Raw genomic sequence first — 115,343 nt, 5'->3', positions numbered from 1 at the left:
CTCTCCTGGATGATTTTCGCAAAAGTGTTCACATCGACGGTGTCAAAGGCCCTGCTCGCAGAGCAGCCCGTCAAGGCTGCTCCTGTCAGCAAACTTACCAAAAAGTTAAAAACGCCTCTCATTTACTCCCACTCTATGGTCGAAGGCGGCTTCGAAGAGATGTCATAGCAGACTCTGTTCACCCCCTTCACCTTATTAATAATCTCATTGGAAACCTTCGCCATGAAGTCGTAAGGCAGGTGAGCCCAGTCGGCGGTCATGGCATCCTGCGAGGTAACGGCACGCAAAGCCACCGGATGCTCGTAAGTGCGCTCGTCGCCCATCACGCCAACGGAGCGAATCGTTGAGAGCAGAACCGTTCCCGCCTGCCATACATGGTCGTAAAGGGAAGTGCCGTCGGACATGACATATTGGTGCATGTGCTCGATGTAGATGTCGTCGGCCTCCTGGAGGATACGGACTTTCTCCCGGGTGACATCCCCCAGAATCCTCACAGCCAGGCCCGGTCCCGGGAACGGATGACGCTTAATGAGCCGCTCGGGCATGCCCAGTTGGTAGCCCACGCGCCGCACCTCGTCCTTGAAGAGCCACTTCAAGGGCTCGCAAAGCCGCAACTGCATTTCCTTTGGAAGCCCTCCCACATTATGGTGGCTCTTGATGGTCATGCCCGTAATGCTAAGGCTCTCTATGCGGTCTGGATAGATAGTGCCTTGGGCGAGCCACTTGGCATCCGTGATTTTCCTGGCCTCCGCATTGAAGACTTCTACGAAGTCGCGCCCTATTATCTTGCGTTTCTGTTCCGGATCGCTCACACCCTCAAGGTCTTTGAAGAACTTGTCGGACGCGTCGATACCGATTACATTCAGGCCCAGACCCGCATAGGCATCCATCACCTTGCGGAACTCGTTCTTACGAAGCATGCCGTGGTCGACGAAGATGCAGGTAAGGTTCTTGCCGATGGCCTTGTTCAACAGGGTGGCACAGACGCTGGAGTCGACGCCGCCACTCAGTCCGAGGATGACGCGATCGTTGCCTAACTGCTCCTTCAGTTCCCTGACCGTGCTCTCCACAAACGATGCGGCACTCCATTCCTGTCTCGACTTGCAGATATCGACAACGAAGTTTCTCAAGAGCGTCGTACCCTGAAGAGTGTGAAAGACTTCCGGATGGAACTGCACGGCCCAGAGAGGAGCCACCGTAGAGGCATACGCCGCATTCCTTACAGTTGCCGTAGAGGCTATCACACGACAGTCGGCAGGAATGGCCGTAATGGTGTCGCCGTGGCTCATCCACACCTGCGATCCCTTCTCGAATCCCTTGAACAAGGGGTCTTCAAAGTCTATCTTCTCCAGGTTGGCCCGTCCGTACTCACGCGTTCCGGTGGGTTCCACCTTGCCTCCATTGGCATAACTGATGAACTGGGCACCGTAGCAGATGCCCAAAACGGGCACTTTGCCGACAAACTGCGCAAGGTCTACCTTGAAGGCTTCCTTGTCGTGAACGGAATAAGGACTGCCGCTCAGGATAACGCCAATGACGGACGGGTCGTCCTTGGGAAACTTGTTATACGGCAAAATCTCGCAGAAGGTGTCAAGTTCTCTCACCCTGCGCCCGATGAGCTGGGTGGTCTGGGAACCGAAATCGAGGATAATAATCTTCTGTTGCATGGGTCTATCTATTTAATTCTTTTATAAAATGCTCTGCTTCCTGCAGGGTGTCGAGCTTGCCGACATCCAGCATTTTCATCCCGTCTGCCACATATCCTTTGATAGGAGCCGAGTCGCAGTTGGCGAGATAGAAATCCATAATCGGGAAACGGGCAGGGAGGTCGGCCATACGGGGAAACAGCGAAGGCGAAAAACAATGGATGCCCGAAAAGGCGTAGGCCTTCAGAATCATCCGGCCATAGCCCAAAAGGCGATGCCTGACCTCAATATGCTCATGATGGTCGGGCAGTATCGTGAACTCTTCCGGATGCTCCTTGGCGAATTCACGGAGCCATTTGAACGGACTCTTCACCTCGCCGGTCTCAATGTTCGTCCAGCCTACGAGCCGCATCTGCTCATCGAAAAGCAGGTAACGCCTGGTTTTTCTCCAACTTACGAGCAGCGTTGCCGAGGCGTCGAGCCAGTCTCCGGAACCATAGTTGCGCATCTTGGGAGCCTCGGTATAGAATCTCTCCAGATCCACATTGCTCAGAATATCTACATTGTGAATCAGTATCTGACTGTCGGCATCAAAGAGAGGGGCGGCCTTTTTCATGCCTCCGCCCGTGTCAAGAAGTTCCACGCTCTCGTCGCTGACTACGATTTCCAGGCCGAAATCTTCGTTGGCTTTCAGGTAATCGATGATTTGCCGGGAGAAATGATGTACATTGACAACAATACGGATGAAGCCAGCCTCCTTCAATCGAAGAATCACATGCTTGAGCAGCGGCTCTCCCCCAACCTCGACCAAGGCCTTCGGAATTCTATCGGTCAACGGCTTCAGGCGGGTTCCAAGACCTGCCGCGAATATCATGGCTTGCTTCATAGCTGCAAAGTTAATAAAATTCCGTCATTCAGCAGGCAGAATCCGTGAAATATTTTGCTCGCGGTGGATGATGCGGACTTCTATCCCGAACTTCGCGTGAAGATGCTCACCGAGATGCTGGGCGGAATAGACGCTGCGGTGCTGACCGCCCGTGCAACCGAAACAGAACATCAGATGCGTGAATCCGCGCTGCATATAGCGTGCCACATGATGGTCGGCCAACTTGTAGACCTCGTCCAGAAAGGTCAGTATCTCCCCGTCATCTTCCAGAAAACGGATAACGGGTTCGTCAAGTCCGGTAAGTTTTTTGTAAGGTTCATATCGCCCCGGGTTGTGTGTGCTGCGGCAATCGAAGACATAGCCACCACCGTTTCCCGATTCGTCCTCGGGCATTCCCTTGCGATAAGAGAAACTGTAGACCGTAACGACAAGTGGTCCCTTGCCGTCATATTTCGAGAATGTGGCCGGTCCGTCAAGCGGATTGGCTTGATAGATGTCCCTGTCCGTAACCTTGTAACCATCTTCCCGTTTCACGACGGGCGTTTCCCGATGGGCGAACTGGGGCATCTCCGTAAGTCGGCGGAGCATGTCCATCATATAAGGATATGGAAATGTGCCCTCCCCCATCTTGAGAAGTTCACGGAGATTGTCCATTGCCGGAGGAATGGAATCCAGGAAGTGTTTCTTGCGCTCGAAGTATCCACGGAAGCCGTAGGCACCCAGCACCTGAAGCATGCGGAACAGGACGAAAAGTGCCAGACGGTTGACAAAGTGCCTTTCCGCGGGTACTTCCGTATAATTTTTCAACGAATTGTAATACTCGTAGACGAGATCACGACGCAACTTATTAGGATATTTTGCCGAGGCCTGCCACAGGAAAGATGCCAAGTCATAATAATAAGGCCCTTTCCGACCACCTTGAAAGTCAATGAAATAGGGATTTCCGCCGGTATCGAGCATGATGTTGCGAGCCTGAAAGTCGCGGTAAAGGAAACTCTCGCTGGGCTCTGAGGTCAAATCCTTGGCAAACATACGGAAATTGGCCTCAAGCTTGAGCTCGTGAAAATCCAGCTCCGTTGCCTTCAGAAAGCAGTATTTGAAATAGTTCAAGTCGAAGAGCACGCTGTCTACATCAAACTCCGGCTGAGGATAACAGTTGCTGAAATCTAATCCGCGGACTCCCCGAATCTGAATATCCGGCAGCTCCCGAATAGTCTTTTTAAGAAGTTCCCTTTCCCTCTGATTGTATCTTCCACCTGCCTCACGACCGCCCTTGATGGCATCGAAAAGAGAAACCTGCCCCAAATCCGTCTGCAAATAGCATAGCTCATCTTCGCTTACGGCAAGAATTCTCGGTACGGAAAGCTGGCGGAAAGTGAAGTGCCGGGCAAGATAGATGAAGGCATGATTTTCGTCGCGACTGGTTCCCACGACACCTATCACGCTTTCTCCTTGACTATTTTGCATGCGGTAATAGACACGATTGCTCCCTGCGCCAGGCAGTTTATCTACTCGCGCAGGTTCTTCACCATTCCAATGTCTGTACAACTCAACAAGCTGTTTCATTCCTGCCTGTGTTTTTTCTCCCACTCACCAAGTGCCCAGTCTATGAGCAACAGGAGCATGAAGATGCCCAAAGACATGAAGAATGACCTCGTCAAATAGATTAGCCCGGCAGCAACGATGAAGTAGACCAACCATTTTTTCCAATTAAACTCCACTTTCATGTTACAAAGATACAAAAAAGATAGGATTAACACATAGGCAAGCCACGGTTTTTTAAACAAAGAAAACCGATTAGACTCGATTGGGGTAATCCTGGCATGAAAATCTCCATGCCTTATATGAGAAAGCAAAAGGGGACAAGCTTTTATGGCTTGTCCCCTTCCTATTGCTCAACTTAGTAATTTCCAATTACATCATGCCTGGTTGTGGAGGCATTGCCGGAGCCTGCTCCTCAGGTTTGTCGACAATCAAGCATTCTGTTGTCAGGAACATGCCCGCAATAGAAGCGGCATTCTCAAGAGCCACGCGGGCAACCTTAGCCGGATCGATGACGCCTGCGGCACGAAGATCCTCATAGGAATCCGTACGGGCATTGTAGCCGTAGTCTCCTTGCCCTTCGCGCACCTTGTTTACAACGACGGCACCTTCACCACCAGCATTCTCTACTATCTGGCGAAGCGGCTCCTCTATGGCACGCTCTACGATGTTGATACCAGTCTGCTCGTCAGCGTTCTCGCCTTTGATGCCCTTCAATGCTTCCTGGGCACGGATATAGGTGATACCACCACCGACAACCACGCCTTCCTCGATAGCTGCACGGGTTGCGCAGAGAGCATCGTCAACGCGATCCTTCTTCTCCTTCATCTCTACCTCGGAATTAGCACCTACATAAAGTACGGCTACGCCGCCAGCGAGCTTGGCAAGACGCTCCTGAAGCTTCTCCTTGTCATACGAGCTCTTCGTGTTGGAAATCTCATTCTTGATCTGTGCGATACGCTCCTTGATGTTCTCCTTTGACCCGTTACCGTTCACAATTGTGGTATTATCCTTGGTAACGGTAACCTTCTCGGCCGTACCGAGCATCTCGAGAGTTGCCTGATCGAGCTTCAGACCCTTGTCCTCGCTGATAACCACACCGCCGGTAAGTACTGCGATGTCTTCCAGCATAGCCTTGCGGCGATCACCAAAGCCCGGTGCCTTAACGGCGCAAATCTTCAAGCCGCCACGCAGACGGTTAACGACGAGAGTCGTCAAAGCCTCCGAATCCACATCTTCTGCAATCACCAACAATGGGCGACCGCTCTCTGCAGCAGGCTGCAAGACAGGCAGGAAATCCTTCAGGTTTGATATCTTCTTGTCATAAATCAGGATATAAGGGCTCTCCATCACGCATTCCATCTTGTCGGCATCTGTCATAAAGTAAGGAGAGAGGTAGCCACGGTCAAACTGCATACCCTCTACGACACCGATTGATGTATCACGGCTCTTGCTCTCCTCAATGGTGATGACGCCATCCTTGGAAACCTTGCGCATGGCATCAGCCAGCAACTTACCGATTTCGGGGTCGTTATTGGCTGATACGGTAGCCACCTGCTCTATCTTATCGTAGTTGTCGCCTACCACTTCAGCATTCTCCTTGATATACTCAACAACCTTGTTGACGGCCTTGTCGATACCACGCTTCAAATCCATAGGATTGGCTCCCGCCGTTACATTCTTCAAGCCTTCGCTGACGATTGACTGGGCAAGAATGGTTGCGGTAGTCGTTCCGTCGCCGGCATCATCACCCGTTTTGCTGGCCACACTCTTAACGAGCTGGGCACCGGTATTCTCGAATTTGTCTTCAAGCTCCACCTCCTTGGCAACGGTAACACCGTCCTTGGTAATCTGGGGGGCACCGAACTTCTTCTCAAGAACTACATTGCGACCTTTCGGGCCGAGGGTTACCTTCACTGCGTTAGCCAACTGATCTACGCCCTGCTTCAGGAAGTCGCGGGCTTCTGTGTCGAATTTGATTATCTTTGCCATAATTCTTTATTTACTTTAAGATTTAACGGATTTAATTCATTCTGAACATTATTCAACCACTGCGAGTACATCGCTCTGGCGCATCATCAGGTATTTCTCGCCCTCATTCTCAATTTCCGTACCAGCATACTTGCCATAAAGCACGGTATCCCCCTCTTTCAGAACCATAGGATCATCCTTGGTCCCACCACCGACGGCAATTACCGTACCACGCTGCGGCTTTTCCTTTGCCGTATCCGGAATAATGATTCCACCTACTTTTTCTTCAGCTTGTGCCGGAAGTACCAGCACTCTGTCTGCTAATGGTTTAATTTTCATAATTCGTATGTTTTTAAGTTTGAGTTCTCTAAATTCCACCTTTCCATATGCGAAAAGTGTGCCAAAGACAGCAAGTGCCACATGTGTCAGTCTGATATGTGTCAAAAATGTCAGTAATTCATAAAAAAAATAACAGTCTAAAATTGCTATACTTGATAAAATATCGTACCTTTGACTGCATCAAAACAACTTTACGAGACAGGATATATGGACGAAAAGGATATTCTTCAAGATTTAAAAGCAAAGACCATCTTCCTTGCGGAATACGCGGCCACCCTTGAAGCTGTAGGTGCACAGTCATCAAGAATACAATACAACACGGTTCGAATTGCCAAGTCATGGGGACTATGGTGCAACCTGCTGATGCTCCCACAGACCATCAATGTAACATTGCATGATGAAGGCCGCGAACATTCTTACACCTATGTCAAGAAAACGCCGTCCCTGCCCTTGAACTTCAAAATCAACATGAAGCTCTCCCATCTTTCCTGGAGTGCCTTTGACAAGAAGCTCCCATTGGATACCCTTTGGGAAGAATTCCACAAGATCGGCAGCGAACCACGGGAAAACGCATGGACGGTGCTCATTCTCGTCGCTTTTGCCAATGCCTGTTTCTGCCGCCTTTTTGATGGGAACTACACATCGATGGTTATCGTATGGCTCGCTACCTTCGTTGGATTTTTTATCAAGCAACAACTACTCCGGCGCCAGATTAACGAGCTGGCCGTATTCGTCATCTGCTCCTTTGTGTCCACAGTGATCGGTGCGACAGACTTTCTCTACTTCCACGGGGGCACGGAAGACATGTCGCTGGCTACTTCCATGCTGTATCTTGTTCCCGGAGTACCTATTATCAATGGAGTAATGGACATCCTGGACCGACATGTGCTGAGTGGCATGGCGCGGCTCATCAACGCATGCATGCTGATTGTCTGCATCGCCGTAGGCCTCACACTCACCGTAGTGCTTTTCAAGGTAGATCCCAACAACTTCACAAAGGTGATTCGCCCGGACATCATATCGGCATCGATAGCCGACGGGCTATTCGCCGCCGTCGCAGGTACTGGCTTTGCCATTATTTCCAATCCACCGCGCAAGGCCTTGGCCATCACGGCCATCCTGGCCTGCATCGGCCATGCCGTGAGATATTTCCTCATGCACGAGCCCATGCTGATGCTCGACCAGGTTACGGCCTCTACCTGTGCAGGCCTCGCCATCGGACTGCTTGCCGTACCGGCTGCCATGACCATCCACTATCCTGCTGAAGGCTTCGCTTTCCCGGCCTTGCTGCCCATGGTACCCGGTATGTTTGCCTACAAGGCCGTGCGCGACCTCATCAATATCGTACAACTGCCTGGCTCCTACACGATGGAATATGTAGCAAAGTTCTTCCACAACTCCACCCTCACCATTCTGGTGATGTTCGGAATGGTGGCCGGATGCGTTATCCCCATCTTCATTTTTCACAAACAGTCATATCAGGTTACGCGGCGGGAGAAATAAAAAAGATGCCCGACCCGCAATGGCAAGCAGACCCGCCCTTACTTCCGGATGGCTTCTGCTACTTTTTGAGCCATGACAGTTGCGCCTTTCTTATTGGGATGGACGCCGTCGCTGCTCATAAGCTCTTTGTAATTCAGTTCTTCCCGGAAATCCAGCACCCGTAGTTTGTTCTTCTTAGCCACCTTATTAATAATAGGTATAATCTCTTTTTCAATGACTTCATTGTCTATAGACCACTCGTCTTTGACCTTACAAACCGCCACGAGGGGGCGTACAAGGTAAATCTCGGGATGTGCCGGGAGAGCCTTCAGCTGGTCGACCATAAACTGCAAATCGTTCTGGAATTTGTCTCTGTACTTCCAGTTTGCGGCCTTGGAGTCGTTGGTACCAAGCTTGATAACCACAATATTGGGATTGAATGCCAGGGCATCTTTCCAAGCCAACTCGTTTACATACGGCAAATTACCCTTCCTGAGAAGTGTCCGGGCACTTACTCCGTAGTTCTTCACATGGTATTTATCCCCCAGAATTTGCTGCAACTGGGCGGGGTAGCCATTACGGCCTCTCAGGTCGATGGTTATCCCGTCGGTGATGCTATTCCCTATACAGGCCACGCGCACGGCATCCACCCTGGGGCTTGGAAGCTGGTCGAGCCAGTCGTGCAGGTCGCGCAACATCTGTTCGTGATACTTGAACTTGGAATTGGATCCGAATCCATGCCCGCCGCTCGGATAGATGTGCATCGTACACTCATTACCCGCCCTACGCATGGCCGCATAATATGCCACGGCATTGGTTACCGGAGGCACGGCATCGTCATCGTTGGCAAGAAGCAGGATAGCCGGAGGCGTGAGATGTCCCTTCACATGTTTCTCATTAGAATATTCGTTTATAAGGGCTTCGTCCCTCTCCCCGTCTCGGCCGAGCAGATTGCGTGTGGAGCCAGCATGGCCCTTCCTGGGATCCATCGAGATTACGGGATAGAACAAGATGGAGAAATTCGGGCGATGCGCAAAGTCGGCATGTGTGGAAATCGTTGATGCCAGATGACCGCCGGCCGACGATCCCATGATACCCACATCATAGGGGTTCACATGCCACTGGACTGCACTGTCGCGCACCATCTTCATCGCCCGCTCGGCATCGGAAAATGGAATACTGCGGTTGCCATGGGGCATACGGTAGTTCAGTACAAAGCACGCAATGCCCTGTGAATTGAAAAACTCAGAGAAGCCCGTCCCCTCAAGTTCGGTTGCCACAATCCAATATGCACCTCCGGGACAAATGACGACTGCCCTACCCGTTGCCTTCTCTGCAGCAGGAAGGAAGCAAATCATATTGGCCTTCCCATCGTCGGAGACCGTAACCGTGAACTTTCTGGCTGTCGACTGAGCCATTGATGTCATGGCAAATATAGCCATTAGAAACATCAGAATTGTCTTTTTCATGCCTGTCTTTATTTTGTTTTTCTTTTATAGATATCTAATGGTTTTGTAAAAGGCGGCTAAAAGCTTTCCTTTTAACGGCTAAAAGCTCTCCTTCTAACGGCTAAAAGCCCGGCTTTTAACGGCCTTTTACTTTGTCAGTTTCAGCCTGCGCCATAACGCATTGGGAATCAGGCTCCAGAAGAATACCACTAAACGGTATTTCCAATCAATGATCTGGACATGCTTCCCGGCATAGACAGCCTTCACGATAGTCCGTGCCGTTTGCGTCTTGTCCAAAGTCAGGGGATAGGTAGAACCCTCGATGAGGGGAGTCTCCACAAATCCCGGCCGGATATCCGTAAAGCGGATGTTAAGTCTGCGCTTGTTGGCCAGCTGCTCCAAGGCCTGGATATAGATGCCCTGAAATGCCTTCGTGGCACTATAGGAAGGAGCCGGACCCAGCCCCTTAGTACCCGCTATTGACGAAATTACCGCAATCTGGCCGCCCTGGCTTGCAGCCATGTAATTGAAGGCAGCGTCAATCATGCGCGTAAATCCCAACACATTGGTAATCACCGTGTCATCCTCTACTTTAGAATCCAGGACTTCATTCCGCTTTCCGATTCCCGATGCATGAAAATAGAGGTCAATCCCGCCCAGCTTTTCTATCAGGCTTAGCAACTTCTCCGGGGCTGTCTCCTGCGTGATGTCGCAAGCCTCCACCTCCACCATTGCGGGGTTTCCCGCCTTCAATTCCAGCAAAGCCTCTTCCCGACGAGCCATAATGCCTATCCGCCAGCCGTCGGCAAGCAGAAGCCGGGCTACTTCCTTTCCCAATCCCGACGATGCACCAACTATTATTGCCTGTCTCATATTCAGCAAAATTAATGAAAATAGTTCATACAAAAAATAAAATCAAGATGAATATTTGTTTTTTTAAACGAATTATCTTATTTTTGCAAATGAAACTTTACATCTCAAACAAATGAAAGAATTTATCAAGTATGTCTTAGCCACCGTCGTGGGCTTGTTTCTGTTTGGTGTCATTATCGTTGCCATCGGCGCAATGAGCGTCGTAGGAATGGTCTCTGCAAGTCAGGCAACGAAGAATGTCGAAGAAAACTCCGTGCTGGTCATCGACCTTTCCGGCATGATGATCGAGCGGTCAGACGGCAGCATCATAACCGACCTGATGGGGTCGGGTGCGGGGACGGAAGGCCTTCAGGAAACCCTGAAAGCCGTCAAGAAAGCTAAGAGCAACAAGGATATAAAGGGCATTTACATAGAGGCTGGTGCATTCAGTACGGACTTTGCGAGTGCACAAGAGCTTCGCGAGACGCTCGCGGACTTCAAGAAGAGCGGAAAGTGGATTGTCGCCTACGCCGACAGCTATACCCAGGGCGCCTATTATCTGGCATCTGTTGCGAACAAGGTCTACATCAACCCGTCCGGTATGCTTGACTGGCATGGCCTCGGCGCGAGCCCGATTTTCGTGAAAGACTTGCTTGCCAAGTTCGGCGTTCAGATACAGGTAATCAAGGTGGGCAAGTATAAGAGTGCCACGGAAATGTTTACCGAAGATCGGATGAGCGACTTCAACCGTCAGCAGACACAGGCCTACATCGACGGAATATGGGCCAACATGTGCAAGGGAGTCTCTGAGAGCCGCAAGGTCTCGACGGCCCAGCTCAACCAGTATGCCGACAGCCTCGTAACCTTCAGCGACGCAAAGGACCTCGTCAAGAAGAAGCTCGTCGACGGACTGCTCTATACCGATCAGGTGAAAAAAGAGGTCAAGAAGCTCCTGAAACTGGAAGACGACGAGACCATCAACCAGATCAGCGTCGCCGACATGCAGCATGTAAAAGAGAAAACGACGGACGGAGAGGAGATTGCAGTATACTATGCCTACGGCGACATTGTCGACACGCCGATTGAAGGCGGGCTTTTCAATTCCAACCACATGATAGTGGGCAGCGAAGTCTGCAAGGACCTGGAAGGCTTGATGAACGATGATGATGTGAAAGCCGTGGTTCTCCGCATCAATTCCGGCGGCGGCAGCGCCTACGCATCAGAGCAGATGTGGCACCAGATATCCCTCCTGAAACAGAAGAAACCTGTCGTCGTATCAATGGGCGGAATGGCTGCTTCCGGCGGATATTACATGAGCTGTAACGCCAACTGGATTGTAGCAGAGCCCACGACGCTTACCGGAAGCATCGGCATCTTCGGCATGATTCCCGACCACAGCCAGCTGCTCACCCAGAAGCTCGGCATCAAATTCGATGAGATAAAGACCAACAAGAATGCCACAATGGGAACTCCCGCCCGGCCGATGAGCGCAGAGGAGCTCTCGTACCTCACTCAATATATCGGCCGAGGCTACAATTTGTTCCGCCAGCGTGTGGCTGACGGACGGAAACTGACCACCGCACAGGTTGAAGCCATCGCCCAGGGGCATGTGTTCTTGGGACAGGATGCGCTGAAAATTAAGCTTGTAGATGAACTTGGGGGGCTCGAAAAGGCCATTGCCAAGGCCGCAAAACTGGCAAAGCTCGACGAATACTATACCAGCGATTATCCTGGGAAATCTGACTTTCTTGATCAGTTGATGGCAGCAACGGAGAAAGACAACTATCTCGACGAGCAACTGCGACTGGGGCTGGGAGAATTTTATGAGCCCTTCCTTCTGCTCAAGTCGATGAACCAGCAGAACATGATGCAGGCCCGTTTGCCGTTCTTCCTGAATATAAAATAGATTAATGAGGACTGAAGGAGACTTCATACACATCGACGAATGGCTGATTCCGCTGAGCTGGCTCTATGGCATTGGAGTAAGGTTCAGGAACTGGCTCTTCGATGTCGGAATATTAAAGTCGAAAGCTTTTGATATTCCCGTTATTTCCGTGGGCAATATCACGGTTGGCGGTTCCGGGAAAACGCCTCATGTAGAATACCTCATCCGCCTGCTCCAAGACAAGATAAAAGTTGCCACCTTATCACGAGGTTACAAGCGCAAGACCCGGGGATATGTTCTTGCCGACGACAATTCCACGGTGCGGGAGATTGGGGACGAGCCTTATCAGATGAAGCAAAAGTTCTCCGGCATCTATGTTGCCGTTGACGAAAAGCGTACTCGGGGAATTGAGAACCTGACCACAGACAGCGCCACGAACGATGTGGATGTCATTTTATTGGACGATGCCTTCCAGCATCGGTATGTAAAACCGGGAATAAATATCCTTCTCGTAGACTATCACAGGCTCATCATGTTCGACAGACTCCTGCCGGCAGGAAGACTAAGAGAGCCTCAAAAAGGCAAGAACCGCGCAGACATCGTTATCATAACGAAGTGTCCGAAAGACTTAAAGCCTATGGAGTTCCGTGTCTTGACCAAGTCCATGGACCTTTATCCCTATCAGGATTTATTCTTCACGACCATTGACTACGACTATCTTGTCGGCATTTTCAACGGTGCAAAACTGCCGAAAGAAGGCATCGCAGACAGGAATGTGCTGTTACTGACGGGCATCGCCTCGCCCAAACAGATAGTCGTCGACCTGGAATCTCACTGCAAGTCAATAACTCCCATCACCCTCAAGGACCATCATCAGTTCTCTGGCAAGGACATCGCGAGGCTTACCGAGACCTACCAAGACCTGCCAGAGCCCCGCATTATACTGACGACCGAAAAGGATGCAACCCGACTTCAAGGAACAGAAGGCCTTGACGAAGACATCAGGCAGAATATATATGTCCTTCCGATTCACATCCGCTTCATGCTGGAAGAGGAGGAAAGGTTCAACAACAAAATATTAAGTTATGTACGAAAAAATTCAAGAAACAGCATCCTGGTTAAGACAAAGGATGACAACAAGCCCAGAAACGGCAATCATACTGGGGACAGGCCTGGGACAATTAGCTTCCGAGATAACTGACTCTTATAGTTTCCCATACTCCGAGATTCCCAATTTCCCCGTATCAACGGTGGAGGGCCACGCCGGAAAACTTATCTTCGGCAAGCTCGGGGGGAAGGATATCATGGCCATGGAAGGCCGTTTCCACTATTATGAAGGCTACAACATGAAGGAAGTTACATTTCCGGAACGCGTCATGTATGAACTGGGCATCAAGACTCTCTTCGTCTCGAACGCCGCAGGAGGAATGAATCCAGATTTCAAAATCGGCGACCTCATGGTCATCGACGACCATATCAACTTCTTCCCCGAGCATCCGCTGAGAGGCAAGAACTTCCCTACCGGTCCCCGCTTTCCCGACATGCACGAGGCCTACGACAAAGCCCTGCGCGATGAGGCAGACCTGATTGCCCGGGAAAAAGGCATCCGCATCGTCCACGGTACCTATGTGGGCGTTCAAGGCCCAACCTTCGAGACTCCGAAGGAATATCGAATGTATCACATTCTCGGAGGTGATGCCGTCGGCATGAGCACGGTTCCCGAGGTAATCGTAGCCCGCCATTGCGGTATCAAGGTGTTTGGTATCAGCGTGATTACCGACCTCGGCGGCTTCGACAATCCGGTTGAAGTGAGCCATGAGGAAGTACAGGAGGCAGCCAATGCTGCCCAGCCGCTGATGACGGAAATCATGCGCGAGATGATCAAACGCTCATAAAACGGACGCTTCAGAATGACAGACATATCGAAACTGGGTGAGTTCGGACTTATTCACCGGCTCACCAAGGACATCAAGACACAAAACGCCTCTACACATTATGGTGTAGGCGACGACTGCGCAGTACTTCACTATCCCGATAGTGAAGTACTTGTTACAAGCGACATGCTCATGGAAGGCGTGCATTTCGACCTTACTTATATTACCATGGAGCAACTTGGATATAAGGCCGCAATGGTGAACATCAGCGATATTTTCGCCATGAACGGCGACCCAAGGCAGCTGATCGTAAGCATCGCCGTCGACAAGCGCTTCAGCGTGGAGAACATCGACGAGTTCTATAAAGGGCTCCGTGAGGCCTGTGAGAAATGGGGCGTGGACATCGTCGGCGGCGACACGACCTCCACGCGGACAGGCCTGGCCATCAGTATCACCTGCATCGGCGAGGCTGCAAAGGATCACATTGTCTATCGCAACGGAGCCAAGGAAACCGACATCATCTGTGTGAGCGGCGACCTCGGTGCCGCATACATGGGTCTGCAGCTGCTTGAGCGCGAAAAAAACATCTACTACGAACAGTACGATGCCCTCACCGAGAAGGTGAAAGTGGCAAAGAAAGCGGGTAATCAGGAAAACCTGGCTGCCCTGAACAACGACCTCAAGGCGCTCAACGACTTCCAACCCGACTTTGCCGGACGCGAGTATCTGCTCGACAGACAAATCAAGCCAGAGGCTCGGGGGGATGTCATCCGGCAACTGAGAGACGCCAATATCCGCCCTACTGCCATGATGGATATCTCCGACGGGCTAAGTAGCGAGCTCCTGCACATCTGTCATCAAAGTCATTGCGGATGCCGCATCTACGAGAAAAACATCCCGATAGATTACCAAACGGCCGTAATGGCGGAAGAAATGAACCTGAATGTAACGACCTGTGCCCTGAACGGAGGCGAGGACTATGAGCTCCTCTTTACCGTTCCCATCGGCGACCACGACAAAATCGAGGGTATGGAGGGCATCAAGCAAATCGGCTATATCACTAAGGAAAGCCTGGGAGCGATGCTCATCACCCGCGATAACAACGAGTTTGAGATTACCGCCCAAGGATGGAATCCATTGAAGGAATAAACTGTTAAACAACAGATTCTTTCTGCATTTCCTAACAATATCTCTCTAAAAGATTTGTTAACGAACTTTAAACTATCATAGTTTTTTTGCTTTTCGTTCTTGATTCCCGAAAGAAAGTGCTACCTTTGCACCCGCAACTAAAGAAGCATGGTGCCTTAGCTCAGGTGGTAGAGCAATGGACTGAAAATCCATGTGTCCTTGGTTCAACTCCAAGAGGCACCACTCCTCCTTTCATTGGCCCGGTTCTCCTATGAGGCCGGGCTTTTTCATGGATAAACTTTCAGAAGTGTCTATGTTTTTCTAATCTTCTTGGTTTTTATCTGGAAAAGTTGTATATTTGCACCGATATAACAATTAACAACCATCAACAACAAAGGCAACTATGAATATCGGAGCTCCTGAAATCCTGCTTCTCGCACTGGTAATACTACTCTTCTTCGGAGGAAAGAAAATCCCTGAACTGATGAAAGGACTGGGAAAGGGTGTGAAAAGCTTCAAGGACGGCGTGAACGGCCTGGAGAACGACCTTAATCCTGACAAGAAGGAAGAGCAGACCAAGCAGGAAGAGGAAAAGAAAGACTAGACCTCCCTGACAAGACAATATGGGTAATCAACAGGACCTGAGTTTTTGGGAGCATCTGGATGTGCTGCGAGCCAGCATCATCAAGATGCTTGTGGTAACCGTCATATGCGGCATCGCGGCTTTCTGCCTGAAGGAAACGCTTTTCGACATCGTCCTTGCCCCCAAGGATGCCGACTTCATTACATACGGGATTCTGCGGCTTGACCCCTTTGAAATCCAGCTTGTCAATATCGGACTTACCGAACAATTCATGGTTCACATGAAGACTGCGCTGTTCTTCGGTATCCTCTGTGCCTCTCCTTATATCATCTATCTGCTCTACAAATTCATATCTCCTGCCCTCTATGAGAGAGAAAAATACTATGGCGTCCGCATCGTCGGAGGAGGATATGTCATGTTCTTGATAGGAGTGGCCGTCAACTATTTCCTCATATTTCCGCTCACGCTAAGATTCCTGGGAACCTATCAGGTCAGCAGCGATGTCCACACCATGCTCTCCCTGCAATCCTATATGGACACCCTGTTCATGATGAGCATCATCTTCGGAGTCGTCTTCGAGATACCCGTCATATCGTGGCTGCTGGCCCTCTTCGGCGTCCTGAAGGCTGACTGGATGCGCTGCTACCGCAGACACGCCATCGTAGTCATCCTGACGATTGCCGCCATCATCACCCCCACATCGGATGTCTTCACGCTGCTCATGGTGTCGCTTCCCATCTGGCTTCTATACGAGGCGAGCATCTGGATCGTACAAGTAACGGCCCCGGAAACGAGAACCGCCGAGGCCGATTAGCTCCCGTGTCAAGCTTTTCCAGGCTTTGGCCCGGCATTTTCTATGACTACCAGCCGTCCGTCCTTTACCTGAAAGCGGATGTCCCGCTTGCCGAAAGGCATCCCGTAGACCCTTTCCGGATCGTTCTGATAATGCGGACGGGGATCCAGTTCCAGCGTTTTCCGCAAAGCCTCGAGTTCTTTACGGGCAAACCCGGCTGCGATTTTGTCGGGAATCTCGACCTGCAACCGCTGTATCCGGTGCTCATCTACAAAGCCGCTCCGTGCATCCGGGTGGCTGTCCGCATAGACAATGTAAGGCTTGATGTCATAAATCGGAGTCCCGTCCATCAAGTCCGCCCCCAGTACCTTTATCACTGCGCCGTGCGGCGTGGCATAGTCTATCCCGCCTATCTTCACACACGAGAGCCCCAAAGGATTGGGGCGGAAAGGCGAACGAGTAGCAAAAACACCCAGCCTGGTATTTCCTCCCAGTAGCGGGGGGCGCACCACAGGACTCACTGCGCCATGCCTATTGGCAGAGAACTCCCAGATCAGCCAGAGATAATCAAAACCTTCGAGCCCCCGCAGGGCATCTGCCTGACGATAGGCAGGCTCAAAAACAATCTCCCCCTCCAGCTCTTCAACCAGGCCGCTTTGCTTGGGAATGCCGAACTTGGAGGTAAACGGAGATACAAAATGCGCTATCGGATGAATTTCCATATTGATATATTTGATGACAAAAATACTGAAAAATATCCAATATTTTTGTATCTTTGCATAAAATAACCTGCACTCGGCAGACGGAGAACAAGTTCTCTCTGCCCTCATTTGTGCTATTTTTGCATAAAATAACCTGCACTCGGCAGACGGAGAACAAGTTCTCTCTACCCTGGCGGGTGTTATTTTCGCTGAAAATCTCAGTCAAATGCCAATGATATACGATAATTCCGAGGTGCGCAGACAGGACAGGCTGTTGGACAAAAAACAAGCCCTGGAACTGCTTCAGAATAACGAATACGGTTTTCTCTCCATGATTTCCGAAGCAGGCGAACCGTACGGCATTCCCGTCAACTATGCCTGGGACGGGCGGGAAAGCATCTATATACACTGCGCTCCAGAAGGGAAAAAGCTGCGCGCCCTAAGAAACAACCCCAAGGTGAGTTTCTGCCTTGTCGGCAATGTACGCCTTATGCCCAGCATGTTTACTACGGAATACGAGAGCGTCATCTTCAAAGGGGCTGCCCAATTGGACCTGTCGGACGACGAGAAGATGGATGCCCTCCACCTGATGATAGACAAACTCTCGGCCGACTTCAAGGAGTTAGGGGACAAGTATGCCCATAAAAGCTTCCATAGAGTAGAGATTATCCGCATTGACCTGCTGACTTTCAGCGGCAAATGCAAGCGCATACATGCCACGAAACCCAATTATTAAGTCCCTATCCGGTTGCAGATAACACGGGGAATGACCACGGATGATTCCCTGCAGACCGGCCCTCCATACATCTATCGGCAGATAGCGGGATTCCTGTCTGCGGTCCCAATTAAAGTTACAAGCTGCGTGTAATCATGTTACAAGCCGTGTGTAACACCCTTACAAGCCGCGTGTAAAGAAAGCGTAGACGACTTTCGGGGATGCCAGAACTGGCTATTCTGATTTCCGCCAGCCCTCCCCTCTCCGGCAATCCCTTGCCACGAACAATACAAAAAGACAAATAAAAAAGGCCGGGCGCATCCCTGCGGCCGACCTTCAAAATTAGAGAGTTATAAAAAAACAAGTTATTTTTGTTCTGTAATTATCTTCATTCCTTCCTCTACGGCCTGCATATTCAGGGGAATCATGCCGTGATGACGCTCCGGTAAGCTCTTGAAAAGAGCCTTGTTAAGTCCGTCCGTACTGACCACAGGGCAGACTCTCAGCAAGCCGCCCAGGACAATCATGTTGAATACTTTCGCATTCTTCATCTCAGCAGCCTTGTCCATGGCATCGATGCGATAGACCGTAATGTCCTTGCGGGCAGGAGGATTGATGACGCCATAGCCATCATAAATCAGAATACCGCCCGGCTTTACCTTCGGCTCGAACTTGTCAAGCGAGGGCTGATTCAGGACGATAGCCACATCATACTTGCTCAAGATTGGTGAACTGATGCGCTTGTCGCTGACAATGACGGTAACATTAGCCGTACCGCCTCTCTGCTCCGGGCCGTATGCCGGCATCCAGGTAACCTCCTTGTCTTCCATCAAACCCGAGTAGGCAAGTATCTTTCCCATGGAGAGCACTCCCTGCCCACCGAAACCCGATATGATTATTTCTGTCTTCATAAGCTCGTCGTGTCTTTTAAATCACCCTTGGGATACTGTTTAAACATATTCTCTTCCATCCATTGATTTGCCTTGACGGGAGAGAGTTTCCAGCCACTGTTGCAAGTACTTACAATCTCAACGAGCGAGGAACCCTTGCCCGCCATGGATGCCTCGAAGGCTTTGCGGATGGCCTTCTTCGCCTTGTTGATGGCTCCGACGGTCTCCACGCTCTGCCGGGTAACATAACAGGTACCGGTAAGATGGGATGCCAGCTCCGTAATATTCAGCGGATACCCGTGAAGCTCCGGAACACGACCGTAAGGACAGGTTGCCGTCTTCTGGCCCAACAATGTGGTCGGTGCCATCTGCCCACCAGTCATTCCATAGATGGCATTGTTGATGAATATGATTGCGATATTCTCCCCGCGGTTGAGGGCGTGGATGGTCTCGGCCGTACCGATACATGCCAGGTCGCCGTCGCCCTGATAGGTGAAGACCAGACGGTCTGGCCACAGGCGCTTTACGGCAGTAGCCACCGCAGGAGCTCGCCCGTGGGCCGCTTCCTGCCAGTCGATGTCAAGATAGCGATAGGCAAAGACCGCACATCCTACAGGGCATACACCAACTGTCTTTTCCTCCATTCCCATATCGGCAATCACCTCTGCCACCAACTTGTGGACCACTCCATGCGAACAGCCCGGGCAGTAATGCATGGGAGTATCGTTCATCAAGGCCGGCTTCTCATATACCAAATTCTCCGGTGATATTATCTGATCATAGTCATTCATACCAATTCCTCCTTTAAAGCTTTAACGATTTCCTCCGGATCAGGAACGATGCCGCCTAAGCGCCCAAAATGCTCAACTCTCACAGCACCATTGACGGCAAGCCTTACATCTTCCACCATCTGACCCGCATTGATTTCGGCAACGAGTATGCCCTTTTTGTCTTTTGCGGCCTCGGCAATCTGCCTGCTCGGGAACGGCCACAATGTAATGGGACGGAAAAGACCCACCTTGATTCCTTCGCTGCGCGCTATCTCAAGAGCCTTTTCCGCTATACGGGAGGCACTGCCAAAGCTCACAATCATGTAATCGGCATCCTCCATTTGCTGAGTATCATATCTCACTTCGTTCTCTTCAATCTCCCTATACTTCTTCTGGAGATGGAGGTTTCGCTGTTCCATTATCTCCGATTTCAGCTCAAGAGATGTGAGGATGTTCGGATTCCTATCCTTGCTGCGCCCGGTAGTTGCCCATGGATACAGCCGTTTGATTTCTTCTTCAGTCTTACGGGGCTTCATCGGGGGAAGGATAACTTTCTCCATCATCTGACCGATAACGCCATCGCTCAATATCATGGCAGGATTCCTGTACTTAAAAGCCAGTTCAAAGGCCAGATCCACGAAGTCGGCCATCTCCTGAACAGAGTTTGGCGCCAAGACAATCACATAATAGTCGCCGTTGCCTCCGCCACGAGTAGCCTGGAAATAATCGCTCTGCGAAGGCTGGATCGTACCCAGACCGGGGCCTCCACGCTGTACATTCACGAATACTCCGGGAATCTCGGCACCGGCCATATACGCAATACCTTCCTGCATCAAGGCGATGCCCGGGCTCGAAGAAGAAGTCAGACAGCGCTTGCCGGCTCCCGCTCCGCCATAGATCATATTGATAGAAGCCACCTCACTCTCTGCCTGAAGCACCACCATACCCGTGGTTTCCCAGGGCTTCAGCAAGGCCAGAGTTTCAAGAACCTCGCTCTGCGGGGTTATCGGATAGCCAAAATAGCCATCAGTCCCACAACGAATGGCTGCATGAGCTATAGCCTCATTGCCCTTCATCAACATTACTTCTTGTTCTGCCATAGTGCTTAATCCTCCATTCTTTTTTTATAGACAGTAATACATCCGTCAGGACATACAATACCACATGACGCGCACCCGATACAGTCTTCCGGCCTTACGGGCTCCACATAGGGATACCCGTGTACATTGACCTTCTTTTGCGTCAGGGCTATCACATTCTTCGGACAGGCAACGACGCACAGCTGGCATCCCTTGCACCTATCTGTGTTCACTACGATAGCACCTCTAATCTTACTCATACTATAAAATTTATAATGTTTATTCCTTGTTCAAGGATTGTATGCGTCCTTATTATAGAAATTCAAGATGTCGTCAAGCATTTTCTTCGCCTCTGCCGCCGGGGATTCCGGATCTTGTTCTACGGCTTCCAGATAGCAGTCGATGGCATGCTTCCAATCACCTTTCCGGCGGTATTCATTGCCTTTTTGATAAAACTCTTCTGCGGTCATTGGTAATACTCTTTCTTAGCTGCGGCAAGTGTATTCTTCATCAAGGAGCAGATGGTCATCGGCCCTACTCCACCTGGAACGGGCGTAATATAAGAGCATTTAGGAGCCACTTCCCCGAACTTCACATCCCCGTTAAGGCGGAATCCGCTCTTGCGGGAGGAGTCGGGAATGCGAGTCGTACCCACATCTATCACCACAGCACCTTCTTTTACCATGCTCCCGGTTACAAAGTCCGGGCTCCCTATAGCCGCTATGATAATATCGGCTTTCTGACACTCTTCTTTCAGGTTTGCCGTATGAGAGTGGCATATCGTTACCGTTGCGTCGCCGTATTGCTTCTGCATCATGAGCTGTGCCATAGGCTTACCGACTATATTACTACGGCCAAGTACCACACACTTCTTTCCACTTGTCCTTATGCCATAATGCTGGAGCAAAGTAAGGATGCCAAGCGGGGTAGCCGAGACAAAAGAAGGCAGCCCGATGGCCATCCGACCGACATTGACAGGATGGAAACCGTCGACATCCTTGCGATAGTCTATGGCCATGATAATCTTCTGCTCATCAATATGTTTGGGCAGGGGAAGCTGAATAATGAAGCCGTCTATATCCTCATTCTTGTTTAACCGGTCTACACAAGCAAGCAATTCAGCCTCCGTTACATCAGCTTCATATCGAATCAAAGTCGACTTAAAGCCACACTCTTCGCAAGAGATAACCTTGTTTCTGACATAGGTTTCACTACCGCCGTCATGCCCTACGAGCACCGCCGCCAGGTGAGGTTGCTTCTCTCCGTCGGAAATAATCCGCCTCACTTCTTCTGCGATTTCTGCTTTAATTGCGGCCGCAGTAGCCTTACCGTCTATCAGTATCATGTCTTTTAAAAATTAGTGAGGCATATTCGGCATGTTCTTCATGTTCGCCATCATGCCTTTCATACCACTACCCGTAACCATCTTCATCATCTTGCGTGTCTGGTCGAACTGTTTGATAAGCCGATTCACTTCCTGGACATTCGTGCCGGAGCCCTTTGCGATGCGCAGTCTGCGACTCGTATTCAGCAGGGCGGGATTGCTTCTTTCGACCGGAGTCATACTATTGATGATGGCTTCAATACCTTTGAAGGCGTCGTCATCAATGTCCACTTCCCGAATGGCCTTGCCTACCCCCGGAATCATGGATGCCAAATCCTTCAGGTTACCCATCTTCTTGATTTGCTGAATCTGCTTCATGAAGTCGTTGAAATCAAACTGATTCTTCTGTATTTTCTTCTGAAGTTTCTTGGCTTCTTCCTCATCAAACTGCTCTTGCGCACGCTCCACGAGGCTGACCACATCGCCCATACCCAGAATACGGTCTGCCATACGAGATGGATGGAACACATCGATGGCCTCCATTTTCTCGCCCGTCCCGATAAACTTGATGGGCTTGGTAACAACCGTGCGGATGGAAAGAGCCGCTCCGCCACGGGTATCACCGTCGAGCTTTGTCAGGACAACGCCGTTAAAGTCCAACCGGTCGTTGAAGACCTTGGCAGTATTCACGGCATCCTGACCCGTCATTGAATCTACGACAAACAGCGTCTCGTCTGGATTGACATGGTTTTTGAGGCTCTCTATCTCGTCCATCATCTGCTCATCCACGGCCAGACGGCCGGCTGTATCGATGACCACCACATCATATCCCTTTGCCTTTGCTTCCTGAATGGCATGGTCTGCAATCTCGTTGACATTCTTGTTTTCCGGCTCTGCATACACCGTAACGCCCACTTGCTCACCGACCACCTTCAGCTGGTCGATGGCCGCGGGGCGATATACATCACATGCCACGAGCAGAGGCTTCTTGTTCTGCTTGGTCTTGAGCATGTTGGCCAGTTTGCCAGAGAAGGTGGTTTTACCGGAGCCCTGGAGGCCGGACATCAGGATGACGGCAGGCTTCTGCGTGAGGTTGAGCCCCACGGCCTCACCACCCATGAGCTCGGCGAGCTCGTCGTGGACGATTTTCACCATCAGCTGACCTGGCTTGACGGCCGTCAACACATTCATTCCCAAGGCCTTCTGCTTTACCGTATCAGTAAAAGACTTGGCCACTTTATAGTTCACATCGGCATCAAGCAGAGCCTTCCTGACATCCTTCAGGGTCTCTGCCACATTTATTTCGGTGATCTTTCCCTCACCCTTTAATATCTTAAAGGAACGCTCTAATCTGTCGCTTAGATTTTCAAACATTTCTCAGTACTTTTTATTCTTAATGCAAATTTAGTCAATTTCAAGGGAAATGAATCATTTTCCTTCATGTTTTAAAGTATTTTAAAACACCGCCGTATCATTTCTCCACGCAAAGCAACAAGGTAGCAGTGCAGCTAATGAGAAATTCACAAACATAGACAGGTATAACATTCAAGAAACAAATCATCCACCTTTATAAAACACTATCCGCTTTTTATCAATGGACAGACATACTATTTGAGACTGTATTACGCAATCCATACCACAAAGATCCTTGTCTCATTCGGAGGATAAATCGCTCAAAAGTCCTAATTAGATAAGGGCAACATGATAAAGAATGTGTCTATTATAAACATACTCCTAATTAGACATTAAAATTGAAGCGAGCTCTTATCATGAAAAACTACCTCGTGATTAGCAAATTCCATGATGATAGAATTGAATCTGCCTCCATCTTTGATATTACAAAACTTGTTTCATAATATAACCCTTTGATTTTCTCTGGGTGGTTGCTATATGCATTGGGTTTCATCTTTTTTGCAGTACAAAAAACATATTCCCATCTTTTGTCATTAAAATAATATGTGATACACAAAGATTCCCGAAGGTTCCCGTCTATTGTCATATATGTATTTTTTCCTAAATACTCATCTGTTTCCCATATGATTTTATTTTTCTCTATCAAATTGTGTTTTTTGAAATAGTAGGGAAGATTTTCTTCTTTTATGGGATTTATCCACATACCACCATCGGAGGTATATGATTTTGCATACTCCCATGTTGAGTCCAGCAAGACCAAACCTATATTTAGCCTTTGAGCATTGAACATAACACCATAGATGTTTTGCTTTTTATCACAATTACTTAATGTAACTGCGATAAAAAACAAAACAAAAAAGAAAGTTGTTATTTCTGTTTTATTGTTTCTTTCCTTCTCCATCCTTCTTTGATATTGCCACCTGATTTTACTTACCGGAAAGCTACTGCCAAGATTCCCGCTGGCCTTTAGGAGATCTCCCTCTGATGGATATTCTTCTTTTCTGCGACCGCACCCTGCACTTTAATCCTTCAGGGAATAGGTTACGGTCGTTACCACGCGCACCTTCTTGATATAAGGAGTGTTGGCGTCTCGGTTGTCGATTGAGAACTGTCCTTGGTCCGCACTTTCTATTTTGTTGAGCTTGGAGTGGCTATTCTCAGCAAACTGCCGTGCGGTCTTCTCTGCACTTTCAATGGCCTCCTGCATCATTTTAGGCTTCATATCCTTAAATGATACATACTCAAAGAGCGTGGGGTTCTCATAGTCGCCCTCAACGATAGCAATGCCTTGCTTCAACAATTCCCCCTGCCGAGCCATGATATTGCGCACCAACTTTACATTGTTTGAAGTTACAGTGATAATCGAAGTGATGTTATACCGATAGCGCTGGCTATTGTTGGAATACTGATTGGCTTCAAGGTCAATCACCTTCGGGGCGTTCGTGGATATCTCATTTGCCTTCACGCCGTACTTGAGGAGGAATCTCTTTATTTCCGCTTCCTTCACGGCTATCTGGCTGTAGAGCGCAGGGAGGTTGTTTCCCATTTCCTTCGTGGAAATCGGCCATGTTACCTTGTCCGCCTCCACTTCCCGTTCCGACAACCCTTTGACCGTAACCTTGCGGTCTTTGTTGGTGAAATCATCAATTCCCCACTTGATGCAAACACCTAAAACGATTACTCCAAAGGCGATAATGGCCGCCTCAATAATATGATTCTTCATAACTCTCATTTATTGGTTTCCACAAAGATAGGTAATTTTCCCGAAACCAACAACATTTATTGGCAAAATCTTGCAATCAAGGGAAGATGGTCGCTGAAGCCGTTCTTCCAATGCGCGCCATAGTAATTTCGCTTCGGACGGATACCGCCATACTTGTCGTCTGCCTCCAACAGGAAGGGAAAGTCTCCTATCCGGCACCTTAGAAGGCTGTCTTGAAGATTCTCAGAACACAGAATATGGTCGATGGAATCCCATTCCCCCTGATACCGATAGGTCGCCTTTGCCCCGTTCGTTCCCCTCGCCTCCCGGGAAACATCCACCAACTGATGTGAAAGAAGCAACTGGATGGACATATCGGAATAACTGTCATTAAAATCACCGGCTATCAGAATCCGAGCGGCAGGCGACAGCGCACGGAGGGAATCTACGGCCTCCAGGAGTCTTCGCGCCACCTGCATCCGATGCGGCTGCGTAGCCTTGACGCCGTCTGAACGGCTGGGAGCATGAACGACGAAGACATGCAGGGTATCACCAGTTATCACCAGTCCGCTCGCATACAGTATATCACGCGTCGGGCGCATGTTTTTCAAGGGAGTTACCTGGACGGAATGGTGGTTGATGAGCCGGAACGACATCGGAGAATACAGCAAGGCCACATCTATTCCGCGGACATCCGGAGAATTTGTCATGACATATTCATATCCAGCCTTCCGTAAGAGCGACTTCTTGGTAAGGTCTACTACCACGCTGTCGTTCTCCACTTCGCACAAAGCTACCATATCCGGCAACTGCCAACCGCCGTCCTGCTCCCCACAGGCAATAATCTCCTGCCCGATATGGTTCAGCTTCTGCCAGTAACGATAGTGGTTCCAATGCCGCCAACTGTCAGGCAGAAATTCCTGATCCTGCTTCAGCGAGTCGTGCTCACAATCGAAGAGATTCTCGCAATTGAGCTCTATGAATGTAAAGAAACTTACCAGTAATACCGCAAACGACATACTATTCCTCCCCCTTAATCCTTTACATGACTGCGAATCTTGGCAAGATATTGCTTCATGCCCTCGGCATCCTTGTGGTCGATAATCTCCAGAAGGTCTTTCAATTCGGTACGAATCTGAGCCACCTGATCATGCGTATAAGGATTGAACAGAATCTCCTGAAGCAGATAGTCGTCCTCGTTCAGTACGCCCTTTGCAATCTTCATATGCCGCTTGAAGGTGGTTCCCGGTGCATCCTGATGCTTCATCACCGCCGCAAACACAAAGGTCGACACAAAGGGGATGCTCAACGAGTAGGCCACGGTCTTGTCGTGCTCCTCAAAAGTGTACTCATAGATATTCAGTCCCAGCTTTGAATAGAGGTCCTTGAAGAAGATCCTACCCATGTAATCACCCTCTTTAATGATGATGGCATTTTCCTCGGAGAGCTGATTGAGGTTGGCAAAAGTAGGGCCGAACATCGGATGAGTGGACACATAACGACGACCACTCCGCTCATAAAAATCCTTCAATCCCGTCTTGACCGAGCTGATATCACTAATAATGCAGCCGTCTGACAGATAAGGCATAACCTCTTCGAAAGCCGGGATCGTATACTTCACGGTTACCGCATTGATAACCAGTTCAGGATTAAATTCAGCTATTTCATCTAAAGTCGTAAACCTCCGACAGTTATAAGTGAATCTCATCCGCTTCGGATTTTTCTCGAAAACGGCCATTTCATGCTCAAAACTGAGCAGGTCGAGGAAGAAGCTCCCCATCTTGCCTGCCCCTAAAACCAATATTCTCATCTTACTTATTGATTATCTCCATCTGTTGGCGTACGCTCTCTTCATGAACGCCTTCAAACACCTTAGCTATAAACTCCGCATCCATTCCCATCAAACTGCCTTGGGCACCGCGCTTTTCCAATATCTCATTATAGCGGTTTGCCTGGAAAACCGTCATGTTGTGCTCTTTCTTATACTGGCCTATTTCACGGCAGACTCGCATTCGCTTAGCCAGCAATTCCATCAAGTCGTTGTCTAATTCATCAATCTGCTTGCGCAGCTGGGTAATCCCCTCGGTCGTAGAATGCTCATCCCTGATGACCAAAAGACTCAGGATGTAATCCAACACATCTGGTGCTATCTGCTGCTTGGCATCGCTCCATGCCGCATCCGGATTGCAATGGCTCTCGATAATCAGGCCGTCGAAACCAAGATCCATCGCCTGTTGGCACAAGGGAGCTATCAGGTCTCGGCGCCCGCCGATGTGGCTCGGGTCGCAAATCAAAGGCAGATTGGGAATCCGCCGGTGCAGTTCCATTGGAATCTGCCACATGGGAAGATTCCGGTATATCTTCTGGTCATAGCTCGAGAAGCCCCTGTGAATGGCCGCCATACGCTTGATACCCGCCTGGTTGATACGCTCCATGGCACCAATCCATAGCTCCAAATCCGGGTTTACGGGGTTCTTGACAAAGACCGGGATGTCTACTCCCCGTAGGGAATCTGCCAAATCCTGCATGGCAAAGGGGTTTGCCGAGGTACGGGCCCCTATCCACAGGATGTCTATCCCATATTTCAGGCAAAGCTCTACATGCTCCGGTTTCGCCACCTCGGTAGTTACGAGCATGCCGGTTTCTTCCTTTACCTGCTTCATCCAGCCCAGAGCTTCCTCGCCCTTGCCTTCGAATCCGCCTGGTTTCGTACGCGGTTTCCACACACCGGCACGGAAATTATGACAGCCTTTCCGGGCTAATTCCCGGGCTGTAGACATCACTTGCTCCTCTGTTTCAGCAGCACAAGGTCCTGCTATCACAAACGGGCGTTCGTTATCACTCGGTAGATTTAAAGGTTGAAGATCTAATTCCATATGCTTATCTTTTATTTTTTTCCTTATCTGAACATTCCGTTTCTCCCTGTCCCTACCATTCCAAAGCCCTGATTCTGCGAAGGGCTTCCTGCATTTTCTCATCCTTGGCACAGAGTGAAATCCGTATGTAGCGATTTCCGTTGTTTCCAAAAATGAAGCCCGGGGTTATGAAAACCCGTGCCTCGTGCAGCACACGCTCCGTCAATTCTTCCGCATTTCCGTAACCGTCAGGTATCTTTCCCCACAGGAACATTCCCACCTGAGAGGGATCGAAACTGCATCCGAGAGTCTTCATTATCTCTTCCGCGATACGGCGGCGGTGCTTATAAACCTCTACATTATACTCATGATGCCACTCCGGGCTGTTGGTATTATAGGCTTCTGCGGCCGCAAGCTGTATTCCCCTGAAGGTTCCGGAGTCGATATTGCTCTTTATCTTCAGAATCCAGCTGATAAAGGTCGCGTTAGAGACGCACAGCCCGACGCGCCAGCCCGGCATATTGAAGCTCTTGGACATGGAATTGAACTCGATGCAACAGTCCTTTGCTCCCGGCACCTGCAGCAATGAGACGGGGTGCTCGTTGAGAATCAAGGAATAAGGATTATCGTTCACCACGACAATATGGTGTTTCCTGGCAAACTCCACCAGCCTCTCATAGGTTTCCATGCGGGCATTTCCACCCGTCGGCATGTTCGGATAATTGATCCACATGAGCCTTACCTCCGTCAGGTCCATCGTTTCGAGTTCGTCAAAGTCCGGCTGCCAGCCATTATCCTCACACAGGCTATAGTTCACAATCTCCGCCCCCAGAATCTTGCTGAGCGATGTATAGGTGGGATAACCCGGGTCAGGAACCAGCACCTTCTCACCCGGATTCACAAAGGCCAGCGTTACATGCAGTATGCCTTCCTTGCTTCCAATGAGAGGCTGAACCTCCGTCTTCGGGTCTAAATCCACCTGATACCACTTTCTGTAGAAACCAGCCATTGCCTCGCGCAGTTCCGGTATCCCGATTGTCGGCTGGTATCCGTGCGCGTCAGGGTCGCGAGCCACCTCACAGAGCTTTTCTATCGTCTGTCTTGAAGGCGGCATATCCGGACTGCCGATGGCCAGACTGACAATGTCTTGACCCGCTGCATTCAGCCGGGCAACCTCTTTCAACTTGCGAGAAAAATAGTATTCCTCAATGCACGATACGCGATCAGCCGGTCTAATATTGCTCATATTCTCCGATAATTTTAAGTTCTTTGGTCAATGGGGTTATCGCATCAATCGACTGGCGGTAGCGGGTCAGATCCTCAAAGGTTACATCCACATAGAACAGATACTCCCATTCGTGCCCGATAATGGGCAGGGATTGTATCTTCGTAAGATTGATGTCGTAGAAGGAAAGGATTGTCAACACCTTGGAAAGACTGCCTTCAGAATGAGGAAGAGAGAACACCAGGCTTGCCTTATTCGATTTATTCAACGGCCTGAGGAAGTCTGCTTTCCGGGGATTTGACACTACGAGGAAGCGCGTGAAATTATGTTTGTTGTCCTCGATGTGGTCTTCCAGCACCTTCAGGCCATACAGTCTGGCGGCATCTGGATGGCAGATGGCTGCCCAGCCTCTGCACTGATGCTTGCTGATATACTCCGCACTACCTGCCGTATCCTCGCTTTCCACAGCCTTCAGACCGGGATGCCCAGCCAGGAAAGAATGGCATTGCATCAAGGCGACGGGATGGGAATGAACCTCGCTGAGGGTAGCCCAGTCGTCGCCGGGCAGACAGCAGATGCAATGTTGTATATGAAGCTTATACTCGCCGACAATCGTCGTATCCGAAGCCCGCAGCAAATCGTAGTTGTGCAGCAGGCTTCCCGCAATGGTATTCTCTATGGCTACCAGGCCTATCACCGTGGGATCGCGCTTGATATTCTCAAAGACTTGCTCGAAAGTAGCACAGCAAATCAGCTGGACTTGTTCTTCCGGGAAGTACTGATGGGCCGCTATATCGTGGAAGGAGCCCCTGAATCCTTGGATGGCAATTCGCTTCATTTCGTCTTTAGTATGAAAAATCCCGCTCCAAATTACATGAAGCGGGACCTTTTTTGTTTCTTTATTCTGTCATAAGTTGAAATCTACACGCAACTTCCCGCTTCACAATTACTTGCAAAGTAAAAATAAAAGTAGTAAAAAGATGCGTATGACTTCATCATGATTTCTATCTTCTTCAGTTATTGATTGCAAAAATAGCACATTTATTTCACTTCTACAAGCATTTTGAAAGATTTCTTCATAAAAATCTTTCGATTGCCCTTCTTAGAGCCCAAAGGGATTGATATTCCTATAGGCATCTTCTGTCTTTTGCTGGATATCTTCCTTTTGAACAGCTTCCTCTTTGTCGGGATTGAGCTCAAGAACGGCCTTCAAATCTTCCTCCGCCCCGTTCTTATCGCCCAGGCTGAGCCTTATCGCGCCCCTTTCCTTAAATGCCGCAATACAGAACGGATTGAGTTCTATCACCTTATTATATATATTGACAGCCTCGTCGTGGCTCTTCTTTGCCTCAAGAACCCGTGCCTTGAGCAACAATACATCCTCATTCTCCGAGGCATGTTCCATCAAATAGTCCGCGTCCTGGGCAGCTCCCTCCACATCATTCACCTCCAAGAGGATTTCTCCCCGCAGCAGATGAGCGTCTCCGTAGTTTTCCTGCAGCGTGATAGCCTTTGTCAGCATGGCCAGGGCATTCGTCCGATCGCCCTGCCCCCTGCAGGCACGGGCATAGAGATAGAGTACCTGCGGATCGTCCTTGTTTATCAGAAGCGCCTTCTCACAGGCATCAGCCATGGCGCTATAGTCTTCCATCATGTAGGCCACATGCGCCATGCGAAGATAGATTCCCTCATTATCAGGCTGTGCCTCAGCCAGTTTCTGGAGTTGTTCGAATGCCGGAAGGAGTTCGTTGTTCTGGATGAAAGCCTGTGAGAGGTAGTCGCGGCACTCAAGGTCTTCCCTTATCTCGAGGGCATGCGAGAAGCATTTGATGGCCTGTTGCCACTGGTTCATGCGCAAGGCCTTCACTCCGTCATACTTCAGCACATCAAAGTTACGCGCCTGTTCCTCCTGTTTTTTCTCCTCGGAGGTTTCCTCCTTTCCTCCAAACAACGCCTTAAAAAAATTCATATATCCTCTTGTTTTTCTATTCCTGCTGTTTGTCAATAAGTTGTTTATATACTGCGTTGGGAATGGCATCCGTGCGTTCCCACGAGCCCCATTTGCCAGACACGGGAGCATAGCTGTCTCCCACCTTCTTATATCGCTGGAACACAAACTTCGCATTGATGTATCCATCGGTTCCGTCCTTGGCCAGGATATAGCAGTAGAGCGTCTCCGAATAGCCCACGACCACCTTGTTCTGCTTCACGGCATCCGTCAGCCAGCCTTCCTGAGGAATTGCGTTGGCCACTATAACGGCCTGAGGATAGCGTGCCTTGAAAGCTTTCTCGCATGCCTGCTTCAACTCCTGCCCCTCATCTTCCTTATAAAGATTGACACTATAGATGGGCATATAGTAGGTGCCGTCTATCTTGATTTCGTCCACATGGCGGTCTTCAAAGCCAAGGGCGCCCTTCACCTTCTGCGAGGCATCCGTGGCATCACTCTTCATTTGGTTCCAGATGCCGCTCACATTTTCTTTCAATGTCTTTTTCTTGGCCGTCTTACCGGTCTGCCCGGAGGCAGGGATTGCCACCATACACATGGCTGCAAATATTGCAAAAGCTATTCTTTTCATACCATAATAGTTTTAATTCACGACAAAAATAATATAAAAACATTAACGCACAAAATAAATTCCATTATTTTAAGTAACTTTGCTTGCATGAAACAAAAATTACTGATTGTAATATTTTCTTTACTTTGCTTAACGGCAAAGGCACAGGAAAACACCACCGGACTGTCGAGGCCGACTCGGCCTTATGCCTATGGCTGGGGATGGCACAAGGGCCTGAATGTGGACCTGAGCCTGTCGGTAATGACCCAGTTCGGCAAGAACCGCCGCCACGGTGCCGGCTTCGGGCAGCGTCTCAACGCCACCTACCTCACCCCGCTGACCGACAAACTATGGCTGGCAGCGGGCGCCACGGTCAGCAATATACTGTGGAGCGGCGACTCCTACAGGCAGGGAGCCGTCTATGCAGCCCTCGGATATAAGTTCAACGAGCATTGGGAAGCTTATGCGTGGGTACAGAAACAGGTGGCAAGCAACATGAACCACACTTTCTACTATCCGCGGATGGGATATTACTATGACCCCATGGACTACGACATGTATGGCTACGGAGACCGCATAGGAGGGGCGGTTAAGTATAATCTGAACCCCAATGTCTCGTTTCAAATCAGCGTCGAGGGTGTGAAGATGCCGAGCCGGGAACTTCAGTATTTCGACCAATACAACTATCCCGTACCCAAAGACTGACAAGGAAAGGGCGCCTCTGATTTTTTCAGAAACGGCCTTTCCTTTTATCGATAGCCACCTTCTTCTTGACAAAATCGGCGATTTTGTCGGACAATTTCGGCGATTTTATGGGACAAAATCGCCGAAATTATCAAACTGGAGACGGCCTCCGGGATTCAGAGGAACTTCAGGCGGAGACTGTTCAGAACCACGCTTACACTCGAGAAGGCCATCAACGCCGACGCCCACATGGGCGTAATCTGAAAGTCGAGGCCGAAAAGACGAAGCACGCCGGCCGCCAGCGGGATGCACACGAGGTTGTAGATGAACGCCCAGAAAAGGTTCTCCCAGATCATCCTGACGGTTTTCTTCGAAAGGCGCACGGCCTCCGGAATATTGCGGAGGTCGTCGCCCATCAAGGTAACCTGCGCTACATCCATGGCAACATCCGTCCCCCGCCCCATGGCAATGCTGGCATCAGCCAGCGCGAGAGCCTGCGTGTCGTTGATTCCATCGCCCACCATGGCCACCTTCCTGCCCTCGGCCTGGAGCTTGCGCACAAGGTTCTCCTTGTCCTGCGGCAGCACCTCGCTCTGATAATGGCTGATGCCGGCCTTGTCCGCCCAATATTTTGCCGCCGCTTCCCTGTCTCCGCTCATCATGTAAACCTCGATGCCGGCCTCCTGCAAGGCCGTCATGGCTTCCCGGGCATGCGGCTTCAGCGTCTCGCGCTCCTCAAGAGGCAGGTCGTCAGCCTTGGTGAAGTCGATGTTCTGGTTCGGTATCGTAAGGGTGCCGGTCTTGTCAATAACCATGGCATCCACGGTACGCAGACTTTCCAAAGCCGTCGCGTCCTTGATGAGCACCTGCTTCTCGGCAGCCTTCCCGATACCCACCATCAAGGCCGTCGGCGTGGCCAGCCCCATGGCACAAGGACACGCAATGACCAACACGGCGACCGCCGAGAGAATGGCGTGCGGCAGTTCGGCGTTGCCGCCGATGCCCCACCACAAAAAGAAAGTAACCAAAGCAATGACTGCCACTACCGGCACGAACACCAGGGCTACCCTGTCAACGGCACGCTGGACGGGAGCCTTGGAGCCCTGAGCCTGCTGCACCATCTGGATGATGTGTGCCAGGGCGGTATTCTCGCCTATCTGACGGGCACGGAAACGAAACCTACCCTGCGAAGGGATGGTGCCCGCCATGACCTTCGAGCCCCTGCGCTTCTCGGCAGGAGTAGGCTCGCCGGTTATCATGCTCTCGTCTACATAGGCGGCATCCTCGGTCATAAAGCTCGTTGCCCATATCACCTCGCCGTCTACGGGAACCTTCTCGCCCGGACTTACTTCAAGCACATCGCCGACTTCTATCGTTGAAATCGGCACCTCCTCCACCTTGTCGCCGTCCACGATATGCGCTGTTTTCGGCGCCAATCCCATCAGCTGGCGGATGGAAGAGGCCGTCCCGTTCTTGGCTTTCTCCTCTATCAGACGACCCGTCAGCACAAAGGTGATGATCATGACGCTGGCATCGAAGTAGGTGTGCCACTCTATTCCACGCGCACCCCATACCGCATCGCCGAGGAATGTGTTGAAAGCGCTGAAGAGAAAGGCTATCGCCGTAGACAGTGCAACCAAGGTGTCCATGTTGGCCGAACCGTGGCGAATCTGTCGCCAGGCAGAGAGATAGAAGCCCCGTCCGCAATAGACGAGGTTCGCAAGTGATAGAATGAGAGAGGTCTGGTTGGCAATATCCCTGCTGCCCAACCATATCCATCCCATCGAAATGCACATCACGAGGAGGGCAATCACCCATGAGAAAACCGTCTTTCGCTTCAGCTGCTGATACTCGCGGCGCTCTATCTCTACCGCAGAACGGTCGGACTCAATCACGAGGTCATATCCTATGCCGTTGATTTCCTTCTTCATAGTCTCGAGGGAAATCGCCGCCGGGTCATAGTCCACCAACGCCGAGCGGCCCGGAAGAGAAACCGAAGCCTCCCTGACGCCCTCCAGCGAATTGAGCTTCCGTTCCACATTAGCGGAACAGGAAGCACAGGCCATACCGATAACGGGAATCGTCTTCTTCATCTGCTATAGCTCCAATTCGTAACGACCACTCGCATCCACGGCACCCTTGATGGCTTCCGGGCCCACGGCCGAGGCGTCATATTCCACGGTTACACTCTTGTCATCGAGGCTTGCCGCTGCCGAAGCCACACCACTCAATGACTTTATCGCGCTTTCTACATTGGCCTTGCAATGCTCGCACTTCATTCCGTTTACTGTAAAAATCTTCTTTTCCATCATCTTTCTGTTTTAAAATCCTGATGCAAAGATAATGGAAAACCGGGAGAGACGCGTTACGGAATTCGGGATAAAGATTATAACTTTTTGGCGGGCGGCAGCCTTTCTAAACCTTGTCCAGCGGTTTCCGGGGCTTGTTCTTCAATGCCTTGAACTGAGAGGGAGTCATTCCCGTAACGCTCTTGAACTGACTTGACAGGTAGGCCACGCTCGAATAGTTCATCCGGTAGGCAATCTGAGTGAGTGAAAGCTCGTCGTAGAAGATGAGTTCCTTCACCCTTTCAATGCGCTGCTCGATATAATAACGTTCAATGGTCTTGCCTGCAAACTCGCTGAAAAGCCGGCTCAAGGCACTATAGTCGCTATGGAGTTCACGCGAAAGATAGTCGCTCAGATTTACCGAAGACTGATTGTCGCGATAATGCACAAGTCGGATAACGGCACTCCTGATTTGTTCTATTATCTGCTGATGCCTGTCATCGAGCAACTCAAAACCTATGGCAGCAAGGTCGGAGGCCAGCCGATCGTGCATGAGTGCATCGATTTTTCCCTCGATGCGAACCATTCCAAGCTCTATATCAACCGGCGTAAGACCCGCGTCGCGCAGTATCTTGCCGACCGCCATCTTGCATCGGTCGCACACCATATTCTTTATATACAGGGTAGTTTCCATCGTTTTCTACTGATTTTAAAATTTCACAGGATAACTTATCACTAACTCCGTGAAGTCGGCTTTCGTCAGATGGGCCTTTATATTGACGCCCACCGTCAGATTGCGAAGTGCCGGGAGAGTGTAATGAAGTCCGATATGCTCGTAATAAGGCTTCTCCAGAGCCTTTGCGCTCGTTCCCATCTCACGGTACAGATAATAGCCCAACGACATATCCAAAGAGAGATTATGATAGAAAACGGCATGCTTGGCCGACAGGCCGAACGACCAGGGACTGTGGCTGACGCCTGCGGCGGCATCCATTTCTGCGATATGACTGGAATAGGTTCCATAGAACAAGTCTGCCCCAACGCCGCTTGCCCATCTGCGGGCATACCTGTACATCAGGTCGGCACGCACGGAATAGGCCGTATAGACATGGAACCTGGAACGGCGATAATCCGGCTCCTGCGGCGAAGTCTGAAACTGGGTGCGCTGCCAGTCCTCATCCAAGGTCTTCGCTCCCATGCCCAGCGTGAGGTTCATATACCAATACCGCTGGAAGTACGGGTTATACTTTATTCTATTATCAAGCAACCTCTCGTAGTAGGGATAATACACCAAGGCTAACGACGGGCCGAGATAATTGGCTCCCTTATTCGGCCGGTTGAGCGCCCCGTTGCTATGATGAAAGAACTCCACGCCCGCCTTCAGTCCCCAATCCCGCGCCATTCGATAGGTGGCATGGAGGCCTGCCCCGAAATAGATAAGCCACCTCGACCCGATGAATTCATCGTCGGCATTATCGCCAAGGGCATACTTACGGTGTGCATAGGCCAGCCCGAGGGAGAGTGTATAGTCGGCCTCCCAGCGACGAGTCCGGAAAAACGGCCGTGCAAAAGAGCCGTAGATACTGAGGATATTGCCCAGACGAGACTCATTGTCTACTGGCTCCAGCATGCCCCATTCCTGGTTTTTCTCACGATGCATAGTAACTCGATTGATGCTATACTTCATTCCCAGGCCTAATGTCGGATAGCCGTAATCAGCCGCATAGGCGTCGCTGTCCACCGGAAGTGCGACATGCAGGAGCTGCCCTTCTAACGAGAAAGAGTGCTTCTGCTTAAGCCACATGCGCACATAATGGTCTAATCCCACCACGACGGTGGGCTGAATGCTCACGCTCCCACCCCACCAGGATACCGTATCCTTGTCTTTCGCAGATACTGGTAATTCCACGAAAAGAAGGAACAGAAGTGTAATGCGCATGCCGTAAGTATCTATAAATGTCCCGCAGAATGATTAAATTCCAACAGTATCTGAACGATGCGCTCGGCGGAACGCCCATCCCAACGGTCGGGAATGGCGCATTTCTTCCAATTATCAGCCACCATGTCGGCAACGGCAGCTCCCAATTTGTCGGCATCCTCGCCCACAAGAACATTCGAACCGACCTTCACCGTCTCTATATGCTCCGTGTAACTGTTCAGCGTAATACAGGGAACGGAATTAAAGGTTGCCTCTTCCGCCACATTTCCGGAATCCGTAATGATGCCCTTTGCATGGGCGGTCAGATAGCCAAACTCCAGATAACCAAGGGGCGCAATCAGATGGAAGTTCGGCACTTCAATATGAAGTGCCCGTATCGCAGCCTCCGCACGGCCCCGTAACGGAGCGACAATAGGCATGCCGTGAGCATTGGCTATCAGACTGCTCAGCATTCTCTGCAAGTTGTCTGTATCTTTAATCAACGCCTTTCGGTTTAAAGTAAAGACCAAATAGCCCCTTTCCTTCAGACGCAGGGCATCGAAAGCAAGGGGTTTCTTCAAGCGATTATAGTTGAAACGAAGGGTATCCATGAGGATATTACCCACAAGATAGATCTTGGAAAGCTCCGCCCCTTCACGGGTGGCGATGCTCTGGCTGCCCATCCCTGCCGTGAAGAGCAGATCGGAAAGTCCGTCTATCACCAGCCGGTTAATTTCCTTCGGCATCCTGATATCGAAACTTCTCGTCCCCGCAACCAAATGGGCAAGCAGGATTCCCTGCTTCTTGGTAACGATAGCCGCAGCCATCGTGGATGCCAAATCATCCACAACGATCACCACATCAGTAGGATTCTGCTGAAGATAGAGCTCAAACGCCGACATCACCTGCCCCGTGAGCTCATTCAGATTCTCGCAGCCAACTTCCAAGAAGACATCCGGCCTGCGAATCTGGAGATCTTCAAACAAAGAAGACTCAAGGGTGGAATCATCGGATGTACCGGCATATACCAGCTTGAAGTCTATATCTCTTCCCTGCTCCTTAGCCTTGTCAATAGCCCGGACAATGGGAGCCACCTTAATAAAATTAGGGCGTGCTCCCGCTACAATGCATATATTCATTCCCCTATAATCTACTCTCCCTTGAAGAGTTCCTTAATACCGCCAATTGAACCCATCAGGTTGCTGGCCTCATAAGGCAGGAATACGGTCTTCGTCTTATCGCCCTGGGCTACCTGATCCAGCATCTGGATATATTTCTGTGCCAACAAATAGTTAGCTGGGTTGGTACTCTCGCCGACAGCTTCCGTAATCTTCTGAATGGCAACAGCCTCAGCCTCGGCCTTACGGATACGGGCCGTGGCCTCACCTTCAGCCTTCAGAATAGCCTGCTGTTTGTTGGCTTCCGCACGATTGATTGTGGCGGCCTTATCTCCCTCTGACTGGAGAATCTGTGCCTGTTTCTCACCTTCACTGGTCAAGATGGTTGCACGCTTGTTTCGCTCTGCCTGCATCTGCTTCTCCATGGCGGTAAGGACACTCTCGGGCGGGATAATATCCTGGAGCTCGACACGATTGACCTTGATTCCCCACTTGTTGGTGGCATCGTCAAGAACGCCGCGAAGTTTCGTGTTAATGGTATCTCTGGAGGTCAGTGTCTGGTCCAGCTCCATTTCGCCGATGATGTTACGAAGGGTGGTCTGGGTTAGCTTCTCAATGGCATTCGGCAAGTTATTGATCTCATACACGGCCTTGAAAGGGTCTACAATCTGGAAATAAAGCAGCGCATTAATCTGCATTTGGATATTATCCTTGGTAATTACATTCTGGCGATCAAAGTCATAAACCTGCTCTCGAAGGTCTATGGAGTTGCTGTAAATATAGCGGCCACGGTTCAGGGTAACGATAGACTTTGCCTTATCCACAATCGGGATGATGATATTGATGCCCGGTTTCAGGGTCGCATAATACTTTCCCAGCCGCTCGATAATCTTGGTCTCTGACTGTGGAATAATAACTACGGCCATCTTGACAAAGATGATTGCCAAGACTACAATGGCCACTAAAGCATAAGTTGTAATCATGATTCTATATGGATTAAAGTTTTTCTACGGTCATAATAATGCTGTCGCGGGACACAACCCTCACCTTCTCGCCCTTGTCTATGCTATCCGCACCACGGGCAACAGCCTTCCACTCATCACCGTCTATACGGATATAGCCGCTCGAGCCAAGTTCTATTTTCTCTATGACAACCCCAACCTTGCCTATCAGGGCATCGGCATTGCTCGGGCGTTCCTTGGCCTTACCATGCAGATGTCTGACCAGCGAGGGTCTTACAAAGAAGATAGACAGCACCGAGAACACGGCGAAGACCAAGACCTGAGCCCAGAACGGTATCCCCAACAAGGTCGACACTACTGCAAAAAGGGCACCAATTGCAAAACAGGTAACGAAAAAATCACCGGAACTAAGTTCCAGAATCAGGCATATCATGGTAATAATAGTCCATAACAACCATAGGTTTTCCGACAGGTATTGTATCATATTCGTATATTTAATCCGTTACTTTTTGTCTGTAAAGATAAGTAAATTTTCCGAAACCACAAAGGATTACCTGCGAATTTTAAAATCTGCCGCCTCTTAACAAGACATCCATATCATAACCCAAAAAGCTTGCCGGCACCACAAGAACCCAGCGTATGCAACTCCATGAACAACGGCATTATTTATTCATATTTGCCACAGGGTTTGCATAGATGCCCAGGAAGACATCCTTGAGCACATCCGGCTCACTGATGTCATAGTCATTCAGCCGCTGCATATACTTTATGAAAGTCCGCTTTTCCTCCTCCGTATAAAAGTTCTTATATGTGGTCTGCCCATATCGGAGATCATGCGCGATGTAGTTAGTGGGGTAAAGCCTGTAGGCGGAGTTAATGCGTTCATCGAGTAATTGTGCCACCTGCTTATGATACTCATTGTTCGTACAACTGTCAAATTGCATCAAGTCTTCTTCCGTAACCTCCTTGCACAAGGTGAAATTCACATGGCCTTTATACTGGACGATACCTGTCAGGATGCTGTTCAGGTCTTCTCCCGGCTTCTTGATGTATTTTGCATATCGGCTTTCATACAGCTCAATAGCCTTCAATATATCACAGCTCTCACGCTCGTAGCTCACGCTCACCGGAACTATATGCAGCTCACTGAGTGCCCTGATTTTGTCTTCCGGCCTACTCATGCAGAACATCTTGATAATACCTTGATCCGTCTTGTCATTGCCATCTTTGGTCCGGCCATTCCTTTGAGCTATCCATACACTCTGCTTCTTATCAAGAAGGGTATAGCGGATATAGTCGCTAAGATGCCTTGAAGACATATAGAAATCCTTCATCTTCCCACCCCGCTCTACACGGAACATCTTGTTCGACCTACCAATATCCGTGATCAAGCCTGGAGTCATCAGGTTGGCACCAAATGTTATCTCGGTTGTGTCTCTCCCGTTTTCCACCAACAGATACTGCAAAATGGAGGCATCCAACATGATATCGCGATGATTGCTCACAAACAGATACTGCTTTTGAGGATCCAACTGCTCAAACCCACTATAAGTAAGCCGAGTTATTGAACGCTTTATGACCTGCTCGTTAACCGGAATCATCACTTTCATCTGAAACTCACGGATAGTCTTAAACGACAAGACCATCTGCTTTACATCGTCTAAATCACGATTGGGGAATATCCATGAAGCCAACAAAGGGAAGGCATCGCTCGCTACGATTCGCTGCATTGCCGCAGGAATCTCCTCGTCCCAATAAGGTCTTATATCGTCAAAATCCATCATATCCATGCACAAAAATAGGAATTCCCGAGGAGAAATACAAGCTAATTTCGTTTTTTAATGAATTATTTTCCTCAACCATTGTAAGAAAAATCCCTTCCAAGTGATAGCTTCTGCCGATGTCTTTCCCGCATTTACACCGAATCCATGCCCCCCTGTCTTAAACTGATGATAGAAATGAGGTTTGCTATTTACGGTGAGCGCACTATCCATCAGCTCCGAATTGTGCTCCTTGACAACAGGGTCGTCTTCGCAATTTATTAAGAACACCGGACATGTTATCCTGTCTGCATGCTGCTCCATGGATAAGGAATCGCATATTGTCCTATCCTTCCATCTCCTTTCTCCCAGCAAACCTCTACGGGAACGACAATGGACAGCCGGATGAGACAGGGTTACCACGGGATAGATAGCCGCTACGAAATCTGGTGCAATATCCTTGGAGGTGTATTCTGCAGCATTCAAAACCAGATGACCACCCGCAGAAAAGCCCATTGCCCCCACGCTCCGGTAGCCTTTAGAACGAACATCTGCTAATGTCTTCTCCAAAGCCCGTATCTGGTCCGGATACTGGTTTCCGTGAAGAATCCACCGTGTATGCCATGCATAAGCCACCCAACCTGCAGTAGGATAATAGAGTACATAGGCCGCAATGCCATTTCCCCTTAACCATTCTGCCACTTCTGTCCCCTCAACCTTCTTGCTTAGCCAGCAATAACTACCTCCAGGACAAATGATGACAGCCGTCTTTGTAGGCTTGTCTGGCAAAAATTCCAATACCTTCTGAGCCACAGTCCGTTCTGCCAGAAGAGAAAGAAATAACAGAACGAAGTATCTAATCTTCATGATTATAGCCATTAATCTTATCCACAATTGTATGAAGGCCCACGATAGCCTCTGCTGTATTAATTGCCGTCAGGGGAACTCCACAGAAGCCATGCAGGTTTACATTCTGGCCTGTCATATAGAGATTGTGCACTTTTGTGTATACGGACACCTGGCTTTCCGCGATGTTGTTGCAATCTTTATGAAGCCCATAGAGAGCCCCTTCGGGCTCATTATAAAAATCACGAATTGTCAAAGGGGAAGACGCAAAGACCATCTCACATTTATTCCGGAAGCCCGGATGCAACAATTCCATCTTGTCAAGGACTTTCTCTATATGCTCACGCTTCCATGTTTCATATTCTTTAGGACGATGACCCGTCGTCGTATCGGCCCATTTCTCGCACACGGAAAACGGCATGATGGAGTTAATTATCATCTTGCTGGCATAGGTTCCCTGACCGTTCTCACATGGAGTCATATACATGAAGCCCCGAGGAAAGGTATTGGAATCATACTTGTCATAATGCCAAACCATGCCATAGTTGTCCTGATAATAGCAAGTATGGTTTATATAAGGGAAGGCTTCGGGCTTGAAAATTACATAGACGCAAAATGAACTATAGCTGTTTGGAGCCTCGTTTATCCTATTCCTGTATGCTTTCGGGAATGCCTTCGAGTCGGTCAGCTCCAATAAGGCAGCAGGATGGATGGCCGCTACATATTTATCGGCCACATAGACCTCTCCCCGCTGCGTGTAAACGGCTTTCAACATTCGGTCTTCTATATTGATTCGCACAACAGGATCTCCCCCTATCACCTTTCCACCATTGGCCTCTATCAAGTTCTTTAAGGCCTCGGCCATCTGCTGACTATTGCCGACAAAGCGACTGGGACCATTAATATAAAGTACATTTATCAATGCGTGGATATATGTCGGTGTATGATCCTCATACCCTCCGAACATAGGATTCATATAGGAGAGGATGTCACGAAGCTTTTGATTGCGGATGTAATGAGCCACGAACTTGTCAGCAGGCCACATGAATTCCTCCCGATGGCTATAAACATGGGTGTCTTCTGACCGCAGATAGAAGAAATCTATTTCATCAACAATTCCATATAAAGCCTCAACATAGGCACGAATACCTTCTGCTTCTTCAGGAAACTCCTGCTGAAAATATGCAATAAAGTTTTCCTTTCCTTCCGGAACGCGATAAGTCTTGCTGTCCGAAAGATAGGTAATCTGGTCCATACAATCATGATCCACATCCCGAAGAGTTATCTTATCCATTATACCGAGATAATTGCACAATTTATAGATGGAGCCACCTTTACGGATTCCCCCTAAGAGATGCATGCCCGTTTCGAAGCCTATCCCCTTCCGATAGAAGGTCTGCAATCCTCCCCCTATTTGCTGATTCTTCTCCAAAACGGTAACTTTACAGCCTTCTTTTGAAAGCAGGGCGCCCGTAAAGAGGCCTCCCAAACCACCGCCTATGATTACGACCTTATCCATTCACAACCTGATTAAATAGTTCTTCACTCGTCAAAAGTTCTCCACAGGTAACCATCGTACCTACAAGAACACCCAATATCCCGTGAGAGTTTATATTCTGTCCAGTCAACAAGAGATTAGGTATTCTCGTGCGATGATGCACCCGTGCCGCAGGTCCAAGGGTTATGTCCTTAGCTATTCCATACATAGAACCACCTTCCGTACCCGTATAATTATAATAGGTGAGCGGCGTGCTTGTGTAATATTCATCTACAGAGCCCATCAGGTCAGGGAATTCCTTCTCTACATTCTGCATCAGTCGTAACGCATGATGCCGCTTGAAGTCTTCATAGTCCGCTCCCCTCTTTCCGACTTCCGTTCCCTTCCATCGCTCTACATCGGCCATGCGCATATAGGAAAGGATGACTCCACTCCGCGCATACCGCTGATTTTCCTCATCACAGAAATGCATGTAGAGATAACCTTTAGGCCAGTCTTGCGGAGTATAGTTCTCGCAACCCCATGGTGTCTTTTGGTTATAGCCATAGAAGTTATAATTCATATAGGGTACCGTATCTTTCTTGAAACGAAGATAAACGGAGAAACCTCCGATGGTATTGGGAATCTTCCCTATACGCTTTCGATACACCGGACGCAATAAAGGGGAGTCTATCATTTCAACGGTCCGTGCCGGATGGGTGTCGGAAATCACAATATCGGCATCATAATGGCTCCCGTCTGCACAAGTTACCCCCGTAGCGTGGGTGGCATCACAATCTATTTTAACGACCTTCTTGTGCGTGAATACCCGTGCTCCATATTTAGAAAGTGTCTTTACCAATGATTTTGCAATGTTGTCGCTGCCGCCAACCACGCGATAGGCACTCTGGTTATAGAAATCCATAACGAACGCATAGGTCGAAAAGGGCGTCTTATCCCTTTCCGCGGCATAGAGCGGAAGATTGCCGACCACTACTTTTTGCAGGACTGAATCCGTGATAACTTCCTCCACGACATCATTGATGCTACGCAATTGATATTGCGTGTTCACGGCTGCATCCGTCTCTGTATGTTTCAGAGAATGGAGGGAAGACGCGCTCGCAACCCCTTCTATAATTTCCCAGAGACGCTCTAAATTCCCCCTTTGGGAAGGAAACTGACTGACCAAGCTATCTATGAATCCATCTCTCCCTGAGGCAAAGGGGTATCGCTTGCCATTCAATGAAATGACTTCATAACCTGCAGGGTCAAGCTGCGACAGTTTCACCTCCACCCCCAAATAGTGAAGCAGCCGGTGTAAGGTCTGTCCCTCAGAGGCAGAACCTATGAAGTGCATCCCCGTCTCGAACTTTGCGCCCTTACGGGTGAAGCATTGCAGACAGCCGCCCACTTGTGTGCCTTGTTCCAAAACCGTAACATCGTACCCGTTCTTCGCAAGAATCACGCCACAGGAGAGGCCTCCCAAGCCGCTTCCGATGATAACTACTTTCTTCATAGACCTTTCATTTTATAGTAGTCTCGAAGCCTATAGAACCGTCCCAAGTATTCCGGGGTTTCTATTCTCTTCCGCAGTTCGGCATAATGCTCCTGATAATGATGCCGCATCTTATGGGTGAACTTCAGAATCGCCTCATTGCTTTCAGGATCCGTCTCATCATAATTGCCTAAACGAACACGCCTTCCCACTTCTATATAAGCTTCACCCTCGCGCAGCATGAAGTCTTTCTTAGGAAGCGCATACCCATGCCCGTGGATATACATGGGCAGTATATCCGCCTTCAGTTCATGGGCCAGATAGAAGGCTCCCTTATGGAAACGGCCAATGCTACAGTCCTCGCTACGGGTTGCCTCGGGATAAATCACAATACTATACCCCTTTCCGTAGAGCTCCTTTAGCCGTGGCATATTGGCCTCCAGACCAGCATCCACGGGCAAAAAGTCGCCGTGATGGAGTACGGAGCCATAGAAAGGATTGTTCCAAGTCCAATTGTTTGTCATAATAATCATCTTCGGAGTGAACTGCAACAGACTCAAGATGTCGAAGTGGCTCTGGTGATTACAGATTACGATAGCAGGCTTTTCAAAGGTCTCACCCACCGAGTTGTCGACCTTGAACTTTACTCCGGGAATGACCCTCATCATGAATTTCATCGTCTTCTGGATGACTTTGTGATAACGCTCATGCTTTTTCTCCGTATTCTTTCCGATATGAAAATGGAGCCATGTATACGGCAAGGCGAACAAGAACATGAAAACAAGAAACATCAAGAGCGTCCATGTAGAGTATGCCAGCCGTTTCAAGGTGTAGGGCAAGGGGCGGGTTATGAAAGTCTCGTGTCTCGTGCAGTCGTTTTTTCTGCCTGCACGCGTCATCCATCGGAACACCAAGGGAGGCAAATAGTAGGCCATAAACACGACGGTAGCCATTCCTATGACCGTAACCGCACCCAACGAGCGCAGCGCGGGATGCCGGGCAAATATCAGGCAGCCGATTCCTATGAACATTAGGACGGCTGAAAAAACGACAGAACGCTTATAGGAGGCCAACCGCTTCTTTCCCGTTGTATGCTCATAAACCAGTCCTTCGGTGATAAATATGGTATAGTCGTCGCCCTGACCGAAGATGAAAGTGGCGAGGATGATATTCACGATGTTGAACTGAATGCCCAGAAGCTGCATCAATCCGAGAATCCAAATCCAAGAAACGGCCAACGGAAGAAACGACATCAGCGACAGTTCTATCTTCCTGAAGGAAATCCAAAGGAAGAAGAAGACCACGAATCCACAAACGAATCCTACATAGTTAAAGGAGTCGTTGAGCACCTTCACCAGCTGATTTCCGATATCTTTGCTGCTAAAGGCCAAGTCGACGGATTTCTTTATGCTGTCTTCGCCAGACCCGTAGACATAGTCCACAATCTTTACGCCCGTCTTGTCCTTTATGATAAAGCTTGAACCCAGCAGTCCGAAAACAGGTTCAAAATAGGAGACGGGCTTAGGCGAGAACATGGTTTGCAACTGATTCGTAAAGGGTCTGAAGGCTCCTACTGCAAAGCCATGCGTCCTGCATGCCGTCTTAAACGCCGTAAGCAACGAGTCAGACTTACTGTCAGTAAACCTTCCCCATTCGGCCAGCGTCTCAGTTTGCTCCCGATAGGGCATGAAACCACCGATGCCCACGACCGTATCATTCGGGTTTGAGACGCTCAGTCGGCCCATCGTAGCCCGGTTCTTCCGCAATGCCTCCTCCAGGTTGCGGCCTTCCGTAACCACATAGACGGGCGATTGCTTTACCGACGACATCAACAGTTTCATGTCTTCCCTCTGACCCTCGGTCATGTAATTGATATGCTGCAGATCAGAGTCAAACGAAGTGTGGAGTGAGAAATATCCCAACACGAGAGTGATAACGGCTAAAAGGATGGTAAACAACGGCTTCCGACCCTGCAAAAGGCCGTCTCCGGCCTCCCTTTTAACGGCTTTCCGCAATGGCTTCCCGTTCTTGGCATAGAGCGGGAGGAAAATCAAGACGAAAAGGATGGTGCCCATGAGCATCAGAGCCCCGAACCATCCGAGGTCGCGCATGGCCTGTGCGTCCAGCCATATCAGGCAAAGGAAGGCGGCCACGGTGGTGATGTTTCCGATGAGCAACGGCGGAACCATTTCCTGGAGAGCCTCCCGTCGGTCGTGAACCTCCCGGATATGGTCCAGGAAATGCAAGGGATAGTTCACCGCAATGCCAATGATGACGGAACCGATGCCTAACACAATCATCGACACCGACTCGTGGAAGAGCGACATCCCGGCAAGGGCAAACAGCCATCCGAATGCCAGCGAGACGCTAATCCACAGGATATCCGACAAGCGCCGATAGTGTACGACCAGAAGCAGGAGTATCAATACGGCCGCTATTGATACGGCAATGAGGGCGTCGCTCTTGATTTGATGCGCATTGGTAACGGCTATCAACGGGGCTCCTACGGCCGAAATGCGGAGCGTGGGATATGCCTTCTCTGCCTTCACGATGACGCTGTCCAGCATCGTTGCCAGTTTTTCATTCTGCCGAGTCTCGCTGGAACCGTAAGGAGAATCGAAGGTAAGCATCGCATGTTGCCCGTCCTTCGTAAAAATATAGCCATCCACGAGTTGAAAGCCATCGCTCAGGTTAAATCCCTGAAGCCGCCGCATTACAGGCGTATAGAGGTGCAGGGGATCATATTTAAGTGTCTGTGTCATGACACTTCCCATCGGCATCAGCAGCAAATCGCGGTTCTGCCGCATTCGAGTTTTGACATAATCAGGCTGCCGCAATAGTGAATCGATACGCCGATAGTCTTCCTTCTTCAGGAAATAGGGAATGTTCTGATAGACGAACTCCACCAGATTCGCAATATTCTCATCGTCTATCTTTACCTGCAAATTACGCACTTCCCTCTTCCCGGAAAGCTCCTGTCCTACAAATTCCATCGCCATCTCGAGCGAATCTTCATTTGCGGCAGTCCCCTTTGCCCTCGGCATAAACAGGACGGCTATCCGGTTCTGCGACGAGGTGTGCTCATAAATTGCCTGATACTTTTCGTTTTGTTCGTTTTGAGGCAGGAATTTCGCGATATCCTCCTCATAGTGCACCCCGGAGGCAAGCACTATGAAGACGGTGAAAAGTAGTATAAGGAAAACCCCGGAAGCAACCTTATGCGTATTCAGGAAATCATATATCGACAAGAAAAACTTCGTCATTTGTGAATTCTCCTTATAAGTTTAAGGGGCAGATAATAGCATATGGCTCCCGTCGTTAGGACTATGTTGAGCAGGGTGATACGCATGAAGTCCCAGAACGGACGGAAATGGCTCACCCGTTCTGCCTTCGGTGGATAGTAGACCCGTATCGGGATGTTCCGCACCTCGATGCCTTTCCATGCCGAATAAACCAGGAACTCAAGTTCCGACTCATATCTCGAGGTGATGATCCAGCGGGGATTCATCCGGATAATGGGATACAGGCGGTAGCCGCTCTGGGTGTCTTCAAGATGCAAACCTGTTTGGAGATTGAACCAGAAATTAGAAAACTTGTTGGCGAAACCGCTGCCCCGCCGCATATTGTCAGGATTAAGCGTCCGGGCTCCTACGAGCAATGTGCTGCCATGCTGCCTGTGAGCCTCCAGAAAGAGGGGTATGTCTTCGGGAAAGTGCTGCCCGTCGGAGTCTATGGTAATGGCATATTCATAGCCCCGTTCTATCGCTTTCCGGAATCCCTGCCGGAGCGCATAGCCCTTTCCCCTGTTCTTGGCATATTCCACCAAGCCGACCTCTACTCCCGACTGCAATATCCGCTGATGAGTATCGTCGGTACATCCGTCGTTCACAACGATGATATTATGCGTTATTTTTCCTATTCGCCGCAAGACATCGACGATGGTTCCCGCATTGTTGAATGTAGGGACTATCACGCAGATGCGTTCTTTCTCCATCATGTCTTGCCACTTGCTCATGCCTGCTCGAATATCAATGAAAACTTGGTGTATATCTTCCCTGAGTTAGAAATGGTGCCTTTTGCCCTCACTTCCACCCCATCCTGGGAAACCTCTTGAAACGCAATGTCCACCTCCGGGTCGTCTATCGGCGAGATGGGATTGACGAATTTCAGGTTCTTCACTTCCCGGAGAGTCAAGGACTGCTGCGTTTTTCGCTCCAGAAGCTCCCCCAATATCTTAATGATGCACACTCCCGGCGTAATGGGCTTGCCCGGGAAGTGAGCCTTATAGATTACATGCTCCGAACAGAAGGCTATCCTTACAAGTCGTCCTTCTTCCCTTTCGATTCTATACATCTCGTCAAGCAGTCTCATCGGCGATAAGTTGTTTGGATGTTCGACAAGGTGATCTTGATGCTATCGCCGTTGTTTGACATCATCTCCACCTGCTGCACCGTGCGCTTCCGCTTGTTAAAATGAAGCCTTACAGACTTGAACATCTTCTTGAAATCGGCCTTCAGGGGGGTCAGAAAAGCTATCCACTCTCCCTCTGAGACATACATTTCCACCGCGAAGTTCCGCCCGCTGCTGAGGTTCTGTCCAGAAACGCTGCCCATCATCATCTCCACGATGTTCTGATACATCTTGTTGTTGCTGATGTCTATGCTGTGCGTCCTACCACCGCTCTTTGTCGTTACCTTCCCGTCTTCTATGGAGAAGGTATAGCGCGTGGGACTCGTGTATTGCCAGACAAGGCTCCCCGGTGCCGTAAACGACATTTTTCCCTTTGCCGTGGCCTTGTCTTCCAGAAACGACAAGACGCTCACCTGGGTGAAGTCGCACCGTATGGTACGAATCTTGGCGGAGGTCTGAGTGATGGCGGCAATCATCTGCCGCTTCTGTTTCTCCGTCGCCTTTTTCAGGTGCTGGGCGTTCGCATTCGGACAGATTGCCAACAGGAGAAATGCCAATAACAAATATCTTAAAGTTTTCATCTTGTTCATTTTCGTTTATTTAGCGACAAAAAGACAGCCCGCCATAATCAGCAAGACGCCTATCCAGCGGGTTACAGGGATGCTTTCCTGAAAGAAAAGCATGGCCGCGAACATTCCGAAGACATAGCTTAGGGATATCATGGGATAAGCCATCGAGAACGGAAAGTTCTTGATGATGTACATCCAGAGCACCGTGGCGGCGGCATAACAGAGTCCACACCCCAGCCACCACCAGTTGGTCAACTGGCTCTGGAAGAAGCTCCATGTCCATGAGAACGCGCCCATCTTATTGAGTGCGAACTTCAGGAGCACCTGTCCTCCACACAGGAGGATGGACTGGATGACGGATGTTATTATCAGTCGCATAATCTGACGGTTTCTATTTTTGCCGTGTCTCCCTCCCCTTTCCGGTGGAAAACCTGCACATTCACAAGCTCATAGAGCGGCTGGGAATACAGTTCTGTCGACAACATGACGGCGATGCTGCGGTCAAGGGTCTCGTCGACAGCCATCCCTACCGCCTCCATCTTTTCCCGCAACGAGGGAGTCAAGGCGTCGTTTGCCATTACGAGAGCGGTCTTCATCCTACCCAGTTTGAGTTGGATGAAGGCATCCTGAAGGGCACATTCGAATGATACTCGACCCTGGCTGTAGGTCGAGTTGTAGCCATGGCACTCGAGGTGGATGCCGATGAGCGAGGCCACGGAGTTGTGCGTACAGAGCATGAACTGCGTGGGCATGCTCACATCCTCGCCTTCCTGCACAAGTCCTTCCAGTATCTTCTCCGACTCTTCGATGCTCCCGAGTGCCGTTCCATTAATGATTGCATCGGGAAGAGAAATTCCACTGTCTTTCAGGCACTTAAGAGCCGTAACCAAGGCTCGCTTCAACAGCCGGCCATATCGGCGCGTCTTCAGCGGACTGACATAGTTGCGATACTCCGCTTCGGGAACATCCCTGACCACAGACAGCACATAGACTTTATTCTCCATAGGCTCCGATAATGATTGAGGAGTCGTTGCCTCCAAATCCAAAACTATTGCAAAGCACATTCCGGAGCGGCTGTCCGAAAGAGCCGCCCGTATAGGGAGAGAGACATTCGGCGTCCGCAGCCGTAAATCCTTGATTCCGCGGAATGAACTGATGGCGCAAGGCCAACAGGCAGAACACGGCCTCGATGCTTCCCGACGCACTCGTGGTGTGTCCCGTCAGGCCCTTTGTCGACGAAACGGGAGGCAGCCAGCAGGAGAAGATACGCCGCAATGCCGCACTCTCGCTGGCATCGTTGTTGGGAGTCCCCGTGCCGTGAGCATTCACATACTGGACCTCCCAAGGCTCAAGACCGGCCTCTCTCAGAGCCTCGCCCATTGCCAGGAAGGCTCCCTCACCTTCCGGCGAGGAGGCTGTCTGGTGGAAAGCGTCGCAGGCGTTTCCCGTCCCCTTGAGCTCTCCTATCGGGTGAATGCCCCGCTCCCGGACAGATGCCTCACTCTCAAGGACGAGATAGGCCGCCCCTTCGCCCAGGTTCAATCCCGCCCGGGTGGCGTCGAAGGGACGACAGGGAGCCTCGTCGAGAATCATAAGCGACTTGAAGCCGTTGAGATGGAAACGCGAGAGTGCCTCTGTACCGCCCACAACCACAATGTCGCGAAGCCCCGCCTCAATGAGCCGTGCACCGTAGATGACGGCGTTCAAGGCCGAACTGCAGGCCGTGGAAATGGTAGAGGTGAAGTCGAAACACCCAAAATAGTCGGCTATGAGATTGGTACAGCTCCCGCAGTCGTGTCCCTCAAGAATGGCTTTCGACAATCTGTCGGGATAGGCCTCTTCGGTCATATCCATGCCGGCAACGGTGGTTCCCGAAACCAGGGCCAGCTCCTGCCCGTTGAGCCGGGCATCCGCCAAGGCCTCCCGTAAGGCAAGAATGCCCAGTAGGGCCGTCCGCGAACAAGGTTTTTCATCGGATATGCCGAGCATACGGCACATCTCTCCGTTGCTCATCTTCACCTCGCCGACCGGGAACTCCTTGTGCACCGTCTTCAGGTATTGCACGGACGAGATGCCCGAACGCCCCTGTTGAAGGGCTTCGAGACACTCCCGGCAGTTGTTCCCGATGGCTGAGACAACGCCCGCTCCCGTTATGAGAATCCGCTTCTTCACTACTTACTTCTTACGATTTGCTGCCACATAGTCGGCCATCACATGGATGCTCTTGAATATCTCCTTGCCGGCCTTGGGGTCCTTAATTCGTATGCCGTAGTCCTTCTCCAGCAAGACGATGAGCTCGAGGGCGTCGATGGAGTCGAGCCCGATGCCATCCTCCCCGAAAAGAGGCGCGTCGTTGTCTACATCCTCGGGCTTGAGTTCCTCAAGGTTCAACGCCTTGAGAATCTTCGTTTTAAGTTCTTCCTGTAATTCCATATTCTTGTCTTTGTTTTTATCTATAGTTACCGACTCTATGAAAAGTCGTCTTCTTATTTCCTTTTAACGGCCTCCTGTCTGACAAAATCGGCGAGATTGAACCACAAAATCGGCGAATTTGTCCAACGAAATCGGCGAATTTGTCAAACTGCCAGCCGTCTTTTACTTTTCCGACAGATACATCTCTGCCTCGAAGTCGTGCTCGCCCGTATAGTCCACCCAGCCCCACAGGGCACTTCGCATGGATTCATCCATGAACGATTCATCGACCATCTGCTCCATCAGGGCAAGGTCTTTCCCGGGCAACACATAGAAGCTCGACTCGCCTCGATAGCCGTTGCGGATGCAGATTTCGCCCGTTACGATATTCGACAGCGTGTAGACGAAGAGTGCCGGACTGGGATAGTACCCGCTTACGGCATCTATCGTCGCCTGATATTGCCGGTCGGTTTCCAGCGAACCGCTGCGGTTGAAGAGGATGACGGCCCTGTCTTCCCGGGCTTCCGCTTCCTGCACATGGCCGTCGCCGTCGAAGTTTCTGGTGCCTTCGGCCTGTAGCAGCAGGTCGGAAGCCACGAAGCCCAGCTTGCAGAGACCGTCCATCTTATGGAACTTGGGATACTCCCCGATGTGCGTCTGGTAGGCATTCTTCAGGAGCGCAAGGCCTTCGCCCGCAGTCCTGACCGCCTGTCCGTCGAGCATTATCTCCCGCGGAGTGATGCGGATATGGTGAAGCTGTTTCATCGCGACCCTCCTTTCCTGAAAAGTATGGCGGCATTGCCGCCTCCGAAACCGGAGATGAGTTTGATGAACGACCGCCTGTCCGTGGGACGATTGTCCTTAGAGATGTTCACTTTGCACGACACGCCCAGTTCTTCAAAGCCTTTCGTGCCCAGCACGACGCCGCCGTCCACAGCACGCATCGCAAGGATGGTCTCGAGGATTCCCGCCGCACCCATCGTGTGGCCGTAGTATCCCTTCAGCGAGTTGACGGGAACCTCGGAAAGCCGCGCCCGCCGCAAGGCCACCGCCTCCATCTCGTCGTTATACAAGGTGGAGGTCCCGTGCACATTCACAAGAGCCAAATCCTCTTTCCGGCAGTACTCCATGACATGGCTCAAAGCCCTGAAACATCCCTCCGCGGTCCTCGAGGGGTTGGAAATATGGAAGCCGTCGTTGCGCACGGCACCAGCCTCCGTCAGCCAGGATTCCCCTTCCGCGGACTCCGGGATTCTGCTGTATATGAGCGTTGCGGCCGCCTCACCGAGATTGAGTCCGCACCGGTCGATGTCGAACGGACGGCACGGCTCCTGCGAGACGGCCTTGAACGACTGGAATCCCGATACGATGAAACGCGACTGGACATCAGCCCCCGCCACGACAACCGTGTCGTAACGGCCGCTCGCAATCGCCCTGACGGCTGCTATCTGGGCACTAAGTCCGGAGATGCAGGCATTGCTGGCCACCACGGGCGTGTTCTCGTTGTGGAAATACCGGCTGATATGCAAGGCCGCGTCAGCCAGTTCCAGAGCCTTTCCGGCATCCCTGTGAACGAAGGACGGCGTCCGTGAGTCGAGCAACTCGATATTTCCCTTAGTCGTTGAGACAATAAAGAGCACCCTCTGAGACGAGGCGTCGACATCCGTCTGGGAAAGGGCCTGGGCAATGGAATGAATCAGCATCCGCTCGAAGCGGGTGTATTCGCCTTCTAATGAGAGGTCCTCCCACTGGCTTTCCGTGAACAACGAGGCGCAGAAAGGCTCGGGAATATCCCAAAGCCCCTCGTATCTGACAAGACGGGAATCACCCCTCTTCACGGCCATATAGTTTTCCTCCGTCGTCATTCCCAATGGAGAAATGATGTTATCGGCTATCTTTCCTATCATTCGGCAACCTTCCATTCCTTCTTCCAAGCCTCGTAGAAAGGCGGATTTTCCCACAGCAACTGGTAGTCGTGGTCGAGAAAGACCTGCACGCTGCGACCTGTTGCTATCAAGGATTCATCCTCCGTGTCCCGTATCTCATAGTTGAAGATGATCTTCGCAGCTTCCGTAGGTTCGTAAGTAATGTCTACCCGCGGGCGCATCCGGTAGCGCAAGGGTTTCTTATACTGAAAGTTCAGCTCTACGAGAGGGGCATAGCATCCGGCATCGAAGATGGTCATGTAGCCCAAGCCGTACTTCGCGCCGAAGGCCTCACGGGCATCCTCGAAGTAAAGAGGATAGGAACCGTGCCACACGAAGTCCATGGAGTCTACCTCGCTGAACCTTATCTCGAACTCCTTGCTCGTCTTCAACTCGCTCATTGCATCACCTCCTCTGCCAGGGCTATCTTCATTTCGGCCGTCGCCAGCGTCTTTTCGCCCATCTTGACGATGGCGTTTACCAGCGTAAGATCCATTATCTGCTCGACGACTTCTATCGAGGTGTCGAGCACATCGCCCACTTTCGGCGTATCAAAGACCCTCATTCCTCGGATGGCACCTATGAATCCGACCTGAATGGCACGCTTCAGAATATACTTGTTGACATACCCCAGCCGCGCCGCACAGGTCTGCGCGATGTTCTCGGCGAGGGCGCAGGCATCCAGACGACCCGCCTCGACGAAGAGATTATCTTGCCTGACGGTAAACCGGGTGCAGGTTTTCTTTTCGTCGAAGTGCGTCAGCTTGTCCACCATCACAAAGGGTTCCTGTTGTGGCAACAGCTCGTGGATGTCTATATCATTCAAATCAATCATCTCTTTTCAGTTCTCGTCCCAGAATTCATAGTAGTTGAACCACTGGGTGGGATAATCCTTTATCGTACTTTCCAGATTCTGCGCATACAGCCGGGCAAGGTCTTGCGCGCGTTCCTTGGCCGTCGGTTCCTCTGCCTCCAGCTGCTTGATGTAGATGTGATACTTCTTCGCGCTCTCTTTCATCACATTGATTGCAATGACGGGAACTTCCCGCTGAGTGGCAATGGCGAAAGGTCCCAAGGGTAGCTTTGCCGCTTTTCCGAAGAGCGGGCACTCCACATGTCGGGGACTTCCGAAGATTCTGTCGGCGGGAATACTGACCGACTCTCCGTCGGCCAGCGCGTTGCTCATGGCGAAAAGGTGGCTCATGTCCTCCCGGATGGGAATCATTCGGATGTTGTGCTGCGTGAGAATGCGCTGCCGATTCTGCATAACCGTTTGCGCCTCACCGCCATAGACGAGCGCATTGAAGCGCTTTGTCTCCGCCACGAGCGTATAGCCCGCTGCCTCGTAGTTACCAATGTGGGCACTCAGGATGACAAATCCTTTCTCACCTGCGGCCAGACGCTGATAGAAGTCATAGTTGTCGATGTCGAAATCAAACCTTCCGCCCCCGTAAATATAGAACCGGTCGATAATCACCTGGGCAAATTTGCAATGGTTGAGGTAGGTATTCCAGAATGCCCGCAACGGCCTTTGCTCCAGCCTCCTGCGGAAAAAATGATACATCGAGATATACCCTTTATGGGCAAAGAGCATGCAAAATGGAATGACGAAAACAGCCACTCCCGCATAGACGAAGCGCAGCGGGAGGACGCGCAGACTACGGATGAGCCAACGGTGCATCCATGTCGTGCCGGCCGTGTTTCCCTTCCATTCTCTTTCCGGCATGCTACTTATCTCCTACTTTGCCTTCTATATAGTCGCAGAACTGGCTGAGCGTCTTCACTCCTGCCATTTCCTCGGGCTTAATCTTGAAGCCAAACTTCTTTTCTACAATGACTACGATATCGACGAAGTCGAGTGAATCGATGCCCAGATCGTCCTTCAACTGAGCCTCGGGAGCAATCTTTTCTTCGTCGATTTCAAGGTCGTCAATAAGGAATTCGCGTACTTTTTCTTCTATTTCCTGTCTTGTCATAATTCTTTTTAGTTGTTTATTTTGCTTTATTCTGATTTCTTTATCTCAAGGATGGAATGCCCCTGTCCGAGGTTATCATGGATTTTCGCCACCTGCAAGCCGGCTTTCTCTACGATTCGCATCAAGTCTTCGCTATGATACATCTTGCTGTTGCCGTTGGCGATGGCCGTGAAATAGAGGCTGGTCTGCGTCAGACAGAAGGCCGCCGGCTCAAAGCGTTGGCGATCCCAAAAGGTCTCCATAATATAGAGCGTCGACCTTTCGTCCATGATTCGGGCAGCTCTCTCCAGGATACTTGCTATCTCCGATTCCGCAAAACAGTCCAGAAACTGACTCATCCAAATGGCATCATAATGTCGGTCGGTCGGGAACAGGCTGTTCGGATCCAGCATATTGACAGCGAAACCGTCGATGCGGTCGGCACCAGACTTGTCTTTCGTGGCCTCCCTCATCAGCTCCAGCTGCTGCGGGAGATCCATAATGGTAACCCTCACATCGGCATCGTGTCCGACACACTGTAGTGCCCACCGACCCGTATTGCCGCCCACATCGAGCAGAGTCTTGAGCTTTCGGGCAAAGACTATCCGCAAGGCCTCCTCAAAAGAGCTGTCGCTATAGAAATGGTCGAAGGCAAACCAGCTCTTCCGGACGGCCTCCGGCAATCGGGAGAGTCCCTCATAGACCGTAGACCAGTTGCCAAAGTGCCTCAATCCAACAGGTTTTCCCTCCTTCAGAGCCTCTTCGAGACGGAACATTCCCTCGTAGTTGACATCATGGTTGAAGTCGAGATTCACGCGGGTAGCAGGATCATTGAGCAGGAACCAGCCCGTTTTGGAGAGGGAGAAACGATTCGTGGCGGGATCGACGAGCACCGTTCCTATCGTAAGGGATGCCTCCAGAAGACACTTTGACGCATAGACCGAGCAGCCCACACGCTCCGCAATCTCCTCGACAGTCAGTGTTTCGTCGCGAAGTCTATCGAGAATGCCCCACTTGACCATGATTCTCGAGACCTCGAAAACTATCGGTCCGAAGGCGATAAACTCCGCCGCCCGTTGTGCATCACGGGCTGACAGCGTCTCCTGAGTATATTTCTCCTGCAGAGATTCGGATAGATTCATCCCTTACTTTCCTGTCATTGCCTTTAGGAGGAGCTTTCCCAACTTCTTACCAGAGGAGCGGAAACCATCGCCCCAAAGGTTGGACATGGAGCCGAAAACTCCACCGTCGCCGTCAATATTGAATCTGGCAACCTCTTTGCTGGTAGCTGTTTCTCGCACGATACACTCCACAAGCTGGTTTCCTTTCTTATCAACAGCCAGAGGGGCAATCAATAATGTATATTTCAATTCGGGCTCCCGGGTGAGATAAATGCGCTTTTTGTTCAGCTTGCTATTAGCTTCCGGAAGCATATCCTCACGCAAACGAGGCTGTAATTCCTCGTCAAGTTCCTTCTCTGCATCATACTCCGGCTGCTCCGAATTGCGGTATTTTACCCATGCAGCCCTGTCCATATCACAGATTTTCAGACGGCTCCAGTCTTCAACGACATTCAGTCTCGACTGCCCTTTCAATACATCCAGGCTACCTTTTACTTCCTGTGCGCCCGCCGCAAGAGTTACGAACACGGCTGCCATTATCATCATATACTTCTTCATATCTATTCCTATTTTTGTTTCTGAGCAAATTCCAATATCAACTGTGCCATCTTCTTATAGGTAAGTCCACGACGGCGGGTCTCGGAGCTTGCCACCTCAAAGGCACGGGTAGCTACTCCACGCAGCTTGCTGATTTCAAGAACACAGACTGTCTTCCCCGTTTTCTGGTCGATAATATCCACCGTCCCACTCACCTCGCAGGCACCCGTCTTACGGGAAAAGGTGGGGACAAACATGGCTACAGCCGTACTTCCAAGATCTAATTTATCTATATGCACGATTACTTTATAGTCTGCCTCGCCGCCTTTTATAAGCGTAATGCTCTTCTTGCTCTCGTCATTCCAACGCTCCATGAAGTAATTGTCCTCTGTGTCCTGACACTCCTTAGGCCAGTCTTTTACATTTTCCTCGCCACGATCTTTCAGATATTTCTGTAAAGGTTTTCCCTCGCAAATCGTGTTTTTGTAATCAAATGTGAAGATTGCCGTTTTTCCAGGCTGGTTCAATACCGTGGGATCACCGCTCTTAAGGGTTACTTCCTTGTTCTTAGCACTTGCCGTTGCCAATGCCAACAGCATGAACGACATGAATAGAAAGACTTTTTTCATTGCTTTTAATGTTTAATTTTATACTTATAATTATGCTAAACTCTCTTGATGACTAATGCCGAATTGGTGCCTCCGAAGCCGAAGCTGTTGCTGAGGACGGTGTTGAGTTCTGCCTCACGGGTCGTCGTGGCAAGGCGCAGGGGCTCGCTATACTCATCGGGATTGTCGAAATTGATGTTCGGCGCAATGAAGTTGTTCTGCATCATGAGCACGCTATAGACCACCTCCGACGCACCTGCCATCCAGCATTCATGGCCTGTCATTCCCTTCGTAGACGATATCCAGGCATGCCTGCCGCGGAAGAGCCGGTCGAGGGCTATGGCCTCGAACATGTCGCCCTGATGCGTACTGGTGGCATGGGCGTTGATATAATCGATGTCATCAGCCTCTACTTCCGCCATTTTCATGGCCCGGCTCATGGCAATCACGCTGCCGTCGTCGGAAGGCTGGCTGATTCCTCCCCCGTTGGAAGAGAACCCATAGCCCGTTACCTCGGCAAGAATCGGAGCCCCGCGCCTGACTGCACTCTCGTATTCCTCGAGCATCACGGCCGCCGCGCCGCCGCTGGGAACAAGTCCGTCGCGGTCTCTGTCAAACGGGCGGGAAGCCTTCTGAGGCTCATCCATGCGCTTGCTGAACGCATTGAGGGCATCGAACGATGCCATACTATAGAAGTTAGTCTCCTGGGCACCACCGCAAATCACCCTGTCCTGAAGCCCCTGCTTGATGAGCAGGAACCCCAAGCCGATGGAATGGCTGCCGCTGGCACAGGCGCTGCTGACCGAGAAGTTCACCCCCCGGAGGTGGAAGATGGCACTCAGGTTCATGTTCACGGTGGAGTTCATTGCCTGAAAGATATAGCCCGAACCCAGCAGTTGCGTATCGTGTTTCTCGGCCATAATGTTAGCCGACTCTATCACCGGCTTCGCCGAAGAGTCATTGCCGAATATCACGCCGACCTCGTTCCGCAATAGGAAATCCTCGTCGATGCAGGCCTGGCCGAAGGCTTCCCTTGCAGCCATGAAGGCATACTCGCCCTCCTCCGGCAGCCCAATACGCTCCCGGCGGGGAAGGATGCCCTTCAAGACGGGTTGTTCCACAAGTCCGGTAAGCGCCGACTGATAACCATATTCAATACGCTTCTCCTCGATGCCGATGCCGCACTTCCCCTCTCGCAGAGACTGGGTTACGGTTTCCTTATTTGTTCCCAAACACGACCAGATGCCCATGCCGGTGATTACTACTCGTCTTTCCATTATTTAATTCATAAGTCTTAATGCACTATGCATAATAAGATGTCATTAAGTATATAGGCCTCCATTTACCTGAATTACCTGTCCCGTGATATACCCGGCCCTCTCGCCGGCGAGGAATCCTGCCAGCGCGGCCACCTCCTCGGGAGTTCCGAAACGCCCCATGGGCACGAGCTTGCAGAGCTCCGCCTTGTCAAGGTCGGCCGTCATGTCGGTGTCGATAAAGCCAGGGGCAATGGCGTTCACCGTAATCCCGCGCTTCGCCACCTCCTGAGCCAGGGCTTTCGTAGCCCCGATGAGGGCTGCCTTGGCGGCACTATAGTTCGTCTGACCAGGCAATCCCTTGATGCCGGAGAGCGAGGCGATGTTGATTATGCGCCCTCCGCGGTGCGTGAGCATATTCTTAAGCAACCGGCGGGTGATGAAGAAGAAGCCGTTGAGCGGTGTGCGGATGACCTCCTCCCATTCCTCGTTCTGCATGAAGATGAGCAGGTTATCCTTGCGGATACCAGCATTGTTGACCAGTACGGAGATGTGGTCTTCCGGATGACGGTCTTCCCAGTCGGCCAAGGCCTGCTCCGTGGCGGCGGCATCAGCGACATCAAACTTCAAAAGCTCGGCACGACCGCCGCTCGCGCTGATTTCCCCGACTGTCTGCTGAGCTGCCTCATCGTTGCTGCGATAGTTGATTACTACAGGCATCCCCGTCGATGCCAGCTCATGGGCAATGGCCTTTCCGATGCCCCGAGAGCCTCCGGTTACGAGCGCGTATTTCATTCTCTTCTCCTGTTTTGCATGCAAAAGTACGAAAGTTTTGTGAAATTCAAGAAGTTTTTTGTTATTATTTATGTACGCAAGCCGCCATACTTACATGAGACGGATGAAAATGAGAATATTAGCAGAATTACGAAAATTGGCTTTATAAAAGCATTTCCATCCTGTTTCATCAGGCAAACCGCCATTTGCCGGCGATGTTCTAAAAGTAAGACAAAGAGAGAAAACTCACCGATTTTTTAACACAAAATCAGCAACCGGAAACGGGAAGACGAACTCCGAGAAGAGGGAAAACAACCCCGAAACACACTCAGCAGAGCCCCTTTTCACGCAAAAGACCGCCTCCTGCATTGCTGTTAACGGCCTTTTACTTTCCTTTTAGCCGTTAAAAGCTAAGCTTTTAGCTGCCTTTTACAAACTTGTTTGCCGTTTTTTGGCGCCCTGGGGACGAACTCTCCCGAAGCATCTTTTTGCATCTGACTGAAAGTCAGTCGATTATAAAAATCGCAAAAACAGGGGTATTTTACCCATTATTGACGACAGTAGAAAACTCCGCTGCCATTCACAGGCTGAATTTTAACAATTAAATGCCCTTATCGTACACTACCGCAGTCGGGTCAACGCTTTCGTTTTTAACAGTATTTCAATGAGCTTGTCTATATTTTTGCTCATTTTTCTACATATTCCGGAAAAATATGAGTAACTTTGCCGAAAGGTTTTTAAGATAATAATGGTCAAGAGAATATTTTTCTACATATTGTTCTACCTTACGGCGTTCACGGCTCAAGCACAGACTACCTATGTGAAAGGGCAGGTGAAAGACAGGTCGGACGGTACGCTCCTGCAACGCGCCAGTGTGAAGTATCAGGGCAGCAAGGGCTCCGTACTGACCGACGAACTCGGCAACTTCCGCATTGCGAAAGAAGAAGGCAGAACCCTCCAGATTACCTGCGTGGGCTACAAGACGAAACTGGTGAAAGTTTCCCGCGGTACAGAATTCATTGAAGCCCGCATGGAGAGCGACTCCAAGACGCTCAGTGAGGTGAAGGTGAAGGCGAAAAGACGCAGGTACAGCCGCAAGGACAACCCCGCCGTGGAGTTGATGAAGCGGGTAATTGCGAAGAAAAAACACAACAAACTCGAGTCGCATGACTTCTTTCGCTATGAGAAATACCAGAAGATTACATTCTCAGTAAACGATGTTGACAAAATAAAACACGACACGACACGCACGCATTGGTATACAGATCAGATAGAAATCTCTCCCTTGAACGACAAGAAAGTGATGCCTCTGACCGTGGATGAGACCATCTCCACGCGCCTGTTTCGCAAAGATCCTGAGAAATCGCAGGACATTATCAAAGGGAAGCGAACCAAGGGCGTGAACACAATTTTCCAAACCGGAGAGATGGCAAACAACATGTTGAAGGAAATGTTTAAGGATGTTGACATCTACGATGATTTCATCATGCTCCTGCAACATGAGTTCACCAGCCCCATCGGACGCACCGCCATCAGCTTCTATCGCTTCTCGATCATGGATACGGTAACCGTAGAAAACGACAGCTGCTACCATCTGCTGTTCTATCCGAACAATCATCAGGACTTCGGATTCCAGGGCGAACTGTGGGTGATGAAGGACTCGTCGCTGCATGTGCGACGGTGCAAGCTCCAGATTCCGAACAAGAGCGAGGTGAACTATGTGCGCAACATGCATGTACTGCAGGAATATCAGCCGGCGCAGAACGGGGAATGGTGTCTCTCGCAAGACGACATGTGGGCGGAGTTCCGCATGTATGACTTCCTGCCGGATGTGCTCGTTACCCGCAATACACGCATCACCGACTACGACTTTACGGCGTTTGACGACAAGGAGTTTCGCGGCAAGGCCAAGGAATATACCTACTCGATGGCCAAGCAAAGGGACGAGAGCTTCTGGGATCAGAACCGTAAGACGGAACTCTCCAAGGGAGAGCAAGGCATGGACGACTTCGTGGACCGCATGATCAAGACCAAGCATTTCGGATGGGTGATGTTCGGACTGCGAGCCCTGATAGAAAACTTCGTGGAGACCGGGAAGAAGGGTGAGAAGAGCAAATTCGACATCGGGCCGGTGAATACGATCATTTCCTATAACTTCGTCGACGGCCTCCGCCTCCGCGCAAGCGGGCGAACCATGGCCGCGCTGAATCCGCACCTCTTCTGGAGCGGCTACGGCGCATACGGCCTGAAGTCGAGAAACTTCTACTACAACTCCACCCTCACCTACTCCTTCAACAGAAAGGAGAACTCCCCCTTCGAGTTCCCCAAGCGCAACATCGTCATCGAGAGCGAGAAAGATGTCATGTCCCCCTCGGACAAATTCATACATAACAACAAGGACAACATGTTCATGGCCGTGCGCGCCAAGGATGTCCGCGAGATGTATTTCTATAACCGGCAGAGCATAAAGTTCGACTATGAGGCACGCTGGGGCTTCCGCATGAACCTCGGACTGAAGACGGAGAGCAACCAAGTGGCCGCCGACCTGCACTTCAACCCTGTCAACGGGGGCGAGGAGGTGAAGAAGTTCCGCACGACGGAGCTTACTTTCGGCGTAGGCTACTGCGCCAACACGGCCTTCGTAAACACGAAGCAGAACCGCTTCGCCATCAACTATGACAAGCCCGACATCAATATTCAGCACACCACGGGATTCAAGCATTTCCTCGGAGGAAACTACAGCCTCAACCTTACGGAGGCCAGCCTGTACAAGCGTCAGTGGCTGGGAAGCTGGGGACATGTGGACATGCTCCTGAAAACCGGTGCACAATGGAACAAGGTGCCGTATCCCCTGCTCATCATGCCGCCCGTGAATCTTTCCTACTTCAACCACGACGAGACCTTCTCGCTGATGAACAACATGGAGTTTCTGAACGACCGTTATGCATTCTGGAGCATTGCATGGGACATGAATGGGAAACTGTTCAACCGCATTCCGCTGCTCCACTACCTCAAGTTCCGTGAATTCATTGCCGTCAAGGGTATGTGGGGATACCTCACGAACAAGAACAACCCGTTTGAGCGCAGCAACGATCCGATGCTTTTCAGGTTCCCCGCACGCACGCGCCTGATGACCAATCAGCCTTACTGGGAGGCCATTGTCGGCATCCACAACATCTTCCGCATGTTCGGCATAGAATATGTAAGAAGGCTTACCTACACCAAGCACAGCGACATTGACAAATGGGGCATACGCTTCCACTTCAACATAGCGTTCTAAAAGAAGTCTGCTGACTATGCATATAAAAAGGATTGGTTCCCCTTATGGGAATCAATCCTTTTATATTTTCTTCTGGAAAATCTCGGTCAGAACAAAAGAAGATACAGCAAATGGGCCATGATCGCAGCGACGAGCCCACCCAATGTATGCGAGATAATTGCCTTGGAAGTCAGTTCACGATAACCGAGGGAGTCGAGCATAGCCGTATGCGTGCTCAGGAATCCACTCCAGCACATGCCGATGGCGGTGAACACAGCGACGGCATTCCCGTCTATCCACCCCTGCCGGATGAAGTTCGGCACCAGGCTCAAGGCGGCTCCTACAGCTCCCAACGCCGTAATCGGGAATGCGATCTGATGAGGATCCGTGAAGCCGAACAGCCAGTCGATAAGCCAGTCGGCCTTGTTTGCCAGCCATGGCAGAAACTCCACGCCCTGATAGGCCGCACCCGTAAACTGGCCGTTTGCGTCGGGGCCGAAAGTGAGAATCATCACCAAGGTCGAGATTATCAATACTCCCGGGATGATGGCCACACCTATTTCCACTCCTCCCTTGCCACCGTCAAGCAGGGCATCCAGCGTACGGAGAAAGACCGACTTACGCTCGCGGGGAGCCTTCTCCTGCTGTTGTGTGGCGGCATCGGGGGCTACGGCTACCTCTTCCGCATAATTCGGATAAGCCTTGAGGACGAAGTGCTGCATCAGACGGGTAGACACGATGCAGCCGCAGAAAGCCCCCACCAGGCCTATCAGCGGCTCCGCGCCGAACCCCTGGCTTATCATGAAGATGATGACAATAAGTCCCATGCCAAAGGCCGTGCCGAAATTGGTGAGGGATATATACTGATATTTCTTGAAGAAACTGCCGAAATGCTTGTCGTGCGCCAAGGATATAATCGCCGGATTATCGCTCAGGAATGTCATTACCGCACCCAATGCGGCAACACCCGGCAGATGGAACAACGGCTTCATCAATGGGCGGAGCACCCTTTCGAGCAAGTCTACTACGCCAAACTCCACGAAAAGCTTGCCCAAGGCACCCGTTATCACGCAGATGCCCATCAGATAGAAGACGGTATTCAGCAACAGGTCGTGAGCCGTGTGCATGATGGTGTTCAGCATGTTGGCAGCTCCCATCCTGGCACCGATGGAAAAGAAGATGAAGAGAACGACACCTAGACAGGTAAGTGCGGAAATCGTCTTCGAATGAATATGTTTCATCTTGCAACAAGGTTTTTAGTTTTCAGACAATTATAACGCAGCAAATTTACGGTTAATTCTTGAATTCCGCAAGTATATTCATCCAAAAATCACACCTCTGACGCAATTATTTCAAATAAGCGAGAATATCGGCGAACTTGTCGACCCGGCACAGTCGGGAATGGTCATACTCGTCCACAACCTCATGTTGCCATACTGCGTCGAACGGTATATAGATGGCATTGCCACCCAACTGCAATACCGGAGCGACATCGCTCTTAAAAGAATTACCTATCATGAGCATTTCTTCCAGCCCTACACCATGCCGGGCACAAAGCTTCTGATAACTTTCAGGCGTTTTGTCAGATACTATCACGACATCATCAAAATATGGCAGAAGGCCGGAACGGCGGAGCTTGTTTTCCTGATCAAGAATCTCGCCTTTGGTAAAGACCACCAGCCAGTATCTATGCAAGTGATGAAGTTCTCTGAGGGTATCCTCTACTCCCTCCAACGGAGTAGCCGGAAGATTTAGCAAGACCTTTCCTAATTCAATGATTCTTGCCATTTCCGAGGCAGAAATCCGATGACGGGAATACTCTATGGCATTCTCTATGAGCGAAATGGCAAAAGCCTTGCAGCCATAGCCCAATAGTGGCATGTTCCTGCTTTCGACCTCAAAAAGAGCCTCACGGGGAGCCGGCTGTCCCTCTGAGCGATAGGACTCGAGAATCCCAGCGTATTCCTCCTCTGCACGATCAAAATGGTTCTGGCAGTCCCAAAGGGTGTCGTCGGCATCAAAGGCCAGAAGTCTTACCTGACTGAAATCTATCATTTGCTTGCTCTGATTTTATGGAGAAAAAAGATAGATGCCTCTTATCGGACATCTATCTTTTTGTTTTGCTATATCAACCATTCCTAACCAAATGGCTAAAAACAATTCATTATATTGCTACTGATATCCAGTTGTAAACACCACTGCAAACACCGAAGAGGACAACGCCCACCGTACAGATGGCAAGAGCCAGTTTGGTTGACGCGGCGCTTTCAAAGGCGGGCAACGGGTTATCGCTATGCTTGATGAACATTGCCTTCACAATGAGCAGATAGTAGTAGAGTGAGATCACCGTATTAATCAACGCGATGAATACCGTGGCATAGGCCAAAGCACCAACGGTCGTGGTAATCTCCGCACCCTTTACCGCTGCCATGAACACGAAGAACTTAGAGAACATCCCCGCGAAAGGAGGAATACCTCCCAGCGAGAACAAGGCCAAGGTCATCAGGAATGCCAAACGGGGATTGGTTTTATAAAATCCATTATAGCTATCTATCTCTACCGTACCGTTATTATGCTCTTCAACCGAACTGATGATGGTGAAGACGGCCAAGTTGGCAACGACATAGACCAATACATAGTAAGACAAAGCTACGGCACTCATCGTGTTGTCGCCAATCACGGCCAACATGATATATCCAGCCTGAGAGATTGAACTGAAAGCCATGAAGCGTTTCAAATCACTCTGATGAATGGCAAAGAGGTTGGCAACCGTAATGGAAAGAACGACTACAATCATAAGCATGTACTGCCAATAAACCGTCATCGGGGCAAATACCTTCATCAAGATTGCACACAATGCAAATGCAGCGGCACCCTTGGAAACGACAGAAAGATAACCCGTAACGGTGGTGGGAGCTCCCTGATAGGTATCCGCTGTCCAGAAATGGAACGGCACGAGGGAAATCTTGAAACCAAGTCCGCTAAAGAAGAATACCATTCCGATAATCGTCATGGGCGTTACGGTTATCCGCATTGCCACATCATCGAAATAGAGCGTGCCTACCGCACCATAGACAAAACTGATGCCATAGAGCATCACGCCACTTGAGAATGTAGCCGTAAGGATGAACTTTGCACCGGCCTCAGCGGAATTATGGCGATACTTGTCGAGTGCCACAAGACATGCCATCGGCACGGAAGCCAGTTCAAGTCCCAGGAAGAACAGAAGGAAGTGGTTGGCGCTTACCATCATGTTCATGCCAAGGAGCGTGGAAATAACGAGCATATAAAACTCGCCTTCCTTGAAAGTAGTGTCCGGACGCTGCAACCATTCACGCGCCTGAATCAGCACAATGAGTGTGCCCAAGGCAAGAATGGTCTTGATAACCCCGACAATCTCATTCGTTACATACATTCCGCCAAATGTGGAAGCCTCTGCTGTCGGGAAGATATTGATAACAAGGTGGGCAGCCATCAATAATACAACGAGCGCATTAAAGAACGGACGAGACTGATCGGGAGCGGTCCCGCCATTCTCCGCACTCACCAAAATGGGCTTGCGAGCAGTCATAAAGTCTGCAATGAAGACAATCACCATGATAACAACCAGTGTTACCTCAGGAACCATATTTAGGAATTGTGAATAATTCATCGTTTCAAAACTTAAAATATTATTTCATTTACAGACTTGCAACTGACGCAAACTGACCAATATGCTCCATAAGAGGGCCGACGGCATCATAGATGACCTCCTGTGCCCAGAACGGTGCCAAGCCAAGGCCGGCAACGCAGAATATCAATCCCGCAACGGCAATGCGCTCATCCCAAGACGCATCGTGGAGTTTCAAAAACTCAGGATTGGGAATCTTCTGATACAAGATCTTGCCGCATACACGAAGGATATAGACAGCCGTAATCACAATAGAAGTACAAGCCGCAATCGTAGCTACACGATGAAAAGTATCCGCATTCTCGAACGAACCGACGAAAATACTCATCTCGGCAACGAACCCTGAGAAACCCGGCAAGCCCAGATTGGCCAGACCGGCAATCATATAAGCTACGCCCAAGAAAGGCATGACCTTCATCAAACCACCCAGATAGCGCACATCACGAGTCCCGGCACGATGATAAATCATTCCGATAACGGCAAAGAAAAGTGCTGTCATCAAACCATGGGAAAGCATCTGAAGGATGGCACCGGTAATGGCTGTCTGCGTCATCATCAACAATGCGAAAAGCACCATGCCGCAGTGGGAAACCGAAGAATAGGCATTGATATACTTCAAGTCGGTCTGCACACATGCAGAAAGAGCACCATAAACCACCGAAATAGTTGTCAGCACAAGGAATACTGGCGCCCATGTGTCAAGTGCCTCGGGCATCAAATACATGGCGATGCGGAAGCATCCGTAGCCTCCCAGCTTCATCAATACGCCTGCATGGAGCATGGAAACTGCCGTAGGAGCACTGGCATGACCATCGGGAGACCATGTGTGGAATGGGAAAAGGGCACCGAGGACTCCAAATCCGATGAACACAAACGGAAAGAATGTCTTCTGTACTACCACCGGGATATTAGCCATGGCGGCAATCTCATTTACATTCATCGTGGTGGCACCACTTCCGAAATAAATGGCAAGGATACCGATGATGAGAAGGGCAGAACCACCCATCAGCATCAAGGTAAGCTTCATGGCCGAATACTCCTTGGCTCCCGTGCCCCAGACACCAATGAGCAGGTACATCGGAATCAATGCTACCTCGTAGAACATGAACATGGTGAACATGTCCGTAGAGATAAAGAAACCGAACACGCCCGAACTCAAGAGTGTGAACCAGAGGAAAAACTCTTTATGGTTGGGAATCACCTGCCAGGATGCGAAGGTGCCCGTAAACACGATAATAGCAGAGAGCAGTATCATGACAACCGATATGCCATCAACCCCCACGCTATATGCGATATTGAGTGGAGCAAACCAAGGTATGCTATAGGTAAAGAGCATAGGATCAGTATTGCCGGCATGACGCATCTGAACAAAAGTAACGGTAAGATAGATTGCCAGCAGAAGCAATGCGCTGGAACCTGCCACCATCACACCACGAACCTGATTCAAGTTACGGGTGAGCCAAAGGCCGACCAGCATCAGGACGGGAATTACTACAAATAATGTTAGTATACTCATAGGTTATAAAATACAAAGTAAGATTAATGTTAAGGCAACACTACCCGTAAGGAACCATACAGCATACTGACGAACATCGCCACTCTGCCAAGGACGGATGGTCTCGCCAGCCTCCTGCGTGCTCCATGCCAAGAAGTTCATGGCACCATCAACGACATGACGGTCGAACCAGGCAATCGGCTTGGAGAACAGACCGAATACAATCTTGTGCGTAAAGAACTGCCAAGCATCGTCAATATAGAAACGATTCAAGGCTGCTCGATGCAAACGCGGCATCTTTGCAGCAAGGGTGTCGGCAAGAGGCGTCTTCTTAGGTGCATACATATAAGTAGCAAGGGCTATCCCGATAACAGCGACAACAATACTTGTAGCTGCTACCTGGGTGTCCAGATGAATATGATAGGCTTCACCCGTCGCAGAGACAAAGCTGCCAAACGAGCCCCATGGATTCAATATCCAGCCTGCAAAGACAGACACGATAGAGAGGAATGCAAGAGGTCCCCACATAATGAACGGGACTTCCTTCGGACGGCGACGGTGCTCCGGATCCAGTTCATAGTAAGACTGTCCCCAGAATATCACATAGTAAAGACGGAACATATAGAATGCGGTCATACCAGCAACCAAGGTCATGAAGTAACCCATAAATGGTGAGAACTGGAAGCAAGCCGTGATAATCTCATCCTTTGAGAAGAATCCCGCAAACGGAGGAATGCCGGCAATGGCAAGACATCCGATGAGAAAACAGATGTTGGTGATGGGCATATACTTATGCAGACCACCCATATATTCCTTGAAGTTCGAACCTATAATCACGATGATAGCACCTGAGCACAGGAACAGCAGAGCCTTGAACATGGCGTGAGTAAAGAGATGGAACATGCCTGCCATGTAACCTAATCCGCCTTCATGGTTATCAAGAGCCGTACAGACGCCAAGAGCAACCAGCATATAGGCTATCTGAGAAATCGTAGAGAACGCCAAGCCTCGCTTAATATCACTCTGACAGCAGGCTACAGCGGCTGCATAGAAAGCGGTGAAGGCTGCAATATAAGCAACCCAATGCAAGGCATTCGGAGCATACTGAACCCAAATTGGGAACAGACTGGCAACCTGATAGACACCTGCGACAACCATCGTAGCCGCATGAATCAAAGCAGACACGGGGGTTGGACCTTCCATGGCATCCGGTAACCAGATATGCAATGGGAACATGGCACTCTTACCAGCACCACCAATGAACATTAGGAACAATGCCGTCGGCAAGATCCATGCTGCACCTGGCAACTTACCAGTCAAGGATGCATCAGCAGTAAGGTCGTAGTTGAATGTCCCCACATAGAAGCTATAGAACAGAATGCCTATCAAAAAGAACAAGTCGGCGAAACGAGTAACTATGAAGGCCTTCTTAGACGCATGGACTGCTGCATGCTTTGGATAGTAGAATCCAATCAGCAGATAAGAGCAAACACCCACAAGTTCCCAGAACAGATACATCTGGAAGATGTTAGTTGCCACAACCAAGCCAAGCATGGACATCGTGAAGAGAGAAAGGAAAGCATAGAACCGCTGGAAGCCTTTCTCATAACCTTCAAACTTATAGTTCTCATCGCGTTCCGCCATATAACCGAAAGAGTAGATGTGGACCATAAAGCTCACCGTAGTGATGACAATAAGCATCATCACACTAATAGGTGTGAGGCGGAAACCGATATTAAAAGTCAACAGTTCCGTAAACTTCAACCATGTGAAGTTAAACACAGTAACGGTAGGATACAAACCGTCAGCACCTCTTCCAATCTGGAAGAAATACTTGTAGGCAGTATAACAGGAGAGTGCGAATACTACGCCCAATACGATTGTGCCAATGATACCAGCTACCGGCTTTTTCATCTTCATACCGCAAAGCCCCAAAAGCAAGAAGCTCAGGAACGGTAGAAGGAGTATCAAAAACGAATAACTATATTCCATTGTCTTTTAGAATTTCATATTTTCAATACTGTTCACCTGATCACTGTGGTAGTTGCGGTAAACATTAATTATAATAGCCAGAGCTACAGCTGTCTCGGCTGCGCTGACTCCAATTGAGAAAAGAGTAAAGAACATACCCTCAAGTTGTCCCGGGTAGAGAAGACGATTGAAGACCGCGAAGTTCAGGTCGACAGCGTTCAAGACCAACTCTATGGAGATAAGCATGGCGATAAGGTTACGACGGGTAACGAAGCCAAACACTCCAATAAAGAACAACAATGCGCCAAGCGCAAGCAAACATTCTATAGGAATCATTTCTTGTCCTCCTTTCTTGCAATCATTATACCACCGATAATACATGCCAGCAAGAAGACCGAAATCAACTCGAATGGCAAAACATACTGGTATTTATCACTACCTACAAGGGCTGTACCGATCTGGCTCATAGGAACCTCTACATCTTCGACCGTTGTGAAACGGGTAATAAACTGAGACTTCAAAAACACTACGACTACCGTTCCCAGACCTACAAGTGAAATCAAGGCACCCTGGAAAACACGGGTACCCTTGAATCTTTCCACAAGTCCCTGAAGCGTATTCTTGGATACAAGGTTGATAGCGAAGATATACATCATCGTGATACCGCCCGCATAGATACTAATCTGGGCAGCTCCGAGAAATGTATAGTCAAGCAGAATATAAATGCCGGCAATGCCAAACAGGACAAACAGCAGGAATGTGGCTGCGCGCATAATCCGTGTCGTCATCACCGACAGAACAGCTGAGCCAAGAATGACTACAGCCAAAATACAAAATATTACGATATTCGCCATAATCGATTACTTGGTTTTAGTGTTAAACTTACCGATAACGAGAGGAGCTCCACCATCGATGAGGCCAGGGAGACTTCCCCCTTGATACACCTCCTTGTCGAGATGAAGCACCAGTTTCTCCCGGTCGAATACAGAGTTCTCGAAATCATTTGTGAATTCGATAGCATCAAAGTTACAAGCATTCACACAGAGCTGGCAGAACATGCAGTCGCCAAGATCATACTGGTAGTCGTCCAGTTGCTTTTTCTTGCGACCTGTTTCCGGGTCAGTCTCCATATGGGCGGTAATCTTGATGGTATCGTTAGGACAAGCCTTCTCACACATTGTGCAAGCCGTACACTTGTAAGAGCCGTCCTCATTGCGCTTGAAGACCAAGCGGCCACGATGGCGGGCACTGACATGAAGCGTTGTCTTGCGGTTCTCAGGATACTGCTCCGTCGACTTTGGCGTGAAGTACTCCTTCAGAGTGGTCTTCAGACCCACGCCAAGGGTCTTTACGCCATCGGCAATACCCTGGAAATATGTCTTTTCATTATTTGCCATTTCTATACCTTATTTATTAATGTATGTACAAACCGAAAGCTACACATACAGTCATCAACACCAAATTAACCAATGACAGGGGCATGAGATATTTCCACTCAAGCTTCAGTATCTGGTCGATACGGAGGCGAGGGAATGTCCAGCGCACCCACATCAGCAACCAAACCACCGCAAAGGTCTTGGCAAAAAACCAGACGAAACCGGGAATATAGTTCATCACATTGTCAAATGCCGCGATGCCGATGTTCAGCGGAGCCCATCCACCAAGGAATACGGTGGCTGCAATACCAGAGATTACGAAGAGGTTCAGATATTCTGCTAAATAGTAGAAGCCGAATCCCATGCCGGAATACTCCGTATGATAGCCCGCCGTCAGCTCACTTTCTGCTTCCGCCATGTCGAAAGGACCGCGGTTAGCCTCGGCGTTTCCTGCCACGAGGAACACCAGGAAAGCGATGATGGCCGGGATATGTCCTTTGATGATCAGCCAGTTCCACGGACCCGTCTGCGTTTCCACGATACCACTTACCTGCATTGTGCCCGTAAGTGCTACAGCCGCAATCAGGCAGAGGCCAAGCGACATCTCATAGGAAATCATCTGGACGGCACCACGCATGGCCGACACTACGGAGTACTTGTTGTTACTCCCCCATCCTGCGATGAAGATACCGAGCACGCCGATGGATGAAATGGCCGTAATCAGGAACACGCCTACATTGAAGTCAAGCACTAAGGCTCCCTTGTTCCAAGGCAGGAAAGAGAATGTGCCTACCGAGGCAATTATCACGAGGAACGGTGCCAGATAGTAAAGGAACTTGTCGGCCTTGTCCACCGAGAAGATTTCCTTTATCAGCATTTTCAGCACATCGGCAAAAACCTGAAAGATACCCCAAGGGCCTACGCGCATCGGGCCGAGGCGGCACTGGAAGTAGGCACAGACCTTGCGTTCCATGAAAATCAACACAATTGCGATGAGGGCATACACGATTAGGATGATGATGCCGACGACAACGCACTCAATCAGAATCGACCAGAAATCTCCAAGGCCAAGCGTCTGGCGGAGGAGGTTGTCGAACCATGTTGTTACTATACTAAAATCAAACATATTCTATTTCTTGTTTTTATCGGATTAACTTTTGAATTTTAGTATTAACGATCCAAGTCGGGAACGACAAAGTCGATGGAAGCTCCTGCCGCAACGAGGTCGGCTATCTTCTGTCCCTTCAGCATCTTGTCGAACGCGCCGACAAGTGTCAGGCCCATGGGACGCATCTTCACGCGATAGGGACTCTTGTCCCCGCGGCTCTCAAGATAGACGCCGAACTCGCCGGCACCGCCTTCCACGGAGAACCACCACTGTCCCTCGGGCAGCTTGATGATGGGCTTCTGCTTGATATAGAACTCTCCCTCCGGGATATTATCGATGAGCTGCTCGATGATGTCGAGGCTCTGGTAAATCTCGTAGATGTGAATCATGTAGCGATCCATGGAATCGCAGTTCTCGCCTACGATTTCCTTCCACTCCACCTTGTCGTACATGGCGTAAGGATGATTCTTCCGGACATCGTTGTGCCACCCTGACGCACGACCCGCCGGACCAGTAACGCCGTAGTTGATGCAGTCTTCCTGATTCATGGGGGCAACACCTTCAAGGCGCTGGTGGGTGATGACATTATCGCCGAAGACATCCAGATATTCCTGAATCATCGGACGCAGATACTTGCAGAGAGCCTTCGTATTCTCCACGAAGTTGGGGTCTATGTCGTCCTGAAGGCCTCCGATGCGATAGTAGTTCTGAATCAGACGACCACCGGTGGTCTCCTCCATGACATTCAGCACATGCTCGCGATCGCGCATACAATAGAGGAACGCGGTCAGGGCACTCAGGTCCTGAGCACAAGTACCGAGGAACAACAAGTGATTGTCAATGCGCTGGAGCTCGTCCATGATGGTGCGGATGTATTTAATCCGGTCGCTCAACTCTACGCCGAGAGCCTCTTCTATCACGCCGACGAGGGCATGACGATGATGCATGGCGCACAGATAGTTAAGGCGGTCGGTTAAAGCAAGCGTCTGGGGATAGGTCATCTCTTCCATCATCTTCTCTATTCCGCGATGGATATAGCCGAGGTGAGGATAGACATGCTTGATGGTCTCTCCGTCCACAACCGTCTGCAAGCGGAGCACGCCGTGGGTTGAAGGGTGGTTAGGACCAAAGTTTATCACGAAGTCATCATCATCGAAAAGGCGATGCCGAGTCTCCACGAGCTTGCCGTCTTCCGTCAGATTCCACTCCGCTGTCCAGTCAGACTCCGGCTCGTCAGTCGTCGGAAAGCGGTTTGCCTCCGGGCTCATGTCGAAGTCCTTGCGAAGGGGGTAACCTTCAAAATCATTCCGCATGAACAGGCGGCGCATGTCCGGATGACCGAGAAACTTGATTCCGAGGAAATCGAAAACCTCGCGCTCGAGCAGGTCGGCATCGTGCCACAGCTTAAGAACAGAAGGAATTACATAGTCCTCTCCCACTCTCTTGGCCAGCTGCTTGACCGATATGCGCTCATGAGTCTCTGTATTCTCCAGAATGTAGATACATCCCAGTCCCTCTTCGTGACCAAAGTCTTCACCTATGATCGTAACAAGGTAGTCGAAATGCTCTTCATTCTTCAACTTCTCCATTGCGCTGGAAAAGTTGTCAAATCCGAATTCTTTATTTTCTAATTTCATAATTTCTGCTTACCTTGTTTAGTTGTTACTCGGTTCGGTTGTCTCAGGTGTCCCCACAGCCTTCGGCGTCTCAGCGGCCGGCTTAGCCTCAGAGGGCTCGGCAGCGGCCACGGCAGTCTTCTGCTGCAACTCGTCGAGCTCCTGCCCGAGAGCCTCAAGGTCTTCCTTGGCAGGGGCTCCGGCTACGATGATGGGCTGCGGCTTGCCGATCTTGGCAGCATTCAGGTTTCCATTGCTGATACCATGAAGGCCTCCGAGCTGCATGCTCTCTTCCTTCTCGGCCTTGGTCATCTTGTGGTTTGCACCCCCGAAGAATTTCTCCACCTTTATCTTGCGCTGCAACTGCATCATGCCGTAGAGGATGGCTTCCGGCCGGGGAGGGCATCCTGGGATGTAGACATCCACGGGAACAATCTCGTCGATTCCGCGAACCACGCAATAGCTCTTCTTGAACGGACCGCCCGAAATGGTGCAGCCGCCCACGGCCACTACATACTTCGGCTCTGCCATTTCGTCGTACAGACGCTTGAATACCGGTGCCATCTTATTCGTTATCGTACCAGCGCACATAATCAAATCAGCCTGACGGGGAGAGTTTCGGGTTACCTCGAACCCAAAGCGCGAGAAGTCGTAACGCGCACAGCCTACGGCCATGAACTCGATTCCACAGCAGGAAGTACCGAATGTCAAGGACCACGGAGAGTTGGAGCGACCCCAGTTGATGGCCGCGTCAAGCGACCCCAATACTACATTCGTACCACCGTCGTTCAGCTCCTGAGCCATCTGCTCAAGCGTCTCATTGTCTTTGAATTCCTCGAAAGGAATGCTCTTGATAGAGGCTCTTTTTCTTACTTCCATTCCAAAGCTCCTTTCCGCCAGGCATAAGCCAGGCCAAACACTAATACCAACAGGAAGAACCCGATGCTAACGAGAGCCATCGCGCCAAACTGCTTCACGACGACTGCCCATGGATACAGGAACACGGTCTCGATGTCGAACATCAGGAAAAGGATGGCAAAGAGATAGTAGCCCACATGCACCGGCAGCCACGAACTGCCGCGTGTGGGAATACCACACTCGAATGCTTCGCCTTTTACCGGATTGTAAGACCGAGGGCCGATGAGCTTGGCGATGACATAAGCCGCCACTACCAAGGTTACAGCCGTCAGCAAAACGGTAATCAACAAAGTGAAATTCATAAAATTTTATATAAGTTATTAATTCTATTTCTTAGACCTCTGTTCGTCTTTGAGGCAATGGAAAAAGTATTTTGCCACATTCAGTTTGCAAAATTACTACTTTTTTTTCGATATAAAGAAGAGATTCGGTGTTTTTTTCTCAATTAAGTTATGCGCATGCGCGATTTTCCTTTTTCCCGCACCGGCGAATGTCTGGGAAATGCGTTCCGGAAAATGAATATCGATATAAAAGACGCACCACACATGCCCAAGGATGATTTTTATTTACAAAGCGAGCTCCACGAATGAATATTTATGCAAATGCCGTACAAGACCCCAGATAACTTTTCCCTGACCCGATGAAGCCTAAAAAAGAAAATCGCTCCTGCGGCGCTTAAGAGGCCTTGTGGCCGATGCCGTTTTTTCTGAAAATCATTTCTCGGAGAAAATCATGCTCTTTCTCGGGCAAAAAGGCGTTTTATGCAATAAAAAGGCGGCAAAAGGGAGGGAAGAAGGCAGCTTCCGGCAAGGCTTTCAGCGGTTAGCAGGCGAGTAAAAGACGGCCTTTTACCCTAAGGAAAGGCATAAACTGGATAATTATTCAGTATCGGCATATATACAAAAAATCACGAAACTCCGAATTATTTGTACAAAACAGAGTTTCGTGATGTCATTTCATCCTTCCGGGATAGTGCTTCCCGAAGGACTATTTCGTATACAGGAATCGTTTGATGCTCTTCTTCGGCGTTTTCTCAAACTCCTCGTCATGGAGACGAATCGCCGTAAGCTGGCAATAGGCTGGCAGTTCCTTGTTCAGCTCCACGCGGTTCTGCTCCATAATCTCCTCAAGGTCAGACTTGTTAAAGCCAAGCTTATAGGCCTCGTCGAAGTCTGGGAACACCAGACCGACGAGTTTCTCGTTCTCCTGGATTACCACGCTCTCCATGACAAGAGTCATAGAGTTGAGCTTGTCTTCTATCTCCTCAGGATAGATGTTCTGCCCGCTGGCACCCAGCAGCATGTTCTTGATGCGGCCTCGGATAAACACATTTCCCTCCTTGTCCATCGTCCCGAGGTCGCCGGTATGGAACCATCCCTCCTCGTCGATGGCAGCCTTCGTAGCCTCCTCGTTCTTGTAATAGCCAAGCAGGACATTAGGTCCCTTGGTGAGAATCTCGCCCGGAATATTCTCAGAATCCGTGCTGTCGATGCGCACCAGCTGATGCAGGGCAGCCCTGCCGCAGCTTCCGGCCACGAAGGTGGAATAGTCCGAATAGCAGATAATCGGCGCGCATTCCGTGGCCCCATAGCCCACGGTATACTTGAAGCCTATCTTGTGGAGGAACTGTTCCACCTCCTGGTTGAAGGCAGCACCGCCTATAATGACTTCATAGAAGTTCCCGCCGAAGGCCTCCGACACCTGCTCGCAGATGCGCTCATAGACTTTCTTGCTCACCACGGGCATGTTCATCAGCAGCCTAATCTTGCTGTTCTGAATCTTCGGGAATACTTTCTTCCTGATAATCTTCTCTATGATGAGCGGCACGGCTATGATGACACGGGGCTTGACATCCGCGAAAGCCTGCGCAATGATGGCAGGACTCGGCACACGGGTCAGGTAGAAGATGTGGCAACCGGAGAGAAACTCATAGATGAACTCAAAGGCCATGCCGTACATATGGGCCATCGGGAGGATGCTGATTACCTGATCGCCCGCATGGAGATGGCCGCCGAGCACATGCTTGGCAAAGTCGGCATTGCTCCACATCGCCCGATAGGGAATCATCACGCCCTTGGAGAAGCCCGTGGTCCCGCTGGTATAGTTGATCATCGCCAGCTCGTCAGGATTCTGTTCACGGTAATACTTCACATGTTCCTTGCGGAAATACTTGGGATATTTCTGCCCGAACATCTCGTTCAAGTGCTCACGGGCATAGGTGAGCTTGTCGGTTCTCGACACCACAAGCGAGTAGTCCGGAATATAGATGATGCCTTCCAGAGCCGGCATCTTCGTCGCGTCGACCTGCGTGGCCACTATATCGCCCACAAAGAGGAACTTCGCCTCACTGTGGTTCACGATGTTATGAATCTGGTCGGCAGTAAACTCATGGAGGATGGGGACGGCTATCGCACCATAGGTAAGCGTCGCGAGAAAAGCACAGGCCCACGCCGATGAGTTCCGCCCGCAGAGGGCAATCTTGTCGCCCTTGGCTACTCCCCCGTTTTCAAACAGAATATGGAGCTTCTCTATCTTACGGGCCACATCATGATACTGCAGCGTAATTCCCTTGTAATCCGTCAGTGCGTCATGATCCCAACAATCAATGATTGCCTTCTCAATCAACTCGTTGAAACTTGGAATTTCCATCATAGCATTTAATATTTGGATTTTCAGACCGCATCCTGATACAGATAGCGCTTGATGCTCTTCTTGGGAGTCTTCTCAAACTCCCTGTCGTGCAGCTGTATCACGGCTATCTTGCAGAACGGCGGCAACATTTGGTTTAATTCTAAACGATTCTGGTTCATTACATTCAGCAAGTCCTCTTCCGAGAAACCCATCTGATGAGCCTCCTCCATATCGGGATGGACGAGGGCCACAAGCTCCTCGCCCTTCTGCAGGATGAGGCTTTCACTCACCATTGCCATCGAGTTGAGCTTGTCTTCTATCTCCTCCGGGTATACATTCTGACCATTGGAACCCAGCAACATATTCTTGATGCGGCCACGGATAAACAGGTGTCCGTCAGGGCTCATCGTGGCCAAGTCGCCCGTGTGGAACCATCCCTCGTCGTCAAGGACAGCCTTCGTGGCCTGTTCGTTTTTATAATATCCCTGCATGACATTGAGTCCGCGGGTCCATATCTCACCTGGAACATTTTCCGGATCACCACTCTTTATTATCACTTCCATGTGCTTTGCCGGCGTGCCGCACGACCCACTCACAAAGTCCATGTGGTCGCTATAGCTGATCATGGGGGCTGTCTCGGTGGTTCCATACCCCACGGTTACGGGAAACTCTATGTCTCTCAGGAACTGTTCGATCTCTTTGTTCAGGCTCGCCCCGCCTACGAGAATCTCATAAAGGCTGCCTCCGAAAAGTTCCTTAACGCGCTGGCAGAGCAGCATCTTAATCTTCTTGCCGATGACGGGCATGCCCATGAGTATCTTGTAGCGGCTGTCAAGCTCGGGAAAGACCTTCTTCCGGATGATCTTCTCTACCACCATAGGCACAGATACCACGATGGCTGGCTTGATTTCCATACATGCTTCCTGAATCAGAGAGGGGCTCGGAAGGCGAGTCAGGAAGTATAAGTGGTTACCGGCGGTAAACTGAAGCAGGAATTCACAGGTCAGCCCGTACATGTGAGCCATCGGGAGGATGCACAGGCAATTGCTGTCCTTGGGAATGTGAACTCCTATCGCCTCACTCAGATAGTCGATGTTGCTCCACAGGGCGCGGTAGGGAATCATCACGCCCTTCGAGAATCCCGTGGTTCCGCTGGTGTAATTGATCATCGCAAGCTCGTCGGCCTTGTCGACATAATACTTCACATGCTCCCTTCGGAAGAACTTCGGGTAACGGTGGCCGAACATTTCGTTCAGATGTTCACGAGCATAGGTGAGCTTTTCGGAGCGCGACTCGATGAGTGAATTGTCGGGAAGATAAATCACGCCTTCCAACTGAGGCATCTGCGCCACATCTATCGTGGGAGCCACCACATCGCCCACGAAGAGCAGCTTGGCATCACTATGGTTTACGATATTATAGATCTGGTCGGGGGTAAACTCGTGCTGTATGGGCACGATGACGGCCCCGTAGGTTACCGTTGCCAGAAAAGCCACGGCCCACTGGGCACTGTTGCGGCCGCAGACGGCAACCTTGTCTCCCTTCTCTACCCCGCTGTTCTCAAACAGGATATGGAGTTTTTCTATCTTACGAGCTACATCATGATATTGCAGCGTAGCTCCCTTGTAGTCGGTGAGGGCATCCTTGTCCCAGTTGTTAATGATACTTTGTTCAATATATGAGTTAAAGCTTAGTATTGACTCCATTGCACAATCTTCAAAATTCTGTGCAAAGATACGGCCTTTCCTGCACATTTCAAAAAATTATGTGCAATATTTTCAAACGGAATGTGATATTTTAAGTTTTTCTTTCAAACTGCACACTCTGCTCGAATGTGCATTGTCCGATATGGCATTTTTAGTTTTCCATTTGGCATCCATCACTCATAACGCATGCTCCGGGCGGGATGTATGTGCGAAATAAGATAGCTCGGGGCTATCAGCACGAAGACACTCACGATTAGGGTGGCGATATTCAATAATATTATAAGAGGTATATTGATTTCCACAGGGACGGTGGAGACATAATAGGTGGCGGCGTCGAGCTTGACGAATCCCGTGAATTTCTGAAGCAAGATCACCCCCAAACCAATAACATCGCCCAAGAGGAGTCCTTTTCCGATGATGAAGGCCGCAAACCAGAGGAAGGTATGACGAATCGTGCGGTTGCGTGCACCCAGTGCTTTGAGCACTCCAATCATCGTCGTACGCTCCAGAATGATAATGAGCAGGCCGGAGACCATCGTAACGCCGGCTACGGCCATCATCAAAGCGAGGATGATCCACACATTCATGTCGAGCAGGTCGAGCCACTTAAAGATGCCCGGATTGATTTCCTGGATGGTTCGCGAAGAGTAAGTCTCGCCATAGCGGTCGACGGTGCGGTTCACCTTTTCTATGAGTATGTCTTCGGTTTCCTGCAACTTCGTGAAGTCGTTCACGGCGAGCTCTGCCCCCGAAGCCTGGTCGTCCTCCCACCCGTTGAGCTTCCGGGCAGTATAGAGGTCTATGAAGCAGGTAACCTTGTCATAGGCCGACAGATTGGTCTGATAGATGCCCGCAACGGTAAACCTGCGGGTGCGGACGCCGTTGTGGTCGATGAAATACGCAAAGAGCTTGTCGCCTACCTTCAGATAGAGCTGGTCGGCCATCGTCTTCGAGACGAGCAACTGGCTTCCGCTGGCTGTGTCGGAGAACTTCGGAATAGAGCCCGCCACCATGTTCTGATGGATGAAAGCGGAGTCAAACTCAGGCCCCACGCCCTTGAAGGCCACGCCGAGGAAGTCGGAATCGGTCTTCAGGATGCCCTGTTTGACGGCAAAGCGTTGCACATGCTTCACTCCGGCAGTCTTCCTCAGCACCTCCATCATCGAGTCGTTCATCTGGATGGGATACTGCTCGCCCCCCTGAAGGGTCATGAAATCACCTACCTGAATATGACTCCCGAAGCCGATGACCTTGTCGCGGATGGTGTGCTTGAAGCCGAATACCACGCTCACCGACAGGAGCATGACCGCCAGTCCGATGCCCACGCCGACGGTGGCAATGCGGATGGCAGGACGCGAGACTTTGCGTTTGTCGCCCTGGTCGCGATAGATTCTTCTCGCTATGAATAACGGTAGGTTCATATTTCTTTCTTCTTTTGTTTCCTTTTAGCGGCTGTCAGTCTGACAAAATCGGCGAAATCATCCCACAAAATCGGCGAGATTGTCCGACGAAATCGCCGATTTTGTCATCCTCCCGGCGGCATTCTTGTCTTCAGATGGCACCCCCTGCTCCCCTATTCCGAGTCCAAGACCCTGCCGGGATATGCCTCAAGGGCTTTCCGGAGCACCAGAAGTGCCCGCTCAAGGTCATCTCTCTTGAGCACATAGGCCATGCGCACCTGGTCGCGTCCCAGTCCCGGCGTGGTGTAGAAGCCGGCGGCGGGAGCCATCATCACAGTCTCGCCCTCATAGCTGAACTCCTCCAGACACCAGCGGCAGAACTTCTCGGCATCGTCCACGGGCAGTTTTGCCACCGTATAGAACGCTCCCATCGGGATGGGAGAATAGACTCCCGGAATGCGGTTGAGCCCGTCTATGAGCACCTTGCGACGCTCCACATACTCCTCGTAGACATCCCGGTAATACTCTTCGGGGGCATCCAGCGACGCCTCGGCCACGATCTGCCCGAGGAGGGGCGGCGACAGGCGAGCCTGGCAAAACTTCATCACGGCCTTCCTCACGGCCTCGTTCTTAGTGATCAGCGCCCCGATGCGGATGCCGCACTCGCTGTAGCGCTTCGACACGGAGTCTATCAGAATCGTGTTCTGCTCGATTTCCTTCAGGTGCATGGCACTAATATAGGGGCTGCCTGTATAGATATACTCCCGGTAGACCTCGTCGGAGAAGAGATAGAGGTCGTATTTCTTCACCAAGTCGCGAATCTGGTTCATCTCCCGCCGCGTGTAGAGGTAGCCCGTGGGGTTGTTCGGATTACAAATCAGGATGGCCTTCGTGCGCTCGTTGATAAGCTCCTCGAACTTCTCCACATGAGGCAAGGCGAAGCCCTGCTCTATCGTGGTAGTGAGCGTTCGTATCTTTGCGCCTACCGAGAGGGCAAAAGCCATATAGTTGGCATAGGCCGGCTCGGGGATAATAATCTCGTCTCCGGGGTTCAGGGTGCTCATGAAAGCGAAGAGCACGGCCTCCGAACCACCGGCCGTAATGATGATGTCGTCGGCCATTACATGAATGCCATACTTCCTATAATAGTGTGTAAGCTTCTCACGATAGCTCTCATAGCCCTGCGACGGGGAGTATTCCAACACCTTGCGGTCTATGTGCCGCAGGGCGTCGAGCCCGCATTGGGGGGTCGGGAGGTCGGGCTGCCCTATATTCAAATGATACACCTTGACGCCCCGCGACTTGGCAGCCCGAGCCAGAGGGGCAAGCTTTCGGATGGGCGATTCGGGCATTTCCTGCCCTCGGAGTGATATATGAGGCATTGCTTCGTTCGTTCTGATTTGATTGCAAAGTTACTTATTTTTTTCTACACAGGTATCGGTTTCAGAAAAAAAGACTACCTTTGCAAGAGCAAAAAACAAAAAACAGACTATGAGAAGTAGAACATCAAAATGGTTCGAGGCGTCCGTCCGCTATGAGAAAACCATGGAAGACGGCATGCAGAAGAAAGTTACGGAACTCTATGTGGTAGATGCCTTCACCTTCGGCGAGGCCGAGGAGTCCATCACCCGGGAGATGTCTTCATATATCAGCGGCGAGTTTGAGGTGAAGAATCTCAATCCCGCCACCTACGGCGAGATATTCTTCAGCGACAGGGACAGCGACGACCGCTGGTACAAGACGCGGCTGCAGTTCATTACGCTCGACGAGAAGACCGAGAAGGAGAAGCGCACAGCGGTAAGCTACCTCGTGCAGGCCGGTACTATCAACGGGGCCATCAAGAACATCGACGAGGTCATGGGGGGCACCATGATAGACTATGTCATCGCCGGAATCACCGAGACCAAGATCATGGATGTATTCGAGCACAAGGCAAAAACAGAGCAAAAAGAAGACAACGAGAAACCTGAATACGAGGAGGGAGAATAATGGAAGTCGATGTCGCAAGGAATCTACACGAGGTGCTGGGCAACTTGCCAGAAGGCGTTAGATTGGTTGCCATCAGCAAATTCCACCCCAAAGAGTATATAGAGGCTGCCTACGGCGAGGGCCAGCGCATCTTCGGCGAGAGCCACGAGCAGGAACTCAAAGGCAAGGTGGAGGCTCTTCCGAAAGACATCGAGTGGCATTTCATCGGCCATCTGCAGACCAACAAGGTGAAATATATTGCTCCCTATATCGCCATGATTGAGGCCGTGGACTCGCTGAAACTGCTCAAGGAAATCGAGAAGCAGGCCGCAAAGCATGACCGCGTCATCAAAGTGCTCCTGGAACTGCACATCGCGGAAGAGGAAACCAAGTATGGACTCACGCTCGAGGCTTGCCGCCAGCTCTTAGATGGCGGCGAATGGCGCGAGCTCAGGCATGTGCAGATCTGCGGACTCATGATGATGGCGTCGAATGTGGACGACGAAAGCCAGATTGCGAGGGAGTTCGACGAGGCGTCAGACTTCTTCCGCGAAATAAAGGCAAAATACTTTTCCGACGACCCGGAGTTCAAGGAACGGTCGTGGGGGATGAGCCACGACTACCGGATTGCCGTCAGGCACGGCTCTACAATGGTACGGGTGGGAACCACAATCTTTGGGCCCCGCGTCTATTAGAAATGAGATTTGAAATCAAGAAAACGAAACAGGAGCATACGGTCGTCTGCTCCTGTTCTTATATCTAACCCTTCAATGATGCCGTACGAACGCGGCTGAGCGTCTCCGGCGTCATCTGCAAGTAGCTTGCGATGTAGACCAGAGGGGCACGCAGAATAACCTGCGGCATCAGTTTGCACAGCTTCTGGTAACGATCCTGGGCCGTCTCGAAACGCACGAGGTCAGCATGCACCTGAGACAAAATCAGGCTTTCCTCCAGAATCTTGCGATAGAGAATCTGAATGTTGCTATTATGGAGGGCCACCTGTTCCAACTTGTCCTTCGGCAAGGAGTAAATCCAGGTCTGCTCCAAGGCCTCTACCTGTATTTCCGTGGGCTTCTCCCTGAAGAGACTCTCAATGCACATCACGATGCCACCCTCGGTCGCAATGTGCTCCGTGAGTTCCTTCCCGTTCTTGAAATAGAACTGGCGGGTCATGCCCTTGGCTATATACATGATGTCCTTGTCGATGTCTCCCTCCGAGAGAATCATCTGTCCCTTGAGATATTTATGCGGCACGAGGATGCTCTCCAGCAAGTCAAGCTCATCATGAGTCATGGTGCTGTACTTGCGGGCCAGCTCTCTTGCCACATCACGGGTGTTGTTTGTAACGGAATCCATGGTTATATTTTTCCTCCTTGATATATAAGATTTTAGTTAATCCAGCTTCAATACGGCAAGGAATGCCTTCTGCGGAACCTCCACATTGCCGATTTGTTTCATGCGCTTCTTACCCCGTTTTTGCTTCTCGAGAAGCTTGCGCTTACGGGAGACATCACCGCCATAGCACTTGGCCGTAACATCCTTGCGCACCTGCTTCACAGTCTCCCGGGCCACGATCTTGGCACCTATGGCTGCCTGAATGGCAATGTCGAACTGCTGACGCGGAATGAGTTCCTTCAGTTTCTCGCACATCCTGCGCCCCAGCGTGGTAGCATTGTCCTGATGCGTGAGTGTCGACAGGGCATCCACGGGCTCACCGTTCAAAAGGATATCGAGCTTTGCCAGCTTCGAGGGACGGAATCCCGAGAGGTGATAATCAAACGAGGCATAGCCCTTGGAGATGCTCTTCAGCTTGTCGTAGAAGTCAATGACGATTTCGCCGAGCGGCAGCATGAAGTGCAGTTCGACACGATTTCCGCTCACATACTCCTGCTTGATGAGTTCTCCACGCTTGTCCAGGCAGAGCTTCATGATGGGACCGATATAAGTGGAAGCCGTGATGATGGATGCCTTGATATAAGGTTCCTCAATATGCTCGATGAGTGTCTGGTCGGGCAGCCCTGACGGATTATGCACTTCCTTGGCATCGCCGTGCTTGTCGTAAACCATGTAGCTCACATTCGGCACCGTGGTAATGACATCCATATTGAACTCCCGGTCGAGGCGTTCCTGTATGATTTCCATATGCAGAAGCCCGAGGAAGCCGCAGCGGAAGCCGAATCCCAAGGCTACGGAAGACTCCGGAGAGAAAGTAAGGGAGGCATCGTTGAGCTGCAGTTTCTCAAGACTCGCCCGCAGATTCTCATAGTCATTGGGGTCTATGGGATAGACTCCGGCAAACACCATGGGCTTCACTTCCTGGAAACCGGCAATAGCCTTGAGGCAAGGGGCATCCACATGGGTAACCGTATCGCCGACCTTAACCTCGGTGGCGGTCTTGATTCCGCTGATGATATACCCCACCTCGCCGGTCTCGAGAACCGTCCGGGGCACCATATCCATCTTCAGCACGCCTACTTCATCTGCCGTATACTCCATTCCGGTATTGAAGAACTTCACCTTGTCGCCCTTTCGGATACTCCCGTTAAGCACCTTGCAAAGCGTGATGATGCCGCGGAAGCTGTTGAAGACAGAGTCGAAGATCAGGGCCTGCAGAGGCTCTTCCGGGTTGCCCACAGGAGCAGGGATGCGCCTGACTACGGCCTCGAGGATGTCCCGCACCCCTTCGCCGGTCTTTCCCGAAGCCCGGATGATGTCCTCCCGATCGCAACCGATCAGGTCGACAATCTCATCCTCCACCTCGTCGGGCATGGCCGAAGGCATGTCTATTTTGTTGATTACGGGGATAATCTCAAGGTTATGGTCAATGGCCATATAGAGATTGCTGATGGTCTGGGCCTGAACGCCCTGGGTGGCATCCACGACGAGCAACGCTCCTTCGCATGCCGCGATGCTGCGCGACACCTCATAAGAAAAGTCTACATGCCCCGGAGTGTCTATCAGATTCAGTATATAGGTGTCTCCGTTATCGGCCTTGTACTCCATCTGAATGGCATGACTCTTGATGGTAATTCCCCGCTCGCGCTCCAGATCCATGTTGTCGAGCATCTGGCCGGCCGTTACCTGTATGGTCTTGGTGTATTCCAGCAGACGGTCGGCAAGCGTAGACTTGCCATGGTCGATATGGGCTATGATGCAGAAATTCCTTATGTGATTCATGAAAAATATTTTCTTTAAGTCGCAAAGATAATCATTTTTTCGCAGATTCTTGTTACCTTTGCAAAAATTAAACATGATTTCATGAAAAAAAACATCATTCTTCTGCTCGCCGTTTTTCTCTTCGGAGCATGCCACGAGAGTCTGCAAGACCGGGCGGAACGCGAGGCGAAGGAATACACCCGCAAGAACTGCCCCACCCCGGTGAACAATTTCCAACGCACGGACAGCATTGCCTTCGACCGCACCACCAACACCTATCACTACTACTGCTCGTTCACCGACAAGCTGGATGACAAGACGACAGTCGAGAAAATTCGCGGCCAGCTGCACGACGGACTGCGAAAAGGCATCAAGGAGTCGACCTCCCTGAAGGCTTACAAGGACGCCGGATTCAGCTTCTCATATACCTGCCGTTCGGCAAAAGACCCGAAGACCGTGCTCTACGAGGAGACTTTCACGGCACAGGACTATCAATAGGAACTTCTCCCGCAGGCCTTTCCGTTTTCCCATAACGGCCAGAGCCTTCACGCCCAGAAACCGGGAGGAAAACCGGAAGCCTTCAAAAAGGAAACAAAATCGGCGATTTTGTCGCATGATTTCGCCGATTTCGTCAGACAAAATCGGCGATTTTGTCAAGCAGATAGCTGCTGAAAGGAAGACGGGGCTCAACCTCCCGGGAAACGGAATCACGCAAGACAAAACCGCAGGCTTCATCTGAAGCCTGCGGTTTTGTCTTATCCGAAAGACGAATCTTTAGCCCTCTTCCTCAACGGAAGGCTTCATATTGGTGTACACATTCTGCACATCGTCAAACTCCTCGAGTTTCTCCACCATCTTGTCGATGGTCTCTCGCTGTTCCGGAGTTACATCCTTGAGGTCGTTAGGGATGCGGGTAAACTCGGCGCTGGCAATCTCGTATCCGTTTTCCTCGAGATATTTCTGGATGTCGCCGAAGCTGGTAGGCTCACCATAGATGGTGATTTCCCCGGCCTCCTCGTCGTCATCATACTCGTCGTCCACCCCAAAGTCTATCAGTTCCAGAATCAGATCGTCCATATTCATGCCCTCTTTCTTCTTGAAAGTGAACACGCATTTATGGTCGAAAAGGAAACCCAAGGAGCCCTGTGTGCCAAGGTTGCCGCTGAATTTATTGAATACCGAGCGGACATCAGCCACCGTGCGGGTCGTGTTATCCGTAAGGGCGTCGACGAAGACGGCTATTCCATGAGGACCGTATCCCTCGTAGGGCACCTCCTTGTATTCGCTGGTGTCCTTGCCCATGGCGTTCTTGATGGCACGCTCGATATTGTCCTTAGGCATGTTCTCGCGCTTTGCGGTCGCAATGACGGCACGCAGCGTAGGATTGTTTTCCGGTTCCGGACCGCCCGCCTTGACGGCAATGGCAATCTGCTTGCCCAGTTTCGTGAATGTCTTGGCCATGTGGCCCCATCGTTTCAGCTTGGTTGCTTTGCGATATTCAAATGCTCTTCCCATAATTTGAAAGGTTGCGAAGAAGCCTTACCCAGTCTCTCCGCCAGGAGAGTTCCTGTTTTCAGGAGCGGTTTCGGCAAGACTTTCTTCCTGTTTTAGTTTTATAGTTGTTTGATTCTTAATTAAACCGCAACAGAACTTTGTCCCTTGCGGGTAAAATAGGGGGCACCGGGCTCAGGCTTATCTGAGCTCTGCGTTCAGCTGGGTGGTGAGGTTCTTGATGAGTTTCTGCATGATGGCGTCGATGGACTTGTCGTTAAGGGTCTTGCTGTCATCCTGAAGAATGAAGTTAACGGCATAGCTCTTCTTGCCCTCTGGCAGGTTCTTGCCTTGATAGACATCGAAGAGCTCCACCTTTTTCAGGAACTTCTTCTCCGTCTGACGGGCAATCTGCTCGATCTGGGCAAACTCTATGCTACTGTCTAAAAGTAGCGCGAGGTCGCGGCTGACAGCAGGATACTTGGAGATTTCGGTATACTCGAGCTTGTTCTTGCGCACCGACTTCATCAACAGACTCCAGTCGATTTCCGCATAGTAGACATCGTTTTCGAGATCGAACATCTTCAATATCTTGCGGCTCAGGATGCCCATCTGGGCGATGGTCTTTCCTCCCCGGTTCTTGACAGCCAGTCCCTTGGAGTAGATGTTGTTGTCGGTCTTCTCCTGAACAGTCATGTTCGGAGTGAGTCCCACACGCGCAAAGATGTTCTCCACATAGGCCTTGAGCTCGTAGAAGCTGCTCGCCTCGTCGGGATGAGCCCATGAGCCCTGGACGCGCTTGCCCGTAAGCCAGAGCCCCAGACGATAGTCTTCGCTGTAAGCCTTGGCCGGATTCTCCACATCATGCTTCTCGGGCGAGAACTGATAACAGTTGCCCACCTCGAAGAACTTCAGGTTTGCGTTCTTGCGGTTCACATTCCGCAGGACGCTTTCCAGCCCTCCGAAAAGCAAGGTCTGGCGCATCATGCCGAGATCGGCACTCAACGGGTTCATCACCCTCACGCTCTTCTCCCACGGATAGTGGTTGAAAGCGGTATTCTCATAGTAGGATACCTTGGTAAGGGAGTTGTTCATGATCTCGTTGAAGCCGCATCCCACGAGCTGTTCACCGATGACGTTCTGCATGTGATACTGCATATCCTCCTCGCCCTGGACGGTGAGGGACGACTTCAACTGCGTGGGAATCTCCACATTATTATATCCGTAGATGCGCAAAATTTCCTCCACGACATCGCAGGGACGGCGCACATCTACGCGATAGGTCGGTATTTCGAGGTCCAGCCCCTGCTTGTCTTCGGCCAGCACCTTCATCTCGAGGCTCTCGGCAATGCTCTTGATGGTGTCGTGTCCTAAGCTCTTGCCGATGAGCACATCGCAGTAGCCATAGTCCAGACGAACCTTAGCCGGTTCAATGGGCTCTGGATAAACATCCTTAATCTGCATGCTCACCTTGCCGCCGGCAAGCTGCTTGCAGAGGATGGCAGCCTGCTTGAGCGCATAGACCACACCGTTGGGGTCGATGCCACGCTCAAAACGATAGCTGGCATCGGTGGAAAGGCCATGGCGGCGCGCACTCTTGCGAATCCATGTGGGATGGAAATAAGCACTCTCGAGAACCACATTCCTCGTGGTCTCATAGGTACCGGAGCCCTTGCCGCCGAAGATTCCCGCGATACACATAGGCTCCTCGGCATTACAGATGCTCAAATCGTGCTCGCCGAGCTCGTGCTCCTCTCCATCAAGGGTAACAAAACGGGTACCCTCTGGCTGGGTGCGAACCACGATCTTGTGCCCCTTCACCATGTCGGCATCAAAACAATGCATGGGCTGCCCGTAGGCCATCATGATATAGTTGGTGATGTCCACGATGTTGTTGATGGGGCGCAGGCCGATTACGGACAGCCTGTCTTTCAGCCACCGTGGGCTTTCCTTGACCTCGCAGTCCGTGATGCTCAGGCATGCATAGCGCCTGCAGGCTTCCTGGTTCTCTATCTCCACCTCAATCGGAAGGTTCTCGTCGTCTACCTTGAAATCGTCGCAGGAAGGACGATGCAGGCTTGTCTGATAACCGTTCTGTTTCAGCCAGGCATAGAGGTCGCGGGCTACGCCATAGTGAGAGAGGGCATCCGAACGGTTGGCGGTAATGTCTATCTCTATCAGCCAGTCGCTCTCGAGATGATAGTATTCAGCAGCAGGCGTCCCTACCACCGCATCCTCCGGCAGCACGATGATTCCTGCGTGATCAGTGCCTATGCCTATTTCGTCTTCGGCACATATCATGCCGAAGCTGTCTACGCCACGAAGCTTGGACTTCTTGATGGTGAACTCCTTGTCGCCATCATAGAGTATGCAGCCGAGATCGGCAACGATGACCTTCTGTCCGGCAGCAACATTCGGCGCTCCGCACACTATCTGCTGCGGCTCGCCCTTGCCCAAGTCTACGGTAGTTACATGCAGGTGGTCGCTATTAGGATGAGCCTCGCAGGTGAGCACTTTGCCCACATAAAGGCCCTTCAGCCCGCCCTTGACGGACTGAACTTCTTCCAATGCATCGACCTCAAGCCCCGTAGAGGTGAGTGCATCCGCCACCTCCTGCGGCGTCAGGTTGAAATCTACATACTCTTTAAGCCATTTATAAGAGATATTCATTATGATGAAATTTTATATTTGTTCCAAAAACTCCGCAAAATTACAAAAAAATCCGCTAACGGCAAAACTCATCTTTATTTTTTTATATAAGTCTCTATATATCATTTGCGCCCGTCATGAATACAAGTGACAAAATACAAAAAAACTCAATGCGAGTGTTGGGATTCCTAAAAATATTACTATATTTGCAACATAATTTCAAATCTACACAAACATGAGACTTAACGGAAGAAGACAAAGCGACAATGTAGAAGATCGCCGTGGCATGTCCACCGGCGCAAAGGCTGGTATCGGAGGCATTGGCGGCATCATCGTGGTTGCCTTGATAACCTTGATGTCGGGAGGAAGCCTCACCGATGTCATCGGCAATGTGGTACAACAGCAACTGCAGTCGCAGGTTCAGGAGCAACCGGGGAACGGCCAGACGGAGTTTTCCGAAGAAGAACTGCAATTCGCTGAGTTCTCCAAGACTGTGCTTGCCGGTACCGAGGATGTATGGACGGAGCAGTTTCAGAAACACGGATTGAAGTATGAATATCCCACCCTCGTGCTTTTTACCGGAGCCACGAGTACGGCCTGCGGCACAGGACAGTCAGCAATGGGACCGTTCTATTGCAGCGGCGACCAGAAGCTGTATGTGGATTTGAGTTTCTTCACAACCATGGGAAGCTCGCTCGGCGTTAAAACCGACGACAACACCTCGTTTGCCTATGCCTATGTGATAGCGCACGAAGTGGGGCATCATGTGGAGTATCTCCGAGGTATTCTGGCCAAGTGCCACCAAAAGATGAGCCGCCTCAACAAGGCCGAGGCCAACAAGCTCAGTGTCAAGCTGGAGCTCCTTGCCGACTATTATGCCGGATGCTGGGCTCACTACGACGACGCCCAGTATGGTAGTCTGGATGACAACGACCTTGAAGAAGCTATCGAATGTGCTCAGAAAATCGGCGACAATTACCTTCAGGAAAAAGCGCAGGGATACTCACAGCCGGAGACCTTTACCCACGGGACTTCCCAGCAGCGCATGTACTGGTTGAAGAAAGGCTATGAGACGGGCGACTGGAACACGACAACCTTTGAAGAGGGCGACCTGGATTAGAGAACCTATATTGCAAAACCTGCGGTATCTCATTTCGTTTCCCAATATTATTAAAGCAAAGATTTTGTACACGGAAATCTGTGCACAATGGTTGAATGTATAGTGCTTCCCGGCTATCTACTCCTTGAAAGTCTGGTTTCATTACCTCTCCAGACACAAAATATCAGGACAAACCATACAAACAAAACCTATCATGATCATTTCTTACATTTCCATTATCGTCATTGCATTAGTCGTGATTGCTTTGATTCTCTGCATTATCAGCATGAAAAGTAAGAAGAGAGGCGGAGAACCCGTGAGTCCTATGGCAACGGTCTACGAAACCGACGATGAGTATATCCAAAAGATGACGGCACTGTATGGCGAGCCGAAGAATGTGATAACCTCCACCAGCCTGACCAGTCCGACACGCTCCCGGCCACTGCTCTTCTACCCCGATGAGCTTGTCATTGACGGGACAAAGATTCCCAAGGCGAGCGTCAAGGACATTACATTCAACAACAGCGCCAATCCTTACATGGTGAATGACTACCAGATCGTGCTCACGACGACACTCCCAGAACAGGAACTATTCCACATCACCGTAGGGAACGATCTCGACCGGGCCAAGGACATTATGCAATTCATGAGAAACAGCCTACTATAAACCATTTTAGCAGTCGTTGTGCGAAAAAGGGAAAAAATAGTAGGGGTCTGTGCGTTTCCTACTCCCCCGCATACCAAAAGGTCCAGATCTATAGATCCGGACCTTGGAAAAATATATAGACGAGCGGCTATTTAGCCATGCTCAGCAAGACCGTTGCCAGTACTGCACCCGTGGCAGCCGCTGCAATAACGCGCCCGTCAGAACGGTATACATAATGGCGAGGAGGTGGTGGAGGCACCGGAGTCCGCTCCACAATAATCACCTGACGGGATGCCGAGCGCATTGGCATCGGACGCGGAGGAGGAGGCGGAGCCATGCGGTACATCCTTCTGCCATGGTGGCGATCCATCTTATGCCATCTGTTCCCCTTTACCCGGAATTCCTTCCTGAACTTTTTGTCCCTGTTGTCATGGCGATAAAAGCCCTGGGCATTCATACTCATCGTACCGAACATCATCATTGCTACGATAGCTATAATCATCTTTTTCATAATCGTAATATTTAATTGTTCGACATTGGGTTACTGATCACTTCTGATATCGCAAAGATAGGACTAAATTCCGATAACAAAAATTTGTTTTCCCTAATTCGAAGAGGAAAACTCCTAAAACTGCAAGGAAAATCCCCCTACTGCCCCAAACATGCAAAAAAATAATAGAAAAGAAAACAGCCTTCCCAAACAGACCGACAGTAATCTGTATCGTGCGCTATAAAGGAAGGCAGTTAGTGTTGCCCATCCACAGGATAGACTACGCCCCACTCCTTTCTGAACTCGTTCATCTGCTACATGATTTGATGTCTCGGTGTACCACACGCTGATGACAAGGCTGAGTTCAACAAGCGCAGCGTGAAACTTAAGATCCTCGTCGACTATTATGCCGGATGCCGGGTTCGCTACGACAACGCACAGTGCGGTAGCCTGGATAACAACGACCTTCAAGAAACCGATTTGGATCAAACTATTTAAGAAACATGACTAACATGTTTTCAAACTATTCCCCATAATATATTGGGATATATCTATGGACTGTAGAAAATTTGAGACATCATAAAGAAACCTGTCTCGAATTACAATTATCACGACAGGTATGCCCGACAATGACTTTATTCACATCACCATAGGAAACGATATTGACCTAACCAAAAAGTTCATGCAGCTCATCCGGGAACTTTACCGCAAATAACAGGTAGCCTGTTAGCATCATACCAAAAGAAGGAAAGTGTTTCTGCACTTTCCTTCTTTTATTCATGGGATGGGCTTCCTGCCCCATATTGAAGTCGACGGAATGCAGGAGAGGCCATACTCTTATATAATAATAGGGATACGGCGGCTCACTCCTCGTCCATCGGATATCTGACTCCCCACTCTTTTCTGAGGGCATCCATCTGCCTCATAACGCTGACCGTCTCCTTGTGCGGCATCAAGGGAGATTCCAACAAGCCAGCTTCTATGCACCGCTTGCACTCCAAGACCTCATATTCATAACCGGTTATAATATCTTCCGGACAGTAGTATTGTGCATGTAGCACATAGTCTCGGTATACCTCCACGAGCCTCGGACAGTTTATGCTATCCACCCGGATATAGCCTTCAGTTCCGCTGATAATCCCCTGACGGTCGCTCTGGCACAAAGCGCCTGCCAAAAGGTTTGCCATCTTATTTCCCGAATAAACGAGCGAGATGCTTTCCTGCATATCCATTCCCGTTGCTCCCAGAATACAGTTGCTCACCGTCTTCTGGACATTGTTGCCGAAATACATCCTTGCAAAGTTAATCGCATAGACTCCCAGGTCAAGCAATGCGCCGCCACAAAGTTCGGGGCGAACGATACGCGCTACATCCTCCACCCGGTAGCAAAGGTTCGCAGTAAGCAGATGAGGCTCACCTATGATACCGCTATCTACTATCTCCTTGATTTTGAGGGACAAGGGCATATAGCGCGTCCAGATTGCCTCCGTGATGAAAACACCTTTCTCCCGGGCAACGGTCAGGAGCCTTTCCGCCTGATGGGCATTGGCCGTGAAGGCCTTCTCTACCAAGACCGGCTTACTGGCATTCACCGTAAGCAGGGCCTGATCATAGTGATGGGAATGGGGAGTAGCGATATAAACGAGGTCTATATCCGCATCATCCACCAATTCCTCATAGCTGCCATAGGCCTTCTTCACATTGCATTCGTCAGCAAAGGCCTTTGCCTTCTCCAATGAGCGCGACGCAATGGCACCGACTTCCATGTCATTTACTGCGGCTAATGTCTTAGCCATCTTCCGTGCGATTTTCCCCGCACCTATAATTCCAACCTTAAACATAGCTCTATTTTTTACTCCTGAATTATAAAAAAATACTCGTTGACAATCCACGGTGCCACATTCCCGGCTCGTTCCTGCCGCACTATGGTTCTGAAAAGGCCTACCGGATGAAGTGCATAGGTTGTGCAGCCTCCGTAGCCGGCTTGTCGGCAACCCCGTCGGCATGAAGCTTCTTCAGCATCCAGGCCATGTTCCGCGCGAGCTGTCTCATGGTCTGCATTCCTTCCAAATCTTGCAATGTCTCGCCCTGCAGACGCCCATAGGCTATATTCCAATACTGCGAAGTAGCGATGGGCATATTCATCATCTGAAACGCCATGTTCATTGTCTGGAAAGCAGCGGTAGCCCCGCCGCGACGGCAAATGGCAACATTGGCCACCGGTTTGAACTCGAAGGCGGCTCCGTTGGAATACAGCAGGCGTTGCAAGACGGCAAGAAGAGCTCCGTTAGGCTGCCCGAAATAGACTGGCGAACCAAAGACAAAGGCATCCGCAGCCTCCACCTTTTCCGATATGCGATTACAGATATCATCGTCAAACACGCACCGCCCGTTACCTTTTTCCTTGCAGGAGCCGCAAGCTATGCACCCGCGCACAGGCCTTTTGCCTATCTCCACGATTTCAGTCTCTATCTCCTCTGCCTCGAGTGTCTTTGCAATCTCGCTCAAAGCAACGAATGTATTGCCCTGCGTGATTGCGCTTCCGTTTACCAATAAAACCTTCATAACCCTATTCTTAATATTCCTGTATAATGCGCTATAAATCCAACATGGAATCCGTTTGCCCTCGCCCGTGGTTCAGGTAGTGGCAAATATAGGAATAAATCTCGACAATTAGCCGATAAAGACACAGTTTTCTCCTCATAATTTATGTTAAAAGAGCACGATTATTAAAAATAATCCATATTTTTGCATTATACATTTAAACATTAACAGTATGACTAAGAGAAACGAGATTTACAAGTGCAAAGATTGTAACTGCATGGTAGAAGTGGTCATTGAGGGTGGCTGCACGCCTGAATGCTGCGGAGAGCCGATGCTGCTCCTGAAGGAAAATGACACCGATGGAGCCAAGGAAAAGCATGTCCCCGTCGTGGAGAAGACCGCCGACGGGTATCGTGTTACGGTGGGCGAAGTAGAGCATCCCATGACCGAAGCTCACTATATCCAGTGGATAGAGCTGGTTACCGAGGACGGTGTGCTCCGCAAGCACCTCACCCCGAGCGACAAGCCCGTGGCTGAATTCAAGACCGACGCCAAGGAGGTGTATGCCCGCGAGTATTGCAATCTCCACGGATTGTGGCGCTCCTAATTTGCAGGATGAAAACAAAATAAGGCAGAGCATTTCACTCTGCCTTATTTATTATAAGATATGAATCTGCCTTTATAAAGTATCTTCCTACCTATGCATACACACAGGGAGAGATTATCAACAAGTATAAAACCTAATGGACACGATAAGAATCAAAGTTTCTTCAATTTTTCCAGCACTTTATTCAACTGCTTATCCTCATCTCCCGTTAACTTGAGATAGTTCACTAAATCCTGCAACATAAGCTTCGCTTCAGCCGTCTGCCCTAATTCCAGGAGCTTATCAGCGATGGGCAAAGCCAGATCTGCATTACGCCAAGTAGCGTAAAGATGTTTCAACCAGGCTACTGCAGTATGTTTCTGGGCTGCATCCAGTTCCCTATTACCCCAATAATAATCCCAAGAACTGAATAGGGAGCCAGCCTCCAACTGGGCACTCACCGATGTCAGCAATTTCAGGAAACCATAACTTTGGTCTTGTGAATTCTTTTCCTCCTTGCTTATTGATGCGTCATTCATAAAATCATAGTGTGCTTGTGCCTCTGCGTTAGAGCGCAAAAGGAGTGAATCAGTAGGCGACTCGCGCATTATCTTTGCCATATAATCAGCGTAGTCGTGGCGAAATTCGGAGACATAGTTGTTTTTCCGGAGGAAAGTGAGCCGTATAAGTTCTTTAGGTGTATAGGATATACCGCCCCCCATGGATGCCAGCATACCGTTGTTCCGATTAGAAACATCGATTGCGTCAAGCCTTTCCTTGGAGGCAAACAGATGATCGAACTGTTGGCGACGATTGTTATCGATTGCATCATTAAGATAAGTGCTCAATGTAGCCATCACCGTATTGTCGAACTTGACGAAAGCTTTTTTGTCTCCAGCAGCCTTCATTGCCTCCACGAGTCTTACCAGTCTGTCAACAAGTTCCTTGTCATAAATGGTGGAACTCTTTAGCCATTCGGCATACTCGACATTGCCCAGTTCCTCATCGCTAAACTGCTGCAGGAGCTCGTTGAGTGGCTGCCCCCCCTTCTGTCCGAAATCTTTTCGCTTGCCACAATAGGCCATCAGAAAGTTTTTATCACGATTTCCAGCCTGATATTCTTTATCCATTTTCTCCAGGTCTGGTAGCAGCATAGCATTTTTGACTGCCTGTTGACCTTGCTTTAGCAACTGCTTTACGGTCTGAAAGCCCAAGAAAGTATGTACGAGTTTGCCATTGGGAAGAACGAAGAGACAGGTAGGATAGGCCGTTACCTTATACTGTCGGGCTATGGAAATGCCTTCGCCCTTCTCTGCGTCGATCTGATAATTCACGAAATGCACATTGAAATAGTCGCCTATTTCCTTCTGGGTAAAAGTCTCCTTTGCCATTTTCTTACAAGGCATACACCAGCTGGTATATACATCGATGAAAACCGGTTTCCCGGTAGACTTGGCCTCCGCCATCACATCATTCCAGCTCCCCTTAAAGAACTGGATGCCCTGTGCGCCAGCCAACTGCACACTCAGGGCACATATCATACAAATAAATAGAATTCGTTTCATTATTTACATAGTTTAGATACTTCTTTTTCGAGAGCCTCGCCACGGGCATTATCAGTAATAATCAGCCCATTTTCGTCAAGCAAGACCATGGCTGGTACAGCAGAGACATTATAAAGTTTGGCTACTGGACACTTCCAGCCTTTGAGGGAAGACAACTGAAGCCAAGGCAGCTGATACTTCTTTATAGCCCCCACCCACTTGTCTTTATTGTCGTCGAGGGATATCGAGATAACCTCAAATCCCTTGGTATGATATTTGGCATAAACTTCTTTTATATTGGGAAGTTCCCTGATACATGGACCACACCACGATGCCCAGAAGTCAATCAATACACATTTGCCTTTTACTGAAGCCAGAGAGACTTCTGTGCCATCAGGTGTGGGCAGACTGAAAGCAGGTGCTTTTGCCCCCGCCAGCGTGGTTTTCTGCTTCTTTAATGTAGCTTGTAGCTCCTTCCCTATAGATGAACTTCTCACACGAGGGCTCAATGAGTCATAGAGACTTTGGACTTCCGGATAGGGAAGCTCCTTACTCAAATAATTATTGATAATCATGCCTGCCACATAACTATCCTTACAATGGGTTACGATGCTGTCGAAAACGGCCTTTTTCATCTTCGTGGCATTCACATATAGCTGCACCAAAGTATCCTTTTCAGAAATCTGCCCTTCCTTTTGGGAAAATGAGATTGCCAACATCGTCATCATTTCCTGAGAAAGCACATTGTTCATTTTGGTGAGCAGGTCCTGATCTTCATCTCCTGAGACCTGTAACCTCGGCAACTTTACCTTTTTGTCTCCGAGCTCTCTCATCTCCTCGGAATACTGTAGGAATATAGGATTCTCATCAAGAAAGATAATTCTTCTGGCTTTCCCGACACTAACAAAAGCAGGACCCACCTTGTATAAAGATTTCCGTAACAGGAACCTGCCTTCCCGTACAACAGACGAATCCAACGGTGTTTTTTTCTCATCCGTCAGGCTCACTTTCATCCCGTCAAATCCTTTGGCCACACCTTCGATGTGATATAGCCCCTGTGCGGCCATGGACAAGGGAAAAAGCATACACATTATAATTAACACATTCTTTATCATTTTCATCTTCATCCTTTCTTGAAAAACGCCTCGACAGCCTTTCGGGCTTTCTCATCTTCTTGTTGATAACGCTCCATCTGCTCCTTAGCCACTTTTTTGTTGCCAAGCCTTTCGTTTATTTCTGCCATTGTCTTATACATTCCAAATGCGAAATTGTCTTCCTTGGATGTATTCATAAACTGCTCCAATATGGTAAGATACCCTTTAAGAACATTTTTATTATTTGTCCTGGATACCATATAGCGAATGTATTTTTCTACGCTCAGGGAATAGAAGCCGCTGATTTGAGCATTCATGGCAATAAGGATTGCATCCCAGGCTTCATCCAACCGATTTTGCAATAACATCCTATGGACATAAAGGCGCATGCGATAGTCGTTGATTCCAGGCAACGAGGCTCGGGACATAAAGCCAATTATCTTTTCGGCTTTTGCCGTATCGGTAGACAACGGCAGGAACATTCCTCGTGTCTCGTCATACTTGATATCAAAAATACTCTTAAGTTCACGGGTACAGCTAATCTCCAACTGCCAGGAAATCTGATAACGATCGCGTTTAAGCTTGTAGCCGTAACGCGCTATATTATTGACCAGATACTCAAAAGCAGGACTGTCCACATCGGTTACATAAGAGCCGAAAGCATTCCAAACTTCCTCCTTGTCAAGTTCTTTGGGATGATGATTACTTAAAAATTCCCGGGCAACATGCGCTGCACTATCCTTGAGAAATGCTCCTTTCAGACTCGCCATATACTCACAGAGGAACTTGAAATCACGGTTCCCTGCACGATACTCCTTGGTAAGTGTGAAGAGATCTCGCCCCTGAAGTGCCTTCTTGGCCCCGGCTATCAGTTCGTCTGCCTCATGGAAGCCTGCCATTTGCTGCACCACCTTACCAGTCTTGTCAATAAAGAGCAATGTTGGATATCCAATGATATTCTTCCCATATTTTTCTTTGAGCATTTTTCCGTCTCCCTTCTCCATATCGTAGCGAACATTAACGAAATTGCTGTTGAAGAATTCACCAACGGCTTGCTGTGGGAAGATTTCCTTTGCAAGCGCTTTACACGGTCCACACCATGTGGTATAACAATCCATGAATATCAACTTATTCTGTTCGGATGCAAGTTTTAATATACTGCTCCATGACTCATTATCATGAAATATGATACCTTGAAAAGGTTGTGCCTGTATAACGGAGAAGTAGCACAATGCAAACAGCATCCCCATCCATTTCATTCCATTCATCATTCTTTGTTATTACTCTGTATAAGCAAAGTCCTCCATAGAGACCTTGTCATCCGGGAACATGGCATTCTGGACTCCTATAAGATCTTGATTATTCGCCTTTTGGAAGAATTCAATAAATAGGGTTGCCCTCTTGGCTATCCTCCAATAGAACTGCGTATATTTCCGGATATAGCTACCAGGGTTCTTCGTAATAAAAGTCAGATAATCCGTATAGTCTTGAGCGGGGGTTGGAACTTTGACTTTCGTCATTGTATATCCCTTTATATATCCGCATACATTAGCCTGATGATTCTTGTCTGCCCAGTCTGGTTTATTTGCAAACTCTGCTGTTATGGAATTATCTACCGGTATGGTAACCAGACTGAACTTACATTCCACACGACTATTGACAAATTTTTCCGGCTTTACAGGAAGATTATCATAGAAAAAACTTCCGAAAACATTCCCTAATTCCGTCTCATAAGTTGAATTAGAGAATACTCTCCCATTCTTTTGCTGGTAGCCAATCATAAACGCATCTTGATCATTACCTAAAGCCGAAACCCACGAAGAGGACAGCGTTGACTTGACATTAGAGGTATTGCGCAGGACTTTTACGAGAAACACCTTATAAGGAAGGTTGCTCTTTAGAAAATCTTCGTCGTAAAGACTAAGGAAATTCTTTTCTATAAGGGATAGAAGATTTGCCAACGCCTCCATATCTTCTTTGTTTGCCGTGTCAAACTTGATATAGGCATTCTTGAACTTTCCAGCCCATTGCCAAGAGAAATCAACATCCCTGAAATCATACAAAAAGGCTGTCCCATACTTTTGATACCATTCATAAATCTTGGCATCCGCATCGGACTTAGCTGCATTGGCTTTCAACAATTCCGCATATTCTGGAGTCGTGTCTATTGCAGGAACTATGTCATCCTCGGAACAAGAAGACAAAAACATAAAAATCCCTATCAAACTGAAATATATTATCTTTTTCATATCCTAATCCTTTTTATTATTATTGAGACTCTATTGCCCTCCTGTTCATACGCTCCACAACCTGATTATAGCCAAGTTCACTTTGAGGCAATTCCAAGGTATAGTTCTGATCGCCTTGTTCCAGCACATAGGTTTCCGGGGCAGAGTTCTTTGACGCATAGAACTTATGCTCTATGCGGGGCATACCATAGCGCCTGAGATCATCCCAGCGATGTGTCTCCTCGAAACAGAGTTCCCTACGACGCTCGTCCCTTACATATTTCAGCAGAACATCCTTGGATGCAAAGCCGCTAACGCTCAATTCCTCATAGGTGTCTGCAGTAAATCTCTTTTTATGCAAGAGATTTATCAAGTCAACGGCGAGGTCCAGTTTCCCTATCTGTACATAAGCTTCCGCCATGCTTAACAATACTTCCGATGTACGCAAGGCCTGAGAGTACTCACTCATGGCATAATGCTTGTAAGGCAGATGCCGGTAGGCTTCATATACATTATAGTAATCAAACTCCGAATCATACTCTATATTGTCTTGACAGAAAAAAGCATAAATGCGGTTGTCCCCTTCCTGATAGCTGTTTATCAGGTCGCCCTCTTCCGTTTGGGAAGGTGCGTATGCCGCACCATTGATGAAAACGAGATTATCCATATAGGCCTGGCGCGTAAACGCCCTGCCCCCAAACATAAACAACACTTCTGGATTCTTAGCTTTCAGGAACACATATTCTTTCTCATGCCTCATATCTTCCTTCTTCAAGGTAGAAATGTCATAAAGGTTAAAGTCGTCTTCTGAAAATGCATTGCCGTATTTTATGACATCGTCCCAGTTCCGAGTATACAAAGCCACACGACATTTCAACAAGTCTACCGCCTTTTCATTCATAAGATAGACATTCGTTGATTTCTTGGCTTTCTTAAACCGGATTGAAGCATTATCCAAATCAGCAATAATCTGAGCATAAACCTGAGCCACCGTCGATCGTTGTGGCTGATCTCTCACCATCTCGCTCTTAAGGCGTATGATAACGCCCATGTCCTTGTCCGCTGTAGCAGGATTATAAGGTAACCCATACCAATTGACAAGATAAAGATAGTTCATGGCTCGCAAGGCATAAGCTTGGGCCACACAGGAATTGACCTCCATGCTGTCGCCCTCCATTGTGTTGGCATTCTCGATAATAATGTTGCATGCCATGATATTCTTATAACGGTTCTGGTAGGCATTACCGTATGAGGTATCATAATACTCTATGTCTTGTGCCCATGTAAAAGCACCACGCCCTACAGGCAGAAAGACATTGTCGTCGCCATCAGACTGCGTACTGTTAGGATTAGCTGAGGGCGAAACTTCGGCATCGTCGGTCATCAAGTCCATCCACTCTACATCCGCTGTAAGCGTGTTGGGATATCCATCCCCCAGCAAAACGGATTCAAACTCATCAACCTTCTTAGGAATCAGCAAATCGTCCGAGCTCTCCTTCAGATAGTCATTACACGATGTCAGTATACCTGCCAAAAGCATGATTCCTACGGAAGATAACAAATTATATTTTTTCATAATCCTCTTTTTAATTTAGAATAAAACATTAACTCCAAAGTTGAAACTCGGCATCAAAGGCATGTTGGCATAAACCGACTCGGGATCCATGCCTCCCCACTTCTTCGATTTCCACACTTTCAAGTTGCTGGCTGTAGCCCGTAAAGTAAGGCTTTTGATATGCAGTGGCACCAGGATTTTTTTCGGAAGTCTATAACTGAGCATGATATTCCTTAGGCGGAGGAAATCGCTACTTGCCACGCGAATATCACAGTAGTCATACATCCTTACCATTCTCACATCCACATCCCTTCCTGTATCATAGAGACCTTTCAGCTCCTCGGGGAAGTCGTCTGCGATCCTCGTGTCATACAGGGCCGGAATGGTCGTATAGCGCTCATCGCCTTGCTGCTTCCATCTGTTGGAGAAAGCCGACGGAACATTCTGCGTGGGATCGAATGCCTTGCTCACATTGTTGTAGATTTCCGGAAGACGCCTCTTGCCCCCCATCTGGTAAGAGAAGCCAATACTCAAAGTCAGGTTTTTCTTGTAAGTAAAACGAGTATCGAAACCACCGAACACATGGGGATAGATACTGCCCGAAGCAACCAAGTCCATTACCTCAAAGTCTCCTTCATGCACTTTGCGGCCATCTTTCGTATAGAACAAAGGATAACCGTTTTCGGCAGAAAGTCCTGCAAAACGGAATGAATAGAATGTGCCCAAAGGCTGACCGATGGTGGCTACATTGCCTTGCAGCATATGTTCATAGGTTTCCTTGGCAGACAAACTGGCATTATAGGCATACTTTATCTCATTGATATTATGGGTGGCATTACAAGATATATTCCATTCTAAGTTTTTGCCGCGAAGCACATCTACGCTAACCACTTCCTCAAATCCCTTATTGAAGGCCTCGCCGGCATTCATAAACATATACAGCTGCCCCGTCGAAGGAGACACCTGCAAGTCGGTGATAAGGTCGGAAGTGTGCTTTTGGTAATAGTCCAGCGTCAGGGATAGCCGATGATCAAAGAACGATGCGTCAAGGCCCAGATTATAGGAGCGGGTCTTCTCCCAGCGCAAGTCAGGGTTTGGCAACCGATAGACGGATCCCGGACGCAAACCCGTAATATCGTCGATTCTATCCAACTGTACCAATAGATAGGGTGTAGAGTCGTCGTGAATATTCCCTTGCAGCCCATAAGAAGCCCTCAGCGACAGATTATTCACGAAACTCACTTTCTTCATGAACTTTTCACTGGAGATGAACCACTTTCCGGCCAACGACCATGTCGGCAGCCAGCGATACTTCGGATTACTACCGAACTTATTGGCTCCGTCAGAGCGTATGTTGGCATTCAGCACATAGCGGTTGTCATAAGTGTAGCTGGCTGTGGCAAAATAAGAAGCCACCTGCGTCGTTTTCTCCGTAATCGAGGGTTCAAACATCCCGCCTTCAAGCAAAGTCTTATAGCGAGTGGTATAAGCCGGAGAGACGGATTGCCCGTAAGTAGGGTCCCAACCATAAAGCAACTGTGAGAAACCACTATACTTCTCGGAGCGAATTTCTATACCTCCGAAGAGATTCACCTCATGCCTGTCCGATAGAACCTGCTTATACTCCAGCGAGTTGCGCCATGAGTAAGACCGCCCGGAAGTGTCAGAAAACCTGTAAGTTCCTCCTATTGGCAATGCAGAAGCTTCAAACTGGGTAGAGCCCCGCTCGTAAACACCATAGTTATAGCCCCTTATGGCTCCCACTTCATAAGAGTGATCGGTAGCCCAGGTGCGCGTGCGGGTATTACTCCAATAGTAAGAAAGGATAGAAGAGAACTTGAGTCCGTCCAGGATAAAAGCATTCAAGTTGAAGACTCCACCCATTTTTCGCACATTGGCTTTCATGCCCGTGGTGTTAAGTTCATTAAGCACATTAAAGTTGACATCATTCGACAATATGCTCCGCGAATAGTAATAAAGCTCGCCATCATTATAGGCAGGGATGGCCCTTGAGGTATTAAACGCATAAGAGAAGGGATTCACGGAGGAGTATCCGTGATTATTCTGGTTGCTCATGTCAAGCTTTACTTCTGCATTGAATATTCGATTAATTCTCACGAATATCCTGCCCAAAGCCGTGAACCGGTCGCTCTTGGAACCCTTGGCGATACCCGGGCTGTCGTTATAGTTCAGAGAGGTATAGTATCTCACCTTGTTCGTACCTCCATTAAGCGATACACCATGACTCTGACTTACTGTCTCACGGAACAGAAGCTTGAACCAGTCCGTGTTCATGGTCTCATAGTTACGCACCAACGAGGCAAACTCATCGGCCGAGATCTTCTTGCTGATATAGCTCTGCAAGGCTCCCTCATAGCTTTCTCCCGTAGGAACCCGGGGATATTGGAGACGGGCATCGTAGATGTCCTTCGACAACTGCACTCGCTCCTGCGAATTCATGCGGTCGAACAGGCCGTAGGTAGGACGGGTATTCAGGTTCAAGTTCATGTCATAGGTTATCTCCGGAGCCGTAACCCTGCCCTTTTTCGTCGTTACGACGATAACCCCGTTGGCTGCCTTCACGCCGTAGATGGCCGTGGCGGAGGCATCCTTCAGCACGCTGATAGACTCTATATCCTGCGGACTGAGGCCAGAGATACTGTTACCTATCAGATAGGAGGCGTCAGGGCTATTCAGGTCAGAAGCCGAGAAAGGAACCGACTCCGACATGATGACACCATCCACCACCCACACGGGAGCCTTGTTTCCATTTATCGTAGAATTACCACGAATACGGATGACTGGCGTGCTGCTCGGCTCGCCGGACTGAATCATGACATCCATGCCGGCAATCCTTCCCTGCAGCATCTGGTCTATATTCATTGCACTCGGGTTATAGACATCCGCCATCTTCACCGTCGAGATGGCAGCTGCCGACTCTCGGCGGCTCATCGTCTGATAGCCAGTTACCACCACTTCATCCAGTTTTTCGGCATCGTCTTCCATCATAATGGTCGCAAAGAAGCCTGACCGCAGGGCTCTCGTAACACTTTTCATGCCCAGATAGGAAAACACGAAGGTACGCGACTCCTGCCCCTTGTCATCGTAGCGGAATTCTCCGTCGGCATTCGTAATCACACCCGTCTTTCCTCCATCAGGCCTCACGGTAACGCCAATCATAGGATTACCCTGCTGGTCGACCACCTTTCCGGAGAAGGTTCCCCTGACTTGAGCTTGCAATAAAAGACTTGACGACAAGAACCAGAGCATAAACAATATACTCTTTAATCCCTTTCCTTTTGTTTTTTTCATGCTATAACTTTCTTAAAAATAATAAATCGACTCTTTAGCAACCGCTATATCTGACAAGATTGACATCTGTTTTCTCATACGGCGAACACCAGAAATCATATAAAAACTTGAAAGCACAAAAATAATTAATTATATGCAAAACAACAAAAAATAACAGAAAGAAAAACAAGTACATGCTCGTTTTAACATAAATTAGGAATAATTTGTGTTAAAACTTGTAATTTTAGCAACCGTATTGCCCCCTTTTCAGAAAAACAGTTACCGATACCCACACTTGCCAACACCATAACAAAGGTAAAGATAAGGCATAAACAGAAACTCTCCCCGCGGCTGTCGGAGTTGACAGTAAACAGAATTCCAATTGTATAATGACAATATTCCGGCAAAGCCCCAGAAGGTTTTCCGACAACGGGCATGCACCGCTTCGGAATTGGAAGTACGACTCTTGCAATGCGGAAACCACCATCCGGCAGGAGAAAAAAGACTTCGAGATGATATAGAAGCAGTACTCCACATTAGTTTCAATGACTGAAACAAAGAGTTTCAACAGCTGAAACACCGTGTTTCAATGACTGAAGCAACATGTTTCAGCGGCTGAAACTAATCCTGAAGACGACCTCCACGAGGGTCGCATGCCATTTATATGGAGGTTGCAAGCCGCCCATAAAGCCGCTACAGGCTACATCCTGACACGCCGAAAAGCAGTCTTCCTCGTCTCCCCAACCGCCAGGAACAAGAACGGAGACTATTTGCGCCCGAGATATTCGGCACACATTTCGGCACAACGCTCGCCGTCAATGCCTGCCGAAACGATGCCTCCGGCATATCCGGCACCCTCGCCACACGGGAAAAGGCCTTCGAGACGCACATGCTGAAGCGTCTCCCTGTCGCGCAGGATGCGCACGGGCGAGCTCGTGCGAGTTTCCACGGCGATGAGCGCAGCCTCGTTGGTGAGGAAACCGCGGGCATGTCTGCCGAAGGTCTTGAATCCCTCCTGCAGTCGGCTTATTATCTGTTTGGGCAACCAGAAGTGGAGCGGCGACGAGATAAGACCCGGTGCGTAGCTCGACTCCGGGAGGTCATAGGAGAGGCGGTTGTTCACAAAATCGGCCATCCGCTGCGCCGGCGCGGTCTGCCGCATGTTGCCCTGCTGCCAGCAGTCGTGTTCCAACCGTTCTTGAAAGTGCATCACCTTCAGCACATCGTCGTCCGGTCCGACATCCTCAGGACGCACTTCCACCACCATGCCCGAGTTGCTCCACTTGGTGCCGCGGTTGGCTGGGCTCATGCCGTTGACCACTATCTGGCCCGCTCCCGTGGCTGCCGGGATGACAAAACCTCCCGGACACATGCAGAAACTATAGACCCCGCGACCGTCAACCTGGGCTACGAAGCTGTATTCCGCTGCCGGAAGATACTTGCCGCGACCCTCCCTGCTATGGTATTGAATCTGGTCTATGAGCTGTGCGGGGTGCTCCAGGCGCACGCCCACGGCGATGCCTTTCGACTCGATCTCTATTTTCGAGTCGGCCAGATACTGATAGATGTCGCGGGCACTATGGCCGGTAGCGAGGATGACGGGCCCTCGGAAGGTGAGCTGCTGCCCGTCGGAAAGACGCACGGCCTCAACACCCACCACCTTATCTGCCTCCAGCAAGAGGCTCGTCATCTTGGTCTGGAAGTGCACCTCGCCCCCGCTCTTCAGGATGGTATTGCGCATGTTCTCAATGACACGCGGCAGTTTGTCGGTGCCGATGTGCGGGTGGGCGTCGGCAAGGATGGCCGTCGGGGCTCCGTGCTGGCAGAACACATTCAATATTTTGGCCACCGAGCCGCGCTTCTTGCTGCGTGTATAAAGCTTCCCGTCGGAATAAGCTCCGGCTCCTCCCTCTCCGAAACAGTAGTTGGAGTTGCCGTCCACCTTGTGGGTCTTCGTGATGAGGGCGAGGTCTTTCTTGCGTTCATGCACATCCTTGCCCCGTTCAATGACCACGGGGCAATAGCCCAACTCAATCAATCGCAGCGAGGCGAAGAGCCCCCCGGGACCCTCGCCCACCACAACCACCCTCGGGCGGTCGCCCACGAAGGGATACTCGGTTTTCTCATAAGGCTCGTCCTGGGGAAATTCATTGATGTAGACACGCACCTTCAGATTTTCATAGATGGTGCGCTGGCGGGCATCGACGGAGCGTTTCAGCACGCGCACATGATTGATGGTACGCACATCGAGCCCCTTGTCGTCGGCAATGAAACGGGCAATGACCTCTTCGCTGAAAGCCTGTTCTGGCAACAGGCGGAGTTGATATTCTTGAATCATACTGCAAAAGTACGAAAAAAACATATTCCCTTGCAGGAATCGGGGAAAAATATTAATTTTGCCGATGATACACTCCGGCATGAAAATACCAACACCATGAAGCATACCTTATATTATATAGTAGCCCTGCTGATAGCGTTAATTCCTATAAAGGCCCACGCGCAGCAAACTGAAGACCTCGTGAAGGGGTTCCTCTGTCCGCCGCGTGAAGCCCGCCCCTATGTGTGGTGGCACTGGATGGACGGTAATGTAAGCAAGGAGGGCATCCGCAAAGACCTGTTGTGGATGAAGAGCCAGGGCATCGGAGGCCTGCACCAGTTTGATGCCGGAGGCGTCAACATGCCCAGGGCGGCAAAGGTCAGACTGCCCTATATGTCGACCGGATGGAAAGACGCCTTCCGCTATGCCCTCCGACTGGCTGACTCCTTAGGCCTTGAAGTGGGCATAGCCAGCGCCCCGGGATGGAGCTCTACCGGTGGATACTGGGTGAAACCGGAAGATGCCATGAAGAAACTGGAGTGGCGCTCCATTACCATAAAGGGCGGCAAGACGCTCAAGGTGCAACTGCCCGACCTATACTGCACGGTAGGCCCCTACCAAGACTACTACCAGCCCAACGACCGGATGGACATAAAACCTTATGGCGGAGACCTGTGCGTGATTGCCATCCGGCTGCCTTTCGAGGAACTCACGATGCAGGAGATGGGTGCCCGGACAGATGCCAGCGACAGCATTATTACCGTTACATTCCCGCAACGCCATACCATCAGGGCTCTCACGCTCAAATCCATGCAGATGGGCTCACGACCCCGTGGACGCAAGCCGGCCGGCTGGAACTTCCTGGAATGTAGCGACGACGGCAAGACATGGCGCCCCGTAAGCGAGATATATCCGGCGCGCATACCTTATGCCACCGTCGACATAGTCCCCACCACGGCACGCTTCTTCCGCGTGCGGGGCAAGAAACTCGAGCATCTGACGCTCTACAATGTCAGCAAGATAAACCATGCGGAAGAACAGGGAGGATTCGCTCTCAACTCCGATTATAAGAACTACAAGACCCCCGCCACGCTGCATGCCGTAAATCCGGCCGACATCATCGACCTCACCGGCATAATGAACGCCGACGGAACGCTGCGCTGCCGACTGCCGAAAGGCAAATGGCGCATCTACCGCTTCGGCTGGTCGATTACCGGAAGGGTGAACCATCCGGCCTCTCCGGAGAACACCGGACTGGAAGTAGACAAGATAGACTCGGCCGCATGGACGCGCTACTTCCACCATTACTTCGACATCTACAAGGAAGGCGCCCAAGGCATGCTGGGCAAGAAAGGCATCACCCACATCCTCACCGACAGCTACGAGGCCGGCTCCTACACATGGACCCCCCGGTTGCCAGCGGAATTCCTGAAACGCAGGGGATACGACCTGAAGCCCTGGCTGCCCGTGCTGACGGGTGAGATTATCGGGAGCAGCGACGAGAGCATGCGTTTTCTGTGGGACTGGCGCAAGACCCTCGAGGAACTAACGGCCGAGAACTACGACCGACTGGACACCATCGCAAGGAAATACGGGCTGCAGGGAAGATACTCGGAGTCGCACGAAGGCGGTCGGGCCTACATCGCCGACGGAATGGATGTGAAGCGCCATGCCACCAACCCCATGGCAGCCTTCTGGATGGAAGACACCCCTACGGGAAGCTCTGTGCCGGGTGCGATAGCCGACATCCGCGAGTCTGCATCGGTCGCCCATATCTACGGACAGAACAGCGTGTCGGCAGAATCGTTCACGGTGAACGGCGACGACCGACACGCCTACACCTACTGTCCGGAAAACATGAAGTATATGGCGGATGTGGCGATGAGTGCGGGCGTAACACGCTTCTTCATCCACGAGTCTGCCTCACAGCCCAACGACGATTATCTGCCCGGGCTCCAGCTATACCGCTACGGCCAGTGGTTCCACCGCAACGAGACCTGGGCCAACCAGGCACATACGCTTACCGACTATCTTGCCCGCAGCAGCTACCTGCTCAGCAAGGGACATGCCGTGGCGGACATCCTGCTCTACTATGGTGAGGACAACAACATCACGAGTGTCTATGGAGGAAACTTTGAGCAACTTCCACAGATTCCCCAGGGCTACGAATACGACTTCGCGAGTGCATCGGTGCTGCGCAGCGAGGTGGATGTCGCAAACGGGCAGCTGACGACCCGCTCGGGCATGCGCTACAAGATACTCTGGATGGACAAGAACTGCGAGACGATGTCGCTGGATATCCTGCGACGCATCTCCGACTTCGCCGATGCGGGGGTAGTGATATGCGGCAAGGAGCCGGCACAATGTGCAGGTATGAAGGCGGACCGAAATGCCTTTCACAAGCTCGTGGACAACATCTGGCATTCCGGGAAACGGAATGTAACCGACAATCTCGCTACGGCCATCCGGCTGGCCGGCATAGAACCCGACTTCAAAAGCAATGTCCCGGCACAGCCCTACGGCATCAATGGCATGCGCTATGTACATCGGCAGACTGACGACGGGAAAGAAATATACTGGGTGAGAAACTTCTCCGGAAAGGATCAAGAAGCGGTAATGAGCTTCAGGCACGGGGGCTCATATGCGACCATATTCGACCCCGCAACGGGACATATACAGCCCGTTCAATATCGAAAGGAGAACGGAAGGGTTGCCGTCAGCCTCAAGACGCTCTCCACCGACGCCCTCTTCGTGGTCTTCTCCAGAGAGCCGCTCGCGCCAGGAGAGCCCCAGGAGATCTTTGCCGACAGTAAGCACCTGGGGCATGAACCACAGACGATCAAGGAAATAAATACGCCCTGGAATATCCATTTCAGCCAAAAGGGAGGCGGAGAGGCCGATGAGACCTTCACCGCGCTACACTCTTGGACGGAATGCGAGAATCCCGTGGTGAAGTATTTTGCGGGAACGGCCGACTATACGACCACCTTCATTCTCCAGAAAAACGACCTAAAGGGTTCCGAACCCATCTATCTCGACCTGGGAAGCGTAAAGAACATCGCCGAAATCTGGATTAACGGTGAGTCCGTAGGGACGGAATGGAAAGCCCCGTTCCGCACCAGAAACATCCGCCCTTATCTCCACAAAGGAGCAAATACGCTTGAAATAAGAGTTACCAACCTATGGGCCAACCGCCAAATAGGTGATGTGCAGAAAGGCGAAAAGCATCCCGTAACCCAGATCCGGAGATTCTATAAGCCCTCTGACCCGCTGCTCCCCTCAGGACTGATAGGACCAGTAAGGCTTATAAAATAAGAATATGAGCCTTGCCTTCCGTGCCCATCCGGAAGACGAGGCTTTTATTCTGTCCTTAAAAAAACTTACTTTTCTTCTTTCATCTTTTCATTTTTTATTATCTTTGCCGCTAAGTTTCAGCATAGCCCTCTCGTATCGGGGATGATGGAATAATAATAAAAAGACAAACGAAATGAAAGTGATGAAATTCGGCGGAACATCTGTAGGTTCCGTTTCAAGCATATTGAGCTTGAAGAACATTGTAGAGAAAGAAGTAAAACATCAGCCTGTAATTGCCGTGGTAAGTGCACTTGGCGGAATTACCGACCAGCTGATAGCAACGGCAAAGACGGCCCTGAAAGGTGATGAACGCTGGCATGACGGCTTTGATGCCATGAGGGAACGGCACCAGAAGATGATAGACGCCATCATCACCAACAACCTGGACAGAGAAATGTTATTCAATAAGGTGGACCAGTTGTTCGAGCAACTGCGCTCCATCTACTATGGCGTGTATCTCATTCACGACCTGAGCGAAAAGACCCTGGATGCCATCGTAAGCTACGGCGAGCGCCTTTCCTCTAACATCGTGAGTACGCTGATTCGCGGATCAAAGAGAATCGACGCCATGGAATTCATCAAGACTGAGCGCAAGAACGGGAAGCACATGCTCGACTCTGAACTCACCAACCGGCTTATCCGTGATACTTTCAGAGAGCCGCACCGCCTGTGCATCGTACCGGGATTCATTGCCACCGACAAGGACAGCGGTGAAATCACGAACCTCGGGCGCGGAGGAAGCGACTATACCGCCGCACTCATCGCTGCGGAACTAAACGCCGAAGTCCTTGAAATATGGACGGATGTGGACGGATTCATGACCGCCGACCCTAAAGTCATCAAGGGCGCGTACACCATCAACGAACTGAGCTATATAGAAGCCATGGAGCTCTGCAACTTCGGAGCCAAGGTTATCTATCCCCCCACGATATATCCGGTATGCATCAAGAATATTCCCATCAGCGTGAAGAACACCTTCAACCCTAAGGAAACGGGCACCGTGATCAAGAGTAAGATCGGCAATGACGGAAAACCCATCAAGGGAATCTCAAGCATCTCCGACACGGCGATCATCCATGTGGCAGGTCTTTCGATGGTGGGAGTAATCGGCGTCAACCGCCGCATCTTCACCGCGCTGACCAACGGAGGGATATCAGCCTTCATGGTGGCGCAGGCCTCCTCGGAGAATTCCACCTCCATCGGCGTACGCGAGGCGGATGCCGACAAGGCGGAAAAAGTGCTCGACGAGGAGTTCGCCCGTGAGATCGAGAATGGTTCGATGTTCCCGATGCAGGTACAGAAGAATCTTTCCACCGTGGCCATCGTAGGCGAGAACATGCGCCACATGCCAGGCATCACGGGAAAACTCTTCGGCACGCTCGGCAGGAGCGGCATCAGCGTGATTGCCTTTGCGCAGGGAGCCTCGGAAACCAACATTTCGTTTGTCATCGAACGGGAATACCTGAAGAAGTCGCTGAATGTATTGCACGACTCCTTCTTCCTCTCCGAATACAAGGTGCTCAACCTCTTCATCTGCGGAGTGGGAACGGTGGGCGGCAAGCTCATAGAACAAATCCGCTCCCAATACGATGAGCTGAAGGAGCACTCACGGCTGAAACTCAATGTGGTGGGCATCGCCAGTTCCAAGAACGCTATCTTTGACCGTGAAGGGCTCGACCTTACAAACTACCTTGACAAGCTGAAGGCCTCGGAGCCGAGTAATCCCGAGAAGCTGCGCGACAGCATCGTACAGATGAATATCTTCAACTCCGTCTTCGTAGACTGCACCGCCAGCAAAGACATCGCCCACCTCTACCAGAGCCTGCTGGAACATAATGTGAGCGTAGTGGCAGCCAACAAGATTGCCGCCTCTTCAGAATACGAGAACTATGCACGGCTGAAAGAGACGGCTCTGAAGCGCGGCGTGAAGTTCCTCTTCGAGACAAATGTGGGAGCAGGACTGCCCATCATCGGCACCATCAACGACCTGCGCAACTCGGGCGACAGAATCCTGAAGATAGAGGCCGTGCTGAGCGGCACCCTGAACTTTATCTTCAACGCCATCTCGAAGGAGGTCCCCTTCTCCGAAACCGTGAGGAGAGCCAAGGAGCAAGGCTACTCCGAGCCCGACCCACGCATCGACCTGAGCGGTACGGATGTCATCCGTAAGCTCGTTATCCTCACGCGCGAGGCTGGCTACAAGGTGGAGCAAGCCGATGTGGAAAAGCATCTCTTCGTGCCCGACGACTACTTCAAGGGTAGCCAAGATGACTTTTGGAGGCTATTGCCCAAACTCGATGCGGGATTCGAGGCCGAACGGGAGGAACTGGAAAAGGCGGGCAAGCGATGGCGCTTCGTGGCAACGATGGAGAACGGAAAAACTCGCGTAGGCCTTGAGGCCGTAGGCCAGTCGCATCCTTTCTATCACCTTGAAGGTTCCAACAACATCCTCCTGCTCACCACGGAACGCTACAAGGAGTACCCGATGCAGATAAAGGGATACGGCGCGGGTGCCGGTGTTACGGCAGCCGGCGTATTTGCCAACATCATGTCGATAGCAAATATTTAGCCAAACAGAATCTATTGATTCCCAGATAGATACAAAATCAAAAGTAAAAGACGGCCTTTTACTCGCCTTTTAACCGTTAAAAGCACTCCTTCTAACGGTCTTTTACATGCCTTTTAGCCATCTTTTACAATTCCGTTTCCTGCACCTTGCAGTCAGCAAGGATGACAAAAAGCATAAACTAAGAATTCTTAACAAATAAAAATCGATTTTTTCCTTGCAGGTTTCCACAAAAAATTAGTATATTTGCAAGAAATAACGACTGAAAACCATGCTATGATATACATTGACCTGCCTGACATGCAAGTACACCGTCTGAGCTTCTATCTTGCGATGGAAGAGTTTGCCGCGCGCAGCCTCGACCTCAACGATGACCTCTTCTTCATGTGGCAAGTGAATCCTACGGTTATTTTCGGACGCAATCAAGTCATAGAAAACGAAGTGAACATCGAGTATTGCACGCGGCACGGCATCGAGATGTATCGTCGTAAAAGCGGCGGTGGATGCGTCTATGCAGACATGAGTAATGTGATGCTGTCCTACATCACCAGCGACGCGAATGTGGACAATACTTTCGGCCGCTATCTCGACATGGTGACGGCAGCCCTCCAGAGCCTTGGCATCGAGGCCGTGAAGAGCGACCACAACGACATCATGATCGGCGAGAAGAAGGTTTCGGGAAACGCCATCTATCACCTCCCGGGAAAGAATATAGCCCATGGCACCCTGCTCTATGACACCGACATGGAACACATGCTCAAGGCCATAACACCGTCGAAGCAGAAACTCTCGAAGCACGGAGTGGAAAGCGTCAGACAGCGCATCTGCCTCCTCAAGGACTACACTTCCTTCTCCTTCCCCGAAATCAGGAAGAGACTCAGGGAACACCTATGCTCCACACAGTACACTATGACGCCCGACGACATCCAGAAGACCGAAGAGATGGAAAAGGAATATCTCGACAAAGACTTCATTTTTGGAACCAAACAACTTTAACTACTGATAATATGGAAAATAAAAGGACTTGTCTGTACGACAAACATGTGGCTTTAGGTGCCCTGATCTCTCCTTTCGGAGGATTCGACATGCCTATCCAGTATTCTTCCATCATCGAGGAACATAACGTAGTAAGACAACATTGCGGGGTCTTCGATGTGTCTCACATGGGCGAAGTCATCGTCAGCGGCCGTGAGGCGGAGAAGTTCGTGAACCACATCTTCACCAACGATGTTACTAATATGCCCGTCGGCAAGGTGATGTATGGCATGATGTGCTATCCCGACGGCGGCACCGTCGACGACACCTGCATCTGCAAGCTCGACCAGAACCTATTCCTAATGACCATCAACGCCTCGAACATCGACAAGGATAATGAATGGATTAAGGAGAACGCCGAAGGATTCGATGCTGTAATCTGCTACAAGAGCGACTACTACGGGCAGCTGGCCGTACAGGGTCCGAAGGCAGAAAGAGTGGTAGAGACTGTGCTGAGCATCCCCTGTAAGGAGCTTGGCTTCTATGAAGTGAAGACGCTCGACCGATTCGACGAGAACATCATCATCTCGCGAACGGGTTATACGGGCGAGGACGGATTCGAGATTTACGGCACCCACGACTTCATCCGCAACTGCTGGGACAAGCTGATGGAGGCCGGCGTGGCTCCTTGCGGACTCGGCTGCCGCGACACGCTGCGCTTCGAAGTAGGCTTGCCGCTCTATGGCGACGAGCTTTCCAAGGAGATTTCTCCTATCATGGCGGGCCTGAGCATGTTTGTCAAACTCGACAAACTCGAATTCATCGGCAGGGAAGCACTCCTCGACCAGAAGACCAACGGGGTGG

107 protein-coding genes and 1 tRNA gene (2 of these 108 cut by a window edge) are annotated in these 115,343 nt (G+C 50.2%); 22 read left to right on the top strand and 86 right to left on the bottom strand.

What is annotated here, in order from left to right:
• From BM114_RS02425 to BM114_RS02400, 7 genes are all read right to left on the bottom strand, one after another.
• Positions 1 to 122: the beginning of a rhodanese-like domain-containing protein gene (locus BM114_RS02425; protein ID WP_092110031.1), read on the bottom strand. The gene continues 268 nt to the left of window position 1, outside the view; the window shows 122 of its 390 coding nt (coding positions 1-122); the start codon lies at positions 120 to 122; its stop codon lies off the left edge, out of view.
• Positions 123 to 1,667: a glutamine-hydrolyzing GMP synthase gene (gene guaA / locus BM114_RS02420; RefSeq protein ID WP_092110029.1), complete on the bottom strand. Its 1,545-nt coding sequence runs from the start codon at positions 1,665 to 1,667 to the stop codon at positions 123 to 125.
• 4 nt (positions 1,668 to 1,671) lie between these two features.
• Positions 1,672 to 2,532 (bottom strand): sugar phosphate nucleotidyltransferase, encoded by an 861-nt coding sequence (locus tag BM114_RS02415; RefSeq protein ID WP_092110027.1) that lies wholly within the window; start codon positions 2,530 to 2,532, stop codon positions 1,672 to 1,674.
• Positions 2,533 to 2,556: 24 nt separating this feature from the next.
• Positions 2,557 to 4,098 (bottom strand): RapZ C-terminal domain-containing protein, encoded by a 1,542-nt coding sequence (locus BM114_RS02410; protein ID WP_092110025.1) that lies wholly within the window; start codon positions 4,096 to 4,098, stop codon positions 2,557 to 2,559.
• Positions 4,095 to 4,259, bottom strand: a complete 165-nt coding sequence (locus BM114_RS14255) for a hypothetical protein (protein WP_177207023.1) — start codon at positions 4,257 to 4,259, stop codon at positions 4,095 to 4,097. The genes BM114_RS02410 and BM114_RS14255 overlap by 4 nt, the downstream gene beginning before the upstream one ends.
• A 187-nt stretch (positions 4,260 to 4,446) precedes the next feature.
• Complete coding sequence (groL, locus tag BM114_RS02405) at positions 4,447 to 6,066, bottom strand: chaperonin GroEL (RefSeq protein WP_092110023.1); 1,620 nt, start codon at positions 6,064 to 6,066, stop codon at positions 4,447 to 4,449.
• A 48-nt stretch (positions 6,067 to 6,114) separates the two neighbouring features.
• Positions 6,115 to 6,384, bottom strand: coding sequence for a co-chaperone GroES (locus tag BM114_RS02400; RefSeq protein WP_092110183.1), 270 nt, complete (start codon positions 6,382 to 6,384; stop codon positions 6,115 to 6,117).
• A gap of 207 nt (positions 6,385 to 6,591) precedes the next feature.
• Between BM114_RS02400 and BM114_RS02395 the strand changes: the two genes are divergently transcribed.
• Positions 6,592 to 7,887, top strand: coding sequence for a threonine/serine exporter family protein (locus tag BM114_RS02395; protein WP_092110021.1), 1,296 nt, complete (start codon positions 6,592 to 6,594; stop codon positions 7,885 to 7,887).
• 38 nt (positions 7,888 to 7,925) lie between these two features.
• On the opposite strand, the gene axeA1 is transcribed toward BM114_RS02395, so the two are convergent.
• Positions 7,926 to 9,335, bottom strand: coding sequence for an acetylxylan esterase AxeA1 (axeA1, locus tag BM114_RS02390; RefSeq protein ID WP_092110019.1), 1,410 nt, complete (start codon positions 9,333 to 9,335; stop codon positions 7,926 to 7,928).
• A 126-nt stretch (positions 9,336 to 9,461) separates the two neighbouring features.
• The gene (locus BM114_RS02385; RefSeq protein ID WP_092110017.1) at positions 9,462 to 10,187 is read right to left on the bottom strand and encodes an SDR family NAD(P)-dependent oxidoreductase; all 726 of its coding nucleotides are present in this window, start codon (positions 10,185 to 10,187) and stop codon (positions 9,462 to 9,464) included.
• A 112-nt stretch (positions 10,188 to 10,299) separates the two neighbouring features.
• Here BM114_RS02385 and sppA point away from each other — a divergent pair, with 112 nt between their 5' ends.
• From sppA to tatC, 7 genes are all read left to right on the top strand, one after another.
• Positions 10,300 to 12,072: a signal peptide peptidase SppA gene (gene sppA, locus BM114_RS02380; RefSeq protein WP_092110015.1), complete on the top strand. Its 1,773-nt coding sequence runs from the start codon at positions 10,300 to 10,302 to the stop codon at positions 12,070 to 12,072.
• A gap of 4 nt (positions 12,073 to 12,076) precedes the next feature.
• Entirely contained in the window at positions 12,077 to 13,252 is a 1,176-nt protein-coding gene (gene lpxK / locus BM114_RS02375; RefSeq protein ID WP_092110014.1) for a tetraacyldisaccharide 4'-kinase, read from the top strand.
• The gene (locus tag BM114_RS02370; RefSeq protein WP_092110012.1) at positions 13,137 to 13,946 is read left to right on the top strand and encodes a purine-nucleoside phosphorylase; all 810 of its coding nucleotides are present in this window, start codon (positions 13,137 to 13,139) and stop codon (positions 13,944 to 13,946) included. Before lpxK ends, BM114_RS02370 begins: the two co-directional genes overlap by 116 nt.
• Before the next feature lie 15 nt (positions 13,947 to 13,961).
• A complete protein-coding gene (thiL, locus tag BM114_RS02365) occupies positions 13,962 to 15,074 on the top strand; it encodes a thiamine-phosphate kinase (RefSeq protein ID WP_092110010.1) in 1,113 nt (370 codons plus the stop codon).
• A gap of 149 nt (positions 15,075 to 15,223) precedes the next feature.
• Positions 15,224 to 15,296: transfer RNA gene (locus BM114_RS02360), tRNA-Phe, on the top strand.
• A 160-nt stretch (positions 15,297 to 15,456) separates the two neighbouring features.
• Entirely contained in the window at positions 15,457 to 15,657 is a 201-nt protein-coding gene (locus BM114_RS02355; RefSeq protein ID WP_092110008.1) for a Sec-independent protein translocase subunit TatA/TatB, read from the top strand.
• 19 nt (positions 15,658 to 15,676) lie between these two features.
• Positions 15,677 to 16,450: a twin-arginine translocase subunit TatC gene (tatC, locus tag BM114_RS02350; protein WP_092110006.1), complete on the top strand. Its 774-nt coding sequence runs from the start codon at positions 15,677 to 15,679 to the stop codon at positions 16,448 to 16,450.
• Positions 16,451 to 16,458: 8 nt separating this feature from the next.
• On the opposite strand, the gene tsaA is transcribed toward tatC, so the two are convergent.
• Positions 16,459 to 17,151 (bottom strand): tRNA (N6-threonylcarbamoyladenosine(37)-N6)-methyltransferase TrmO, encoded by a 693-nt coding sequence (gene tsaA, locus BM114_RS02345; protein WP_092110004.1) that lies wholly within the window; start codon positions 17,149 to 17,151, stop codon positions 16,459 to 16,461.
• Between the two features lie 211 nt (positions 17,152 to 17,362).
• Here tsaA and BM114_RS02340 point away from each other — a divergent pair, with 211 nt between their 5' ends.
• Positions 17,363 to 17,866: a pyridoxamine 5'-phosphate oxidase family protein gene (locus tag BM114_RS02340; protein ID WP_092110002.1), complete on the top strand. Its 504-nt coding sequence runs from the start codon at positions 17,363 to 17,365 to the stop codon at positions 17,864 to 17,866.
• Positions 17,867 to 18,210: 344 nt separating this feature from the next.
• On the opposite strand, the gene BM114_RS02335 is transcribed toward BM114_RS02340, so the two are convergent.
• From BM114_RS02335 to BM114_RS02260, 16 genes are all read right to left on the bottom strand, one after another.
• Positions 18,211 to 18,756, bottom strand: a complete 546-nt coding sequence (locus BM114_RS02335) for a 2-oxoacid:acceptor oxidoreductase family protein (protein ID WP_092110000.1) — start codon at positions 18,754 to 18,756, stop codon at positions 18,211 to 18,213.
• Positions 18,753 to 19,526 (bottom strand): thiamine pyrophosphate-dependent enzyme, encoded by a 774-nt coding sequence (locus BM114_RS02330; RefSeq protein WP_092109998.1) that lies wholly within the window; start codon positions 19,524 to 19,526, stop codon positions 18,753 to 18,755. The genes BM114_RS02335 and BM114_RS02330 overlap by 4 nt, the downstream gene beginning before the upstream one ends.
• Complete coding sequence (locus BM114_RS02325; protein ID WP_092109996.1) at positions 19,523 to 20,605, bottom strand: 3-methyl-2-oxobutanoate dehydrogenase subunit VorB; 1,083 nt, start codon at positions 20,603 to 20,605, stop codon at positions 19,523 to 19,525. The genes BM114_RS02330 and BM114_RS02325 overlap by 4 nt, the downstream gene beginning before the upstream one ends.
• A 5-nt stretch (positions 20,606 to 20,610) precedes the next feature.
• A complete protein-coding gene (locus BM114_RS02320; protein WP_092109994.1) occupies positions 20,611 to 20,844 on the bottom strand; it encodes a 4Fe-4S binding protein in 234 nt (77 codons plus the stop codon).
• A gap of 30 nt (positions 20,845 to 20,874) precedes the next feature.
• Entirely contained in the window at positions 20,875 to 21,054 is a 180-nt protein-coding gene (locus BM114_RS02315) for a tetratricopeptide repeat protein (RefSeq protein ID WP_092109992.1), read from the bottom strand.
• Positions 21,051 to 21,929 (bottom strand): bifunctional methylenetetrahydrofolate dehydrogenase/methenyltetrahydrofolate cyclohydrolase FolD, encoded by an 879-nt coding sequence (folD, locus tag BM114_RS02310; RefSeq protein ID WP_092109990.1) that lies wholly within the window; start codon positions 21,927 to 21,929, stop codon positions 21,051 to 21,053. Before folD ends, BM114_RS02315 begins: the two co-directional genes overlap by 4 nt.
• Positions 21,930 to 21,941: 12 nt before the next feature.
• Complete coding sequence (gene ffh, locus BM114_RS02305; RefSeq protein ID WP_092109988.1) at positions 21,942 to 23,282, bottom strand: signal recognition particle protein; 1,341 nt, start codon at positions 23,280 to 23,282, stop codon at positions 21,942 to 21,944.
• Positions 23,283 to 23,685: 403 nt separating this feature from the next.
• Positions 23,686 to 24,222, bottom strand: coding sequence for a hypothetical protein (locus BM114_RS02300; RefSeq protein WP_092109986.1), 537 nt, complete (start codon positions 24,220 to 24,222; stop codon positions 23,686 to 23,688).
• 120 nt (positions 24,223 to 24,342) lie between these two features.
• Positions 24,343 to 25,044, bottom strand: a complete 702-nt coding sequence (locus BM114_RS02295) for an SIMPL domain-containing protein (RefSeq protein WP_092109984.1) — start codon at positions 25,042 to 25,044, stop codon at positions 24,343 to 24,345.
• 56 nt (positions 25,045 to 25,100) lie between these two features.
• The gene (locus BM114_RS02290) at positions 25,101 to 26,042 is read right to left on the bottom strand and encodes an endonuclease/exonuclease/phosphatase family protein (protein ID WP_092109982.1); all 942 of its coding nucleotides are present in this window, start codon (positions 26,040 to 26,042) and stop codon (positions 25,101 to 25,103) included.
• A 14-nt stretch (positions 26,043 to 26,056) separates the two neighbouring features.
• Positions 26,057 to 26,833 carry a prephenate dehydrogenase gene (locus BM114_RS02285; protein ID WP_092109976.1) on the bottom strand — a complete coding sequence of 259 codons (777 nt, stop codon included), beginning with the start codon at positions 26,831 to 26,833 and terminating at the stop codon, positions 26,057 to 26,059.
• 1 nt (position 26,834) lies between these two features.
• Entirely contained in the window at positions 26,835 to 27,899 is a 1,065-nt protein-coding gene (locus BM114_RS02280; protein WP_092110178.1) for a bifunctional 3-deoxy-7-phosphoheptulonate synthase/chorismate mutase type II, read from the bottom strand.
• A gap of 52 nt (positions 27,900 to 27,951) precedes the next feature.
• Entirely contained in the window at positions 27,952 to 29,124 is a 1,173-nt protein-coding gene (locus tag BM114_RS02275) for a pyridoxal phosphate-dependent aminotransferase (protein WP_092109974.1), read from the bottom strand.
• Positions 29,111 to 29,941: a prephenate dehydratase gene (locus tag BM114_RS02270; protein ID WP_092109973.1), complete on the bottom strand. Its 831-nt coding sequence runs from the start codon at positions 29,939 to 29,941 to the stop codon at positions 29,111 to 29,113. The genes BM114_RS02275 and BM114_RS02270 overlap by 14 nt, the downstream gene beginning before the upstream one ends.
• 264 nt (positions 29,942 to 30,205) lie before the next feature.
• Positions 30,206 to 31,072, bottom strand: coding sequence for a tetratricopeptide repeat protein (locus tag BM114_RS02265; RefSeq protein WP_092109970.1), 867 nt, complete (start codon positions 31,070 to 31,072; stop codon positions 30,206 to 30,208).
• Positions 31,073 to 31,088: 16 nt separating this feature from the next.
• Positions 31,089 to 31,682: a teichoic acid biosynthesis protein B gene (locus BM114_RS02260; protein ID WP_092109968.1), complete on the bottom strand. Its 594-nt coding sequence runs from the start codon at positions 31,680 to 31,682 to the stop codon at positions 31,089 to 31,091.
• Between the two features lie 87 nt (positions 31,683 to 31,769).
• On the opposite strand from BM114_RS02260, the gene BM114_RS02255 reads away from it, so the two are divergent.
• A complete protein-coding gene (locus BM114_RS02255) occupies positions 31,770 to 32,366 on the top strand; it encodes a hypothetical protein (protein WP_092109966.1) in 597 nt (198 codons plus the stop codon).
• Positions 32,367 to 32,521: 155 nt separating this feature from the next.
• On the opposite strand, the gene BM114_RS02250 is transcribed toward BM114_RS02255, so the two are convergent.
• The 30 genes from BM114_RS02250 to fabG all read right to left on the bottom strand — a co-directional run bounded on the left by BM114_RS02250 (position 32,522) and on the right by fabG (position 59,797).
• Positions 32,522 to 34,438 carry a heavy metal translocating P-type ATPase gene (locus BM114_RS02250; protein ID WP_092109964.1) on the bottom strand — a complete coding sequence of 639 codons (1,917 nt, stop codon included), beginning with the start codon at positions 34,436 to 34,438 and terminating at the stop codon, positions 32,522 to 32,524.
• Between the two features lie 3 nt (positions 34,439 to 34,441).
• Entirely contained in the window at positions 34,442 to 34,654 is a 213-nt protein-coding gene (locus BM114_RS02245; protein ID WP_092110176.1) for a heavy-metal-associated domain-containing protein, read from the bottom strand.
• A 106-nt stretch (positions 34,655 to 34,760) separates the two neighbouring features.
• Complete coding sequence (locus BM114_RS02240) at positions 34,761 to 35,327, bottom strand: helix-turn-helix transcriptional regulator (protein ID WP_092109962.1); 567 nt, start codon at positions 35,325 to 35,327, stop codon at positions 34,761 to 34,763.
• Between the two features lie 15 nt (positions 35,328 to 35,342).
• Positions 35,343 to 36,572, bottom strand: a complete 1,230-nt coding sequence (locus tag BM114_RS02235) for an acyloxyacyl hydrolase (protein WP_092109960.1) — start codon at positions 36,570 to 36,572, stop codon at positions 35,343 to 35,345.
• A gap of 11 nt (positions 36,573 to 36,583) precedes the next feature.
• Positions 36,584 to 37,690, bottom strand: a complete 1,107-nt coding sequence (locus BM114_RS02230) for a UDP-N-acetyl glucosamine 2-epimerase (protein ID WP_092109958.1) — start codon at positions 37,688 to 37,690, stop codon at positions 36,584 to 36,586.
• An 11-nt stretch (positions 37,691 to 37,701) separates the two neighbouring features.
• Entirely contained in the window at positions 37,702 to 38,652 is a 951-nt protein-coding gene (locus BM114_RS02225; RefSeq protein WP_092109956.1) for an SPFH domain-containing protein, read from the bottom strand.
• 13 nt (positions 38,653 to 38,665) lie between these two features.
• Positions 38,666 to 39,115, bottom strand: a complete 450-nt coding sequence (locus BM114_RS02220) for an NfeD family protein (protein WP_092109954.1) — start codon at positions 39,113 to 39,115, stop codon at positions 38,666 to 38,668.
• Between the two features lie 178 nt (positions 39,116 to 39,293).
• A complete protein-coding gene (locus BM114_RS02215; protein ID WP_092109952.1) occupies positions 39,294 to 40,421 on the bottom strand; it encodes a 1-acyl-sn-glycerol-3-phosphate acyltransferase in 1,128 nt (375 codons plus the stop codon).
• 48 nt (positions 40,422 to 40,469) lie between these two features.
• Positions 40,470 to 41,258 carry an alpha/beta hydrolase gene (locus tag BM114_RS02210; protein WP_255406402.1) on the bottom strand — a complete coding sequence of 263 codons (789 nt, stop codon included), beginning with the start codon at positions 41,256 to 41,258 and terminating at the stop codon, positions 40,470 to 40,472.
• Complete coding sequence (locus tag BM114_RS02205) at positions 41,248 to 42,756, bottom strand: phytoene desaturase family protein (RefSeq protein WP_092109947.1); 1,509 nt, start codon at positions 42,754 to 42,756, stop codon at positions 41,248 to 41,250. The genes BM114_RS02210 and BM114_RS02205 overlap by 11 nt, the downstream gene beginning before the upstream one ends.
• Positions 42,749 to 44,230, bottom strand: coding sequence for a phytoene desaturase family protein (locus tag BM114_RS02200; protein WP_092109944.1), 1,482 nt, complete (start codon positions 44,228 to 44,230; stop codon positions 42,749 to 42,751). Before BM114_RS02200 ends, BM114_RS02205 begins: the two co-directional genes overlap by 8 nt.
• Entirely contained in the window at positions 44,227 to 47,472 is a 3,246-nt protein-coding gene (locus tag BM114_RS02195; RefSeq protein WP_092109942.1) for a 1-acyl-sn-glycerol-3-phosphate acyltransferase, read from the bottom strand. Before BM114_RS02195 ends, BM114_RS02200 begins: the two co-directional genes overlap by 4 nt.
• Positions 47,469 to 48,224, bottom strand: a complete 756-nt coding sequence (locus BM114_RS02190) for a glycosyltransferase family 2 protein (RefSeq protein WP_255406401.1) — start codon at positions 48,222 to 48,224, stop codon at positions 47,469 to 47,471. Before BM114_RS02190 ends, BM114_RS02195 begins: the two co-directional genes overlap by 4 nt.
• On the bottom strand, positions 48,221 to 48,580 hold the full coding sequence (locus tag BM114_RS02185) for an ApeI family dehydratase (protein WP_092109940.1): 360 nt from the start codon (positions 48,578 to 48,580) through the stop codon (positions 48,221 to 48,223). The genes BM114_RS02190 and BM114_RS02185 overlap by 4 nt, the downstream gene beginning before the upstream one ends.
• On the bottom strand, positions 48,577 to 49,200 hold the full coding sequence (locus BM114_RS02180) for a flexirubin biosynthesis/transport protein LolA2 (protein ID WP_177207022.1): 624 nt from the start codon (positions 49,198 to 49,200) through the stop codon (positions 48,577 to 48,579). The genes BM114_RS02185 and BM114_RS02180 overlap by 4 nt, the downstream gene beginning before the upstream one ends.
• Positions 49,201 to 49,215: 15 nt before the next feature.
• Positions 49,216 to 49,566, bottom strand: coding sequence for an EamA family transporter (locus BM114_RS02175; RefSeq protein ID WP_092109936.1), 351 nt, complete (start codon positions 49,564 to 49,566; stop codon positions 49,216 to 49,218).
• Positions 49,557 to 50,192 carry a beta-ketoacyl synthase chain length factor gene (locus BM114_RS14250; RefSeq protein WP_092109934.1) on the bottom strand — a complete coding sequence of 212 codons (636 nt, stop codon included), beginning with the start codon at positions 50,190 to 50,192 and terminating at the stop codon, positions 49,557 to 49,559. Before BM114_RS14250 ends, BM114_RS02175 begins: the two co-directional genes overlap by 10 nt.
• Entirely contained in the window at positions 50,182 to 51,360 is a 1,179-nt protein-coding gene (locus tag BM114_RS02165; RefSeq protein ID WP_092109932.1) for a beta-ketoacyl-[acyl-carrier-protein] synthase family protein, read from the bottom strand. Before BM114_RS02165 ends, BM114_RS14250 begins: the two co-directional genes overlap by 11 nt.
• Before the next feature lie 3 nt (positions 51,361 to 51,363).
• Positions 51,364 to 51,645: a phosphopantetheine-binding protein gene (locus BM114_RS02160; RefSeq protein ID WP_255406408.1), complete on the bottom strand. Its 282-nt coding sequence runs from the start codon at positions 51,643 to 51,645 to the stop codon at positions 51,364 to 51,366.
• 138 nt (positions 51,646 to 51,783) lie between these two features.
• Complete coding sequence (locus BM114_RS02155) at positions 51,784 to 52,365, bottom strand: hypothetical protein (protein ID WP_092109928.1); 582 nt, start codon at positions 52,363 to 52,365, stop codon at positions 51,784 to 51,786.
• Positions 52,362 to 53,507: a beta-ketoacyl synthase N-terminal-like domain-containing protein gene (locus BM114_RS02150; protein ID WP_092109926.1), complete on the bottom strand. Its 1,146-nt coding sequence runs from the start codon at positions 53,505 to 53,507 to the stop codon at positions 52,362 to 52,364. The genes BM114_RS02155 and BM114_RS02150 overlap by 4 nt, the downstream gene beginning before the upstream one ends.
• Positions 53,504 to 53,926: an acyl-CoA thioesterase gene (locus tag BM114_RS02145; protein ID WP_092109924.1), complete on the bottom strand. Its 423-nt coding sequence runs from the start codon at positions 53,924 to 53,926 to the stop codon at positions 53,504 to 53,506. Before BM114_RS02145 ends, BM114_RS02150 begins: the two co-directional genes overlap by 4 nt.
• On the bottom strand, positions 53,923 to 54,357 hold the full coding sequence (locus tag BM114_RS02140; RefSeq protein WP_092110172.1) for a hotdog family protein: 435 nt from the start codon (positions 54,355 to 54,357) through the stop codon (positions 53,923 to 53,925). The genes BM114_RS02145 and BM114_RS02140 overlap by 4 nt, the downstream gene beginning before the upstream one ends.
• A 9-nt stretch (positions 54,358 to 54,366) precedes the next feature.
• The gene (locus BM114_RS02135) at positions 54,367 to 55,251 is read right to left on the bottom strand and encodes an LpxL/LpxP family acyltransferase (protein WP_092109922.1); all 885 of its coding nucleotides are present in this window, start codon (positions 55,249 to 55,251) and stop codon (positions 54,367 to 54,369) included.
• Position 55,252: 1 nt separating this feature from the next.
• Positions 55,253 to 55,501, bottom strand: coding sequence for an acyl carrier protein (locus BM114_RS02130; protein WP_092109920.1), 249 nt, complete (start codon positions 55,499 to 55,501; stop codon positions 55,253 to 55,255).
• A 26-nt stretch (positions 55,502 to 55,527) separates the two neighbouring features.
• Positions 55,528 to 56,622, bottom strand: a complete 1,095-nt coding sequence (locus tag BM114_RS02125) for a FlxJ family methyltransferase (protein ID WP_092109918.1) — start codon at positions 56,620 to 56,622, stop codon at positions 55,528 to 55,530.
• 3 nt (positions 56,623 to 56,625) lie between these two features.
• Positions 56,626 to 57,159, bottom strand: coding sequence for a hypothetical protein (locus tag BM114_RS02120; RefSeq protein ID WP_092109916.1), 534 nt, complete (start codon positions 57,157 to 57,159; stop codon positions 56,626 to 56,628).
• Positions 57,160 to 57,167: 8 nt separating this feature from the next.
• Positions 57,168 to 57,767 (bottom strand): hypothetical protein, encoded by a 600-nt coding sequence (locus tag BM114_RS02115; protein ID WP_143089230.1) that lies wholly within the window; start codon positions 57,765 to 57,767, stop codon positions 57,168 to 57,170.
• Positions 57,768 to 57,802: 35 nt separating this feature from the next.
• Positions 57,803 to 59,023, bottom strand: coding sequence for a beta-ketoacyl-[acyl-carrier-protein] synthase family protein (locus tag BM114_RS02110; protein WP_092109912.1), 1,221 nt, complete (start codon positions 59,021 to 59,023; stop codon positions 57,803 to 57,805).
• 45 nt (positions 59,024 to 59,068) lie between these two features.
• A complete protein-coding gene (gene fabG / locus BM114_RS02105) occupies positions 59,069 to 59,797 on the bottom strand; it encodes a flexirubin biosynthesis SDR family reductase FlxB (protein ID WP_092109910.1) in 729 nt (242 codons plus the stop codon).
• A gap of 727 nt (positions 59,798 to 60,524) precedes the next feature.
• Between fabG and BM114_RS02095 the strand changes: the two genes are divergently transcribed.
• Positions 60,525 to 63,056 (top strand): DUF5686 family protein, encoded by a 2,532-nt coding sequence (locus BM114_RS02095; protein WP_092109906.1) that lies wholly within the window; start codon positions 60,525 to 60,527, stop codon positions 63,054 to 63,056.
• An 86-nt stretch (positions 63,057 to 63,142) separates the two neighbouring features.
• On the opposite strand, the gene BM114_RS02090 is transcribed toward BM114_RS02095, so the two are convergent.
• The 16 genes from BM114_RS02090 to BM114_RS02015 form a co-directional block, all read right to left on the bottom strand.
• Positions 63,143 to 64,276, bottom strand: coding sequence for a nucleoside recognition domain-containing protein (locus BM114_RS02090; protein ID WP_092109904.1), 1,134 nt, complete (start codon positions 64,274 to 64,276; stop codon positions 63,143 to 63,145).
• A gap of 106 nt (positions 64,277 to 64,382) precedes the next feature.
• A complete protein-coding gene (locus BM114_RS02085; protein WP_092109902.1) occupies positions 64,383 to 65,090 on the bottom strand; it encodes an HAD family hydrolase in 708 nt (235 codons plus the stop codon).
• Between the two features lie 109 nt (positions 65,091 to 65,199).
• Entirely contained in the window at positions 65,200 to 66,687 is a 1,488-nt protein-coding gene (locus BM114_RS02080) for an NADH-quinone oxidoreductase subunit N (protein WP_092109900.1), read from the bottom strand.
• 28 nt (positions 66,688 to 66,715) lie between these two features.
• Positions 66,716 to 68,221, bottom strand: a complete 1,506-nt coding sequence (locus tag BM114_RS02075) for a complex I subunit 4 family protein (protein ID WP_092109898.1) — start codon at positions 68,219 to 68,221, stop codon at positions 66,716 to 66,718.
• Between the two features lie 3 nt (positions 68,222 to 68,224).
• Positions 68,225 to 70,192: an NADH-quinone oxidoreductase subunit L gene (nuoL, locus tag BM114_RS02070; protein ID WP_092109896.1), complete on the bottom strand. Its 1,968-nt coding sequence runs from the start codon at positions 70,190 to 70,192 to the stop codon at positions 68,225 to 68,227.
• A gap of 6 nt (positions 70,193 to 70,198) precedes the next feature.
• Positions 70,199 to 70,507, bottom strand: coding sequence for an NADH-quinone oxidoreductase subunit NuoK (gene nuoK, locus BM114_RS02065; protein WP_092109894.1), 309 nt, complete (start codon positions 70,505 to 70,507; stop codon positions 70,199 to 70,201).
• A complete protein-coding gene (locus BM114_RS02060) occupies positions 70,504 to 71,025 on the bottom strand; it encodes an NADH-quinone oxidoreductase subunit J family protein (protein ID WP_092109892.1) in 522 nt (173 codons plus the stop codon). The genes nuoK and BM114_RS02060 overlap by 4 nt, the downstream gene beginning before the upstream one ends.
• Positions 71,026 to 71,031: 6 nt before the next feature.
• Complete coding sequence (locus BM114_RS02055; protein WP_092109889.1) at positions 71,032 to 71,568, bottom strand: NuoI/complex I 23 kDa subunit family protein; 537 nt, start codon at positions 71,566 to 71,568, stop codon at positions 71,032 to 71,034.
• Positions 71,569 to 71,584: 16 nt separating this feature from the next.
• On the bottom strand, positions 71,585 to 72,673 hold the full coding sequence (gene nuoH, locus BM114_RS02050; RefSeq protein WP_092109886.1) for an NADH-quinone oxidoreductase subunit NuoH: 1,089 nt from the start codon (positions 72,671 to 72,673) through the stop codon (positions 71,585 to 71,587).
• Positions 72,674 to 72,717: 44 nt separating this feature from the next.
• Positions 72,718 to 74,292 carry an NADH-quinone oxidoreductase subunit D-related protein gene (locus tag BM114_RS02045; protein WP_092109883.1) on the bottom strand — a complete coding sequence of 525 codons (1,575 nt, stop codon included), beginning with the start codon at positions 74,290 to 74,292 and terminating at the stop codon, positions 72,718 to 72,720.
• Positions 74,293 to 74,310: 18 nt separating this feature from the next.
• Entirely contained in the window at positions 74,311 to 75,150 is an 840-nt protein-coding gene (locus tag BM114_RS02040) for an NADH-quinone oxidoreductase subunit B (protein WP_092109881.1), read from the bottom strand.
• Positions 75,141 to 75,491: an NADH-quinone oxidoreductase subunit A gene (locus tag BM114_RS02035; protein WP_092109879.1), complete on the bottom strand. Its 351-nt coding sequence runs from the start codon at positions 75,489 to 75,491 to the stop codon at positions 75,141 to 75,143. The genes BM114_RS02040 and BM114_RS02035 overlap by 10 nt, the downstream gene beginning before the upstream one ends.
• Positions 75,492 to 76,176: 685 nt before the next feature.
• Positions 76,177 to 77,841: an AMP-binding protein gene (locus BM114_RS02030; RefSeq protein ID WP_092109876.1), complete on the bottom strand. Its 1,665-nt coding sequence runs from the start codon at positions 77,839 to 77,841 to the stop codon at positions 76,177 to 76,179.
• Between the two features lie 20 nt (positions 77,842 to 77,861).
• Positions 77,862 to 79,526, bottom strand: coding sequence for an AMP-binding protein (locus tag BM114_RS02025; protein ID WP_092109873.1), 1,665 nt, complete (start codon positions 79,524 to 79,526; stop codon positions 77,862 to 77,864).
• A gap of 173 nt (positions 79,527 to 79,699) precedes the next feature.
• Positions 79,700 to 80,947: an ABC transporter permease gene (locus BM114_RS02020; RefSeq protein ID WP_092109871.1), complete on the bottom strand. Its 1,248-nt coding sequence runs from the start codon at positions 80,945 to 80,947 to the stop codon at positions 79,700 to 79,702.
• A gap of 152 nt (positions 80,948 to 81,099) precedes the next feature.
• Positions 81,100 to 82,308: a pyridoxal phosphate-dependent aminotransferase gene (locus BM114_RS02015; protein WP_092109869.1), complete on the bottom strand. Its 1,209-nt coding sequence runs from the start codon at positions 82,306 to 82,308 to the stop codon at positions 81,100 to 81,102.
• 109 nt (positions 82,309 to 82,417) lie between these two features.
• Between BM114_RS02015 and BM114_RS02010 the strand changes: the two genes are divergently transcribed.
• Entirely contained in the window at positions 82,418 to 82,915 is a 498-nt protein-coding gene (locus tag BM114_RS02010; protein WP_092109867.1) for a DUF4494 domain-containing protein, read from the top strand.
• On the top strand, positions 82,915 to 83,589 hold the full coding sequence (locus BM114_RS02005; RefSeq protein WP_092109865.1) for a YggS family pyridoxal phosphate-dependent enzyme: 675 nt from the start codon (positions 82,915 to 82,917) through the stop codon (positions 83,587 to 83,589). The genes BM114_RS02010 and BM114_RS02005 overlap by 1 nt, the downstream gene beginning before the upstream one ends.
• 64 nt (positions 83,590 to 83,653) lie before the next feature.
• Here BM114_RS02005 and BM114_RS02000 read toward each other — a convergent pair whose 3' ends face one another.
• Together BM114_RS02000 and lepA are read right to left on the bottom strand one after the other, a co-directional pair.
• On the bottom strand, positions 83,654 to 84,250 hold the full coding sequence (locus BM114_RS02000; RefSeq protein WP_092109863.1) for a Crp/Fnr family transcriptional regulator: 597 nt from the start codon (positions 84,248 to 84,250) through the stop codon (positions 83,654 to 83,656).
• Between the two features lie 36 nt (positions 84,251 to 84,286).
• The gene (lepA, locus tag BM114_RS01995) at positions 84,287 to 86,071 is read right to left on the bottom strand and encodes a translation elongation factor 4 (protein ID WP_092109860.1); all 1,785 of its coding nucleotides are present in this window, start codon (positions 86,069 to 86,071) and stop codon (positions 84,287 to 84,289) included.
• Between the two features lie 81 nt (positions 86,072 to 86,152).
• On the opposite strand from lepA, the gene BM114_RS01990 reads away from it, so the two are divergent.
• A complete protein-coding gene (locus tag BM114_RS01990; protein ID WP_092109857.1) occupies positions 86,153 to 86,548 on the top strand; it encodes a hypothetical protein in 396 nt (131 codons plus the stop codon).
• Between the two features lie 115 nt (positions 86,549 to 86,663).
• Positions 86,664 to 86,789: a hypothetical protein gene (locus tag BM114_RS14575; protein WP_255406400.1), complete on the top strand. Its 126-nt coding sequence runs from the start codon at positions 86,664 to 86,666 to the stop codon at positions 86,787 to 86,789.
• A 35-nt stretch (positions 86,790 to 86,824) separates the two neighbouring features.
• Here BM114_RS14575 and BM114_RS01985 read toward each other — a convergent pair whose 3' ends face one another.
• Together BM114_RS01985 and pheT are read right to left on the bottom strand one after the other, a co-directional pair.
• Complete coding sequence (locus BM114_RS01985) at positions 86,825 to 87,565, bottom strand: YebC/PmpR family DNA-binding transcriptional regulator (protein ID WP_092109855.1); 741 nt, start codon at positions 87,563 to 87,565, stop codon at positions 86,825 to 86,827.
• Between the two features lie 177 nt (positions 87,566 to 87,742).
• Positions 87,743 to 90,211: a phenylalanine--tRNA ligase subunit beta gene (gene pheT, locus BM114_RS01980; protein ID WP_092109852.1), complete on the bottom strand. Its 2,469-nt coding sequence runs from the start codon at positions 90,209 to 90,211 to the stop codon at positions 87,743 to 87,745.
• A 214-nt stretch (positions 90,212 to 90,425) separates the two neighbouring features.
• On the opposite strand from pheT, the gene BM114_RS01975 reads away from it, so the two are divergent.
• Both BM114_RS01975 and BM114_RS01970 read left to right on the top strand, forming a co-directional pair.
• The gene (locus BM114_RS01975) at positions 90,426 to 91,310 is read left to right on the top strand and encodes a KPN_02809 family neutral zinc metallopeptidase (RefSeq protein WP_092109850.1); all 885 of its coding nucleotides are present in this window, start codon (positions 90,426 to 90,428) and stop codon (positions 91,308 to 91,310) included.
• 193 nt (positions 91,311 to 91,503) lie between these two features.
• Positions 91,504 to 91,956 (top strand): hypothetical protein, encoded by a 453-nt coding sequence (locus BM114_RS01970; protein WP_143089229.1) that lies wholly within the window; start codon positions 91,504 to 91,506, stop codon positions 91,954 to 91,956.
• 127 nt (positions 91,957 to 92,083) lie between these two features.
• On the opposite strand, the gene BM114_RS01965 is transcribed toward BM114_RS01970, so the two are convergent.
• The 3 genes from BM114_RS01965 to BM114_RS01950 form a co-directional block, all read right to left on the bottom strand.
• The gene (locus BM114_RS01965; protein ID WP_092109846.1) at positions 92,084 to 92,446 is read right to left on the bottom strand and encodes a hypothetical protein; all 363 of its coding nucleotides are present in this window, start codon (positions 92,444 to 92,446) and stop codon (positions 92,084 to 92,086) included.
• Positions 92,447 to 93,288: 842 nt separating this feature from the next.
• Positions 93,289 to 94,266, bottom strand: a complete 978-nt coding sequence (locus BM114_RS01955) for a Gfo/Idh/MocA family protein (RefSeq protein ID WP_092109842.1) — start codon at positions 94,264 to 94,266, stop codon at positions 93,289 to 93,291.
• Positions 94,267 to 94,366: 100 nt separating this feature from the next.
• Positions 94,367 to 94,990 (bottom strand): flavodoxin family protein, encoded by a 624-nt coding sequence (locus BM114_RS01950; RefSeq protein WP_092109840.1) that lies wholly within the window; start codon positions 94,988 to 94,990, stop codon positions 94,367 to 94,369.
• Between the two features lie 211 nt (positions 94,991 to 95,201).
• On the opposite strand from BM114_RS01950, the gene BM114_RS01945 reads away from it, so the two are divergent.
• A complete protein-coding gene (locus BM114_RS01945) occupies positions 95,202 to 95,576 on the top strand; it encodes a desulfoferrodoxin (protein WP_092109838.1) in 375 nt (124 codons plus the stop codon).
• Between the two features lie 152 nt (positions 95,577 to 95,728).
• Here the strand turns inward: BM114_RS01945 and BM114_RS01940 are convergent, their stop codons facing one another.
• The 7 genes from BM114_RS01940 to BM114_RS01910 form a co-directional block, all read right to left on the bottom strand.
• Positions 95,729 to 97,120, bottom strand: coding sequence for a thioredoxin family protein (locus BM114_RS01940; RefSeq protein ID WP_092109836.1), 1,392 nt, complete (start codon positions 97,118 to 97,120; stop codon positions 95,729 to 95,731).
• Positions 97,120 to 98,184: a TlpA family protein disulfide reductase gene (locus BM114_RS01935; RefSeq protein ID WP_177207021.1), complete on the bottom strand. Its 1,065-nt coding sequence runs from the start codon at positions 98,182 to 98,184 to the stop codon at positions 97,120 to 97,122. The genes BM114_RS01940 and BM114_RS01935 overlap by 1 nt, the downstream gene beginning before the upstream one ends.
• A 38-nt stretch (positions 98,185 to 98,222) precedes the next feature.
• Positions 98,223 to 99,437 carry a thioredoxin family protein gene (locus tag BM114_RS01930; RefSeq protein WP_255406406.1) on the bottom strand — a complete coding sequence of 405 codons (1,215 nt, stop codon included), beginning with the start codon at positions 99,435 to 99,437 and terminating at the stop codon, positions 98,223 to 98,225.
• Positions 99,438 to 99,473: 36 nt separating this feature from the next.
• Entirely contained in the window at positions 99,474 to 100,442 is a 969-nt protein-coding gene (locus tag BM114_RS01925) for a hypothetical protein (RefSeq protein ID WP_143089228.1), read from the bottom strand.
• 19 nt (positions 100,443 to 100,461) lie between these two features.
• On the bottom strand, positions 100,462 to 101,997 hold the full coding sequence (locus BM114_RS01920) for a RagB/SusD family nutrient uptake outer membrane protein (RefSeq protein ID WP_092109828.1): 1,536 nt from the start codon (positions 101,995 to 101,997) through the stop codon (positions 100,462 to 100,464).
• Positions 101,998 to 102,012: 15 nt separating this feature from the next.
• Positions 102,013 to 105,288, bottom strand: a complete 3,276-nt coding sequence (locus BM114_RS01915) for a SusC/RagA family TonB-linked outer membrane protein (protein WP_092109826.1) — start codon at positions 105,286 to 105,288, stop codon at positions 102,013 to 102,015.
• Between the two features lie 745 nt (positions 105,289 to 106,033).
• Positions 106,034 to 107,605, bottom strand: coding sequence for an NAD(P)/FAD-dependent oxidoreductase (locus BM114_RS01910; RefSeq protein ID WP_092110170.1), 1,572 nt, complete (start codon positions 107,603 to 107,605; stop codon positions 106,034 to 106,036).
• A gap of 96 nt (positions 107,606 to 107,701) precedes the next feature.
• Between BM114_RS01910 and BM114_RS01905 the strand changes: the two genes are divergently transcribed.
• The 4 genes from BM114_RS01905 to gcvT all read left to right on the top strand — a co-directional run.
• Positions 107,702 to 110,899: a glycosyl hydrolase gene (locus BM114_RS01905; RefSeq protein ID WP_218151479.1), complete on the top strand. Its 3,198-nt coding sequence runs from the start codon at positions 107,702 to 107,704 to the stop codon at positions 110,897 to 110,899.
• Between the two features lie 172 nt (positions 110,900 to 111,071).
• A complete protein-coding gene (thrA, locus tag BM114_RS01900) occupies positions 111,072 to 113,507 on the top strand; it encodes a bifunctional aspartate kinase/homoserine dehydrogenase I (protein WP_092109822.1) in 2,436 nt (811 codons plus the stop codon).
• 273 nt (positions 113,508 to 113,780) lie between these two features.
• Positions 113,781 to 114,500, top strand: coding sequence for a lipoate--protein ligase family protein (locus BM114_RS01895; RefSeq protein ID WP_092109820.1), 720 nt, complete (start codon positions 113,781 to 113,783; stop codon positions 114,498 to 114,500).
• 11 nt (positions 114,501 to 114,511) lie between these two features.
• A protein-coding gene (gcvT, locus tag BM114_RS01890) for a glycine cleavage system aminomethyltransferase GcvT (RefSeq protein WP_092109818.1) crosses the window boundary here: on the top strand, positions 114,512 to 115,343 show its 5' portion. It continues 254 nt past the right edge of the window; only the first 832 of its 1,086 coding nucleotides appear in the window; the start codon lies at positions 114,512 to 114,514; the stop codon falls past the right edge of the window.

It is taken from the genome of Prevotella sp. KH2C16 (assembly GCF_900113305.1).
In the GTDB taxonomy this organism is placed as follows: domain Bacteria; phylum Bacteroidota; class Bacteroidia; order Bacteroidales; family Bacteroidaceae; genus Prevotella.
The sequence above is the reverse complement of the archived record's forward strand: the minus strand, read 5'-3'. Positions and strand labels throughout refer to the sequence as shown.

Coding starts and splice junctions, on each gene's coding strand:
- guaA (WP_092110029.1), bottom strand. CDS start 1,667: ATGCAACAGAAGATTATTATCCTCGATTTCGGTTCCCAGACCACCCAG.
- BM114_RS02415 (WP_092110027.1), bottom strand. CDS start 2,532: ATGAAGCAAGCCATGATATTCGCGGCAGGTCTTGGAACCCGCCTGAAG.
- BM114_RS02410 (WP_092110025.1), bottom strand. CDS start 4,098: ATGAAACAGCTTGTTGAGTTGTACAGACATTGGAATGGTGAAGAACCT.
- BM114_RS14255 (WP_177207023.1), bottom strand. CDS start 4,259: ATGAAAGTGGAGTTTAATTGGAAAAAATGGTTGGTCTACTTCATCGTT.
- groL (WP_092110023.1), bottom strand. CDS start 6,066: ATGGCAAAGATAATCAAATTCGACACAGAAGCCCGCGACTTCCTGAAG.
- BM114_RS02400 (WP_092110183.1), bottom strand. CDS start 6,384: ATGAAAATTAAACCATTAGCAGACAGAGTGCTGGTACTTCCGGCACAA.
- BM114_RS02395 (WP_092110021.1), top strand. CDS start 6,592: ATGGACGAAAAGGATATTCTTCAAGATTTAAAAGCAAAGACCATCTTC.
- axeA1 (WP_092110019.1), bottom strand. CDS start 9,335: ATGAAAAAGACAATTCTGATGTTTCTAATGGCTATATTTGCCATGACA.
- BM114_RS02385 (WP_092110017.1), bottom strand. CDS start 10,187: ATGAGACAGGCAATAATAGTTGGTGCATCGTCGGGATTGGGAAAGGAA.
- sppA (WP_092110015.1), top strand. CDS start 10,300: ATGAAAGAATTTATCAAGTATGTCTTAGCCACCGTCGTGGGCTTGTTT.
- lpxK (WP_092110014.1), top strand. CDS start 12,077: ATGAGGACTGAAGGAGACTTCATACACATCGACGAATGGCTGATTCCG.
- BM114_RS02370 (WP_092110012.1), top strand. CDS start 13,137: ATGTACGAAAAAATTCAAGAAACAGCATCCTGGTTAAGACAAAGGATG.
- thiL (WP_092110010.1), top strand. CDS start 13,962: ATGACAGACATATCGAAACTGGGTGAGTTCGGACTTATTCACCGGCTC.
- BM114_RS02355 (WP_092110008.1), top strand. CDS start 15,457: ATGAATATCGGAGCTCCTGAAATCCTGCTTCTCGCACTGGTAATACTA.
- tatC (WP_092110006.1), top strand. CDS start 15,677: ATGGGTAATCAACAGGACCTGAGTTTTTGGGAGCATCTGGATGTGCTG.
- tsaA (WP_092110004.1), bottom strand. CDS start 17,151: ATGGAAATTCATCCGATAGCGCATTTTGTATCTCCGTTTACCTCCAAG.
- BM114_RS02340 (WP_092110002.1), top strand. CDS start 17,363: ATGATATACGATAATTCCGAGGTGCGCAGACAGGACAGGCTGTTGGAC.
- BM114_RS02335 (WP_092110000.1), bottom strand. CDS start 18,756: ATGAAGACAGAAATAATCATATCGGGTTTCGGTGGGCAGGGAGTGCTC.
- BM114_RS02330 (WP_092109998.1), bottom strand. CDS start 19,526: ATGAATGACTATGATCAGATAATATCACCGGAGAATTTGGTATATGAG.
- BM114_RS02325 (WP_092109996.1), bottom strand. CDS start 20,605: ATGGCAGAACAAGAAGTAATGTTGATGAAGGGCAATGAGGCTATAGCT.
- BM114_RS02320 (WP_092109994.1), bottom strand. CDS start 20,844: ATGAGTAAGATTAGAGGTGCTATCGTAGTGAACACAGATAGGTGCAAG.
- BM114_RS02315 (WP_092109992.1), bottom strand. CDS start 21,054: ATGACCGCAGAAGAGTTTTATCAAAAAGGCAATGAATACCGCCGGAAA.
- folD (WP_092109990.1), bottom strand. CDS start 21,929: ATGATACTGATAGACGGTAAGGCTACTGCGGCCGCAATTAAAGCAGAA.
- ffh (WP_092109988.1), bottom strand. CDS start 23,282: ATGTTTGAAAATCTAAGCGACAGATTAGAGCGTTCCTTTAAGATATTA.
- BM114_RS02300 (WP_092109986.1), bottom strand. CDS start 24,222: ATGGAGAAGGAAAGAAACAATAAAACAGAAATAACAACTTTCTTTTTT.
- BM114_RS02295 (WP_092109984.1), bottom strand. CDS start 25,044: ATGAAGAATCATATTATTGAGGCGGCCATTATCGCCTTTGGAGTAATC.
- BM114_RS02290 (WP_092109982.1), bottom strand. CDS start 26,042: ATGTCGTTTGCGGTATTACTGGTAAGTTTCTTTACATTCATAGAGCTC.
- BM114_RS02285 (WP_092109976.1), bottom strand. CDS start 26,833: ATGAGAATATTGGTTTTAGGGGCAGGCAAGATGGGGAGCTTCTTCCTC.
- BM114_RS02280 (WP_092110178.1), bottom strand. CDS start 27,899: ATGGAATTAGATCTTCAACCTTTAAATCTACCGAGTGATAACGAACGC.
- BM114_RS02275 (WP_092109974.1), bottom strand. CDS start 29,124: ATGAGCAATATTAGACCGGCTGATCGCGTATCGTGCATTGAGGAATAC.
- BM114_RS02270 (WP_092109973.1), bottom strand. CDS start 29,941: ATGAAGCGAATTGCCATCCAAGGATTCAGGGGCTCCTTCCACGATATA.
- BM114_RS02265 (WP_092109970.1), bottom strand. CDS start 31,072: ATGAATTTTTTTAAGGCGTTGTTTGGAGGAAAGGAGGAAACCTCCGAG.
- BM114_RS02260 (WP_092109968.1), bottom strand. CDS start 31,682: ATGAAAAGAATAGCTTTTGCAATATTTGCAGCCATGTGTATGGTGGCA.
- BM114_RS02255 (WP_092109966.1), top strand. CDS start 31,770: ATGAAACAAAAATTACTGATTGTAATATTTTCTTTACTTTGCTTAACG.
- BM114_RS02250 (WP_092109964.1), bottom strand. CDS start 34,438: ATGAAGAAGACGATTCCCGTTATCGGTATGGCCTGTGCTTCCTGTTCC.
- BM114_RS02245 (WP_092110176.1), bottom strand. CDS start 34,654: ATGGAAAAGAAGATTTTTACAGTAAACGGAATGAAGTGCGAGCATTGC.
- BM114_RS02240 (WP_092109962.1), bottom strand. CDS start 35,327: ATGGAAACTACCCTGTATATAAAGAATATGGTGTGCGACCGATGCAAG.
- BM114_RS02235 (WP_092109960.1), bottom strand. CDS start 36,572: ATGCGCATTACACTTCTGTTCCTTCTTTTCGTGGAATTACCAGTATCT.
- BM114_RS02230 (WP_092109958.1), bottom strand. CDS start 37,690: ATGAATATATGCATTGTAGCGGGAGCACGCCCTAATTTTATTAAGGTG.
- BM114_RS02225 (WP_092109956.1), bottom strand. CDS start 38,652: ATGATTACAACTTATGCTTTAGTGGCCATTGTAGTCTTGGCAATCATC.
- BM114_RS02220 (WP_092109954.1), bottom strand. CDS start 39,115: ATGATACAATACCTGTCGGAAAACCTATGGTTGTTATGGACTATTATT.
- BM114_RS02215 (WP_092109952.1), bottom strand. CDS start 40,421: ATGGATATGATGGATTTTGACGATATAAGACCTTATTGGGACGAGGAG.
- BM114_RS02210 (WP_255406402.1), bottom strand. CDS start 41,258: ATGAAGATTAGATACTTCGTTCTGTTATTTCTTTCTCTTCTGGCAGAA.
- BM114_RS02205 (WP_092109947.1), bottom strand. CDS start 42,756: ATGGATAAGGTCGTAATCATAGGCGGTGGTTTGGGAGGCCTCTTTACG.
- BM114_RS02200 (WP_092109944.1), bottom strand. CDS start 44,230: ATGAAGAAAGTAGTTATCATCGGAAGCGGCTTGGGAGGCCTCTCCTGT.
- BM114_RS02195 (WP_092109942.1), bottom strand. CDS start 47,472: ATGACGAAGTTTTTCTTGTCGATATATGATTTCCTGAATACGCATAAG.
- BM114_RS02190 (WP_255406401.1), bottom strand. CDS start 48,224: ATGAGCAAGTGGCAAGACATGATGGAGAAAGAACGCATCTGCGTGATA.
- BM114_RS02185 (WP_092109940.1), bottom strand. CDS start 48,580: ATGAGACTGCTTGACGAGATGTATAGAATCGAAAGGGAAGAAGGACGA.
- BM114_RS02180 (WP_177207022.1), bottom strand. CDS start 49,200: ATGAAAACTTTAAGATATTTGTTATTGGCATTTCTCCTGTTGGCAATC.
- BM114_RS02175 (WP_092109936.1), bottom strand. CDS start 49,566: ATGCGACTGATAATAACATCCGTCATCCAGTCCATCCTCCTGTGTGGA.
- BM114_RS14250 (WP_092109934.1), bottom strand. CDS start 50,192: ATGGAGAATAAAGTCTATGTGCTGTCTGTGGTCAGGGATGTTCCCGAA.
- BM114_RS02155 (WP_092109928.1), bottom strand. CDS start 52,365: ATGAAACAGCTTCACCATATCCGCATCACTCCGCGGGAGATAATGCTC.
- BM114_RS02150 (WP_092109926.1), bottom strand. CDS start 53,507: ATGATAGGAAAGATAGCCGATAACATCATTTCTCCATTGGGAATGACG.
- BM114_RS02145 (WP_092109924.1), bottom strand. CDS start 53,926: ATGAGCGAGTTGAAGACGAGCAAGGAGTTCGAGATAAGGTTCAGCGAG.
- BM114_RS02135 (WP_092109922.1), bottom strand. CDS start 55,251: ATGCCGGAAAGAGAATGGAAGGGAAACACGGCCGGCACGACATGGATG.
- BM114_RS02130 (WP_092109920.1), bottom strand. CDS start 55,501: ATGACAAGACAGGAAATAGAAGAAAAAGTACGCGAATTCCTTATTGAC.
- BM114_RS02125 (WP_092109918.1), bottom strand. CDS start 56,622: ATGAATCTATCCGAATCTCTGCAGGAGAAATATACTCAGGAGACGCTG.
- BM114_RS02120 (WP_092109916.1), bottom strand. CDS start 57,159: ATGAAGAAGTATATGATGATAATGGCAGCCGTGTTCGTAACTCTTGCG.
- BM114_RS02115 (WP_143089230.1), bottom strand. CDS start 57,767: ATGAAAAAAGTCTTTCTATTCATGTCGTTCATGCTGTTGGCATTGGCA.
- BM114_RS02110 (WP_092109912.1), bottom strand. CDS start 59,023: ATGGAAAGACGAGTAGTAATCACCGGCATGGGCATCTGGTCGTGTTTG.
- fabG (WP_092109910.1), bottom strand. CDS start 59,797: ATGAAATACGCGCTCGTAACCGGAGGCTCTCGGGGCATCGGAAAGGCC.
- BM114_RS02095 (WP_092109906.1), top strand. CDS start 60,525: ATGGTCAAGAGAATATTTTTCTACATATTGTTCTACCTTACGGCGTTC.
- BM114_RS02090 (WP_092109904.1), bottom strand. CDS start 64,276: ATGAAACATATTCATTCGAAGACGATTTCCGCACTTACCTGTCTAGGT.
- BM114_RS02085 (WP_092109902.1), bottom strand. CDS start 65,090: ATGATAGATTTCAGTCAGGTAAGACTTCTGGCCTTTGATGCCGACGAC.
- BM114_RS02080 (WP_092109900.1), bottom strand. CDS start 66,687: ATGAATTATTCACAATTCCTAAATATGGTTCCTGAGGTAACACTGGTT.
- BM114_RS02075 (WP_092109898.1), bottom strand. CDS start 68,221: ATGAGTATACTAACATTATTTGTAGTAATTCCCGTCCTGATGCTGGTC.
- nuoL (WP_092109896.1), bottom strand. CDS start 70,192: ATGGAATATAGTTATTCGTTTTTGATACTCCTTCTACCGTTCCTGAGC.
- nuoK (WP_092109894.1), bottom strand. CDS start 70,507: ATGATTCCTATAGAATGTTTGCTTGCGCTTGGCGCATTGTTGTTCTTT.
- BM114_RS02060 (WP_092109892.1), bottom strand. CDS start 71,025: ATGGCGAATATCGTAATATTTTGTATTTTGGCTGTAGTCATTCTTGGC.
- BM114_RS02055 (WP_092109889.1), bottom strand. CDS start 71,568: ATGGCAAATAATGAAAAGACATATTTCCAGGGTATTGCCGATGGCGTA.
- nuoH (WP_092109886.1), bottom strand. CDS start 72,673: ATGTTTGATTTTAGTATAGTAACAACATGGTTCGACAACCTCCTCCGC.
- BM114_RS02045 (WP_092109883.1), bottom strand. CDS start 74,292: ATGAAATTAGAAAATAAAGAATTCGGATTTGACAACTTTTCCAGCGCA.
- BM114_RS02040 (WP_092109881.1), bottom strand. CDS start 75,150: ATGGAAGTAAGAAAAAGAGCCTCTATCAAGAGCATTCCTTTCGAGGAA.
- BM114_RS02035 (WP_092109879.1), bottom strand. CDS start 75,491: ATGAATTTCACTTTGTTGATTACCGTTTTGCTGACGGCTGTAACCTTG.
- BM114_RS02030 (WP_092109876.1), bottom strand. CDS start 77,841: ATGATGGAAATTCCAAGTTTCAACGAGTTGATTGAGAAGGCAATCATT.
- BM114_RS02025 (WP_092109873.1), bottom strand. CDS start 79,526: ATGGAGTCAATACTAAGCTTTAACTCATATATTGAACAAAGTATCATT.
- BM114_RS02020 (WP_092109871.1), bottom strand. CDS start 80,947: ATGAACCTACCGTTATTCATAGCGAGAAGAATCTATCGCGACCAGGGC.
- BM114_RS02015 (WP_092109869.1), bottom strand. CDS start 82,308: ATGCCTCATATATCACTCCGAGGGCAGGAAATGCCCGAATCGCCCATC.
- BM114_RS02010 (WP_092109867.1), top strand. CDS start 82,418: ATGAGAAGTAGAACATCAAAATGGTTCGAGGCGTCCGTCCGCTATGAG.
- BM114_RS02005 (WP_092109865.1), top strand. CDS start 82,915: ATGGAAGTCGATGTCGCAAGGAATCTACACGAGGTGCTGGGCAACTTG.
- BM114_RS02000 (WP_092109863.1), bottom strand. CDS start 84,250: ATGGATTCCGTTACAAACAACACCCGTGATGTGGCAAGAGAGCTGGCC.
- lepA (WP_092109860.1), bottom strand. CDS start 86,071: ATGAATCACATAAGGAATTTCTGCATCATAGCCCATATCGACCATGGC.
- BM114_RS01990 (WP_092109857.1), top strand. CDS start 86,153: ATGAAAAAAAACATCATTCTTCTGCTCGCCGTTTTTCTCTTCGGAGCA.
- BM114_RS14575 (WP_255406400.1), top strand. CDS start 86,664: ATGATTTCGCCGATTTCGTCAGACAAAATCGGCGATTTTGTCAAGCAG.
- BM114_RS01985 (WP_092109855.1), bottom strand. CDS start 87,565: ATGGGAAGAGCATTTGAATATCGCAAAGCAACCAAGCTGAAACGATGG.
- pheT (WP_092109852.1), bottom strand. CDS start 90,211: ATGAATATCTCTTATAAATGGCTTAAAGAGTATGTAGATTTCAACCTG.
- BM114_RS01975 (WP_092109850.1), top strand. CDS start 90,426: ATGAGACTTAACGGAAGAAGACAAAGCGACAATGTAGAAGATCGCCGT.
- BM114_RS01970 (WP_143089229.1), top strand. CDS start 91,504: ATGATCATTTCTTACATTTCCATTATCGTCATTGCATTAGTCGTGATT.
- BM114_RS01965 (WP_092109846.1), bottom strand. CDS start 92,446: ATGAAAAAGATGATTATAGCTATCGTAGCAATGATGATGTTCGGTACG.
- BM114_RS01955 (WP_092109842.1), bottom strand. CDS start 94,266: ATGTTTAAGGTTGGAATTATAGGTGCGGGGAAAATCGCACGGAAGATG.
- BM114_RS01950 (WP_092109840.1), bottom strand. CDS start 94,990: ATGAAGGTTTTATTGGTAAACGGAAGCGCAATCACGCAGGGCAATACA.
- BM114_RS01945 (WP_092109838.1), top strand. CDS start 95,202: ATGACTAAGAGAAACGAGATTTACAAGTGCAAAGATTGTAACTGCATG.
- BM114_RS01940 (WP_092109836.1), bottom strand. CDS start 97,120: ATGAAACGAATTCTATTTATTTGTATGATATGTGCCCTGAGTGTGCAG.
- BM114_RS01935 (WP_177207021.1), bottom strand. CDS start 98,184: ATGCTTTTTCCCTTGTCCATGGCCGCACAGGGGCTATATCACATCGAA.
- BM114_RS01930 (WP_255406406.1), bottom strand. CDS start 99,437: ATGCTGTTTGCATTGTGCTACTTCTCCGTTATACAGGCACAACCTTTT.
- BM114_RS01925 (WP_143089228.1), bottom strand. CDS start 100,442: ATGAAAAAGATAATATATTTCAGTTTGATAGGGATTTTTATGTTTTTG.
- BM114_RS01920 (WP_092109828.1), bottom strand. CDS start 101,997: ATGAAAAAATATAATTTGTTATCTTCCGTAGGAATCATGCTTTTGGCA.
- BM114_RS01915 (WP_092109826.1), bottom strand. CDS start 105,288: ATGAAAAAAACAAAAGGAAAGGGATTAAAGAGTATATTGTTTATGCTC.
- BM114_RS01910 (WP_092110170.1), bottom strand. CDS start 107,605: ATGATTCAAGAATATCAACTCCGCCTGTTGCCAGAACAGGCTTTCAGC.
- BM114_RS01905 (WP_218151479.1), top strand. CDS start 107,702: ATGAAGCATACCTTATATTATATAGTAGCCCTGCTGATAGCGTTAATT.
- thrA (WP_092109822.1), top strand. CDS start 111,072: ATGAAAGTGATGAAATTCGGCGGAACATCTGTAGGTTCCGTTTCAAGC.
- BM114_RS01895 (WP_092109820.1), top strand. CDS start 113,781: ATGATATACATTGACCTGCCTGACATGCAAGTACACCGTCTGAGCTTC.